Genomic DNA, 101,234 nt, shown 5'->3' with positions numbered 1-101,234 from the left:
AGGCACGCCGCCAGCGTTCGTCCTGAGCCAGGATCAAACTCTCCAATAAAGTTTGTTACTGGTTCAAAGCTGGCAAATCATTTAATGATAGACTCATTAACGCTTTCGCTGTTCAGTTTTCAAGGAGCAATTTGTGTCATTCGCCCGAAGGCGACTTTTCTATCTTATCATGTAGCAGCTGTTTTTTGCAAGAGGTTTTTTTAACCATTTCGCTTGCTTCAGCAGCGACAAGATCTAATATAACAAAATCACCAGATATAAGTCAAGTATTTCTCTCACTTTTTTATTGATGATTTTTTATGTGTATTGATTGTTTCGAGCAGAATTTAAATATAAATGAAATAAGTCGCGGAGTCAATAGGAAAAACGAATAGCGATTCTCTTTTTATTTCACACTATAAACGCTTGGCATTTTAGCTCTGTACCCATGAAGTATCCAACAAATAAACGGCGGTGTTACTATGGATCCAAAACCAACCTATGAAGAATACGAAAACGATCATTACAGTGAATTATCTACCGTAGAGTCACAACGCAATGAAATCCTTCAGGAAGAATTCCCTGAGGGGCCATTTGGAGCTGCCACGAACGAAGCTCGCTTAGGGAAAGCAACAGGCTGGGAGCCGGGACAGCATTCCACCACCACTCGATTCACTTACGAAACAAGGCTAATGCATCAAGACCTTCCTAGACAAGACCCATCCGCGCACCCCATTCATGATGACCCGAACGAAGAAGAATAAAATAAAAAAACCAAGCCCCCACTTCAAACAAGCAGGGGGCTTGGTCGATCTTATCAAAGAATGTACGACTACTCCTCAGCCACTACATGAGTCGTTAAGGTTCCGATCCCTTCAATGGTTACCGAAACTTCATCGCCCGGAACAAGCTCACCTACACCAGATGGCGTCCCGGTTAAAATAACATCGCCGGGACGAAGCGTCATGACCGCTGACACAGCCTCGATCAACTGCGGAATCGAAAAGATCAATTGGTCTGTGCGAGCATCCTGACGAACTTCCCCGTTTACTCGTGTCACGATACGCAAATTATGATAATCAAGTTTGGCTGCAATAGCAGGTCCAAGCGGACAAAACGTATCAAAGCCTTTTGCCCGAGTCCATTGCCCATCGCTCATCTGCAGATCACGAGCGGTCACATCAATCGCACAAGTGAATCCCAAAATATAATCGTCTGCATCCGCAGCCTTGATCTTCTTGGCCTCTTTCTTAATCACCACGGCGAGTTCGCCTTCATAATGAAGGTTCTGCGTCAGCTTTGGATAGACGATAGGCTCGCCAGGTCCAATGACTGTTGTTGACGGCTTCAAAAACATCAGCGGTTCTTTTGGCAGGTCAATCCCCATCTCAGCCGCATGGTCCCGGTAATTCAATCCGATGCATACGACCTTGCTTGGATCACTTGGCGCCTTTAACGTGACCTCATCCAAAGGCAGCTCAAGGCCCGTCATGATCGGTTTTGCCGTATGGATTTTGTATATGTCCCCTTCAATCACGCGTACTTTGCGATCCTCTTCCACCATCCAGCCATGCTTCACCTTACCATTGCGCTCATAACGGATTATCATGGTTCCTTCTCCCCCGTGTCGCGAGTTTCTCTATACTTGTAGTTAGAACAAGTCGGTTGTCGTTTCTTTTGGCTTCGTTGTAATCTCTTCGATTTCAGTTCGCGCTACAGCATCCTCCACTAACGCTTCTACATCCAGCGCTTCCTCAAATTTTGCAGCGAGGCGAGGCTTCGGTCGCGTTACAGGATTTTTCGGTGTAAACACTGTGCAGCAGTCTTCATACGGCAAAATCGATAGCTCGTACGTATCGATTTGGCGAGAAATGTCCACGATGTCTACCTTGTCCATGGCGACGAGCGGTCGCAGGATTGGAATTGAAATCACCTTGTTGATCGTGTCCATGCTTTCCAAAGTTTGCGATGCGACTTGACCGAGGCTTTCTCCTGTTGCGAGCGCCTTGGCATTGGTATTTTCCGCAACACGCTCCGAAATACGCATCATGAAGCGACGCATGATGGTGATCAAATAGTCTTCTGGACATTTTTCACGAATGGCGGTCTGAATCTCGGTAAACGGTACGACGTGGAGACGAACAGTTCCTCCCCATTTCGTCAGCTTATGAGCCAAATCACGTACTTTTTGCAAAGCGCGCTCGCTCGTAAACGGATAGCTGTGGAAGTGGATCGCTTCAAGCGTCACACCACGCTTCAGCATCATCCAACCTGCTACGGGACTGTCGATACCCCCAGATAGAAGCAGCAGTACTTTTCCGCTCACCCCAACTGGCAAGCCACCAGGTCCCTGGATGGTTTCACAGCTAAGGTAAGTACCCTCTGTGCGAATTTCTACATTCACGATGGTGTCCGGCTCATGCAAGTCTACACTGATAGCTGGCAGTGCGCGCAGGATATGCGTTGCTACCATTCGATTGACTTCCATAGAAGGAATCGGATAGCGTTTATCAGCCCGGCGGGAAACCACGCGGAACGTACGCGGCTGTGGATTTAATTGACGGACCATCTCCAGTGCTTTTTCCTTGATTGTTTCAATATCAGGATCTACCTGGATCGTCGGACTAAAGGAAGAAATACCAAAAACGCGCTTCAAACGCTCCATAACCGCATAAGCGTCCTCGCCGTGCAGCTCCACATACATCCGGCCGTAATTGCGTCGAACTTTTACTTTAAAAAATGAGCGCAGTACGTTTTTCACACTTTTTACAAGGGCCTCTTCGAATTGATCGCGGTTTTTTCCTTTAAGCGCCAACTCACCATAACGAATTAAAATAACATCGTAGTTCATGTTTATCTCCTTTTAGTTGTCCACACTATTTTCTATGAGCGGGGGCAGGTTGTTGTTTGATATAAGTACGAAGCACACTGACGCATTCCTCTAGTGCCTTCAAAAACTGCTGAATGTCCTCCGCTGTATTTTCTCGGCCCAGACTAATCCTCAGAGACGACAGCGCGCAATCCCGCTCGATGCCAATCGCAGTCAGAACTCTGCTCGGCTCATTGACTTTGGATGAGCACGCCGACTTGGTGGATATCAGAAAGCCTTTTTCCTCCAAAGCATGCAACAGGACTTCCGCTTTTACTCCTGGTACTGACAAATTCATAATATGGGGAGCCGTATTCGCTTCCGGGGTATTCACAATGCAACCTTCAATCGTTACAATCCCTTCACGAAGCTGTTGATTCAATTTTTGCAGCCTGATCATTTCGACGCTACCCAGTTCTTCTAAAATCCGGATTGCTTTTGCCATACCGGCGATGGCTGGGAGGTTTTCCGTTCCTGAGCGAACACCGCCTTCTTGACCGCCACCCATCATCAATGGGTGAATGATCAAGCCTTCTCGTTTATACAAAATGCCGACTCCTCTAGGACCGTAAAACTTGTGCGCAGAGACACTCAACAGATCAATCCCTGAATCCTTGATGCGCAAAGGAACTTTCCCAATTCCTTGGACAGCATCGACGTGAAACAGAACTTTCGGGAATTGCTTTAACCATTGTCCGATTTCCAAGATCGGTTGAATGGTTCCCAACTCGTTGTTCACATGCATGACCGAAACGAGAATCGTATCCGGACGCATTGCCTTTTGAACAGCTTCTACTGACACGCGTCCTTCACGATCTACCGGCAGATACGTCACAGCAAATCCAAGGCCTTCCAACTGTTTGCAAACATCATAAACAGCCGGATGCTCTACCTGCGTCGTAATAATATGTTTCCCTCTGCTTTGATATTGAAAGGCTACACCCTTGATCGCCGTATTATTGCTCTCCGTACCACCTGAAGTAAAAATAACTTCACTTTCTTTACAGCTCAAGTACTGAGCAGCAACCTTTCGCGCCTGCTTCAGTACATTTTCCGCCTCTACTCCTTTTTGATGCAGAGAAGACGGGTTTCCATAGTAGCTTTCCATCGCGCGTCTAACGGTTTCAATCACTTGAGGATGAGGCCGGGTAGTCGCACTGTTGTCCAAGTAAATCACCAGTACACACCTTCCTAAGGGCAAAAGGCCCGAATACTACGCTTCATCATAACATGACTTTTCGTAAAGAACATACAAAGTATTACACTTCTCGGCCTTATTTTTCCCAGAGTGCCTTGCTCTCAAAAGACCAAATCAGACAATCTGAACAACCGTTCACAGACTATTCACGGATAAAGCGCTTACATCCAGATATAGGCTATTTACATTGTTTTGGCCTTTCGTTAGAATAGTCAATAAATTTAGATAAAAAACAACAACTAAGGAGAGAACCACCATGACAGCACAAGCTATGCAAGAAGAAATCAAGAAGATGGAAGCCGAATTGAAAAGACTGCAAGCAGAACTTACGAAGATGAACAAGAATACCCCTCAATACGACAGCACGGAAGTCGCATACCTAAATGAGGTGTACAACGCGTGACACTTATTCGAATTCGATAGCGTGGTGACGGCATGTAGGATTGGCCGTGACCACGCTATTTTTTGTAAAAAAACCGCTCCTGTCGGTTGCGACGGAACGGTTTTGGATTTGCTGTTATTTTAAAGGGATCTCCCCCAAATACGCACCAGAAAAAACTTCAGTTGCCGGGCCCGTCATATAGACGCGGTTATCCGCTTCCTTCCATTCAATAAAGAGATCGCCTCCTGCCAGGTGGACAGTGACCTTTCTACCTGTCTTCCCGCTCAAGTGGGCAGCTACTGCAGCAGCGCAAGCTCCCGTCCCACAGGCAAGCGTTACACCTGATCCCCTCTCCCATACACGGAAAAGAATTTCCTCGTGATTCAATATTTGGATAAATTCGACGTTGGTTCGCTCTGGAAACCATTCGTGATACTCGATCAATGGTCCGTAGTGACGAACATCTTCTTCCTTCACTTCATCCACGAAAAGGATGGCATGGGGATTGCCCATCGAAACAGCCGTCATCGTAAACGCCGTTCCACCGACCTCGATTACCTCTTCTCGCACTTGCTCCTCAGGAATGCCAGTCATCGGAATTGCTGCTCGCTCAAAATGAGGCTCCCCCATATCGATCGTTACTTGATCGACCTTACCATCTGCTCCTAGCGATACGACAGGAGTGACGGTCCCTCCCAACGTCTCCACGGTAAACGTTGTTTGTTCCGTCAAACCGTGATCGTATACGTACTTGCTTACACAGCGCAAGCCGTTTCCGCAGTTTTTTGCTTCGCTGCCATCATTGTTAAAGACCCGCATGCGAAAATCAGCTCGCTCCGATGGTATAATGAGGATCAGTCCATCGCCCCCAATCCCAAAATTCCGATCACTCACCCTTCTAGCCAATTCGGGTAAATCTACACGCGACAAGTCTTCCTCAAAACAGTTGACGTAAACGTAATCATTCCCCAAGCCATGCAGCTTTGTAAATTTCATCGTCCACTCCTCTTTCTCTTTCGTATGCTGGGTCTGACTCTTATCTATGCCTATTATCTTAACACAACCTAGAGAATCGCGGTCGAATCAAAAGGTGGTATACTACCACTAGCATCGATGATGGAAAGAGGTGGAACAAGCCGTTGGATTACCATATTTTCCGCTATGCACTCGGAACGAAAAATGAAGCTAAGCGTCTCGCTGTGCAAAAAGCAACCGGAACGGAGCCTTTCTGCATATCCGTCCCCTCGGGCGTATCGGCTCAGCCGATGAGTGATGAAGAGACGATTACAGGAGCGATCAATCGAGCAAAAGCTGCACGTAGTCAAACCCCTGAAGCAGACATTGGGCTAGGCTTGGAAGGCGGACTTATGTACGATGAGCGTTTTACAAAGCAGTGGTATTTGATTTCCATCTGCGCAGCCTGGAATGGAAGTGAGCTATTTATTGGTAAGGGGTTGGCTTTTCCTATCCCGAATCAAGCCGTTCACCGAATCCAGCAGGAGCAAATTGAGCTCAGTACCATCATTGATGAATGGGGGAAAACCGTTGGCAGTAATCATCGTGGCGGCGCCTATTCCCTTTTAACGGATAATCGCGTACGTCGTTCCGATGTGTTTTGTGACGCCGTGATCGCAGCCATTACGCCTTTTGTTTCCTCTTTGTACAAATAGCAGTAGCGCAGCATAAAAACCCTCTCCGGCTTTGAACGAACTGGAGAGGGTTTGCGGTTTGATGCTTTTAGCGAGCCGTATAATACGGGTAGATGACTAATGCGCCCAAAATGGCAACAGCACCTATGATCATCGCCCAAACTCCCAGCGTCTTCGAGTTGCGTCGATACGCCAGATAGCCAAGCACCATACCAATTGGAGCCACCAAGTACGGCATGAGAAACAGGGACAGGATCGATAAGCCCAAGCCAGTCATCCCGATACCGCTGGCCCCTTTTTCCCGGTTATCCTCGTCTGTGTCGATCTCACTGGCAGCACGACTGGTCGGAAACGGCTCGGCGATTTCTGCCGCCGCCTCGATGTCGTCATCTCTGACTTTGGCAACCGGTGAACGGTCTTCTTTTGTCAAAACAACGCCATCCAAGCGCTCCGAAAAGTCCTTTCTCTCCTCATCCAGCTCGCCTGTATAGCGCTCTGTCAAAGAGTGGGGGTCGTAGTGAACCCTGCGCCTAGACCGATTTTCCTCTTCGTCAAAGACGGCCTGTGTCCAAGTATTCGCTGCAAACTCCCTGTCGTGCTGATCAACCGTCTCGGAAAAACCGGTGTCTTCCTTCCGCTTCGCATCATTACGTTCATGTCGATCCAACATAGCATGCTCAGCCCCTTTTTTGGTAAAGGATTAATTAAGTGAAGGAAGTAGCCTTATTGTCTGCCTACGTTGTACAATTTAAACGGGAGGCGAGAGAATGAAACCAGACAAAATCCTAACCATTGGCATTGATATTGACGGTACAGTCACATCACCTAGCAGTATTGTTCCGTTGATGAATGAGAGCTTTGGAAGAGATTTACGATATGAAGATTGTGTGGAGTACAATTTAGCCAACGTGTATCAAATCACGGACGCAGAGTTTGAAATGTGGCTGGATCAAAATGGGGAGCGCCTTTATGATGGTGCGCCTGTTCATGGAATTGCCGATCAGGTTTTGCGCGATTGGTTTTCCTCCCACAAGCTGGTATATATAAGTGCTCGTGAGGATCGTCACCGCGATGTGACCTTACAATGGTTTGCTCGCTACAATATCCCTCATCATGAAGTGGATTTGATTGGGAGCCACGACAAGCTGTCAGCTGCACGCAAGTGGGGTGTGGATCTCTTTTTGGAGGATCGTCTGGAGAACGCTTTGCAATTGTCAGAAGCACTGCAAATTCCGGTGTTCTTGTTTGACACTCCGTATAACCAAGCTTCCCTACCTCCGCTCGTCCATCGAGTCACTTCTTGGGAAGAAGTTGCCCAAAAAGTCAACGAGCTTTTTCCGGCTAAGACAAGCGTATAGGTTGAATAGCAAAAAGACGTATCACCATTAAGGGATACGTCCTTTTTGCGCCGAAGCCGCGTTATTTCTTTTCGGATGTCCTCGGCTTAAACGTCAGACAACAGGTCTCAGACGAAGTGGAAGCCTGATCCTTATGCTGCGTATTTTGACCATACTCACCTGCAAACTCTTCTTTCAAGTTAACAGTTGCGTGTGCGTCAATCTCCACCATGATTTCTTCGGCGCTGCAAAGATTGCCCTTCGCCCAGTACTCACAGTTTGCAACAGAACATTTTACTGCTGGCATGTGCATTCACCCCCTAGAGGCTAGCCTTCACATCAACTTAGGGGCTTATACTTTGCCATTTACAATGGAAACAAACTCTACAAGGAAAGAAGAGAATGACATGTCGACTGCCCGTATTGTCGTCATCACCGGAGCTTCTGGTGGCCTTGGTCTAGCTTTGACACGACTTCATTTGGAAAAAGGAGACTGTGTCATTGCCACAAGCCGGAAAACGATTACCCAGGAACTCGTTTCGTTACAAAAAGTTTATCCTGATCGTCTCCATCATTACCCGTTAGACGTCAGCAGCAACGAAGACATTCGGCAGTTCGCTACATGGGTGCACATCCGCTTCGAACGTTGCGATTTTCTTTACAACAATGCCGGGATGGCCGTCTTTGAACCACTGATCGAAATGCGCGTAGAGGAGCTGGAAGAAACACTGCGAACAAATATTTCCGGTGTTCTTTACACGACCCGTGCCTTTTTGCCGATGATGCTCCAACAAAAGCAAGGTCATATTATTACGGTTGCCTCCCTCGCTGGACAAGTCGCAACAGCCAAAGCTGCAGTATATGCAGCAAGCAAAGCAGCCGTCATCCGCTTTAGTGAAGGATTGCGCCACGAGCTGCAAGGCAGTGGTATCGCTGTAACGTGTGCGATGCCAGGGCCGATCGACACACCCTTTTTAGATAAGGCAGACAAAACGGGCAGCTATCGTAGCAAAGTGAATCGGTATTTGCTGACACCGGAACAAACGGCAAAGGCTATTTATCGAGCGGCGGAAGCAAAGCGTCCGGAGGTTGCCATGCCATTTCGTCTTCATGCGCTCTCCCGCATCTACTTCTTAATGCCTCAGTGGCTAAAACACCTCGTCTCACCGCTCCTCAACAGGAAGTGAAGAGGAATCCTCCAAGTTTTTCAATGCCCCGAATGCAAGGAGACCGAAAATGATACATACGGCTGCTCCGGCTCCAATGATCCCTTGAACGCCCAGAAAAGGTATGAGGAAGCCGGAGACAGCCGCTCCCGCCGGCATCCCTGTCCCCGTAATTGTGCGAACGCTGGTTAATACCCTCCCCAAGAGAGCATCGGGCACCTGCTTTTGCAGATAGCTTCTGTACATGATGTTATAGGGAGCAAAGCAAAAGCCCGCCACAGCTATCGAAGCCATTGCGATCTCCAGCCTCGAGAACAAAGCGATTGGCAATGTGGTCAATCCCCACGCCACAATAATTCCTGCCAGCGTCGACCCCAACGGAAGTTTCCATGTAACCGTCGAAAAAAAGAGTGAGCCTAGTAAAGCCCCAACTGCCAAAGAAGACCACAGCATCCCTAACGCAACAGACCCTCCTGCCAAATCCTGATTCGCATACAGGGGTAGTGCAATTTCAATGGGGCCATACGACATGTTAAACAAAAACGTAAAGAAAACAAGAATGATCAATTGCTTGCGTCCAAATATGTAGCGATACCCTGTTCGCATGTCACTCAAGAGAGAACGCAAGAACACTCCCATTTGACCTTTTGCAATCGCTGTCGGATTCGCACTTTTCGTAAGGTCACGCGGCAGCCGGGAGAAGCAGAATGCACATACGAAAAAGCTGGCCGCATCAATCAACAGAACATAAGCTTCCCCAATCAACCCGATTAAAACACCCGCGAGTGCCGGTCCAAACATATAAACAATTTGCCATTGCGTTTCCATCACGCCATTCGCTTTGACCAATTGATTTTTGTCCGAGACGATTCTCGGCAATAAAGTCTGTGCCCCAGCTGTGCTCAACGGAGAAAGGATTCCTGCAATCACAATTAGTATGTATATCACAAATAGTGGAACCTGATCGACCTGCAATAATGCGACCAACGCTATAAAAATAAGCCCTCGCGCCACATTGTCCATCATGATGAGCTTGCGTCGATCAAATCGATCCAGCAAAACTCCCGCTACTAAACCAGCAAAAACAGCAGGGAGCATATACGCAAGAACGACCCCACCCATTGCAGCAGGTGAGCCTGTTTTATTCATGACAAACCACGTCAATCCCATCCAGCCAAACTGATCCCCCAGACTAGATAAGAACATCCCCACCCAATACCAGCGAAATGAACGCTGCCGCCATAATTCCTTCATGCTGCATCTTCCTTTTTCTCTATTTTCCATTCATTGTATATTTAGATTAATACTTTTTCAACAATTATATTTATTAAATTAAAAAGTCTTATTTTGTATATAAAAGAACCTCTGCTCCAAATCAGCAGAGGAACCTCTCCTATGTCATCACTGAACGTCTGCGATCTTTTTGCAACTTACGACGGCTCCAAAGCCACAGAAGTCCTGCTGCTACCCCAAAGAAGCCAAGCCACACGGAGACAGCAGCACTGCCGACCTGCTCCGCACTGAATCCGAGAATCAAGCAGCTCGCAGAAAAGCTCCCCATGGTCGCCATTTCCCGAATGGAAAAAACGCGAGCCAAATAAGCAGGATCAGAGAGTCGTTGTAGCTTTGTCACAGACAATATCGATGAGCTAAACTGAGCCGTTGATGCAAACAGGATGGCGATCGCCAGTCCAAGTAGTGGTTTTGCATGAAACACGGCGATAATTGAGCATCCCATCGCTACGAGTGCCCATCCTTGGACACGCCATGTTGCTTTTTCACTCAGACTATCAGACAGCTTGTTCACAGCAATCCCAGCGATCACACCTCCGAGTCCCAACGGAATATCCAAGAGTCCGAATACATACAAGCCCTCTCCCCGCTCCGTAAGAACATAGTACATCAGCATAATGTAATAGGCGCCACACACCCGTTCCGCCATCTGATAACCGATGACACTGGCAATTTCCCGATGTTTGCCGATATAGCGGAAGCCCTCATTTAGCCTTTCCATAAAAGGTACAACCGCTTTCGAATCAACAGAATTGGCGATATGCGGGAGCGGCAGCAAGACGAACAGCGACAACAAATAACAGGCGGCATCGAGCAAAAAGTTGTAACGATAGGAGAACAAGTAAACCAGAACTGCTGCCATACCCTGACAAACAATAATGAGAAACGAAGTTGTCCCCTGTAAAAGGGAATTGGCAGCCAGTCTGTCCTTTTCCTCCACGGATTGTACGATCGCTACTTGCATGGCTGGTTGGAAAAAAGCACTGCAAATATTAACCAGGATCAATAACAAAAAAGCCACCCATAAGTAGGTCGCAGAAGTGATGAAGAAAAACAAACTGACGAGTATGCCCCGAAGCAGATTGACGACAATCATGACCCTCCGTTTATCCCAATTCTCCACAAGTGTCCCTGCGAAAAAGCTGGCAAATACATAGGGGATCATGCGAAACACAGTACCTGCCGCAAAGGAAAGACCCGATCCACTTAAATCATGTAATAGTCCAACGACCGCAATAAATGTAAATTCATTTCCGATGATGTGTACAATGTGGGCCGTATACAAATGGCGAAAGACGGGATGTTGTAAGATCGCCACAGGAATGCATCCTCTCACCGTTTTTAATATTGTAGCATTTGTCGAAAAATAGGCGCAATTCATTCTTGCGAAACGGATCGTTTTGTTGTTACAATACGTTCAAATAAAACTGAACGTCTAAAAAAATATCCACGTTCAGCGAAAGAGGTTGATCGACTTGAAACGATACGTAGTTGTGGAAACTTTGGATCAATTAAAAGCTGTCAGCGATTCCTTGCGCCTACAGATCATCACGATGCTGGTCAAGGAGGAATACACAGGCAAGCAGCTCGCTACCCTTCTCTCCCTTTCTCCCTCTAAAGTGCATTATCACCTAAAGGAATTAGAAAGCCACGGCTTCGTTGAAGTCGTGCGTACGGAAGAAAAGAACGGGATCGTGCAAAAGTTTTATCGGGCTGTTGCTTACGACTTCAAAGTAAGTGATGATTTGCTGCCCTCCCTGCGCGAAGACAGTATCCTGTTGCAGGAAACGATGCTAAATCACCTGCGCTCCAGTATGAATCGCCTGTATAACGCACCAGATGAGTCATTCATGCTCTTTTCGGATCAAGAGGATCGTCCTCCTGCAATTGCAGTTAACTCCGAAGTAAAAGCACCTCGGAAAGAAATATTTGCTTGGCTCAATAAATATAAGGCTTTACTTGAGGAGCTATCGGAAATGGAAGATCGTTACTTGGAGAGGATTGCTGCTGGAGAAGAGGAGGATACGGTTGAAAACTTTTACATGGTCACGGTCGGGTTCATGACGAATGAACGCTACTACGTCGCAGAAGACGATTCCTTACCTGATAACTATGAGCACCAACCATCTGAATTCAAGCATATCACTGGCAAGATTGTGGTGAAGAAAAAGAAGGAGGAGAATGGAGATGAGCACGCTGGCAACAAATAATTCCCTTTGGAAAAATGGATCGTTTGTCCGATTATGGTGGGGCACTTTCTTTTCGGCAATGGCTGACGGAGCTTTCTTCATCCTGCTCAACTGGTATATTGTGAATGCCCTGGGCTCAGGGGCAATCCTCGGCACGACTTTGATTTGTCTGTCCATCCCCCGTCTTCTCTTTATGCTGGCAGGCGGGGTGGCTGCTGATCGTTTGAATCGAAAATGGATTATGTTTTCCTCCCTTTTGGTTAGGGGAATTATTTTAGCCTGCTTCAGTTTGCTTATGCTTCAAGGAAATGGCGCCTGGTTCCCGGTGAGCCTGTACGTCTTGGCAGCTTTATTCGGAACAGTCGATGCATTTTTTTGGCCAGCACGCAGCTCGATTCTGCCCTCTCTAGTCTCTCGAGAACAACTTGCGCCAGCTAACAGCTTAATGGAACTATGCCATCAGATTAGCTTGGTTGCCGGACCCGTAGTTACTGCCTTATTAATTGGAACCGTTCGTTATCCGATCATGTTTATGATCTTGGCATGCACCTTCTTCGTAGGAACACTCTTTATTCTCTCTCTCCATTCACACTCATACATCAAAGACACGATTTCAGAGTCTACAACAGAACCAAGAGCAAGCTCCTATTTCAAAGATATCGTGGGAGGAATTCGTTATACGTATTCAATCCCGATCCTCGCTCTTATTTTAACAACATCACTTTTCACCAATATGATGTTCTCTGGCCCAGTTAACATGATCATTCCCATTCATGTGAATAACCTCGGATGGGACGGGAGTGCTTTTAGCTCACTTAGTACCTCACTTGGAGTGGGCATGATTGTCGGCGGTATTTTGACTGCATTGTTTAAAGGATTCCGTGAAAAATTCATGTTACTCCCTATCATTCTCGGATGCATGGGAGTCAGCATCAGCTCGTATTTTTTCATTGAGAAGCTTTCCTATGGACTTGTCTCTCATTTTCTCATCGGAATGGCACTCAGTATGACGAATATTCCGTTCATCACCTACATTCAAAGTATCGTCCCTGCCAACATGCTCGGTCGTGTCATGTCATTGCTTTCCCTGATGTCCGTCGGCTTCGGGCCTGTCAGCTATGCACTGTGCTCCTTTCTTCTCGCCAAAAACATCGCAACACCGGGGCTTCTATTGTTCTTTGGCGGTATCATATTTGCAAGTATCAGCCTTGGCCTGTTCTTTTTCCGCTCGTTTCGCCAAATGGAGCAGCATCCGAACTGGAAACGACCTATGGTAGAGGAGCAGCAACTTTCTGCCACCCTTTCATCGTAACGCCTCTCCTATATAAATAGAAAGAACGCGCACCACGCAAGCATGAGCTCTTGCAGGTACGCGTTTTGCTTTATTATACAGTTTGTTCTTTTTCGGCAAAGACCTTTATTAGCTGACGAGCGCCAAAGCCCATCCGCGTAACTACTCCTGCCTCATCTCGGACGAAGCGGATAAACGCATCCGTTTCTCCCCGCTTCATGACGAAGCTGTCTTCTCCCACTGAACGAAGTGGAATATTCGTTCCATTACTCTTGGCTACCAGCTCGTTCTCTTCGATTTCTACCGATACAGTCGCCCCTTCGGACGAATGGTACTCCCCTGTAAATGCAGCGAGTGCATCTACAGAAATTTCATAATCCGGATATTGGAACGGCACTGTATTCGGAGAGTGTCCATTAGTTGCGTTTAAAATGCCATGCATCAAATCGGCCATTGGCCCGCCATCTGTGTTCATCAGTACGGCTCCTGTCAGGCCCCGCTCCGGTAAAACAAAAATTTGTGCCGCAACTCCCTTGATCGCTCCACCATGCTCAATGAGTGTTCCATCATGGCAATTGGCTACAAACAATCCATAGCCGTATGCTTGAAACGGCGAAATCGAGAAATGAGGCGCCGTCATGGCCTGCACACTCTCAGGTGAGAGCAAGCGATTCTCGCCCACCATTCCACCCGTTCTAAAAATTTCCGTATAGCGCAATAGATCGTGAATGGTCGATTTCAGAAAGCCAGCGGCCCGCATCGATGGTGAATCCCACCAGGAAGGGGAACGGTATACCTCACCGCCATCCTTTGGGCTTTTTCGGGTGAATAGCGTAGCCACCTCTGCTTCCTCTGGCAAATCTTCGACGAGAAAAGCACTGTTCTTCATCCCGGCAGGCTCCAAAATATGGTCATGCACAAACTGCTCGTAAGATATTCCGCTTACTCGTTCAATAATCAGTCCGAGCATGGCGTAACTGTCGTTGGAGTAGCTAAATTCCGTTCCAGGCGCACCTAGAAACTCGTAATTCAGCTTGCCGATATAGGTCATGAATTCTTCCTTTGTATTGATCTCTTCCACTTTATCGAGATCAAAAGCAAGACCGGAGCTAGAGGACAGGTCATCCCCTCCCTCTACAATGCTTCTTTTCATTGCACCCGCTAATGTATCCAAAGGAGGAAAACCTGCGGTATGTGTCATCAAATGATGAATCGTGATCTCCCGGGTATAAGCTTCATTGGGTGTACGGAGCTCAGGGAGATACTTGATGACCGGATCATGAACGGATAACTTTCCTGCGTCCTGAAGCTGCATGATGGCTACACATGTAAAGGACTTGGTCACAGAACCGATGCCAAACACCGTATCAGCGGTTAATGCTCTTGCGTCTTCTGTGTTGTCTGCCAGACCGAAGCCATGGAAATACCTCAGCTCTCCTTGCTCTGCCAATCCGACTGCTGTTCCTGTTACTTTTGCCTCTGCAAGCAGCTTTTGCGCGTATTCCTCAAACGACTGTACCCAATCCGCCATGTTCCTTCTCCCCTTTTTCATTAAGCTTTGGTTTAAGGCCGGAAGTTTGCCGTGCGAATCACATAGTTGCCGATCGCCTTTTGGTTCAGGGTATAACCGATACCCGGGCTATCTGGAACTGCCAATTGACCGGGAGCCATCAGCTCTACACCATTCTCGACGATGTCTTCCTCCCAGTAACGGCTGGAGGCGGCTGTATCACCTGGGATCGTAAAATTCGGCAATGAAGTAATCGCAATGTTGTGCGCGCGGCCAACCCCCGACTCAATCATGCCTCCGCACCAAACCGGAATACCGTGTGCCTGGCACAAGTCGTGAATGCGCTTGGACTCTGTCAGTCCACCGACCCTCCCCACCTTGATATTAATAATGCCGCAACTGCCTAGCTCTATCGCTTTTCTGGCATCATCCACATTGTGAATACTTTCATCGAGGCAGATTGGTGTGGACAGCTCCCTTTGCAGCTTGGCATGATCAATAATATCGTCATGAGCGAGTGGCTGTTCGATCATCATCAGCCCATATTGATCCAGCTCCTTCATCACATCCAGATGCTCCATTGTGTAAGCGGAGTTCGCATCTGCCATCAACGGGACACCCTCGCCAAAGCGTTCGCGGATTGCTCGAACCACCTCTACGTCAAAGCCCGGCTTGATCTTTACCTTGATCTTCTTGTAGCCCTCACCGAGATGGCGCTCTACTTTTGCCAAAACTTGCTCGACAGTCGGTTCGATACCGATGCTGATCCCAACGTCGATGACAGATTTCTCGCCTCCTAATGCTTTGGCGAGAGAGATTCCTTTTTGTTTACTGTAGAGATCCCAGATTGCGCCTTCTAAAGCCGCCTTCGCCATGTTATTGCGGCGAATCGGGGCAAACAGCCGATCCACATCCTCAGGGGTCTCGATCTCATTCGTGAACAGCTTCGGTATCATAAACTTTTCCATCATGTGCCATGCTGTCTCTGTCGTTTCTTCACTATAATAAGGGGCCGACATCGCCACACTTTCCGCGTGCCCTACCTCTCCCTCTCCATACACGCTAACCAAAATGAGCTCCTTGATGGTCGTATATCCAAAGCTCGTTTCAAAACGGAAACGAAGTGGCATGTGTAGTTGCTGCAATTCAATTCGTTCGATTTTCAATGTACTTCATCCCTTCTGTTCCATATAAATGACATGCGACATAATGTTGCGGCGAAGCTAATGTAGCGACAGGACGCACTGTGCGGCAAATTTCCGTAGCATATGAGCACCTGGTATGGAACGCACACCCTACGGGAACATTCGCCGGTGAGGGAACATCCCCAGAAAGAACGATTCGCTCCTTCTTCCGAAATGGATTCGCTTTGGGAACCGCTGACATGAGCGCTTCTGTGTACGGATGTAACGGGCGCGTAAACAAATCCTTTTTGCTGGCGATTTCGACGATTCGTCCGAGATACATCACCGCAATTCTGTCACTGATGTGGCGAACGACACCTAGATCGTGTGAAATAAACAAATAGCTCAAACCTAGACGTTGCTGCAAATCCTGCAAAAGATTCACGATCTGCGCCTGAATGGAGACGTCAAGTGCTGAGACCGGCTCATCGGCTACGATTAATGAAGGTTCCACTGCCAGTGCGCGAGCGATCCCGATCCGCTGACGCTGCCCACCGCTAAACTCATGGGGAAAGCGAGTAGCGTATTGAGCATTCAGCCCGACCATTTGAAGCAGTTCCTTTACTTGATCGCGCCTTTCTTTCGCCGACATCTGCGGATTCTTGACGCCTAACGCTTCCTCCAAAGCCCCTTGTACAGTCATTCGTGGATTTAACGACGCATACGGGTCCTGAAACACGATTTGCATTCGTTTGCGGAGTGGACGAAAACGTGCAGCCGACATCTCTGAAATGTTTTGCCCTTCAAATTCAATCGTTCCACTCGTCGGCTCAATGAGTCGCATGATACTGCGACCAGTCGTTGATTTGCCACAGCCGCTCTCTCCTACCAATCCAAGTGTTTCTCCTTTTCGTAACTGGAAAGAAACCCCATCGACTGCCTTGATCACTTCGTCGCTATTGCGAAACAATCCTTTGCTAATGGGAAAATACGTCTTTAAATCGTTTACCGATAACAAGATATCCCTCATACCGCCATCTCCTTGTTCTCGTACAGCCAGCATCGAACGGCCTGTGTGCCTGTGCCCGTTGCCATCAGCGGCGGTTTTTCTTGGTAACATCGCTCCTCGGCCTGCGAGCAGCGGAAGCGGAATGCACACCCTTGTGTCACTTCACCCAGCAGCGGGACACTGCCTTCAATCGGATCAAGGCGAAGCTTCTCCTCCTCATCCAGATCGGGGATGCAGCGTAAAAGCCCAATCGTATACGGATGCTTCGGATGCGAAAACAGACTGGCAACATCAGCTTCTTCTACGATCTCCCCGTAGTACATCACAAGCACACGATCAGCCATTTCAGCCACGACACCCAAGTCATGCGTAATGAGCAGCAGGGAGGTATGATCGTTTTCCTTCAGATCGTTCATCAGTTCCAAAATTTGCGCTTGAATGGTCACATCCAACGCGGTGGTCGGCTCGTCCGCGATCAATAAATCGGGGTTGCAAGCCATCGCCATTGCAATCATGACACGCTGCTTCATCCCACCTGATAGCTGATGGGGATATTCCCGCATGATGTCTTCTGCCCTCGGCACGCCCACTTTTTTGAGCATCTCAATCGCTTTTGCTTGGCGTTCTTTTTTCGATAAATCGGTATGCAGCTGATACACTTCCTCTAGCTGTCGGCCAATCGTATGCACCGGATTGAGCGACGTCATCGGCTCCTGAAATATCATCGCGATATCTTTTCCGCGAATGTTGCGAAGTTCACCGGTACTCAACTGGTTCAATAAGATATCACGAAATCGAATGCTTCCCTCCATCTGTGCATTCGCCCGGGACAAGAGTCCCATAATCGCCAAGGACGTCACGCTTTTACCGCAGCCAGACTCGCCTACCAACGCTACCGTCTCACCTTTTTTCAGTTGAAAGGAAATGCCTTGCAGCGCTGGCAGCTCGCCCTTATCCGTCTTAAACTGCAGGCGCAAATCCTTTACTTCCAAAAGTACCTCTTTCATCAGCTCATGCCCCCCTTCATCCATTACCTCGTTTTCGGGTCGAATGCATCCCGTAATCCGTCACCTAACAGATTGAAGCCAAGGACAACCAGCATGATGGCCAATCCAGGAAAAATGGACATCCACCAGGCCTGACTCAAGAATGCCTTGCCGACAAAAACCATGGCTCCCCACTCAGGCATCGGCGGTTGCGCGCCCAGTCCGAGAAAGCTCAAGGCCGCAGCTGCTAAAATACTCACACCGAATTGAATGGTGGAAAGCACGATGATCGGGGAGAGAATATTGGGTAAAACGTGTTTCAGCAAAATCTGCCAGTCCCTGATCCCCAGAGCGCGAACAGCCTCAATATACTCTTTTTCCCTTATGGATAAGACCGCAGAGCGAACGACCCGCACATAGGATGGAATAACGGCAATGACTACCGCGATCATGGCATTCGTTAAACCTGGACCCAAGACCGCAATGACAGCAATCGCCAGAAGCAGTGCAGGAAGTGACATGAGAATATCCATGCCCTGCATGATAAACAGATCCACACGACGATAATAGCCAGCGATAATCCCGAGCGTAACTCCGATCAAGGTAGAAAGCACAACTGTTATCAAACCCATCAGCAAGGAAATTCGCCCCCCGTGCAACAGACGGGAAAAAATATCTCTGCCGAAATCATCCGTTCCGAGAAGATGAGTCAAATTCGGAGCGCTTAATCGGCTATTAAAGTTCATTTGTTCGACAGGATGAGGGGCAATGACTGGCGCAAGAAGCGATCCCAGTGTAAAGACGATCAAGATAACCACACCCGCCATTGCTGTCTTATTGCGCCTCAGGCGTTTGCCCATCCCTCCCCAATACGACTCCGGACGATTACTGTTCACCATCTATCCGCTCCTTCCTTAGTCGAAATGGATTCGCGGATCAATCCGGCTGTAAATCAGATCCACGATCAAATTGGTTAAGGCAAAAATCAACGCCATGAAAAACACCATGCCCTGTATGGTCGGCATATCCCGTTTACTGATCGCCTCAATCGCCAGACTGCCGATCCCTTGCAGAGAAAACACGGTTTCCACCACCACAGCTCCAGCCATGAGCGCACCGAACTGCAAGCCTAACATCGTGACAACAGGAATAATGGCATTCGGCAGACCATGGCTCAAAATGACTCGGAAAAGCGCGGCCCCTTTAGCCTCGGCTGTCCGCATGTAATCCTGCCTGATGACTTCCAGCATGCTGGAGCGGGTCATTCGGGCGATCATCCCCGCTTCCGCCAAACCTAACGTGATCGCTGGCAGCAACAGGGAGTGAATCCCCTCATAGCCGGAAATCGGAAACAAGGCCAGTTTGTAAGCAAAAATCCAGATGAGAAACAAGGCAATCCAGAAGCCGGGTGCCGAAATACCGAGTAACGAGGCAAGCACCACAAGCCGATCGATGATGGTGTTTTGCTTGACGGCAGCAATCGTGCCCAACAAGATACCGAATATTGCGGCAATGATTACACTAAGAATGGCAAGCTGCATGGTGATCGGGAAACGGTTCATAATCTGATCCCATACCTTTTCACCAGTGAATAACGATGTTCCCAAATCGCCAGCGAACAGGTTTCCGACAAACCGCAAGTACTGCTGCCACAGTGGTTGGTCAAGACCAAGCTTCGCTCTCATTTGACTGATAGCCTCTGGTGTCGCAAACTGTCCGAGTATTTGTGTTGCGGGATCGCCCGGAATGAGATGCACCATCAAGAAGATCAGGACGGATACGCCAAGCAGTGTACCCACCAGGGAAAGTAATCTTTTTATTACATATCGGCGCATGCCTTCACCTCCGTTGTCTATTTTTCGAGCGTGACATCATGCAACGTAATGCCTTGCGTGTACGGATTGACCGTAAAGCCTTTGACGCCGCGTGTGGCTATCACCGTCTCACTTACCCATAAAGGGACCCACGGCAAATCATTTACCAAAATCTCCTGTGCCTCTTCGTAAATCTTGAGACGCGACTGCTCATTCATTTCCAAACGTCCTTTATTCAGTAAAACATCCAACTCAGGGTTGTTGTAATGAGTACGGCTTGTTGAATTGCTCTTTTCAAAAATGAGGTACAAGATATCCGCATCAAACCAGCCGTAGTACATCAAAGCCATGTCATACGACTTTTTCGAAATACGCTCTTTGATGGTTGTCATTTCTTGCACGCTGATTTTCATATCAATACCCGCTTCTTTCAGCTGGCTCTGCAAAATCTGCACCGCTCGCTGAAATGCTGGCTCTTGAGAGACGAGCATTTCTACAGACAACGGTTTCCCGTCCTTATCTACGATGCCATCCCCATTACTGTCCGTCCAGCCTGCTTCCGCTAGCAACTGCCTGGCTTTGCCTAAATCTCTCGTATATAACTGCTTCGCCTTGCTTTCAATCGCTTCACTGTAGCCATAAATCGTGGGTGCCAAAGGACCATAGACCGGCTTGCCGAAGCCGTTCAACGCTACCTGAACAAGTGGATCGCGATCTACGGAGAGGGCTACTGCTTTGCGCAGACGGACATCTGAAAACAACGGGTGCTTATTATTCAATGCGATGTATTTGTTTCCAATGTCCATCACTTTCTCAATCTTGACTCCGGGCAGTGTCTCCAGCTCCGCAACCGAGTTCGGCGGCGCATCATACAACACATGGACCGTACCCTTTTTGAATTCCATCAGGCGTGTATCGTCGTCTTTCATAAACCGGAACATCATGCTGTCGAATTGCAGAGGACCTTTGTTGGCAGCGTACTCCGGTCCCCAGTTATAATCGGGATTTTTCTTGTAGGTGAGCGAAGCACCCCGCTCGCGTTTGTCAAAAATGATCGGTCCCGTTGCAGATGGGTTATCTGCGAAGCCATCCCCTAATTCTTTTGCCTTTTTGGCGTCAAGAGGCGAGACTAATCCACCGACAATGACGTTAACAAACGGAGCAAACGGTTGGCTAAAATGCACCTTGAGCGTATGTTCGTCTGTTGCTTCCACTTTTTCAATTGGACCTGCAAGCCCCTTCACAGGCGAAATGGCGAGCAAACGGTCAAAGGAATCTTTTACGGATGCTGCCGTCATTGGATCGCCAGAGTGATAGCGGACATCTTTGCGGAGGATGAATGTCCAAACCTTGCCGTCCTGCGAGATTTCGTACTTCTCTGCCAAACCCGGATGAAGTTTGCCTGTTGCATCACGGGTCAATAGAGGCTCGTATATTAAACTGTTTTCCATACTCAGCCAGCTCGTTTTGTGCATATCAAGCGAGTCTGGGTCCGTCAAGGAAGCGATGACTAATGTGTTCCCTTTGGCCGCCGTGTCATTCCCCGTTTGATTGGTCGGCTGTGAGGAGCAGCCTGCAATCAACGCCGTTGCCACAAATACACTCATGGCCCCTTGCTTCCACTTGTGAATTTTCATTTCCCGTCCCCCTTATCAATTGCCGTTACACTTCGGTCCCTTCCGCAAACGGGTATATTTGTCGACTTGTCTCTTCGTATTCTTTCAGTCTTTGTTGTACCTGTTCTCCATCAGCCTGAACCACACCACTGATCAAAATATTCAGCATGGAAAAGATCGCCGTCATTCCTTTTAAAGCAGTAGGAGCAGGTGCGCTGACTTTTAAAATTTGATCGGCTACCGGCCCAATAGGAGATAGCTCATCGTCTGTAATCCCGATGATTTTGGCGCCTCTCTCTTTGGCTGCTTTTGCAAACAGAATCGTTTCACTCGTATAGCGGGGGAAGGAGAGTGCGATCACGAGCCACTCCTGATTGATCTGGGTCAACAGATAGTTGACGTCATCAACTGGCCCATTGTACAGATGCGCGTTTCCTCTGACGACATTCAATGTAAAGGCGAGCCAATGGGCTGGAGCATAGGAGCTGCGAAACCCTACAACGAGAATGTGTTTGGCTGCCATAATACTTGAAACCGCTTGCAAAAGATGGTTCTTTTGCAATTCCCCTAACGTTTGCCGAATATACGCAACATCCTGTTCCATGTTATAAGAAATCAGGTCTTGTTTTCCCTTCATCTCAACAGCCGCTGTTCGAAAACTGTGGATGGCATCAGCTTTTGGGACTTTTTCCAATAAGGAGCTGCGAATCTCATTTTGCAATTCGCTGTACCCGGAGTAGGCGAGAGCATAGGATAGTCGGATGATTGTCGTTTCGCTTGTGCCGCTCAATGCCCCAACAACTTTGGCTGGTTGCAGTGCAACGGTCTTCGGCTCGGCGAGAATATATTTGGCTGCTAGTTTTTGTTGGTTGGTCAATTCCGGATAATGCTTGCGGATGCGCTCCTGTACGGATTCCATGATCATCTACTTCCTTGTCAATTGATGTAGGTTCCACTCTGTGGCTGGGTCTAATGGATAAATCGGACGAATGGCTCGCTCGTATTTGAAGAAGCGGAAGTTGAGCGTCGTCAATCCCGGCGAATCGACGGTAATAACGCGTGCGCTAATCGGTTCGAAGGATGCCCGGAAGTGTGTGCTTGATTTCAAGGCCACGATCTTGTATTTGGTCACATCAATTCCGTGCAACAGAAAAATTTGCTCATCCAGCACTTGCGATTTCACGGAGCAAACCAGTACATCAACCCCGTCAATTTGCAAACGAACGGACTTGCCAAAATTCTCATGGCCCCCTTGCCCCATCGGCGTTGTCGCAATGAATTTTCCATCTGTCAAAGCTTTGACGTAGGCTGTTACTTCAAGCGGTTCTCCATGCAAGTAGTCTGTCTTTCCACCCAGTGATAGTTGTATGGTAGCGCCTACTCCTGCCTGATGGGCAATCTGGACTACTTCGGGATCGTAAATAAAACCAAAGCATGCATTCGTCAGCTTGGCTTCCAGCATCGCCCGCAGCAAATGCGTTCCGTCTCCGGGTGTGCCTCCGCCAGGATTATCTGAGGTCTCATTGATTACGATGGGCATGCCTTCCGTTTGCAGTGCCATCGCAATTCCCTCGGCAGGCGTGGGCATGTTCAGCTCGAATTCATCCCGCTTTTCCCAAATCAGACTGGCGACATCCTCGCTCACTTTTTTGGCGAGCTCCTGATCGTTATTCGTAACGCTCAAAACGGAGACGCCCAACTCAGGAATGTCCGTGTACGGAAAACCGTGGAAGAATGCACAGTCGATGACGCCTTCTTCCTTTTCCCACGCCCAGCAGGCTTCGTTTATTTCACGTGCTGGGGAATGATGGGTAGCCGATGTAGGAATCAATAATGGCAGTCGGGTCAAATGCATGGTCGGCTTGATACCTTCTGTAACCATCTTATGCGCAAGGTCGATTGCTTCAATACCACGTTCATAGCAATCCACATGCGGGTAGAGGTGAACACCCAGGAGCGCATCGGCCTCATCCACCATTTTTTGTGTCATGTTTGCATGGAGGTCGAGCGTAACAATTAAGGGAATGTCATAACCGACCAACTGACGCACTGATGCCAGAATGTCGCCCTCCAGATCATCTATTCCTTCTACAACCCCCGCTCCGTGAAGCCCCAGACAAATGGCATCTGCACCTTCTGTCGCAGCAATTGTGTCAAGAAGCTCCTTTTTAATCCGGTCATACGCTTCTCGCACAATCGTCCCCGCTGGATACGTAAAGGTGAGAAAGGTCGGCAAAAGCTCGATGCCCAGCTCTTCGGCGCGATCCACCATCCCTCCAGGAAAGTTGCGAACGCCCCGATTGCGATTCACAATCGTTTCATGATAATCCCACTCATAGCTTTGAAACATCTCGAGCGTCGTGGGCACATTGGAAAACGTATTCGTTTCATGCGCAATCCCACCAATTATCACCTTCATTCTTAGACCCTCCATCCGCTTTTGAAGTATGAACTTTAATTTTTGAATTTTTTGAAGTTTAAACCTTTGTGGACATTATAAAGGTAAGAAAATCATTTATTCAATCGCTAAATTATGAACGTTTTATCGTTTCTGCTATACTCGTTGATTCATAAACAAAAGCCCTCCCCGTTCAGGGAGAGCTTCTGTGTTGCTCGTGCAAATTATGAGGTTTTCCATTTCGCCAATTCAGAAGGGAATTTGTCATTCAACACTTTGATATAGGTACCCTTCATTCCTAACGAACGGGATTCCAGTACACCCGCGCTTGCCAACTTGCGAAGAGCGTTCACGATGACAGATCGTGTCAGACCTGCTTGATCTGCAAGCTGACTAGCTACCAGCAAACCTTCGCGTGCATCCAATTGCTCCATAATTTTTTCAATCGCGATCTGTTCGCTGTAGGACAACGAAGAGAGTGCGATTTTGGCAAATGTTTTGTCACGGACTTCATTTTCAATCTGTTCTGTGCGCTGACGAACGATTTTCATACCGATTACGGTAGCACCGATCTCGCCCAAAATCAGATCTTCTGTTTCAAACTGACCGTAAGCACGCAGCAGGACGAGTGTGCCAAGACGGCTTCCCCCTGCATTGATAGGAACAATCGTCGTCATCATTTGCGGGAAGATCGAATTCAACTCTTTTGGAACCAGGCTGTACGGGCTGGTAACCGGCTCGTTGGCCAAGGTTTGTGACACTTCCAGCAGCTTCTGATGTACACCTTCCTGCAGTTGCGTGGATGAACGACCCTCTTCTTGCAGGGAGATCTCCTGATTCATTCCACTTCCCAGGATCGAACCATCTGCGGTAATGATGTAAACATTTGCAGAAATCACTTCAGATAAAAGCCTTGCGAGATCTTGGAAACCTACTCCGCTGCCACCCATTGTTTTTTGAAGCATCACATTAATTTTTCTCGTTTTTTCTAACAAATTCATAATAATATCCTCCTCTGGATTCTTCATGCTCACAGTATTGTCAGAAAAATCCAGCCCTATACATGCAAATCGAAAAAGTAGAAAGAGAATTGTGTACAGGAATGGAGGTAGAAGCCTCGACTATCGTAGGCGTTGGCGATGGTAAAACCTCCAAAAAGAAAAAAGGCTGGCAGAGTGGTTATTTTCACTCCGTCAGGCCTTTTTTGAATCACACTCTAGCGAAGCTGCTGCTTAATGAGCGCTTCAATCGCTTCGGCAATGACATGCGTATGTTTGTTCACGTCTGCATTCGTTAAGCGGAAACGAATATAGCGTTCATCGAGATTAAACGCTTCTTCAAATGCTCCCATAAAGCCGCGCGCACGTTTGTCCAGTTCCAATAAAACTTCCAATTCGCCATCACGAAGGAAGAAGACTACTTCGAGCTCCTCTAATTGGCTGCGATATGGCCCTGTTGGACGGAATTCAAATTCCTGTACAAACGGATGGTTGCGACCAAGGTGGCGATTGTATTCGCAGTCTACCTTATACAGCTGGAATCCGATCTGTTGAACAGCATCCAACACTTTGGTCATTAACGGATGTGGGCGAACCTCGATGAAATCGGAATCCCCTGGGTCAATCGCATTTTTAATATCGAGACCTGTCCGCAAGTAAACGGGTTGACGCCCCATTGTCAATGGCGTCTCATAAGGCAATTGAAAAGCGAATGGCAGAACGGTTTCTTCTTTCGGTTTCAATTGTACCCGCTCAGACAAACGATATTTGACAAGTGTGCATTCTTCCTTCGTCTTGTTATCGTTGATTTCTCTTTCATAGTGTGTAACGACATACATGTAGATTTCGTCGATTTCCTGGGCCACATCTCCTCCCTTGATATGGACTTCACCTCTGACCATATCGCCGGGAATGAGTGAATCCTGCTCAAGACGTGCATCTACTTGGGCAGAGCCAATACCTACACTAGCCAACAATTTTTTGAACATGGACATGCGTTCGCCTCTCCTTTATACCGACCCAGACCTACATGATCCGGCTATCAGATATTCTATATAGAAATATACGGCGGAAGAAATAGAAAGTTTCGCGCAATCTTTTGCCAAACATCATCGGGTATAACATCCGCTGTCACGAACACATGCAGCGTTCTACTAATCACAACCGTTTTGATTCGTACCTCCACGGTCGTTCGATCTGACAAAATATATTCGCGGCGTCGCAGCATTTCATGCAAGACCTGATGGACCTCTGCAACCTGTTCAACCTTCTTCCCTTTTAACGAAGCGAGATCCTTTTCCACGCGATCGACTACTTGAACCACAATGGTGGCATGAAGCGGCTGCTTCTGATCGGCAGTGAGAACAGAGGCGCGTACGTCTTCGATAACGGTCTCTTGCTTTTTGCGATAAACCCGCTGATTTTGCTTCAGCTCCAGATTTTCCTCGTACAGTTTTTTGTTTTGCAGTTCCAAGCTTTTTTTGATCAGCATCATCTGCTCCATCTCGCGTCCGTATGTAAATAAAATCACGGTTCCGCCCAACACGCACCCCATGAGCAAAAGAGCGAGGTAACGTTTCCAAAGAATTACCTTCATGAGCGCACCTGTACCAGCCAATGCACGCAAATCGTTCCGATATGGGCACCCAAGAATGCAACGACGATCATAACAAGCTGTTTAAAGACCGGAGTCAAATTTCCCATCAGTATTTTTTCGATCTGCAAAAACGAATCAAATGTTCCGCCCAATGCCCCAACCAATCCCCATATTTTGAGCTGGTCAGCCAATTGGGCCATCGATAACAGAGGAGGCTTTTCCGTGAGAAATGCGCCCACCCCACCTGAAAGAGCGCCGCCGACCACAATGCCATAAGCCACAAAAAACGTCAAAATGACTTGTGCCATGATGTGCTTCATCCTTTCTTCGAACAAGCAGCATATGCTTATCCCTACGCTCGTCATCCCGGTTTTATAACAGGACTTGACAGCGTTCCAAATAAAAAGCGGCATGCTATATTGGGCAGCATGCCGGATCAATCAGCGGTGGTTCCTTCTCCATTTCTTCAATTTCTTTTCAATGCTAGGCGAGTTCATGATCATGAGATCCGTAAACAGGTTAACCATTTTCGGATTGCGTAGCATCTGGTTAAAAACCTCTGGATTTTGCTTGAACCATTGCTCATTGGCACGAATCCATTTCTTGAAAGCGTCGTTTGTTTTGTAATAGTGATTTAATTGCCGAACCGGTCGACGATATCCACTCATCTTAATCTATCCCTTCGTCAAAAAATATAACGAGGAGAAAAACGATCACGATGATCCAGATGATTACTTCGAAACCTTCCTCGTTGAAGAAACCAAATCCTCTCACGTCAGATCCCCCCTTCATCCTGCCGCGCTCCTCGCACCATTCCATACGCCCATGGTACCTTTCCCTATAGGTATATGTCGTTCCACGCTTGTTGGATTGGACGCTTGCCTGCCTTCATATTAATTTTGTGTGCTGGCCTACTTTGTTGTGAAAAACGACGCATAGGGACAATCCTTTTCCACTCATACTAGAGAGGACTGAAGCAAAGAGGAGACGAACATGATAGCCTCTATTGGATCTCTGTTACGCAACAAGTCTTACTTGTTGTTACTGCTAGTCGTCTTTTTCATGCACATGGCCTCTTACCTGGTCATTCCCGTCTTCCCAGTCTTTTTGCAAAAGGTACGGGTTCTTTCACTCTCTCAAGTCGGCATCATTTTGGCAGCGGGAAGCATCACATACCAAATCGGAAGCTTGGCAGGCGGCTTGATGTCAGATCGCTGGGGCAAACGCTCTATCCTAGCCTTAGGGGCATTCCTTCAAGGATGTGCCATGGCAGGCTATCACTTCAGCCATTCCTATGGTTTCTTCTTGTTATTTTCCGCTGTCAACGGCTTGGGTCTTGGCCTGCTCGCTCCTACCATTAAAGCCATGATCGCAGATGAAGTGGATGAGAGCCAAAGAACTGCTGCCTTCTCGTGGAGAGGGATACTCGCTCACAGCGGGATTATTGTCGCAGGCTTGATCATTACATGGATGACTGCGGGTGGGAAACAGCCGTTTCTCGTGGCTGCCTTTGTGTACGGAGCACTTGCTGTCTTTTCTCGCTTCATCCTTCCCGATGATCGCTGTGTCGGAACAGATTGCAAGCAAACGCCGATCAAGGAGTATCGTCACATCTTGACCCATCGCAGCTTTCTGCTTTTTTCCGTGATCTCGCTCTTGATCTGGTCGCTTTACGCTCAATTCGCCATGATCCTGCCGCTGCGGGGAGAACATGTCCTGCATTCCGCTACGATGATTGGTCTCATTTGGACGATCAACTCGCTCAGTGTCGTCGTCTTTCAAGGGTTGATCTCACGTTTTGTACTACAGCGCATCAATCCGTACTTGTCCGTCACAATGGGAACGATCTTGTTAGGTGCAGGGCTAACACTCATGGGATGGGCAAACCACTTCCTCACACTGTGCGGGGCTGCGATTCTTTTCATTTTGGGCGAGATGCTGTTTATGCCGATGCTGGACAGTCTCGTCACCCATTTCGCAAAAGAAGAATGGCTGGGGGCGTACTTTGGCTTTTCCAATTTCGTCTCTGGTCTTGGGACAGCTCTTGGGACGGGATTGGGTGGAGCGATGGTTGAAAAGCTAGGGGGGGTCGGCAGCATCAATCCGTGGATTGGCTATGGAGTGATTACACTGTTTTTGGCGGCTATTCTTGGTCTGTTTGCCCTATACGCCATTCCTCGCCACAAAAATGCTGTACTTGACTCCCCCTCAAAAACTCCCAGAAAGGAAGGGGCCACATGAACGTAGAGGAAAACGCACAGCCTCAACTCGAAAAGCAGATGGAAGTGCTTCGGCGAGTGCCGCTCACCTCCCTATTCATCCAACTGGAGGACCATGTATCCTCCCGCATTCGCCAAAAAACAAATTCGCCTTGGCAGCCATGGCTCTAAGAAAGGGGTAGTTACATGACCAAGCAAAACAAGGATTCCTCTGTACAGCAAAATCGACCAGACGAACGCAATCGCCAGCCCAAAAACGTTCAAAACGATGCGCCGGGCTATGGAGACAAAAAACTGGAGGGGCCAAATCGTCCTTCCACCTAACCCTTAGGTAATCAATGAAAAAAGTCATTTTGCGCCTTCATGCAAGGGCAAAATGACTTTTTTCGTTTCCTTTACGCAATCGGTACGAGCTTGTACGGCAAAGAAAATTCTTCTAATCTGTCCAAAAATGCTTGGCGGGACTTTTCATCGGGCGTAATGAGTTGGAGATAGCGTGTGAAGTAAAACACGATTCGATCTTCTTTGCCCTCCTTCAAGCGATAGTGTGACAGCTGTGCGATGTCCGTCAGGTTGTAGAAGTATTCATAGTGCTCCTGTGTAAAAGGCGCATGAAAGATCCGGCTGACAACTACACCATTGCTCTGATTTTCCCGCATGTTCTCTTTTGTTGCCCCAAGAAAACGAAGCAGTTCACCGGCACGCTTCGCCCCGACCTTTTCCACCAGTAGGCTGTCGTTGTATTCCACTTCCAGATCGGTCAATTTGTTGGAAACGGCTGCAAGCATTGCCATCAACACCTTGCGCACTGCCAGATTCTCCGTAGCAAATTGGTTGTCAAACACATTAAATTCAAAGGACGTAGCTTCGCCCTGACGCCGTGTATACAATATGATCGCGTTCAAAAGCATTCCTCCGCTTTCTACTCACTCAACGATATTCTCCGTACCAATTTATCTAGGCAAAATAGATTCCCACGTCGCACGATCCAGCTTGCGAATGACACTGAACAAGAGACGCTTGGCTGCCTCGTAATCCTCACGATCAATGATCGATGCATGGCTGTGAATGTAACGGGACGGAATTCCAATAACGGCAGACGGCACTCCCTTGCCATGGTACTGAACGACACCTGCATCCGTCCCGCCTTTTGCTACATAAATCTGGTATGGAATGTTCTCTTCTTCGCACGTGGAGATAAGAAGCTCACGCAATCCTACCGGCATGACGTACATCGGATCGTAGATGCGCATCAACAGTCCACCGCCGAGCTTGCCGCCATCATCTTTTACCCCTGGTATGTCTGTGGCTGGACTCGCATCCAATGCCAGGAACAAATCCGGATCAATGGACGCAGCGGCAGTTTTCGCACCGCGCTGCCCAGCCAATTCTTCCTGTACAGTAGCCCCGACGTAGACGACATTCGGATGATTTGGGTTTTCATGCAGCTCTTTTGCGAGCTCCACTGCCAAACTGCAACCATAGCGATTATCCCATGCTTTAGCCATGATACGGCGCGGATTGGCCATGACCTGCAACGGGCAAACCGGTACGATTTGCTGGCCAGCCCGTATTCCTGCCAGTTCGGCTTCCTCTCGTGAATCCACGCCGATATCAATGTACATGTTGCGTACATCCATCGGACGATTACGCTGATCGTCGCTCAAGACATGCGGCGGGATCGAGCTGATTACGCCTTCGACTGGCCCATTGTCCGTAATAATATGTACACGTTGCGCGAGCAGGACCTGCCCCCACCAGCCTCCCAGCGTCTGAAATGAAATAAATCCTTTATCTGAAATTCGGGTGACCATGAAGCCGACTTCATCCATGTGACCCGCTACCATAATTTTGGGACCGTTCTCGTCACCACGCATAACGCCAAAAATACTGCCCAGATTGTCGTACATGAGTTCACTCGTATAGCTGCTTATGTATTCTCGCATAATCTCGCGTACCGGACCTTCGAAGCCAGGCGCTCCTGGTGCCTGCGTCAAACGGTTCCACAGTTCAGCTTGAAATTTATTTTCCATCGCCAAAAATCCTCCTCGACCCTAGTTTCATGCCAGTTAACCTTCTCTATTATCCGCGAGAGAGAATTCAGACGCAACTACCTCCAAGCAGGAATGCAAGATCTTGTCCCGAATGAAGAAAAAACACGAATCGTTTTGAGGGGGAAAAAGCAGATGGCAATCACATTGCGAAAGTTGACCGAATTCAGTGAAATTGAGCAATTAGAAGGAATGGAAGGAAAAATATGGGACCCTTCTAGTGCTATTCCTCACCATATGACACTCACGATGCAAAAATTTGGCGGTCTGTTTTTAGGGGCATTCGATGGCGAGGAAATGATCGGCTTCTTGTACAGCTTCCCGGGCTTTACCAACGGAGAACCCCATCTTTGTTCGCACATGCTCGGCTTTTTGCCAGAGTATCGCAAGCAAGGGCTAGGTGTACAAATGAAATGGCTGCAAAAGGAAGAAGCGGCAGCTGCAGGCTATTCCAAAATTACATGGACGTACGACCCGCTTGAAACAGTAAACGGCGTTCTGAACATCGCCAAGCTCGGCGGAATCGTTCGAACCTATTTGCCAAACTGCTACGGAGAGCTCGATGACGACTTTAATCGCGGACTGCCGACAGACCGTTTCCTCGTGGAATGGATGATCGGAAGCGATCGTGTGGAATCCCGTCAGGCAGGAAAGAACCTTATTCCCTCTTTAGAACAGGCGCCAGACCTGTTGCGTCTGGAAATCAAGAATGGTATTCCATATCCTGTCGAAATCGACTTGTCACGCGAAGAGCCTATCGTGCTGCTGCCTGTCCCTGCCTTCTTCCAGGATGTTAAACGAGCTGATATGACCGTCGCTTCCATGTGGCGAGAGATGACCCGCGAATTGTTTACGGTCTATTTTGCCAAAGGTTATGTCGTTACGAATATCATCCGAGATGAATCCATCGTTCGTTACGTCTTAGAAAAGCAGCCGTTGACTGATATTTTAGGTGTCTCATCCTCTCTATCCTAGCTAGAATTGCGCGCCGGGTGCGCAGGTTGTGGTAAAATGGTGGTTGCCCAACCCTACACAACAAAGGACGAGAATGAAATGAATCCATCACAATACAAGTATGACGTTATCATCATCGGCGGCGGCCCCTCTGGGCTGATGTCTGCTATTGCTGCTTCTGGCCAAGGAGCAAGAGTTTGTCTCGTGGAAAAAGGCTCAAAGCTCGGACGCAAGCTCATCATATCTGGCGGCGGTCGTTGCAATGTAACCAATGCGAAGGAACAAGATGAATTGATCAAACAAATGCCGGGTAATGGCCGCTTCATGTACAGTGCTCTCACCCAATTCGGCAACCGAGAGATTATCCAGTTTTTTGAGGAGTTGGGGGTCTCGTTAAAAGAAGAGGATCGCGGTCGCATGTTTCCGGTCACAGATAAAGCCGTTACAGTCGCCCAAGCGTTGATTGATTTGTTGAAGCAAAGAGGTGCCAGTATTCATTTAAATGCCCCTGTAAAAGAAGTTCTCTATTCGGAAGGCAGAGTCGGTGGCATCATGCTCCAGTCTGGTGAAAAAATTACCGCGCCTTGTGTGATTATTGCCGTTGGGGGTTGTTCTGTACCACAGACAGGATCTACAGGCGATGGCTATGCTTGGGCGAAAACAGCCGGGCATACAATCACAGAACTGTATCCTACTGAAGTACCGCTTACAGCCAATGACTCTTTTATTCGCGATAAATCGATCCAGGGTCTGTCGCTGCGTGACATCACGATGACGTTGTACGCGCCCAATGGGAAAAAGATAAATACACAGGAAGGCGACATGATCTTCACTCATTTCGGAATATCAGGCCCCGCCTCTCTGCGCATGGGACATTATGTCTCTGTGTCGCAACGAAAATACGGAGCGGTTCCTCTATCTCTGACGATCGATCTCATGCCTGACAAAACAGCCGAGGAAATCATGTCGGAAAGCTGGCAACTGATCGAGGAACAGCCAAAAAAGGCAGTAAAAAATGCAATCAAAGGCTTCCTGCCTGAACGGATTATCCCACTCTTGCTTGCCATGGCAGGAATTTCGGATGAAACGACCTACAGCCATATGAAGAAACAGGAGTGGAGCAAGTTCACGAGCTTGATCAAAGCTTTTCCACTTACCATTACGGGGACGCTCTCTCTCGAGGAAGCGTTCATTACAGGTGGCGGTGTGAGTGTAAAAGAGATCGATCCACGTACGATGAGATCCAAACTCATGGATGGGTTATATTTTGCTGGAGAGGTCATGGACGTCCACGCCCATACCGGCGGCTACAACATCACCATCGCCTTTTCGTCTGGCCATTCTGCAGGTACGCATAGTGCGCAGGAAGCATTTGAATTTTTTTACGAGAATGACGTTTAGGTTATGAAGGATTGGGGAAACTATGAATCAGGTTCTCTTTTCATGAAAAGAGAAATCAGCACATTACTCCCCCCTAGTTGTAATGTGCTGGTTTAACAGACCTTACTCCCTTTATCTTCCTAGATGGGGCATCGCCTGCGTGAGCGATGCTTCTTTTTTTTGCCCACCAAAAAGCACCGGCTACAAAAGACGGCAAGTCCATCTTTTCATAGCAGGTGCTTTATCATTGATTATCGGTTTATCCAACAAGGCGGAACAAATACGCAAATCCAGCGAGCAAAAAGCCTAGGCCCAACAGAAAGAACGTATTGGCACGCTGCTTGACGCGCCTTTCGTCTCCCTGAAAATAAGCGTTCATCCGCGATTGCCAACGTTTTGTCCGCGGCTGCACCATGACGAGTATGCCAACTGCCAGTAAGAAGAGAGGAAAGACCATCATCTGGCTCATCCCTTTTTCTTACGACGGAGAAGCCAACCGTTGTCATCTTCGGTTGGTGCGCCTTCGATTACCAGACGTGCCTCCTCCGCAAGCTGGTAGGCTTCTGCGAAAGCCAGTTGTCGAAATGATATCTCTGCCTTCGTCAACAAATCATTGACCTGGCGATTTTGGCGACGATAACGGTTTGTATACTGAATGGCACCCTCTGCCATCTGACAAGTTGTGATAATCCGTTCTGCCATCCGCTCTGTTTCGCCGACCAAATCACTCGCGTCCTGGATCAACATGGCCACCTCTTCCAGATCATAGCGGTACTGTTCCATGATCATTTGCACGCGGCCCAACGTTTGCACGACTTCTTCAAACATGTATTTCAATTGATCCGGAATGCCCGGCAAGTAGCTGCGCTTGATTTGCTGACGGAGTCGGACTAATGTGTTAGAAATTCGCTCCAGTTCATCCAGCGCATCGTCTTCCGTTTCGATGACCAAATACGCTTGCTCTTCTTCTTCCAGAATCATCTCTTCCTGTTCAGGCTGACTCTTCGGCATGACCAGTTCATACTCTTCTTCTTCGTACACAGGCTCCTCCGCTTTGGCTGCTGGAGCTGGCTTTTGTGCTTTTTTATTGAAAAGCTGAGGAATTGCTTGCAACAACACGGAACGTTCAGCTTCACTCAGCTCAGAGGATTTTCCTCGAACCGCTTGCTCTTCTTCCACTTTCGTCTGCTGGAAAGGCGTCGGTTTTACAGGATCTTCTTCGCTGTTAGAATGCGCGGCCTCGCTAGCCAGAGTCGGCTCAGGTGTACGAATCTCCGGCTCCACAGGCGCGGATGTCGCAGCTACTTGCTGTAGGGAATCATCCTGTTCCGCCTCTCCTACCTCTGCTCTCTTTTCTTCCTGCACAAATTCTTTTTCATCCTTACCTTGATTCACTTCTGCTTGTGGTTCCGATTCAACTTCTGCATACACCGTCGCTGCGGCTTCATCACGAGCAAGAACACCATCTTCTATCGCTTGATACGTCGCATCAATGAGCACTTCGAACGCTTTGACATGGGTCAACACCATTTCCAGGCTTCCCTCTTCCAAAGCGCTCTTCGCAGACATGACCAATTGCTTTGCCTGCAAAAGAGCATTGTCAAAGGAATCCTGCTTTAATTGAAAGCCGTCACGAACGGCCTGCTCAATTCCTTCCTCCAGATGCTTGAATTCTTCCGGCAATTCCTTTTTCACGCGTTGCACAAGCTTTGGAATGAGCTCCATCGCTTGTCCTACCTGCTCCAAGACTTGCTGAGCTTTTTGTGTGGTTTCGTAGGCGGCAATGTCATCCCCTGCCGCCCGCGCTGTTTTCACGAGTTTTCGCATCGTGTCTACTTCATCCAGCGATGCTTTCAATTCATGGAAAGACAATCCGTACTCCAAGCGCAAATCGGACAAGCGTCGTTCCATCTGTTCCACTTGTTTTCCGATCTCAGGAACAACAACCTTGTTTTCTTGCTTGGTAACGGCCACTTTGGAAGTGTCAGTTTTCAGCTCATCAAGCTCTTCTTCAATTTTTGAAATGGCCTCTCTCGCCTCATTCAGCATGCCAAGTGCCAATGTAAAACGGAAACGATCGCAAGCCTCTTCTGCATCGAGAATCATCATTTCCACATCTGGGATGCGAATGCGCAGCAGGTTTTCTTTTTTGTCAGCCAAGTGGTGGTAACGTACTTCTGTCATGCCGCTGGAACGGCGAAGCGGTTTTTCCACCTCAATGACATTGATCTTCTCAACGAGCTCTTCCTTCCAATCCTCTACATCGTCTACTTGGGCAAAAATAGCACGACGTCTGATCATTGCGTAAATCAAACCGATCGATAGCCCAGCAAATACCGCACCGACCAGATAGATCCACCAGGGAATCCCTCCCAGTGTGCTACTGCTTTCGCTCTCTCCCGCTTTACTAGCGTCGGTCGCATCCGGTTTTGCTGTTGCTTGCTTGCTTTCAATACGGCTAAGCTCCCTGTTTACTTCCGCGATTACAGTTTGTATACCGGTCAAATACTGCTTTTGTGTGCGGAATGCGTCATAAAAAGACGCGATCTTTTCATGCAGCATTGCCATCGTGGCACCTTTTTCCTGCAAAGAAGGACCGGCATAAATCCCCAGCTGCTCGGTGTTCATGTCAAGTACGATCATCAGTGCATCATCGGCCAAATTGTAATTGTCAAACAGCTTTTGCGCGTAAATATCTGGAGATTCAGCTTCCGGTGCAGTGCTTTCCACTACCACGACTTTGTAGCTGCCGGGTATCCCGTTCAAAGAATTTGCAAAGGCCGTTCTGTCTTCTTTTTTCAAATAGTTGTCAGCGTCCTGAACAACTTCGTCTTTTTTATCTGGAAACGGCGTTGCATAAGCCGGATTCGTATATAACAACATGCCTGCCAAACAGAGCATGAATAGTTTTCGTTTCACTTGTCATACATCCCCTTACTAGAATCATTCATTGGGAGAGGCCACGCCTAAGCGGGCAGCAAAGAACCTCGTAGATAACACATAATCGAGGTTTGCAGCCATTGGACGAAATCCTCGGAAGATGGCTCCAGATCATAGACCTGGCGAACCATTTGTGGTTGCAAAAATGGATATATCATCTGGCTCGTCATAGCCAGTACTGTACGATCAATAGAGACGGGCAAAAACTCACCCGAGACGACACCGCCCTCGATCACACGCGAAAGCCCGTGCTTCCATCGGCTCATATACAGTGTCATCACTTCACGTGCAAGCATGGATTCTACGCTCAGCTCACGGTGAATCAAACGTGTGATAGGCGCATGCTCACATTGAAATTGCAAATACAGCTGCACAACTTGTTCCAATCGTTGATAGGCAGGGATGTTTTCCTGCTCGTTTTCCAGTTCTTCCAAAAGGCGAAACAACGTCTCAAAGTAGGAAGCAATCAGCGTCTCCAGGACTCCTTGCTTCCCTTCAAAGTGATAGGAAATCAGCGCGGAATTTACTTGAGCAACAGAGGCAATTTGTCTTACGGAGGTTCCTTTGTAGCCATGAACATCAAAAAGCTTCGCTGCTGCGGATAAAATACGCATTTTCGTCTGATCCATCAGGCATCTTTCCCATTGTACAGATTATTCGACGAAAAAAGATAGTCTTGTTGTAAGTTCGACAATGTTTTCCATGATTCCTTCTCACAATGCTGATTCCACCGAAAAAAACCGCTACCGCATAGATTTTCTTCCACATAAGAAGTACGTAAAAAGTATCGAGTACGTTACCTTATCTTTTTAATTTTCCCTGACAGAAAAAAGACGCTCCTGTCTGTTTTGCAAGAGGAACGTCTCACTTGATTACTCTTACTTCCTATTTGCTTTTTTCCGTTGGAGCTATGATGGGGGCTACCGTTCCATATTGCTGCAAATATGTTTCTACTTGCGTATGCTCTTTTACACGCTGATCGTTCAAATCGTACGAAGATCGGATTGACATCGTCATGTTCGTGGGGAGCATCGTTTTTTTGTTGTAGTGAATCGTGTACTCTGCCTCCACCTCCATCTGGTTCACGAGCTCGTTTACGTCCACCTTCTTCTTGGACTGAATCGTGGGTCCGGAATGATGGGCAGGCGTTCCTCTCCAATTGCCTTCCGAGAGTGACATCGCTATCTTCAGCTTCGGTATGTAGGGTTTTTCTCGCCCTGCTATCGATTGGACTTTTGCTCCCGACTTTGTTTGTTCTTGCATTTGGGTAACAAGCCAGCTCTTTAGTTTGGCAGAATCCAATACCACTCCGATCGCCTCAAAATCGTCTTTTGGATTGTCATCAGGCAACATCCGGACGTTTCGTTTCATATCGTCTATTTGCTGAAACGAAGCAATGGGGTTCCAGTTGTTCATTTCTTGATGCAGGGCCGGACTATCTCCTGCAACATGGTTCCAGCCTTCGTTTTGTCCATCCTTGGTGTACAGCTTGTCCCCTTGGCTGAGCAAGGATAGGTTGTCCACTCTGTTTTCCTCTGGTACGGAGAGCTTCACGTTCATGTAAACAGCCTCTCCGTCTTTTCTTCCCGAAAAGTTAACCATGTTCGCATTGGCACTGTTCGCCGTCAACAGCTTGGTTTGGCCGTAGAACGCATACGCTTTTTGTGCATCGAACTTGTCACGCACCTGCTCAAACGTTGTATTCGCATCCTGCTTCACTCTCATTTGGTTACAGCCACCCACAGCAACTGTACACGCTAGAGCCATCACGCAAATGGGCCAATACTTCTGCATCGATGCTACCCTCCCTCGGTTACCCTTAGGTCAGCCTCATGTGAGGTCCCAGGGTAATAGTCCCTTTTAGCGTTTCCGGGGAGGAATAGGCTTATTCTACTTGCAAGCCTCTCTTGCGCGATTAGGTTTTACAGGTGGTAATACAAGACTCGATCCTGCTCTCTCACTTCAATCTGATGGAGAATCATCAACAAATCGATGTGCCCCAATGTCTCGGATAGCGTTAATGGCAATTCTTTTTGGTACAAGCCCGGAAATAAGAGAGCATTCAGTTCAAAAGCTGTCTTTTCTCCATCTGCAAGAAGCCTGCGGAGCATGTCTGTTCTCTCCCAGTTCTTTTGCAGACGAGTGAGTATGAGCTCTCGATGATTGTAAACCGGTTCACCGTGTCCACTCAGGACTTGTTCGATCTCCATGTCCGCACACATTTGCAGCGCTGTGCGGTATTGGATCAAAGTCAGTGGTCTTGTACTCGTACGATTCCGGGGTGGTTCAATAAACGCATTGGATGAAATGCGCTTAATGATATGGTCTCCACCAATCATGACTTGATCCTTTGCCCGATACAACGACAGATGGCTTTGGCTGTGTCCCGGCGTATACAGTACTTGCCAGTCCTCCAGGTACGGCACCTTTTGCTCATGCTTCAGATGAAAGTCAATCTGGCTTGGCGCAGAAAACGTCTTCATCAGCTTGTGAAATTTCGAGATAATGACCATCATTTTTTCTGGCACACCGCTCTGGATGTACAGCTCTTCGAAAAACTGATCATGAAAAGTCATAAACTGCTCATCCTGCTGTACATAAGGTGTTGCCTGCGGATGGGCAAATGTCTTCGCTCCCGATCGCTCCCGTACTTTTTCTAACTGCCCGCAATGATCCACATGATGATGCGTCAGTATGACTTGATCGATCTCTTGCACGCTTACCCCAACCGATTCTAAGCCTTCTGTTAAGGCCACCCACGCAGCGTCGGTCAATGGGCCCACATCAACTAAGGTCAAGCGCTCCCCTTTTAGCAAGTAAACGTTTACTGCCCCCACATCAAAAGGAGTAGGTATTTCCAGACAATAAATATCAGGTGCTACTTGCATCGCGATCCTTTGCTTGCCATCATTTGTTGTCATTTTTTATCTACCTCTCAAGTTTTTTGCCTTTTTTTCCGAAAAGAGAAAAGAGCCATTGTTTTGGCTCTAGGCGAGAACAACTTGATTTCTACCTGAATTTTTGGCTTCATACAAAGCTATATCTGCTTGATGGAACAGCGCTTCTACACTCAGGTTTACATCCATCTCCCTGCTCCATTTCGCTAGTCCGCAGGAGATCGTGACCTGCGGAGACGTCTCCTGCTCGACGCATTCCCGTATGCGCTCTGCCACGGAATGCGCGGTGTTTTTGTCCACACGCGGCAAATAAACAGCGAGTTCCTCTCCGCCCCATCTTGCCGCGATATCACTGTCTCGAATGCTATGTCGAATCAGATTGGAGACCTGAATCAGTACCTCGTCCCCTACCTGATGACCAAACGTATCATTCACGTTCTTAAAATAATCAATATCGATCAAGATCAACGAGCCATTGTTGTCTTTTTGTAATGATCCTCTTACTCGTTCATTCAAATGTCTTCTCGTGTACAGACCTGTCAAATTATCCGTAATGACCATTCGTTCCATTTCATTATGCAGGACCGCGTTGGTCATTGCCAAGCTCGCGTGCTGGCCAAAGATTTCGAGGAGTTTGTAGTCGTCAAAACTAAAAAAATGATAACGGGAATCTGCGACTAAAAGGACTCCACTAATCTCACCTTCAACAACGAGTGGAACCCCCATGAAGGAACAGCACGAAAAGAGCGAAAAAGGAAGCGGTCCTGCCCCTGGCTGAGCAAGCAACAATGCCTGCTTGTTTTGCAAGATTTGCTGAAATGGCTTTTCATTAGAATTGATAGCCTGGCCATTGAATGCTGGTATGGAGGAAGAGAGCACATCGAAGCAATCTTCTCCTGGCGTTTTTCGCAAAATAGCACAAAACTCCGCATCAAAAGTAGCCCGCATCATTGTCGTAACAAAATCGAGAATTTCCTTTAAATCAAGACTTCTGTTCAACTGGCGTGCCATCTCATTAATCAAACGCAATTCTCGAATTAAATTGCGCGATTGCTGATAGAGCTGTGCGTTTTCAAACGCAGTGCCAGCAGTATCCGCCAAGATCGAGATGTAATCCTTTTCATGCTGATTCAAGGTGATTCGCTGATCGGATGTCACTTGCAAAACTCCGTAGATGCCTTGCTTGCCCAAGAGCGGCGCTGCGATCACCGTCACCTGTTGCTCCCCTTCTCCCACTTCTTCGGCAATGAGACGTCCTTCCAAATAGGCCTTGGTACTGGTTGACGGCTCTACTTCTTGAAAAGATAGCTGTTTGACCGGGGTGGTTGCATTGGGTTCAACCGTCAGGAAAAGCTCTGCTGACAAGTACGGATAAAGGCTGGGAATGCTCGTCACGATTTCATGCAAAACATCATTCACATCAATCGATGCCTGAATCTTAGACATCAACTGATACAACAAGTCTTTTTTGCTCGCTTCACGACGCAGGTCGTCCGACATGATCGAACGCCAAAGCGCAACGCTTGCCTTCGCGCCTACTTCCTGCAAAAAAGCTACATCCCGTTCATCGTACACGCAATCTGTTTCTTCGGGTGGCAGATGCAAAAACAATGCGTAGAGCGGCGTTTGGTTCAAGGAGACAGGCACGACGACAAGCCTGTGGTCATCCAAAATGGATGGCATGATTGGCGCCGTACCGAATCTCGAAACCAGTTGGGCAATGTGGGTTTGTCCACCTTCGGCCACTTGCGTTGTTACGCTCTCCTGTGGAATCAATGTGGCATTGTCAGCGAGCTTAACGGCCGAACAATAGCCTTTTTGGATAATGTCACTAATCTGACCCGTCAAGCTTTGCAGCAGCTCTTTGGCCGTATCATGCAGCGTCAAATCCATGACAATCTGGCTGGTCACGTGTTGAATATAAGCATCATATCCCATGCGAATCAACGGCTCTAGCCCGCGCATGTAGGATGACAAATCGAAGTGGATCTGATCTGTGGGCGCTATTATGCCAATGACAGCTCGAACCCTTCCATCTTCTTCACACAAAGGAAAGGCTCCACACACATTATTTGTTTCACTTCTCGTTTTGACTACGATCTCTTTGGAAGAAAGTGCCTCTACAACAAAATCAAAGACTTTACCAATCGATACATCGTGTTGCAGGGTAAGCCCTTGAGAATTCCGAGATGGACCAACCTGCATTTCCATGAAGTTGATTACGCGGCCCCCGGAATCTGTCAAGAAAAGGATGCCTGGGCGCTTTTCCGGCCAAGATTGTAAGATAAAATGGGCCGTGTAGGAAAAGACCGTCTCTAACTTCCCCAACATTTTACTTGACACGAGAAACTCCCTCTCTCAGCATTTTCTCAAGCTTTCAAATGGTCTGTATCATTAACGGATAGAACTTCCCACCTGCGATCTACATACCGAAATATCGTAATACCGGTATTATCGATACGTGTAATCCCCGTTCCTTGTTCTCCTACCGTCACATAATGCAAGAAGCTATTAATGAGACCGCCATGCGAGACAACGACAATCGCCTCACCTGGATGGCTTCCTGCTATTTCTGTCATGGCAGCTACCGCTCGACGCTGCATGTCTTCGAATGTCTCGATTCCACAGGAGGCCTCATCCTGATTCTCAAATCGCTCACGTATTTCTTCATAGGTGAGCCCCTCCCACTCCCCATAGCAGCGCTCTCTCAAGGTTGGCCGCGTTGAAACAGAGGATTGGAAGTTATCAGCAATCTTGGCAGCCGTATCGCGCGCACGACTAAGATCACTCGAATAAAAAGCGTGAATCGTCTCGCCTTGGAACCTGTCTGCTACTTGCTCGGCCTGGCGTACCCCGAGCTCGTTCAATGCGATGTCACTGTGGCCTTGTATACGGCGAACCTGATTCCACTCCGTCTCTCCATGACGAATGAGATACATGATGGTTTCCAAAACGATTTATCTCCTTACCGTTCTGTATTCTTATGGATAGTATTTCTTATTATATAAGATGCATGTTCACAATTCTAGATTGATAAAAAAACATTTGGTACAAAATTCCTATATTTCATTCCTTTCTGCAAATACCGGGAGCTTTTTTTCATGGATTTGAACTGAAACGAACTTTTGCTTCCCCTCGTCAGAGGTGATAAGAAGAATATGACATCGTTGGAGGGGTTCCTATGAAACCGTGGATCATTCGGTCTAGCTCATTTGTTCTATCTGCCAGTCTGTTGCTGCCTGTCGCACAAGCGCATGCACAATCACCTCATGTGAGTACCAATAATATGGCGACTACTGTGTCACAAGCAGACTCCGTGGCACAAGCCAAAGCAAAGCTCTCCAAGGAAGCTGCCTTGGCACTCGCTACAAAAATAGTGCCTACCGCCGGGATGACAGTGCAAGATGTATCATTTCGTTCAGCGGATAGCTGGCGCCCATTTCCTGAATGGTCGTTTAGTTGGGTGAAGAAAAATCCGGAAAACGGCAAAGTCCTTCTATCATATAGCGTCAGTATCCACGCCAATACAGGCGAGCTGACTTCCTATTCGCGTCATGAGCAGGGAGCATCCTCGCTTCCCTATGCAAAGCGAATTTCCTATACAGAGGCGCAAGAGCAGGCGAAGCGTTTTTTGGAGAAAAACAATGCAGGAAAAGCAGCGGAAACAAGACTATATACTCGCGACATGCCAGAGCCAAAAACTCCGCTGAACGCAGAAGTCTTCTATAATTTCCGTTTTGTTCGTGACGTGGATGGCATTCTCTTTCCCGACAACGGCGCAGAAATCACCGTAGATGCTTCCGGTACAGTGACCAACTATTCTCTGTCCTGGAACGACGTGACTTTCGAGGATACGGATACGAAAATCTCAGAGAACGAAGCCGAGAAACTGTTTAAAGAACAAGCGAATCCAAAACCAGTTTACCTGCTGCCGTGGGAGCGAATGGAGACGCAAAACAACAAGCCATCCCTAGGTTATATGAATCCCTTCACCTTTTATATTGATGCGGAGACTGGCAAAGCAATGACACAATCGTTGACCTCGTATCAAGCACCGAAAGATCCTGAGCCTGTAAGCAGCAAAGTCCTTCCTGCACGCCGCAGCGGACAACCGCTCTCCCAAGAGGAAGCTGTACAATGGGTATTGAAAACATTGAATTTGTCCAACTACGAGCTTCGTTCTGCCAATTACAATGAAAAAGACTTCCGTGGCAATCGCCCTGTCTGGGATCTCGAATTCGGCGAAAAAGGCAATAGCGAAGACGGATTTGCGTATGTCTCCGTGGATGCTGTAACCGGCGACATCTACCGATTGAACAAGGACTTCCGCGGCCATAAAGAAAAAACAACCGCTACTAAAAAACCAGATATGGAAAAATTCAAAGCAAAAGCGATGGAAGCGATTCGCGAACTGGCTCCAACCATGGCCCACCAGCTTTACTGGACAGAACGTATTGAGGAAGAAAATCAACCCGTTGTTGATTCCGAGCGGACGCAGATCCGATTTGAGCGTTTTATCAATGGAATTGCTGCAGCTAGCGGCTCTGCCCATTTCACGTTTGACATAGAAACAGGCGATCTGCTGAATTACAGCGCTGATTTGGGCAACGAAACATACCCGACACAAGTTCCCAAGCACCTGCCTGCTGCCGAAGCGAGCGAGAAGTGGTGGACCGAGACAAAAGCAGAGGAAGTATACGCCCTCGTCCCTCTTACTCCTGAGGATGCCAAACGCGCAAAAGAGCAGCCTTCCTACACACCGAAGCGAACCGCCAAGATCGTTTATCGGGCGACCATTACGCCATTTGAGCAGCCGTATTACCTTGACGCTGTAACAGGCGAGTGGAGCTCCACCTCTACTGGCAAAACGATTGCACTGCATCGTCCGGCTCCTGCCGATTTGGAAGGACATCCAGCAGAGAAGGAACTTTTGCTGATGTATGAATACGACGCACTTACACTTGAAGACGGTAATATTATGCCGCAAAAACCGATCACACGTGGCGAAATGATTGAGATGCTCATGATCAGTCTCAATCAAGGCAGAAACTATCCACAGTACTCTCTGGAACGCAAGGCCACCTATAGCGATGTGGCAAATGGCTCCCGCTTCTTCTCAGCCGTGGAAGGTGCTGTTGATCGCGGACTTCTCGATAAAAATGCTTCCAAGCTGAATCCAAATGAGACGATTACACGTGAAGAGCTCGCGGATATGATTGTTCGTGCACTCGGTTACAAAAAACTGACGGACTTCCCTGGCATGTTTCAGTCCGGGCTCTCAGACATTGCCAATTCGAAGTACCGCGGTTCGATCATTATCGCGACTACACTCGGTATTGTGCCGACCGATAAGCAGAAGTTCCAGCCGCAGAGCCTCGTCCCTCGTGCCGATGCAGCCATTACCTTTACCCGTTTCCTCGAAAAACGGGATAATCCAGACGGTCCGGTTACTTTGTTGCGAAAATAAAACCCAAAAAGCGCCATCCATCCCACTTCTTGCGGCGGATGGCGCGCTTCTTTTCCCTTGACTTTACTATGACGCGCCTAGTATTATTGAATGTATGTGTACAGGGTAGCATTGATTGTAGGTAAAAACGGAAGGATGTACCCTCTTAGTTCCCTCCCTTTACAGACTGCGGCTGATCATCTGTGAGGAGCACGATGCGGAAACGCTACCGTCCGAAGTTCGTGTAGATAAAGTAGGAACTAACCTGCCGGAAGTAAACACCTGCGAATCCATATTAAAGGAGAATGAAAACATGTCACGTTACACAGGACCTCGTCACAAACTAGCTCGTCGTCTGGGTATTTCCCTCGATGGTACAGGAAAAGACATCAAACGCAACTTCCCTCCAGGTCAACACGGTCACAACAACCGTCGTAAACTGAGCGAGTACGGAATCCAGTTGCAAGAAAAGCAAAAACTGCGCCACATGTTTGGCCTTAACGAAAAACAATTCCGCCGCACTTTCGACAATGCTAGCAAAATGGCTGGCGTAGTGGGCGAAAACTTCATGAAATTGCTGGAATCCCGCCTGGACAACCTGGTATATCGCATGGGCTTTGCTCCAACTCGCCCAGCTGCTCGTCAGTTGGTAAACCATGGTCACTTCCTGGTAAACGGCAAAAAAGTAAACATCCCATCCTACCGCGTACAACCCGGTGATGTAATCTCCATTCGTGAAAAGTCCCGTGGTCTGCAACTGATCAAGGACGCTCTGGAAAGCCGCACTTTCCTGCCGAACTACGTTACATTCAACGATGCTGCTGCTGAAGGTACCTTCACTCGTCTGCCAGACCGTGAAGAAATGCCAGCTGAAATCAACGAAGTTCTGATCGTTGAGTTCTACAGCCGTTAATCGTCTGAGGATAAAAAGAAAAAGAGTAGTGCCGCTTGTCGGCCTGCTCTTTTTTTATGTATTTGCTTTACGCCACGCTTTCTCCAGCTCCAACACCTCTCGGATGAATTCATCTTTCTGATTGCTGTGTTCAATTGTCTCCTCCTATGAAATTTATTTTCTCATCCCACTCTATAAGCTTAATAATGTCTGTAAAACGCAATCAATCACATGCCGTTGACAACTTCCAACGTTTTTTGACACATTTTGCTATCTCCTGCGCATTTTCTATCCTCTAGGTTCCTCGTATGGTATAATCAGGGGGTATGCTAGGGGGTCGTAGATTATGTCGAATAACCACACATCTTCCTCTGAACCGACGAAGAAAAAGCGACGCAGAAGCCGCGGTAGAACGTTCTGGATCATCTTCCAAATCGTCTTCGTGCTAGGGCTTATGGGAGCTGCAGTCGCGGGAGGAATCGTGACAGGTTATGTTGCCGCACTCGTGAAGGACGAGCCTGTGCGCAGCAAGGAGGAACTGGAGAATAAAATCTTCACCAACTATCTGACTGGATTCGCCTACTACAACGACGGCTCTCTGATTGGCCAATTGCGGGCCGAAGAAGGCGATCGACGTTTAGTGAAGAAAGCAGACGTTTCTCCCTATTTGATTAATGCCATCATCGCAACTGAAGACAAAACCTACTACCACCACTCTGGAGTTTCGCTTCAATCTACCATGCGCGGAGCGATTCAGGAAATTACCAACCAGCCTGTCGTCACAGGTGGTAGTACGATTACACAGCAGCTTGTAAAAAATACAATCCTTTCTGCTGAAGTTAGCCACACCCGTAAGGCCCGTGAAATCTTTACCGCGATTCGAATCGAGCGCATGTTTTCCAAAGATCAGATTCTGGAAGCCTACATGAACGAAATTTACTTCGGAAAAAACGCCAACGGATCAAACGTATACGGCGTTCAGGCTGCCGCAAAAGGGATTTTTGGCAAAGATGTAAAAGAGCTGGGGCTCGCTGAGGGCTCATATCTTGCGGGCATGATTCAAAACCCAGGTGCCTACTCTCCGTTCCGTGCAGAAAGCTATCAGCGCGGGAAGGAACGCCAAGAAATGGTGTTGGATCGCATGCTGGAAAATGGCTACATCACACAAACCCAATACGATGGAGCTCTCGCCAGTGATTTGAAGGCACAGCTAGCAAAACCGACGCAGCAAGCTTATCGGGAAGTACCATTCTTGATGATGGAAATTGAAGATCGTGCCGCACGTCAACTTGTGGATGCAGACCTCTTGGAAAAAGGACGAGACAAATCAACCATCGGCCGCAACGAATACCGACAGCTCGTTGAAGAGAAACGTCGCGACATACTGCGAAAAGGGTACAAAATACATACCACAATCGACAAGAGCGTATATGACATCATGCAGGCTGTTGCAGCCGATCCGAAAAACTTCGGTAAGAATCGCACCTATACGATTCGCCGCTCTAACGGCAAAACAGAGAAAATCGAAAATGCTCTGGAAGAAGTCGGCGCAATGCTGATTCACAACAAAACAGGAGCCATCCTCGGCATGATCGGGGGACGTGACTTCAAGGTGGAACAGACAAACCACGCCACTGTACCTCGTCAGCCTGGTTCGGCCATGAAGCCACTTGCCGCTTATGCTCCTGCTTTTGAACTGGGATTGCTCCAGCCAGCATCCCCAATCGATGATGCTCCCGTGCTACTCGCTGACGGCCAGAACGGTTCTCATTTACCTAAGAACTGGAACAACAAATGGCAAGGGATGATGAGTGCCCGCGAAGCGCTGCGGATGTCCTGGAACATTCCGGCGATCAAGACGTATTTGAAAGTTGGCATTCCAACGGCTCTCGAATACGTAAAGAAAATGGGAATCACTACATTGGTAGAGGCTGACAACTATGCAGCAACTGGTGTAATTGGCGGTCTTACCTACGGAACAACTGTTGAGGAAATTACAAACGCCTATGGGACATTCGCAAATCACGGTTCTTTCGTGGATGCCTATCTGATTGACCGAATTGAAGATAGCACCGGAAAAGTCATTTACCGACATGAGACTAAACCAGTGCAAGTGTACAGCGAGCAAACAGCATACTTGATCACGGATATGATGCGTTCCGTTGTCAATAACGGTACAGGCACACACATCCGCAAATACGTGCCGCGCAAAGTTGATGTGGCAGGTAAAACCGGAACAACGAACAACAGCAACGACCTCTATTTCGTCGGTTACACGCCAGAGCTGTCCATGGGGGTATGGGTTGGCTTTGACGAGCCATATCCAATGCCAGACGCGGACAAATATGTTCCGATGGTCGTATGGGGTAAGGTCATGAAGGATGTCATTGCGAAGCATCCGAACCTTTCACCTCCTGATTCCACCTTTAAAAAGCCGGCAGGAATTGTCAGCGCGACTGTTGACTCGAAATCAGGTCTTTTGCCAAGTGAGCTTTCGAAAGAAGCTGGCCATTTGATCACTGATTTGTTCAACAGCAAATTCGTTCCGAGGAAGGTGGACGATACCCACCAAAAAGCACGCGTCATTACTTATAATGGCGAACGGTATTTGGCGAAGGAAGGGACACCTGAAGATTTTGTTACTGAAGGCGTCTTCTACCGCTCACCTGATCCGCTTCCTACCAAGGAGCAAATTCAAGCGAAAAACAGCAGAGTCGCCACCCAACCACCAGATTGGGAGCAGCGTCTGCCTGACAGGGAAGATCCTCGCACAGAGACAGGTGGCGCACCATCTTCGCCAAGCGGTGTAACAGCTACAGGCTCAGGCAAGCAAGTTACGCTTACGTGGCAGTCAGCCAAAGAAGCTGACTTGGTCGGTTATCGCATCTACCGTGCTGATGTTCAGAACGGCTTTGTCAAAGTAGCGACTGTGAAAGATCCATCGGAATTGACTTTTGCCGATACGACTGCAATCCATCGAGATTTAGGCTATTATGTCACTTCTGTGGATATCGCCGGCCATGAATCGCAGCCTTCCGCAATCGCTTCTGTCGGTTCATCACAGACATGGCAGTTGCCTGATCCAAATCAAGGTTCGGAAACAGGCATCCCGAATCCGATAAACAATAACGGGAATGGTCAAACAGATTCAGGCGGAACGGAGACGAACCCAGCAGATGGATCAGGAGGCACGAATACAAACACAGATTCCACTTCACTACCTGCTGCTCCAAAATCCTTGTCTATCAAAAATACACCTAACGGTTGGCAGCTAAAGTGGAAAGGAAGCAGCTCGTCTGAGCAGATGTACAACGTATATTTCAGCCCTGACTCAGCAAGCGGCTATTTGCTACTCGGCACTGTCTCTAGCACAAGCTTTACACACGCGGCAGAAGTACCGAATGGCAGCAACTATTACATTACCGCAGTCAACAGTTACGGAGAATCGCCACATTCTAACATCGTAACTGCCAACACCACAGAATAAACTGGAATGACAACTGACAGAGATGGTTAGACGCCATCTCTGTTTTTCTACAAACGTAAGGGGGGGAACTGATGGAGCACGTCAAACGCTATCATTCATTGAGCCTAATGGTGAACAACAAGGAGCTGCTCGTCGAAGGACCGATTACAGGAAGTTATCTAGCCTCATTACGCTTTGATGAGGGACTGAAAGCTTTTCGTATCCCTGAACAGCAACACGAAGCTCTCATCGAAATCGCTGATTTGCCTGAAGGGCGCATTATTATTGCACGCGAAGGAGACCTCGTCCTCGGCTACGTGACCTTTCTGCACCCCGATCCACTGGAGCGATGGTCACAAGCCCAACTGCCCGATTTACTGGAGTTGGGTGCGATTGAAATCAGTCATAAAGTGAGAGCAGGTGGCGTAGGCAAAAAGCTGCTGGAAGTCGCCTTCTTGGACGACGCCATGGAAGACTACGTCATTATTACAACGGAGTATTATTGGCATTGGGACCTGAAAGGAACAGGACTCGATGTATGGCAATACAGAAAGGTCATGGAAAAGGTCATGGGCAGCGCAGGCCTGAGCTGGATGGCGACAGACGACCCGGAAATATGCTCACATCCCGCCAACTGTCTAATGGCCAAAATCGGCAAGCGTGTACCGCCAGAAACAATCGTTGCCTTTGATGCTATGCGGTTTCAAAATCGTTTTCTTTACTAGTTTGGATGCCTTTTGATTCCAGGAGGTCACTCTTATGCGTATTGAAGAGATTATGCGGAAAAAAATTGTCACGATCCAGCCTTCCACTACAATCGGAGAAGCACTTCTTCTCCTCCGTGCAAACAGAATCAGGCATTTGCCTGTCATTGAAAACGACTCACTCGTAGGCATTGTCTCGGACCGCGACCTGCGAGACGCTCTCCCCTCTCGCCTGCTCACACATGACGATGATGACACCGTCCTGCACAAGCCTGTAGCCGATATCATGAATCAACAAGTCATCACAGCCCATCCACTGGATTTCATCGAAGACGCAGCCCTCCAACTATACGAGCACAAAATCGGCTCTCTACCCATCGTCGAAGGGAATCGGCTCGTAGGATTGATCACGGAATCGGATCTTTTCTCTAGCCTGATCGAACTTTTCGGCGTTAACAAACCTAGCTCCCATATCGAAGTAGAAGTAGACGACCGCGTCGGCATGCTGGCAGAAGTCAGTCAAGTGTTTCGCGATGCACAGGTAAATGTCACGAGCGTCGTGGTCTTTCCTGGGAAAAAGCCGGCGAAAAAGAACCTTGTTTTTCGGGTACAGACCATTGATCCGCGTATCGTGACGCAATTGCTCCTTGAAAAAGGCTTTTCCGTAATCGGCCCTACGGAAGGAGGGATACCCCAGTGAGCCGAAATGCTCGTCTGATCTACTCTCCAGACTACACGCAATATTATTTTCATGATGATCATCCGTTCAACCAGCGTCGTCTGCTCCTCACACACGATCTGATGAGCAGTTACGGAATACTCCAAGACTCAGACATCCTGACTCCCCGACCGGCGACAGATGAAGAACTCGCCCTGGTGCATGACCCACGCTATATCCAATTTGTTCGTGATCAGGGCCATAGTGAACACGAGCTTCCGCAGGCAGCCAGTTATGGCTTGGGAACAGAGGATGTTCCCTGTTTTTCAAACATGCATGAAGCGTCCTCGCTGATCGTCGGAGGTACGTTAAACGCAGTGGACGCGGTTATGAGTGGACAGGCAGAACACGCCTTCAATCCCGCCGGTGGACTGCACCATGCCTTTCGTGGGCGCGCCTCCGGATTTTGTATCTACAATGATTGCTCCGTCGCGATCGCTTATTTGCGAAAAAACTGGAATGCGCGCGTGTTGTATATCGACACTGATGCCCATCATGGGGATGGGGTACAGTGGGCGTTTTACGATGACCCTCATGTATTGACTGTATCCATTCACGAAACAGGAAAGTATCTCTTCCCGGGAACAGGCAATTTGTCTGAACGTGGTGATGGAAGCGGTTACGGTTATTCTGTCAACGTTCCACTGGATGCCTTCACAGAAGACGATTCTTTTCTGGAAGTATATGAAGAGCTGGTGTCAAAGCTAGCGGCTGGCTTCAAGCCGGATGTCATCCTGACCCAAAATGGTTGTGACGCTCATGCATACGACCCCCTCACCCATTTGTCTTGCTCGATGAAAATTTATCAAGCGATTCCTCGCCTTGCTCACCGTCTCGCTCACGAATATTGTGACGGTCGTTGGATAGCAGTAGGAGGTGGGGGTTACGATATTTGGCGGGTGGTGCCACGGGCGTGGACACTGGTATGGAGTGAGATGAGTGATCAGCCTCTTGCGGACGGTGATCTTCCCGAAGCCTGGCTCAAGCGCTGGCAGCCTGAGACGGATTTGCCCTTGCCACCTCGGCTTTTTGACGAACCATTCCCAACAATCCCACGACGAGCAGAGATCACGGAAAAAAATCGGCTTACGTTAGAACGTGCGATGCTGTACGCACCTACTGGATCAGAGAAGTAAGAAAAAAAGCGTCCTGTCCTCGTACCTTTGGGTACTGGTCAGCACGCTTTTTCTATTCCAAACTCTATTTCACCAGCTCTTCCAGCTCAGACGGTGCAAAGCCTTTTACAGCTTTATCACCTACGACTGTAACAGGCACACCCATGAAGCCAAAGCGCTCCACTTCTTCTTGATAGGCACGACTCGTCATGACATCGCGCACTTCAAAGGTAACACCTTTTGCTGTCAGCCAATTCTTAACCATGTCGCAATCCACACAGTTTTTCGTCGAGTAGACAATCACTCCGGCAGTTGTCGATGCTTGTGTTGCTGTCAGCATATTACGGACAATCGCGTAGGAGCGCTGGGAAGCCAGCTTGGTAAATTCCACGAAGTTTACATGCGCGGAGCCGTCTGCTTTATCCGACATCGAACGAACCACGACAAACGGCACGCCATTCATCGCACATACTTGTCCAACAGATGCCCCTTCCATTTCGGTGCAGTGTGCTGCAAATTGCTCATACAGCCATTGAACCTTTTCCCGACTGGCAACAAACTGGTCACCGGACAAGATACGCCCGCTCACTACTTGAACTCCCGCTTCCAGCTCCTTGCCCGCATCGATCGCTTGCTGCATCAGCCCAGCATCCGCTTGCCAAGTCCATTGCTCTGTAAACGGAATCTGTCCTGGCTCAAAGCCAAGTGGTGTCACATCGATATCATGTTGGATGCAATCCGTCGAAACTACAATATCACCAATATTTAATTCAGGGTGAACGGCTCCTGCTACACCTGTGAAAATGACACGTTCCACTTGGAATGAATCGATGAGGATTTGTGTCGTCACGGCAGCATTCACCTTGCCGACACCTGATTTGCACAGCACGACATCCTTGCCTTCCATTTTACCTGTGTAATAGGTAATGCCTGCTTTGGTGGCTGTAGTTGTCTCTTGCATCGCTTCCAAGTAAAGCGCGATTTCTTCATCCATCGCGCCGATAATTCCGTAACGCATTTCCCATCCCCCTCTTGCTGTCAATTACCTATGTCCCTTTACCGATCAGGCTTGATCGGGTTTTGTGCTCTCCCGATACTCAATTCGATGCGGCAGCAGCACGACATGCTCTTCGACATTTTCGTTATTCATGTACTTGGTCAACAGGCGCATCGCCACCGCACCAATATCGTACATGGGCTGTACGACAGAAGTCAGTCGTGGACGTACCATTTCAACCAGACGAATATTATCGTGACCAATGACTTCGATGTCACCTGGCACGTTCAAGCCAGAATCTTGAATGGCATGGATCGCGCCAATGGCCATCTCATCATTTGCTGCAAAAATCGCCGTCGGCGGATTTTTAAGAGCAAGAAAAGCTTTTGTAGTGGACAAGCCGGATTCATAAAAATAGTTGCCTGTCGCAATCAGCTCTTCATCCAGCTCGATACCCGCATCTTTCAACGCCTTTTTATAGCCTTCATAGCGCATCAACCCTGCCAATGGATCGTTTGCAGGACCTGCGATCATCGCAATGCGCTTGTGCCCGCGTGCAACCAATGCTTCCGTCGCATCATATGCGGCTTGGAAGTGGTCAATGCTAACCGACGGAAGTACGTTATCCGCATCGCGAGTCGCGGCGAGTACAGTCGGTACGGAGGTGCTTGTTAATGCCTGCAAATGATCTTCTTTGATTTCTGCGCCCAGGAACAGAAGCCCGTCCACCTGCTTTTCGAGCAAAGTATTAATGAGCTGTAATTCCTTTTCCATCCGTTGGTCAGAGTTACACAGAATGATGTTGTATTTGTACATGGTAGCGATATCTTCGATCCCTCGCGCCAATTCGGAGAAAAACAAACTGGAGATATCCGGGATGATGACACCAACTGTAGTCGTTTTTTTGCTAGCGAGTCCACGAGCAACCGCATTTGGTCGATATCCCAAGCGCTCAATCGCAGCCAATACCTTTTTTCGGGTCAAAGGCTTTACGTTGGGATTCCCGTTGACTACGCGGGAAACTGTCGCCATCGACACCCCCGCTTCTCTTGCTACGTCGTATATAGTAACCGGCATCATGCACCCTCACTTTCCCTATTTTTTGGTTTTCATAAGCGTTTTCATAAATATATGCACCTATGATACGACAAGCCGTATGCCGTTGCAATCGTTTTTGACGGCTTGCGCACCCGTTACTTCATGAGTTTGTTCATCGTTTTCAAAAGCTCATCAATCACTTCATGATCGCCTTGCTGAATGCGATCCATCACACAGCTTTTCATATGTCCTTCGAGGAGCATTTTCCCAACCGCATTCAGGGCGGACTGCACAGCCGCAATTTGATTGAGAATGTCGTCGCAGTAGACATCCTTTTCTACCATTCCGCGAATTCCACGAACCTGTCCCTCTACCCGATTCAGACGGGAGATGAGATTCGACTTGATTTTATCAGGTCTTTCAGTGGACCGATCAGTCGAGCAGCATTGATGGTTGTCTTCCATATGGCCTATCCTCCTTCACCAATATCAGCACGTAATTCTAGCTTACTTGGTCGCCAATGGTTCGTCAAATGAGAAAGGTCCTCCCGCGCGCAGGAAGGACCCTTAAAAGATACCCGAAAGGTATTCTTATGCTCTCGTTGCCACAATCTCGCCTTTGTACAGGCCAGAAGCGAGCAGTTCATCAACGAACTCATTGAACTGTGGAATGTTCAACTGTTGCTTCGCATCAGACAGTGCCACATCTGGATCTGGGTGAACCTCTACCATGATTCCGTCAGAGCCGACTGCGAAACCTGCTTTCGCGCAAGGCAAGAGCAGATCACGGCGGCCTGTAGAGTGCGTCACGTCTACAAACACCGGCAAGTGCGTCTCCTGCTTGAGGAGTGGTACAGCAGAAATATCGAGCGTATTGCGTGTCGCTTTTTCATACGTGCGGATTCCACGCTCGCACAGCATGACTTGTGTGTTCCCTTCGGACAGGATGTACTCTGCCGCGTAGATGAACTCTTCAATCGTAGCAGAGAGGCCACGCTTCAAGAGGATCGGCTTGTTCACACGACCTGCCGCCTTCAGCAGCTCGAAGTTTTGCATATTGCGAGCACCGATTTGGATGACATCGATGTATTTCGTCGCCATCTCAAGATCTGCTGGCGTCACGATTTCACTGATCGTTACGAGGTTGAATTCATCCCCGATGCGCTTGAGAATTTGCAAGCCCTCTTCACCGAGACCCTGGAAGTCGTATGGCGAAGTACGAGGCTTGTACGCGCCGCCGCGCAGTGTGCGCAGGCCGCGTTTTGCGTGGTTTTCTGCTACTGCTCTTACTTGCTCGTAGCTTTCCACGGAGCAAGGACCTGCGATGAGGATCGGATTTTTCCCTCCGAACTCTACGCCTTTTACCGTGATAACCGTATCCTCTGCCTGTTTCTTACGGCTGACGAGGAGTACTTTTTTCTTATCATCGTCTTGCAGATCTAAAGAAACTTGGAAAATTTGCTTGAACAAATGACGAATAGCATTGTCATTGAAAGGACCTTTATTGTTTTCAACGAGCAGATTGAGCATTTGGCGCTCACGCTCTGGGTCAAAACGGTTGCTGCCCTGTTTTTCTTTTTCTTTGCCGAGCTCTTGAACCAAGGTAGCTCGTTTGTTGATCAATTCAAGAATTTGCAGGTTGATCTCGTCTATCCGCTTACGCATAGTTTCGATTTGATCGTGTGCCATCTCTCTCCACTCTCCTCTTTTTATATAGGGATTTATCGATAAATTAGGGTAATTATAATCGATTCAAACACCCTTGTCAGCAGTTTAGCGCCAAAAAGCGCGAAAGTAAATTTTTTCTGTTTTTTTATCTTTTCCAATTATTCGTCAAAACGAAGAAGATTCCTTGATTCGACAGGATTCTTTCCTTTCAAATCGAATAGTTTTGGATATATGTTCTAGCTAAAAGTGATTGTTCCTTTCCGATACAGACCAAAATCACCGATAAGTATTGTAAAGACTTCATGAACAACCTCTTACAAGGAGTGACCTACATTTGTCTGACATCACAGCCCCTGAGCTTATTTTTTCATTAGATATTGGAACGCGCAGCGTCGTCGGCCTGATCGTGGAAACGACCGGCGAGCAGTACCGTGTATTGGACTGCGCAATTCGAGAGCACGATGAACGCTCCATGCTCGATGGGCAAATTCACGATATCGTCGCCGTAGCTAAGGTGATTCAACAAATAAAAGAAGAGCTGGAGGGGAAATATGGCAAGCTGCATCAAGTAGCGGTCGCTGCTGCCGGTCGGTCATTGCGCACCCGCCGTGTGCGTGTGGACATGCCGTTAGCCAGACATGCCTTCATTTCGCGTGAAGATGTTGTCGCTTTGGAGTTTTCCGCTGTACAGGAGGCTCAAGCCGCATTAGCCCAGGAGCTAAAGGATCAAGACGTCACCCGCTATTATTGCGTGGGTTACAGCGTCGTCCATTACCATCTGGACGGAGAGTTGATCGGGAGTCTGATCGACCAGCGGGGTGACATAGCAAGCACAGATGTGATCGCAACCTTCCTTCCACGTGTGGTTGTCGACTCGCTGATCGCAGCACTGAAACGATGCGATCTGGAAATGCAGGCATTGACGCTTGAGCCTATTGCGGCGATCAATGTCCTGATTCCTGTGACGATGCGCCGACTGAATATCGCCTTAGTGGACATTGGGGCAGGTACTTCTGACGTAGCGTTGACTGAGGAAGGGGCAATTACCGCCTACGGCATGGTGCCCGTTGCAGGCGATGAAATCACGGATGCGCTCATGAATGCCTTTCTCATGGATTTTCCGATGGCAGAAGAGGTGAAGCGTCTCTTATCCACCGAGGAGTCCGTCACCTTCACGGACATTCTCGGAATGGAGCATACGCTGAGCGCTTCTGAGGTAACGAGTGCGATTGAGGCAGACATCCAGCAACTCGCCGATAAAATTGCCTTCAAAATATTGGAGCTCAACGGAAAAGCTCCCCAAGCTGTCATGCTGATCGGCGGCGGCAGCCTCACCCCTGGGCTTACCGGAAAAGTTGCTCAGGTCTTAAATATTCCTGCCGCCCGTGTTGCCGTTAGAGGCGGCGATGCGATCAAACAGTACGTCGGAGACAATCCTGCGCTCAGTGGACCTGAGTTCGTAACGCCGGTCGGTATTGCTGTTGCTGCGCGCCGTCACCCGTTGCGCTATGTAACCGTTACGGTCAATGATGCTCCTGTGCGCATATTCGATCTGCGAAAAATGACGTTGGGTGATGCCCTCATTGCATCCGGACTGGATATCCGCCGTCTGTATGGTCGCCCCGGATTGGCGATGACTGTCACGGTAAACGGACGGATGAAAATGATTCCGGGTGGTCACGGTACGGCGCCGGTGATTGAGCGCAACGGGGAGGGCGTCAGTCTCGACACGCCAATCAATGACGGAGACCAAATCACTGTAGTGGCAGGTACAAATGGCGATGATGCACGTGTGTTTGCCAAAGATTTATTCGATGAGCTGGACACGCTTGAAGTGATCTGCAATGACCGTCCCTATTCGCTCGGTCCAGTCGTACATGTTAATGGAGCGGTTGCTACTCTCGATACCTTGATCACTGATCGTGCCGAGGTGGACATCCGTCTTCCGCGCACTGTCTATGAAGTACTGGAGCTCGCTGGACTGAAAACGTCGGCGGAATCGGGCTTGCGTTTTTCCGTGAATGGACAAGATTATTCGATTCCGTCCCGTATCGAGGTGATCGAGCTGAACGGAAGACTAGCGGCTTTGACAGATCTCGTCCGGCAAGGAGATGTCCTCGTCTATCGGCTGGATGAAGTCCCCGCCCCTTCCATACAAGATGTCATTCCCTTGGAAGAATGGGTACAGGAGACAATGATCGTACACTTCAATGGTGAACGAGTCGAATTGCCTGTCGCACAAGTAACGATAACGGTAGACGGAAAAGCGGCGAATGCCTCTGATCCTGTGAGCGAAGGTGCCGACATCACGGTAAAATCCTCACCTGCGACTACACCTGTGTTTAGCGATGTCTTCCGTTTTGTCGATGTTTCCTTGGAAAAGCCCGACCGTGAGAGTATCTCCGGATTCGTCATGCTCGTCAACGGCGAACAAGCCAACTTCCAGACAGAATTGAAAAGTGGAGACAAGTTGGAGCTATTCTGGGAATAGTCTCTCCCGCGCTCTTTTTCTCCATGCAAAAAGCCGGATTCACCTCCTTATAGGGTGTTCCGGCTTTTTGATTACGCGTTGAGCGCCTGTCCGATCGCGTCCTTCGTAATTTTCCAGTGAGATGTGTGCCATTTTACTTCCCCGTCCTCCAGCAAAAAGATTTGCGGAGATTCGTGTTTGATGGAAAAACGATCCGCTACGGCATTGGATACAGGGCGATCCTCCCTTACCAGAATGACCGCAGATTCCACTTGATTGTCCTGCAAATACGCTTGAAACTCTTCATAAGCGGACGTACTGATTGGGCAGATTGTGCTATGCTTAAACAAAAGCTTTTTCCCATTTTTCGCTACGAACTCATCCAGTTCTTCTATGGAGTGAAGCTGTTTTTGTGACATGATTCATCTCTCCTTATCTTATGTGCCTATCAGTATACCTAAGTCCAAGCAGCAAAGTCTACATTTGCGGTGCAGTGGAGAAATGAAAAAGAGATACCTTTTTCCTAGGCATCTCTTTATCCTTACACCATGATTTTCGTTAGACGTTCGCGTAGCTCCAGCATCCATTTTTCATCGCCAAGGGACTGCGCCAACAAAAACAGATCCAATAGCTCGTTGACTTTTTCACCAAGTAATTCTCTTACGGTCGAATTCACCTTCTCATTAGCAATCAATACCAATAAGTTGGATAACTCTGACATTTCTTCGAATTCGATTGCCTGGCGCTGCGGATGTTGGCCCAGTTCCTCCATGAGTGACTTCAAATCATCCTTAATCACATCTACCACTTGGGAATGGTCACAGTCTTCGTCCACGCAGACGTGTACAGGTACATTCATGATTTTAACCCGTTTCCGGTACACGACATTGCGTAGCTCGATCTCCATTTCGTTCCCGCAGCGGTTGCATCTCTTTTGCAAAATGTTCACCCCTACCTATCTATGTATGTCTCTCATAACTATTCGAGGAGCGTCCTTTCAATCCTGCTAGAGAGCAGGTGGTACTTGGTGGATATAGAGTCAGATATAGACTAGAGTCAACATAGTGGAGGAGAAGAAAAAGCACAGTTCTCTTCGACTCTGACACGCTCACAAGGGGGATTGACTGTCCGTCTCCACTTCAAAAAGGGGACCGTCGATCCAAAGCCACCCTATGGGCGGATGTTTCTCAGGGAAGAAGTGTTCGACAACCGGGTCCCCTTTTTGAAGTTCCGACTGGGTAGGCGTTGTCAAGGTCTACGAGCCCTATGCTTTTTCTTCTCACCAGCTAAGTGCGTTTATCGGTAACGCAAAAAAGACGATGCTTGTAAGAAACATCGTCTTTCCTTTGTGATCAAAACTTCAATCTCACGCGTAGATTGCGTTTACTTTTTCACAATGCGGACAAACAGCGACTTTCCCCGCTTTTCCGTCTTCGTCTTCTACACGGTAGCCAGTAATTTGCTCGGAGAAACAAAAGAGACATTCTGTATTGAAGTCCATATCGTACTGCGCTTTCCACACAATGGATTTAAAGTCTTCTCCAACATTAATCGTAATTTGGACCAAATCATGCTGCATGCTCGATAATGATCTTTGCATCACATAAACATCCTTTCATACTTGCAAAGTCTTTTGGTATCCTCTAGCTTTTCCTGCTTTTCAGAATAATAAACATCGAGAATTGCAAGAGTATGAAAAACGAGAGATTATCAAAACAATTTTCTCAAAAATGGGCGGATGCCCGGTTCGGTCCTATGTGATCACCCATATGTTGTAGATGTAAGCACAAGAGGCTTAACACACACATGAGGAGGATGTTTATTCGATGAGCGGCATCTTTAATGGAGAATTCGACGGCTTCACTCTGGTTTTGATTCTTTTCATCCTGCTGGTTATTATCGGGTGCAGCTGCGATTAATCTTTCTTCCCCGAAGATATAGCCATATTCAGCAGGCCGTTGCATATACATGAAGTACCGAATCCTTCAAGCGCGTTTCCTCCGCAAGCTACCCTCGCCAGTGGGTAGCTTTTTTCTGTTTGAGTTGTGTACAATGGATAAGAATGATATGGAAAGCGAGGGATCCCCTTCCTATGAAAGATCCACGAATTGAAAAACTGGCTGACGTACTCGTCAATTATTCGGTGACTGTCAAGCCTGGTGAAAACGTTTTAATTTACTCCATTGGCAACGTTACCGATCTGACAAAAGCCGTAATTGCCAAGGTATACGAAGCTGGGGGAAATCCGTTTGTCCAACTGATCGACCAATCCGTTCAGCGCGAACTCTTGATGGGTGCCAACGAAACACAATTGGGTATCATGCGTGAAGCAGATGTGGCTTTCATGAAACAAATGGATTGCTACATAGGCATCCGCGGCGGCGACAACATTAGTGAGCTCTCTGATGTACCTGGAGACAAAATGCAGCTGCATTCCAAGCTGCTAGCGCGTCCTGTACTGGATATTCGCGTACCGCATACCAAATGGGTCGTGCTACGCTATCCAAATGCATCCATGGCTCAGTTGGCTAATATGAGCACCGCCGCTTTCGAAGATTTTTATTTCAAAGTGTGCACGCTTGATTACGGCAAAATGGATAAAGCCATGGACAGCCTGGTCGAGCTGATGGAGAAAACCGACAAGGTACGTATCGTAGGACCAGGCACTGATCTGACCTTCTCTATCAAAGATATTCCGGCAATCAAATGTGCTGGTGAAGCCAACATCCCTGACGGAGAAGTATTTACTGCCCCTGTCCGTGATTCCGTCAACGGTACGATCGCGTACAACACGCCATCTCCTTATCAAGGCTTTACATACGACAACATCAAGCTCACCTTCAAGGATGGCAAAATCATCGAAGCAACTGCGAACGACACCGAGAAGATCAATGAAATCTTTGATACGGATGAAGGTGCGAGGTTCGTTGGGGAATTTGCGATTGGCGTGAATCCATACATCCAAAACCCGATGAAAGACATCCTCTTCGACGAAAAAATTGACGGAAGCTTCCACTTCACACCGGGACAGGCCTACGATGAAGCATTTAACGGAAACAAATCCTCCATTCACTGGGACTTGGTTATGATTCAACGTCCTGAGTGGGGCGGTGGAGAAATTTGGTTTGACGATCGCCTGATCCGCAAAGACGGACGTTTCGTTGTACCAGAGCTCGAATGCCTCAATCCAGAAAACCTGAAATAAATGAAAATAAGCGAAGGGCTCATTGTTCACAAGACATGAGCCCTTCGCTTTATTGGCTAAACGGAATAAGCTGGTTGTTTCAACAAGGAAGTCATTTTTTGTTCCATAAAGGAAATCGTTGACTCCAGATGATGAATGGTATACTCCCAGCAAAAACGTTGATATTCGTCAAAATTTACTTCCAGCTTTTTATAAGAAGCCTTACTTTGTTGGAGCAATTGACGCTGCGTATCCAAACAGCCCTCTAGCAAATCCTTTTGTTCGTCGATCGTGCGGCTCTTGCCGAAGAAAATTTTAACCAGCATGTCTGAACGCAATACTGGCGGCAAGATAGGCGTCTGGATTTCTTGACGGAAAGATTGTTTTCCGGCTTCTGTAATACGGTACAAAATCTTGTTCGGCTTGCCAGACTGAATGATTTCTTGCTTCGTCACGAAGCCTTCTTCCTCCAGTTTGCGCAATGCTGGATAAATAGCACCAAAGCTAGCGTCATAAAAGAATCCAATACTGTTTGTAAACGCTTGCTTAATATCGTAGCCACTCATTTCCCCATAGCTCAAGAAACCCAGTATGATCGTTTTAACATCCATCTCTTCGCATCCTCCGTTACCGTTCTTTTTCTCTCTCTAGCGGCTAGGACTTAGCCTTTATGTTCAAAATATTCTTTAACTACATGTTATTATAAATGCATTTAAATAATTATACCAATGCTATTTCTTTATTATATCAATCAAAATTAATGATATAACCATACACTCGACTAGAAATTGGGCGTCCCTTCCCTCTCCACTCCCCATAAGATGATACATACCTATCTGCTGTAGGGGGAGAGATCGGTGAAAAGTAAAAAATGGTCCCAGTATACGCGGGTAAAGTACCCTGTGAGCAGCAGCAGTCTGCACCCATTCAATTTCTTCGTTCCCATTGTCGAGCGAGTTCAAGAGGGAGTAGTCTCCATCGTGACCGAAGATGCTCCCCATTCCAAAGACGTGGATTCGTTAATTCGCAGCCTCATTGATCATGAAGATAATTCTCCACCCATGGAACGAAGCTTTGGCTCCGGATTTCTTTTTCATCCGAAAGGGTATATCTTGACGAGCGAGCATGTCATCGGCAAATCCAAAAACATTTTCGTGAAGCTATATAACGGTAGAGTGTTTGAAGCCAAACGCATTATAGCCGATCGAGTCCGGGATTACGCCGTCATCAAAATTGATGCAGACTGCAAGCTATATCCGCTGCCACTAGGCAACTCCTCTCATACAAAAGTAGGAGAATGGGTCATCAGCGTCGGTTCTCCATCTGTATTCAAAGAGACAAAAAACGAGCCTGGTTCCGGGCCAAATACAGCGCAAATTGAACGGGACGGGCTATCGCCTTCTTGTATAATGCCATGTCACCCATCTGGCGAAAAACCTCTCTTCCCGGCTTGGGATTCACTTCGATTAACCACGCACGTCCGTCCACATCCACCCCAATGTCCAGCCCGAATTCCATCATGCGACCAAAATAGTCCTCGAGCGTGTTTGCTACATCAAAAGCAAGCCGATAACATTCCTGTTTGATCAGCTCTCCACGCTCCCCGCCAAATCGCCTGAACATAAACCATTCAAAGGGAATCGCTTTGCCTCCTCCATGCAAATTGGAAGTAGCACTGCCATTCTCCCCCATACGTACTGCGCACCCTGTCACCGCCCACTCCCCACGCTCGTCCTTTTGAATCAATAACCGTACATCAACGACATGCTTGCGTAGCAGGCCCAGGTCCAACCCTTGCTGCACCAGAAAATTGCCATCGCGAATGCGCTGTTCCTGTACCCACGTTTTGACCCATTTTTCCACGCCTTCCACCGTATCAATTCGAGCTACATGATACTTATGCTTCTTGTCACGTCCAGAGAGGTTATACTCCTTGCCACTGCTCTTCACTCTGAGAATGCTTCTTCCTCCTGTGCCATTCCCTGGCTTGACATAGACGAGCCCATGGCGTGCGAGCATGTTTCGGATCTTGCCTTTTTCGTAAACATGCGTTTCCGGAATCCAGCGTTTGACGCGTTCATCAGAAGCGAGCAGATTCGTCACTCTCCATTTTTTACTGAACGGACTATTGGCAAAGAAAAACAGATCACTATTTCGCAGCCGGATATACTCCTTTACCCTGCGTCGGTACCGATCGATTACGACTTCTGGCCAAGGGAATGTTTTACTCATCCAGCCCCCGTTTGGTTTGGGAATGAAGCCTTTGATCTTTCTGGCGGAAACATTGACGTCCTGATGCGAAAACAGGTAGATTTCTGCGCCTAGCTTTTGCCCTGTTTGAACCAGCCTTCGCAAATAAGCTGGTTCCTCAAAGCGTAACCCCTCCCGCCAGGTTAAAATGCCGATTACCCGTTTTGGAAGCATCGCAACACCCTCTTCGCTTCTTTTCTTTCGCGATTAGTGTATGTGTAGACACCTTATAGGGAAACATTTGTCCATGAAAACGGGCTTGACTTCTCAGCATTGTCAAAGTGTCATTCCAACTTTTCGTTACTTACTTTTTTCAAGCTAATCTGTTAGAATAAAGGGCAACAATAATGATGCTAGATAGAGGTGACGCCGATATGAGTCATGATTTTTCTGGCGAACACATGTGTCCAAAATATGAATGTGCAATGAACGTCCTTGGAAAACGTTGGACCGGCCTGATTATTCATGTGTTGCTACGCGGGACTGTACGATTCAAAGATATCCGGGAAATGGTTCCACATATGAGCGATAAAATGCTCTCGGAAAGACTGAAGGAGTTGGAAGAGCTCGAGATTTTGGAGCGCAAAGTGTACCCAGAGATCCCGGTTCGCATTGAATACGAATTGACCGAAAAAGGAAAAGATTTACGTCCTGTCATTGATTCCATTCACGAATGGGGCCAAAAATGGATGTAGCATACCCCCACTTGTCCAAAACGGATAAGCGGGGTTTTTTATTTGCGGTCAGGCATAAGCTCCTCCCTTTTGCTGTACACTCTAGCAACCCAAGATGAAGGGAGGACGGGCGATGCGAACGGCCATCTACATTCGCGTCAGTACGGAGGATCAGGCACGCGAAGGGTTTTCGATCCCCGCTCAAAGGGAAAAGCTGCTCTCGTACGTTCACTCCCAAGGATGGGAAGTCCATGCAGTTTACGCAGATGAAGGCGTGAGTGCCAAAGATACGAATCGCCCCGCACTTGGTCAACTCTTGCAGGATATCCAAACGGGTCAAATCGATGTCGTCCTCGTCTATCGACTCGATCGGCTCACTCGCTCTGTCCTTGATCTGTATCAGCTCCTGCAGGAGTTTGATCGACATTCGGTGCATTTTAAAAGCTGCACGGAGGTATACGATACGACTACGGCAATCGGGCGATTGTTTATAACCTTAGTGGCTGCCCTCGCACAATGGGAACGGGAAAACTTGGCAGAACGGGTCAAGCTGGGGATGAGCCAGATGGCAAGAGAACGAAAACGACCAGGAGGACCTGCACCGTATGGATACAATCTGGTGCGAGGAACGCTGGTCGTGAATCAAAGGGAAGCAGCAGGCGTACGAAGCATGTTCGAGCGCTATGATCGAGGCGAATCTCCGCGTCAAATCGCTGAATGGGCAAATCATTCCGGATTGCGCGGCAAAAATGGCGCTTCATGGAGTGCAAGTGCCGTGCTTCGCCTGTTAAAAAATCCGGTCTATCACGGTGCGCTGCGTTGGAATTACACCGACGCCGATCAACAACGCAATGACCCTGAGGAATGGATTATCGAAGAGGCGACTCACCCGGCCATCATCGATCAATCCTGTTTCTCCCGGGTGCAGGAGCGGATGAGTTCTCGGGCAACAAGACACCCCCGCGTTCTCAGCTCCCGCTACCTTTTTTCCGGATTGCTGTACTGCTCGCGTTGTGGCTCCGCGATGCGCGGGAAAACAACTACGATCACAGGAAAAAGGGAAAAAAGCTACACGCACCGCTACTATTTATGTAAAAACAAGTTGGCCGGTACGTGTGATGCTCCTGCCATACGTGAGGATCGCTTGGAAATAGCCATTGTGCAAGAGCTGATGCAGTATTCGCCAGAGTCAATCGCTGTGATGAAGGAAGTGTATCAGACTGTGTTGCAGACGAATTCCCGCGCTCCCGCAAAAGAAACCGAGCAGCAGCTGCTAATTCGAAGGCAACGTTGGGAACAAGCTTATGAAGAGGGATTCCTTACACTCCCTGCCTTGCGAGAGAAAATCAGTGCGTTGGATCTGGCTGCAAAAGAACAGGAACGGGCTTACTCTGCTTTTTCACACGTACACCATCTTGATTTAGATGCCCTTTCCAATTGGAATCTCATTTGGACGTATGCAAATGAAAAAGAACGGCGATTGCTCGTGTGCACGCTCATCCAACGTATTGACGCAGAAGCAACAGACTCTGCCTCTGGTCAAAAAAATAGAGAGGTCTGTTTGCGTCTGTTGTCCTTTCATTAAAAATTGCTACTGATTTTGTTTGTATGGATACAGGTGGTTCTCCATCTGTATTCAAAGAGACAAAAAACGAGCCTGGTTCCGGGCCAAATACAGCGCAAATTGAACGGGACGGGCTATCGCCTTCTTGTATAATGCCATGTCACCCATCTGGCGAAAAACCTCTCTTCCCGGCTTGGGATTCACTTCGATTAACCACGCACGTCCGTCCACATCCACCCCAATGTCCAGCCCGAATTCCATCATGCGACCAAAATAGTCCTCGAGCGTGTTTGCTACATCAAAAGCAAGCCGATAACATTCCTGTTTGATCAGCTCTCCACGCTCCCCGCCAAATCGCCTGAACATAAACCATTCAAAGGGAATCGCTTTGCCTCCTCCATGCAAATTGGAAGTAGCACTGCCATTCTCCCCCATACGTACTGCGCACCCTGTCACCGCCCACTCCCCACGCTCGTCCTTTTGAATCAATAACCGTACATCAACGACATGCTTGCGTAGCAGGCCCAGGTCCAACCCTTGCTGCACCAGAAAATTGCCATCGCGAATGCGCTGTTCCTGTACCCACGTTTTGACCCATTTTTCCACGCCTTCCACCGTATCAATTCGAGCTACATGATACTTATGCTTCTTGTCACGTCCAGAGAGGTTATACTCCTTGCCACTGCTCTTCACTCTGAGAATGCTTCTTCCTCCTGTGCCATTCCCTGGCTTGACATAGACGAGCCCATGGCGTGCGAGCATGTTTCGGATCTTGCCTTTTTCGTAAACATGCGTTTCCGGAATCCAGCGTTTGACGCGTTCATCAGAAGCGAGCAGATTCGTCACTCTCCATTTTTTACTGAACGGACTATTGGCAAAGAAAAACAGATCACTATTTCGCAGCCGGATATACTCCTTTACCCTGCGTCGGTACCGATCGATTACGACTTCTGGCCAAGGGAATGTTTTACTCATCCAGCCCCCGTTTGGTTTGGGAATGAAGCCTTTGATCTTTCTGGCGGAAACATTGACGTCCTGATGCGAAAACAGGTAGATTTCTGCGCCTAGCTTTTGCCCTGTTTGAACCAGCCTTCGCAAATAAGCTGGTTCCTCAAAGCGTAACCCCTCCCGCCAGGTTAAAATGCCGATTACCCGTTTTGGAAGCATCGCAACACCCTCTTCGCTTCTTTTCTTTCGCGATTAGTGTATGTGTAGACACCTTATAGGGAAACATTTGTCCATGAAAACGGGCTTGACTTCTCAGCATTGTCAAAGTGTCATTCCAACTTTTCGTTACTTACTTTTTTCAAGCTAATCTGTTAGAATAAAGGGCAACAATAATGATGCTAGATAGAGGTGACGCCGATATGAGTCATGATTTTTCTGGCGAACACATGTGTCCAAAATATGAATGTGCAATGAACGTCCTTGGAAAACGTTGGACCGGCCTGATTATTCATGTGTTGCTACGCGGGACTGTACGATTCAAAGATATCCGGGAAATGGTTCCACATATGAGCGATAAAATGCTCTCGGAAAGACTGAAGGAGTTGGAAGAGCTCGAGATTTTGGAGCGCAAAGTGTACCCAGAGATCCCGGTTCGCATTGAATACGAATTGACCGAAAAAGGAAAAGATTTACGTCCTGTCATTGATTCCATTCACGAATGGGGCCAAAAATGGATGTAGCATACCCCCACTTGTCCAAAACGGATAAGCGGGGTTTTTTATTTGCGGTCAGGCATAAGCTCCTCCCTTTTGCTGTACACTCTAGCAACCCAAGATGAAGGGAGGACGGGCGATGCGAACGGCCATCTACATTCGCGTCAGTACGGAGGATCAGGCACGCGAAGGGTTTTCGATCCCCGCTCAAAGGGAAAAGCTGCTCTCGTACGTTCACTCCCAAGGATGGGAAGTCCATGCAGTTTACGCAGATGAAGGCGTGAGTGCCAAAGATACGAATCGCCCCGCACTTGGTCAACTCTTGCAGGATATCCAAACGGGTCAAATCGATGTCGTCCTCGTCTATCGACTCGATCGGCTCACTCGCTCTGTCCTTGATCTGTATCAGCTCCTGCAGGAGTTTGATCGACATTCGGTGCATTTTAAAAGCTGCACGGAGGTATACGATACGACTACGGCAATCGGGCGATTGTTTATAACCTTAGTGGCTGCCCTCGCACAATGGGAACGGGAAAACTTGGCAGAACGGGTCAAGCTGGGGATGAGCCAGATGGCAAGAGAACGAAAACGACCAGGAGGACCTGCACCGTATGGATACAATCTGGTGCGAGGAACGCTGGTCGTGAATCAAAGGGAAGCAGCAGGCGTACGAAGCATGTTCGAGCGCTATGATCGAGGCGAATCTCCGCGTCAAATCGCTGAATGGGCAAATCATTCCGGATTGCGCGGCAAAAATGGCGCTTCATGGAGTGCAAGTGCCGTGCTTCGCCTGTTAAAAAATCCGGTCTATCACGGTGCGCTGCGTTGGAATTACACCGACGCCGATCAACAACGCAATGACCCTGAGGAATGGATTATCGAAGAGGCGACTCACCCGGCCATCATCGATCAATCCTGTTTCTCCCGGGTGCAGGAGCGGATGAGTTCTCGGGCAACAAGACACCCCCGCGTTCTCAGCTCCCGCTACCTTTTTTCCGGATTGCTGTACTGCTCGCGTTGTGGCTCCGCGATGCGCGGGAAAACAACTACGATCACAGGAAAAAGGGAAAAAAGCTACACGCACCGCTACTATTTATGTAAAAACAAGTTGGCCGGTACGTGTGATGCTCCTGCCATACGTGAGGATCGCTTGGAAATAGCCATTGTGCAAGAGCTGATGCAGTATTCGCCAGAGTCAATCGCTGTGATGAAGGAAGTGTATCAGACTGTGTTGCAGACGAATTCCCGCGCTCCCGCAAAAGAAACCGAGCAGCAGCTGCTAATTCGAAGGCAACGTTGGGAACAAGCTTATGAAGAGGGATTCCTTACACTCCCTGCCTTGCGAGAGAAAATCAGTGCGTTGGATCTGGCTGCAAAAGAACAGGAACGGGCTTACTCTGCTTTTTCACACGTACACCATCTTGATTTAGATGCCCTTTCCAATTGGAATCTCATTTGGACGTATGCAAATGAAAAAGAACGGCGATTGCTCGTGTGCACGCTCATCCAACGTATTGACGCAGAAGCAACAGACTCTGCCTCTGGTCAAAAAAATAGAGAGGTCTGTTTGCGTCTGTTGTCCTTTCATTAAAAATTGCTACTGATTTTGTTTGTATGGATACAGGTGGTTCCCCACTCGGGTTGGAAAATTCTGTGACAGCGGGAATCATCAGTGCTAAAAACCGCCGCCTTCAGGTTGCGAAGCGAATGTACGAAGAAATTTTTCAGACGGATGCTGCTATTAACCCAGGAAATAGCGGAGGCCCACTCATTAATTTGAATGGAGAAGTCGTTGGTCTCAATGCATTCATCATTCAATCCAGCCAATGCTTGGGCTTCGCCATCGGAATTGACGCCCTCAAAATGCAACTCGAGCAATACGTGTTCAAGTGAGAAGCATCGCTTCAATAAAAAAACCCCGTCTAGGAGGACGGGGATTGCTTCTCTAGTGCAATAAGATATACATTTGGACCTTCTGTGTTGATTTCTTCTTCTGCCTGTTTTAGTTGTTGCAGCTGAGCGGCCGTAAGCTGTGCGATAGGCAGTTCACCCAGACGATTCTGTTCCATGCGCATTCCTCCGTTGGTGTCAGACTCACGATCGTAGTCTGCCCAATCCGGTGAGTATGTATTTACGCAGTGAGGTCAAAAGCTTTGGCAATCGCAGAACACGAACGCTTGCAGAAAACGATGGGCAGTTCGCGATCTTTGGCTTGGTTTTTCACAGTTTTGGCCAAGTTGTGATTGACGAAATCAGTCAACACCAAAATCATGTGGATGCCAGCTGGAATTTTCACCCCGGTTTGCGAGCTTTTCCGTCCAGTTACGTGGTGAATATCCTTGAAGCCTTGACCCTGCAGAAATTCGATAATATTGCCCAGACGATCTCCGCCTATTACTAAAATGGATGACATAACTTGTTACCTCCTTAAATTTAGGTGATGTAGGATTTATGTTTTCTTCTCTGAATGCTAATTGATAATGAATATCACTCTTATTGATAAATATTATCATTCCCATTTGGCTTTGACAATACTCTCCATGATAACTTTTTTGTCAAAAAACAAAACTAGATACGATGCCGATAAGAAAAGCCATGGCGCTCTAGTGTTCCCGCCCTCTTTTCCAAATTACACCGCACCATATTCTTCATAATCATAGGAAAATGTACATAGGTGTTGCCCGGGTGTTTTTTCCAAAGGTATAATGAAAAAATAGATTGTGAATGAGGAGGTGGCGTAGGGTGCAAGAAATTACACAGCTGCACGCCATTTTTGATCGCACCAGAGGTTACATCAACAGTTTCATGGGCGTTATCCAGCCGATTATCGACGCGGCAACGGACGAGCATACTCGTCTTTACTACCATCATATTTTGGAAGAAGAAGAACAGCGGATGGGACGCTTGCAGGAATTAGTTCCCTACCTGGAGAAGCTGTCAGCAGGAAAAAGCCTGGATCAGCTAAGTGATCGCGACCTCTCACAAATGCTGTCCGATGTGAATCTGGAACGTTTTGGACTGCACAATTTCCGCGAACATCTGGAGCTCTCTCTGTATGAATTCAAGGATGACGAAACACGTCAGCTCCTGGATGGCATGCGTGAAAAGACGCATACAGACTATTTGACAGTCAAAGAGATCATGGCGAACATAAGCCAACGCTTCTCTGATGCGGCTCATCCTGATCTCACTGATCACGATGAGGGGCACGACATTCACCAGGTTGATCATTTGAAAGCCTCGGCTTCCGCTCCTCACGGTGTTGCTTCCGTGATCAAGCATTCCGCCCCAGCAGTTGCTGGCAAAAAAGGACTGACTGTTGGCAGCTTGAAAGGAATGTAAAGAATCGGAAATCCTGAAATAACATGGAGGTTACACTATGGACAAGCTTCGTAAATACCCAGACTCTCCCTTGACGACCGAAGAATGGAACCAGTTGGACGCAACTGTCGTTGACATGGCTCGCCGCCAGCTGGTAGGACGTCGTTTTATCGATATTTATGGACCATTGGGTGAAGGCATCCAAACCATTACCAACGATGTATATGAGGAATCCCGTTTTGGCGGTCTCTCCCTGCGAGGAGAATCACTGGAAATGACACAGCCTAGCCGCCGTGTCAGCATGACGATTCCGATTCTGTACAAAGATTTCATGCTCTACTGGCGCGATGTTGCCCAAGCACGCACACTGGGTATGCCTTTGGACATGAGCGCGGCTGCGAACGCGGCTGCGGGTGGTGCACTGATGGAAGACGATCTGATCTTCAACGGTGCTGCGGAATTCGACCTTCCTGGTCTGATGAACGTAAAAGGCCGCCTCACTCATCTGAAGAGCGATTGGATGGAATCTGGCAATGCATTTGCCGATATCGTGGAAGCACGCAATAAGCTGCTGAAAATGGGCCACAGCGGTCCGTATGCACTGGTTGTTTCTCCTGAGCTCTACTCTCTCTTGCATCGCGTGCACAAAGGCACCAACGTGCTTGAGATCGAGCACGTTCGCAATCTGGTTACAGATGGTGTCTTTCAATCCCCTACCATTAAAGGCCGTTCCGGCGTATTGGTAGCGACTGGCCGTCACAATCTCGACCTGGCGATTGCAGAAGACTTCGACTCTGCGTTCCTCGGCGACGAGCAAATGAACAGTCTGTTCCGTGTGTATGAGTGCGTTGTATTGCGGATCAAGCGTCCAAGCGCCATTTGCACCTTGGAAGAAACAGAAGAATAGAAGCCCTTTGGCACACCCATTGACGATTCTCGTTGTGGGTGTGTTTTTTCATCCTTGAAATATGCAGCAGATTGCTTATAATAAGAACATGCGTTCCGAACTTTCCAAACAATCTGACACAAATTCGTTGGGGGGCTTTTTATGAGATGCAAGGTCAATGGCGTCAACCTTTATTATGAGGAGATCGGAAGTGGTTTCCCTGTCGTAATGATTCACGGCTTTTCACTTGATCACCGCTGCATGACAGGCTGTCTGGAACCCATTTTTGAGAAACGTCCGGGATACCGACGACTTTACATAGATCTACCGGGAATGGGACAAACGGAAAACTACGAACATATCCACACCACGGACGATATTCTGGAGGTTGTGCTCGCGTTCATCGATCAGCTCATTCCAGGTGAGCCCTTTTTCATTGCAGGTGAATCATACGGCGGATATCTTACACGAGCAGTTATCGAGAAGCGCCGGAAGCAAGTAAAGGGTGCCCTTTTCATCTGTCCAAATGTCATTCCAGACAAAGATAAACGCACACTGCCAGATAAACCTCTTCTCGTACAGGAGCCTTCCCTCTGGGAGGAGTTGAGTGAGACGGAACGGGCGGAGTTTGAGTCGATGGCGGTAGTCGCTACTGATTATACGTGGAATCGCTATCGAAAAGAGATTATCGATGGCTACATGCTGTCTGACCCTTCTTTCCTCACGAAAATCAGACAAGCGTATGGCGTGTCCTTCCCATTAGATACGGCCCCCTTCCCCCATCCGAGCCTTTTTCTTGTCGGCAAACAAGATCATTCTGTCGGTTATCGCGATATTTGGGATATCATCGAAGGCTACCCGCGCTCTACCTTTGCCGCTCTCGATTGTGCCGGCCACAATTTGCAGATCGAGCAGCCGCTTCTGTTTACAGAGCTTGTGAATGAATGGCTGGATCGTGCAGAAAGAGAGATCTCCCTGTAAACATGCATAAAAAAGACAACCAGCTCAAGGAGAATGGTTGTCTTTTTGCTTCCATTAAACATTTGTCACCAGTGATTCGCTGTAGGCGTGAAATGCTTTGCCCAGTCGTGAAATCGCAAGCTCCGTGTCTTCCCGGTTCAAAAGCGTATAGTTCAAGCGCATCGTATTGAGATGCGGCTCAGCTGCATAAAACGGCTTCCCTGGCACGAATGCCACGCCTTCCTGTACGGATTGGGCCAGCAGCTTCTCTGCATCGAAGTGCTCAGGCAGATTCACCCAGAGGAACATCCCGCCTCTTGGTTTTTCCCACTGTACGCCCTCCCAGTTTTGCGCAATCAAAAGCTCATGCATCCATTCCATGCGCGCCTTGTAGGACTCGCGGATTTTCTCAATGTGGCGCTCCAGATCAAAGCGGGACAACAGCTCATACAGCGCGTACTGGTCGATTGTGCTCGACTGCAAATCCACTGCTTGCTTCGCCTTCACCATCATTTGAATCACGCGGGTATCTCCAATGGCCCATCCGGTACGCAAGCCTGGCGCGACAATTTTGGAGAAGGTACTAGTGTACACCACACAGGAATCGGTCGGATGCTCATCCAGTGAGAAAATCGAACGGTACGGAGCTTCCCCATCGAATTGGATCTCTCCATATGGATCGTCTTCCAGGATGAGAATGTTTTGCGCCTTGCATTGACGAAGCAAGCCTAGACGACGTTCAAGGCTCCATACCTTTCCTGTTGGGTTGGCAAAGGTAGGAATGACATACACCATTTTCGGGCGATACTGGGCAATTTTTTTCGCCAGATCGTCCAAATCCATCCCATTGGCATCACCGTCTACGGGAATCGCTTTGATTCCCCGGAATTGGAACAGCTGAACGGCTGCCAAATAGGTAGGGTTTTCGACGAGAACGACATCGCCTTCGTCTAAATATACACGGCACAACAAGTCAACTGCTTGCTGAGAGCCAGTAGTGATGATCATATTATCTGCACCGACGTTCATATGCTTTTGCTTCATACGGGATGCAATCCACTCACGAAGCGGCAAGTATCCATCGGTCAATCCGTACTGAAGAGCTTTTGCCCCTTGTTCGAATGCGCGATTAAACGCTTCGCGCATCTCTGCGATTGGAAAAGAATCCTCTGCTGGCAGTCCACCTGCGAGCGAGAGCACTTGATTGCCTTGAGTCAGCTTCAAGATTTCCCGGACAGCCGAGGAGGATAGTGCTTCAACAGATTTTGAAAACGAGTACTCCATCTTCCGTTCCCCCTTGATTTTGCTTATCCTTGTTTTATCACTGTCAACAGCGTAAGTCCAATCCTTGCTAGCTATGAGCAGATAGGTTTTGACTATGTCGAGCGGTTGTTCAACCATTAGTCTTGACACACTCCATGCAAAAAACCCCTCCTCGTATCAAACGAAAAGGGGTCCATATGTATCGCTATATCTAGGCGATGCGGAACACACGTGGTTTTTCTGTATGTGGGAGGAAAGAGAGGTCGACATGATTGGACGCTTCTTCCATACCGATATCGCTTGCCAACAGCAATGCCTCTTCCTGGAAGGTCGGCGTACAGCTACCTTCATTCAGCTCACAGAGTCGCTTCAATCGCTTCAGTCTCTCTGCTGATTTTTCTATTCTCATGCATTCGTTCGTCAGCTCACATACGTTGACGTGACGAGCATCAGCGATCATGCTAATATCATTCACATGGACAATCAGTCTTTTGCCTTCTTCTGTAACAAATCCGATCGAGCAAAAATGCGCACCTGACATTTCCAAACGAGTGAGAACAGCATTGGCGTAAACTTCTCCCGTCCGCAAGCGAATCTGGCCTGCTTCAATGGCTCCGCCGATTTTTCTCTCGTTGGCGATCACCGTATACATATCCGTGTAACCGTTAATCTGATAGCGCATGGTACCCTCCCGCTCTCGCTGAGACTAATTATCATTAACAACAATGACATCGTATAATGAAAATCATTATCTGTCAATAATGAGAATGATTTTTATTCTAAAAGGAAAAAGCCACACTCCATTTATACGGTAGTGTGGCCAAATTGCCTCGCTTTTATTTTGTTTTCGTAAATAACCCCAGCCGCTCAATCCGCTGGACCGCTTCCGCAAGACGCTCTTCGTTGGATAACAAAGCCGCTCGCACATAGCCCTCACCTGTGGGGCCAAAGCCATTTCCCGGCGCTACGACGACATGCGCTTTTTCCAAAAGCAGGTCAGAGAACTCCACGGATGTGAAGCCGCTTGGAACAGGAAGCCAAGCAAAAAACGAACCTTGAGATGGTGGCGCCTGCCAGCCAATCCGATGCAGATTGGAATACAAGGCATTACGGCGGCTTTCGTAGACAGCGACGAGATCGCGGACGCACTGCTGCGAATCCGTCATCGCTTTGGCTGCTGCCATCTGTACCGCTCCGAACAGGCTGACGAAGTAATGGTCCTGAATGAGGTTAATCAGACGAACCAGCTCGCGATTTCCTACCATGGCACCCACACGCCAACCTGCCATATTGTACGTTTTGGACAAGGTATAAAATTCTACGCCTACTTCTTTTGCACCCGGAACCTGCATGAAGCTGACCGGCTTTTTCCCGTCATAGCTAATCGCCCCGTAAGCGAAGTCGTGGCAGACGACGATTTCATGTTTTCGGGCAAAACGAATAGTTTCTTCATAAAACTCAAGTGGTGCGTTGACTGCTGTCGGATTGTTCGGATAGTTGAGAAACATCAGTTTCGCTCGATCCAAATCAGCTTGGGAGAGCTGGCTGTAGTCGGGCAAGAAATCATTTTCCGCCTTCAACGGCATCATGGCCATCCGTCCGCCTACGACCGCAACCCCCGACCAATAATCCGGATAGCCTGGGTCTGGAACTAGTGCAACATCGCCTGCGTTCATGAGGACTTGGCAAATCTCTACGAGTCCGGTTTTGCTACCGAACAAAATCGCTACTTCTTCCTCTGGATCGAGGTCCACATCAAATTCTTGCTTATACCAATGAGCCACTGCCTGCTTCAGTTCCACGCGTCCCTGAAAAGGCGGATATTTGTGATGGAGTGGTTGTGCCGCTTGCATCTGTAATTCTTCAATAATGTGCGGCGGTGTCGGCAAATCGGGATTGCCCTGCCCCAGGTTAATGACGTCATGGCCTTGCGCAATGACCTTGTTTACTTTTGCCACCAGGGTCGCAAAAAACTGGGTAGGGAGTCGATCAATCATATCGGAGGGTTGAATGCGCATCTTTGTTCCATTCCTTTCTTGGGCCCAATACAGTAAAACCCCCTTTTTCCATACAGAAAAAGGGGGAGATCAGCTTGGTCACGTCCTTATCTGTCAGGAAAAAATCCTGCTGGAATTGGCACAGCATCTGTCCATCACATGGAACAGATCCGCTGCCGGGCTTCATAGGGCCAGTCCCTCCACCTCTCTGAATAAGTCAAACACACGGAATATACTGTTTTTTCGTCTATATCATACTACTTGAGCACGTAAACCGTGTCAAGATGCTTGGTTCTGTACCGGCATTTGATGCCTTCTTTTCTGAAAAGAGCTGTGGAAGGCAAAGAAGGCGACAGACAACAAACACAAGCCTGCCATCACGAACAATAGTCCCTGCGCGTGAATGGATTGGAAAATGAATGCGCCAAGCAGTGGACCGAGCATCCGCCCAGCCGATCCAGTCCCTGCAATCAGCCCTTGGATAAAGCCTTCTCGTCCCTCAGGCGTAAATTGTGCAGCTACTGCCGGCACCGCTGGCCACACGAGCATTTCGCCCAGCGTCATGATGAACATGCCTGCCACAAAGCCTGCATAAACCGTTGACTGAGACAAAATCAACATCGACAAGGCAAAAATATAAGCGCCCAAGAGCATTTGTGCTTTTAGCGTACGAGCAAAGCGTCGAATGACCCACGCAATCAATGGCTGACCAAACAGGATCAAACCGCCGTTCAGCGTCCACAACAGACTGTATTGACGGAGGGAAATGCCCAGGGTTTGCATATAGGTCGACAGCACCGTCGTCCATTGGACATAGACAATCCAGCTAATTAACAGCCCCCCGCATAATAGCAGCAATGCGCCCCATACCACTTTTGTCTCTTGTTGTGGTTGTCGCAGCACATCACCAGCTACTTGCTCAGGCATGCTTTGTCCAGTCGTCGCGTTTTCGCGTTGTTGTTCCACCATTTTTAGCTGACGCGGCAAAATGAGCATGAACATCGCGAGGACGATCACTTGAGAGATGGCATTACCGAAAAACGTCCAGGCAAACGATACACTTGCCAAGAAGCCGCCCAATGCAGACCCGGCAGCTACCCCCACATTGAGGGAGACATAAATCAGATTGATTCCTTTACGTCCTCCGTCCGGCCATAAAACGACGGCCAATGCATTCATCACAGGAGAAAGTGTCCCGTAAAACAGTCCATTCAACAGAAGCAAGACAACATAAATCGTAAAATCTTGCGTTACACCTAATCCGATCGAAATCAGGATAACACCGATGGAACCTACAATAATAGTGCGCATTTTGCCCCAGCGGTCAAACATCATCCCGCCAACAATACTTCCGATCAAAAATGCGCCTTGATTTAAAAGCAACAAGAAGCCGGCTACAGTCAGCGGCTTTCCGAGATGATTGTGAATATAGATCGTGACTAGCGGCCAAATACACGCCATTCCGGTAGAAAAAATGACGGCAGCAATCGCCAATAAACGAATGCTGCTCGGATAGGATTCCCATTTTTGCCTCATGGCTTACTTCTCTCCCCGATGGAAATCGCCGCTTTTTCCGCCTGTTTTGGATTGCAAACTGGTCGGACCGATTATCATTGCTTTATCCATGGCTTTGCACATGTCATACACCGTCAAAGCCGCTACGCTGACAGCGGTCAACGCCTCCATCTCGACGCCAGTTTTCCCTGTCGTCTTCACGGTTCCTGTAATCGCAAGCGTCGTTTCATCTACAAATGCAAATTGTATGTCGATGCCAGTCAATGGCAGCGGATGACACATCGGGATAATTTCCCACGTCTTTTTGGCAGCCATGACACCTGCTACCTGCGCAACTGCGAGTACATCGCCCTTTTCGATTCGACCTTCGCGGATTCGGGCGAGTGTTTCGGGTTTCATGCTGATTTGGCTCTCGGCTACAGCCACCCGTTTTGTGACGTCCTTCTCGGATACGTCTACCATCCGCGCTCGATTTTGTTCATTAAAATGTGTTAATTGATCTGTCATACTAGAATCGTTCCTCCTCTATCTCCTCCTACCTTACTCCCGCCGCTGGATAAAAGCAATGGGAATGTAGAAGACATTGTTTCGTTATCTTGCTCATCCACTCCTAAAAACGTACGAAGAACAGGTGCTGGAGGTATACTGTGCGTACACAGTTCAAAGGAGGCGTATGGAAATGGAAATGAGGAAGAATCAGACGGTACATTGGTCCATACTTGTGCATGGTGATTGGACCATTTATCTAGCTGCAACGGCTGCCGGGCTTTGTTATGTCGGCTCGGTCAACCAGCCTTTTGCTGAATTGGAAGCTTGGGTTAAAAAACATCACCCACAAAGTTCGCTGGTGCAAGACGATCTATGGCTAAAGCCTTTTGCAACAGAACTGATGGAGTATTTGCAGGGAACGCGCGAGCATTTTTCCATGGATTTCGACCTGTCTGGAACGCCTTTTCAGCTCGCTGTCTGGGAGGCACTGCGCCAAATCCCATACGGTCAAACGGTATCGTACACCGACATTGCAACCATTATTGAAAAGCCTGCTGCTGTTCGTGCTGTCGGTGCAGCAATCGGTGCCAATCCGGTTCTCATTACAGTACCCTGCCACCGCGTCGTCGGTAAAAACGGTTCACTGACTGGCTATCGTGGAGGACTGCCCATGAAGACAACTCTGCTTGATCTGGAGAAAAAGACAAATCGGGGTGTGAAGCATGGCTAAATCAGTGGCAGAGACGATCGCTGCACTTGACTGGCATTCCTTGCAACAGGAGCTAGACAAACAAGGGTATGCAACTTTTCCTTCCTTAATAAGCGCCGATGCGTGCGAAGAATTAATCGCTACGTATGGACAGGATGACCTTTTTCGCAATACGATCCAAATGGCGCGGTACCGTTTCGGTGAAGGGGAGTATCGCTATTATCAAGCTCCCCTTCCCTCGCTTTTGCAGGAGCTTCGCGAAGGCTTTTATCCAATGCTTGCGCAGACTGCGAATCGGTGGCTGGAACTGCTGGGACGCGAAGCTATTTATCCTGCTACCCTCCCTGAATTTTTGGCGCAATGTCACGAGCAGGGTCAGTTGCGCTCTACTCCACTGATTTTGAAATACGAAACAGGTGGCTATAATTGCTTGCATCAGGATATGTACGGCGAGGTGTTCTTCCCGTTTCAAGTGGTTTTTGCCTTGAATCAGAAGGAGAAGGACTACAGGGGCGGAGAATTTCTACTGATGGAGCAACGACTGCGCGCACAGAGCAGGGGACATGTGATAACCTTGGACCAAGGCGCTGGCCTGATTTTCCCGACATCCTACCGTCCAGTGCAGGGAACGCGAGGCTACTATAAAAACACGCTGCGCCACGGTGTCAGTACGATTACCTCAGGAAAGCGCTACAGCCTCGGAATTATTTTTCACGATGCAAAGTGAGGAACGCCCCATATGAAAAGCATCCTTTCCTATAAAATGCCGAAAACCCTCCTTAATAAAGGAAGCGGATTTCTTGCGGATTACACTCACTCGCTCAATCCCTATACGGGCTGTTCTTTCGCCTGCTCTTATTGCTATGTTCGGCAAATGCCTGTCTCTTTGTTTCGCAACGAGCAATGGGGCACGTGGGTTGACATTAAGCAGCAAGCTGCCGATTTATTGCGCAAGGAGCTTTTGCGGGCAAAGAAAAAAGGAAAGGTAACCATCTTCATGTCTTCGAGTACAGACCCGTACCAGCCCATCGAACAAACGGAAAAAGTAACGAGGTCTTTACTCGAAGTCATGGTAGAGAATCCACCCGATTTTTTGCTGGTGCAGACGAGAAGTCCCTTGGTTTGGCGGGATGCAGATTTGTTGCTCCTGCTGGGTGATCGCGTCCGCGTCAGCATGACCGTCGAGACCGATTTGGAGGAGATTCGCCGGTACTTTAGCCCGCAAGCTCCCCCCATTCAAGCGCGGCTCAAAACACTCCAGCGCTTGGCGGAAGCAGGCATCCCTACACAAGCAACGATTGCCCCTGTTTTGCCGAGCAGTGAGTCATTCCCGGAGATTTTGCGCCGCTTGGTCACCCGTGTCTGTGTCGATGACTTTTATATGGGAGATGGCAGCGGCGGCAAACGAACGAAAAGAAACGGCATTCCCGCTCTCTATGAACAGCTGGGACTGGAACAATGGTATGATCCTACCGCCTATCGGATCGTCTATGATCGGCTATTACGTGTTTTTCCGCCGGATCAGATTTATTTGAGTCAGGAAGGCTTCGCCCCTTAGAATCTACTGTTGATTGTAACACCCCATTCATTGGCAACTTTGATCGGTTTATGATATCGTCTAGCCTAGAGAGTAGTATCATCCAGGGAAATGAGGAATTGTCTTGACCATTACAATCTTGTTATTTGCCGGACTCGCCGAACGTGCGAATGCCCGGGAAGTACAGTTGACCTTATCTGAAGGCGCGACCGTTAGCGACCTTCTGCAAGCAGTGGAAAAAGAATATCCTGCGCTCTCTGCGCTTTTGGGCAGTTGCTTTGTTTCTATCAACCACGAATATGCAACGAAAAATCAGATCATTTCAGCCGATGACGAGATTGCCCTCTTACCTCCAGTAAGCGGCGGAGAAGAAGACCCGCGCTTTGCCATTACCGAGGAGCCTATTTCTGCGGACAAGCTCGTTCGATTGGTGAGCAACCCGCATGCGGGCGCAATTCTTACTTTTGTCGGAACTGTTCGGGAATTTACCCATGGGCAGCGCACCGTGTATTTGTCCTATGAAGCGTATGCCCCTATGGCTGTTGAAAAAATGAAGCAGGTGGCAGCTGAGATCGAGGAACGCTGGCCGGGAGCCCAAGTCGCGATGCACCATCGTATCGGTCATTTGACTGTGGAAGAGATTGCGGTTGTTTGTGCCGTGGCAACAGCGCATCGTAATGAATCATTTGAAGCAGGCCGTTATGCCATCGAGCGACTCAAGCAGATCGTTCCTATTTGGAAAAAAGAAATGTGGGAAGATGGAAGCGAGTGGAAGGGCCATCAGCAAGGACCATGGAATCCTCTTGCGATGCCAGAAGGAAAGGTGGAGTAACGCCTTGGATACTCGCTATTCCCGTCAAATATTGTTTCATCCAATCGGGCGCAGTGGACAGGAGAAGCTCGGGCGAAGTCGTATTGCGATCGTCGGCATGGGAGCGCTCGGAACGGTTCTCTCCAATCATATGGTCCGTGCTGGAGTAGGTTTTGTTCGCATCATTGACCGCGACTTCGTCGAGCCGAGCAACCTGCAGCGTCAAATGCTCTACGACGAATCCGATGCAGCCGAGCATTTGCCAAAAGCAATTGCAGCCCACGCCAAGCTGACAAAGATCAATTCAGCTGTTACGATCGAACCGATTGTCGCAGACCTCACCGCTTACAATGCGGAGGAATTGCTGGCAGACGTCGATCTCGTTCTGGATGCGACAGATAACTTTCAGGTGAGATATCTCGTGAACGATGTTTGCGTTAAGCATAGTATCCCGTGGGTGTACGGTGGCGCCGTGAGTGCGACCGGAACCTTTACCGCGATTCGTCCAGGAATCACGCCTTGCTTGCGCTGTCTTTTCCCTGAAGCGCCAAACCCGGGCGAGATGCCTACCTGTGACACGGCTGGCGTCATCGGACCGATCATTCACATCGTCGCCTCCTATCAGGCAACAGAAGCATTCAAGCTGTTAGTGGGCGCAATCGATGAACTCAATCCGAATTTGGAGCACTTTGAGATTTGGCATAACCGCCATCAGCAAATCAAGGTGGTCAATGCCCGCCGAGACGATTGTCCGACATGCGGGCAGAAGCAATTTTCGTTTTTACAGCCGGATACCCAAGATGGACAAGCCGTTTCGCTTTGTGGTCGAGACACCGTACAAATCTCGCCCGCCGCTGCAATGACACTTGATCTGAACGCATTGGCAGCAAGACTTTCCCCTTTGGGACAAATTGAGCAGAACAAGTTTTTGCTGCGTTTCCGTGTCGATACGTACACGCTCGTCATTTTCCCAGATGGTCGCGTCCTCGTGCAAGGCACAGATGACGTCAGCCTGGCACGTTCGCTCCATGCCAAGTATATCGGCGCGTAACTGGTTTACCCGTAATGAAAATAAGCTGTCCCAGACCGTCACTCGGACGAAGGGGCAGCTTTTTTACGCCGTTTGAACAAATGTAATCGTAAACGTGGTACCTTTCCCTACTTCACTATCCACGACGATCGTGGCATGATGCAAATCCATTATTTTTTTCACAATCGCCAGCCCCAGACCACTGCCCGAATTGGCTCGATTCCGCGATGGGTCCGCCTTGAAAAATCTTTCGAAAATGCGCTCCTGATTTTCCTTGGATATCCCGATTCCCGTGTCGGTTATTTTCACGAGTACTTCTCCGTTTACCTTCTCCAGCTTTACGCTGATTTTCCCGCCTGCCCCTGTAAATTTGATGCTGTTCCCAAGCAAGTTGGTCCAGACTTGACTCAGCATATCCTCGTCGGCCACGATTTCGACTTTTTCCAAGTCTATGTCCATTTCAATCTCTTTCGCCACCCATTGGGGCTCGCATGCAAGGATAAGTGCGCGTAGTTGCGTGTCCAACCGATATGACTTCCGCTCCAAATCATGCTGGATGCCCTCTAGTGCAGTGAGCTTAAGCAGGTTGTCGCTGATCTTGGACAGTCGCTTGCTTTCCGACTCGATAATCTCCAAGTAGCGTTTACGCTCTTCTTGGCTAAGTCTTTCATTATGCAGGGCGCGAGCAAACCCGCTGATGGACGTCAAAGGCGATTGGATTTCGTGGGAAACATTGGAGATGAACTCCTGCCGCAGCTTCTCCATTTCATTTAATTGTTCCGCCACATGGTTGATGCCGTCCACCAACTCCCCCCATTCATGCGCCAGCTTGATATCCAGATTGACCCGAAAATCCCCCATGGCAATCCGTCTAAGCGCATCAATCAATGGTTGAAACCTGCCCCGATGCCTTGACATGGTGAAGAAAGAAATAATTATTCCTACCCCAATAAACAGGATGCAGTTCAAAACGGATTGGACCAACGTTTTTACAAGATTATTGGGATGATAGCCCGTATAGCTATAAAAGAGAGTCGTAATCCCGTATGCACCTAGGCCGCACAAGGCAAAAACAACACATAAGCCCACCACACTGACGATTTTTTTCAGCAAAACATAGGAATGTTCTGGACTTCTCTTTTTCATACGACGATCTCCAAACGATAACCAAGTCCTCGGACCGTCCGGATCAAAAAGCCGTACATCGCTTCCGGAAAACGTTCCCGCAACCGGTTGATGTGCACGTCTACCGTACGCTCATTCCCCTCAAAATCATAGCCCCATATTTGTTCGATCAGCTGCTCGCGGGAAATGGTCTGCCCGGGATAGCTGGCCAGTTTGAACAACAGCTCGAACTCCTTTAGTGGGATCGTCCAGGTTTTCGTGCCACTCGTGACTGCAAATGTTTTACGATCAAGTAACAGTTGACCTGCTTGAACCTGATGCGAAGCGGCAATCCGGTAGCGCTTGAGCAGCGCTTTTACCCGGACGACCAGCTCCTGCGGATCAAACGGCTTCACCAAATAATCATCTGTCCCCAGCTCAAAGCCTTTGATTTTTTGTGATGTCTCTCCCTTGGCAGTCAGCATGAGCAAGGGAAAATCATAATACTCACGAAGCTTTCGACACAGCTCCCAGCCGTCCATGTTCGGCATCATGATGTCAAGAATCACCAGTTGTGCGGCAACTGATTCCAATTTGTCCAATGCCTCCTGTCCGTCAACGGCTTCCACTATCGTAAAGCCTTCATTGCGCAAGAAGACGCTGACGAGCTCGCGAATATGCGGATCGTCGTCAACTACCATAATCGTGGTCACGTTCTACACCCTCTCTTTTACGAGCAATTGCTGACTAGCCAATTCCCGGTACATCTCATGAGTTTGAAAAAGCTCTTCATGTGTACCCATACCTGTGATTTTTCCCTTTTCCAAAAAGATGATTTGGTCTGCTTCTACCACGGTCGACAAGCGATGGGCAATCACGAGGGTGGTGCGTCCCTTCATCAAATTTTGCAACGCCTTCTGGACGATCATCTCGGAATTACTGTCCAAGCTAGAGGTCGCTTCATCCAGCATCAAGATTTGTGGGTCCCGAAGCAGTGCACGGGCAATGCCGATTCGTTGGCGTTGTCCACCCGATAGCTTCATGCCTCGCTCCCCTACTTCTGTCTCATAGCCATTCGGCAATTCCTCAATAAATTGATCCGCATAGGCCATCTTTGCCGCTTCCTTCAACTCCTCGTCGGTAATCGTCCGTGAAATCCCGTAGCAAATATTCTCTCGGATGGTTCCGGCGATCAATGGACTTTCCTGGGAAACGTAGCCGATTTGACTTCTCCATGACTTCAAGGAAAAATCCGTGATGGGATCATTGCCTAGCCTGATTTCTCCAGTCAGTGGCTGGTAATATCTTTCAACCAGGGAAAACAACGTCGTCTTGCCGCTGCCGCTCGGTCCGACAATCGCATTTACTTTTCCGGCCCCAATTGTAAAGCTGACATCATCGAGAATCGTTTCCCCGTTCTCATACGCGAAGCTCACATGGCTCAAATGGATGGGCAGTCCTGCGTTTTCAAGCGTCCGTCCTGTCAGAAGATCCTCCTCTTCAGCGTTCAGTGTCGAGATGATTCTTTCGGTTGCCCCCATGGCTTTTTGTAACGAGGTGAAAAACTGTGTGAATTGCCCCAGCGGGATGACAATTTGCACCAGATACAAAATAAATGCGACCAGCTCACCAGCTGTCAATGCTCCCATGGACACACGCATGCCACCATAGCCGATCACAACCACGAGCAGCACCATCAGGATAAAGGACATTAGTGGTCCAATGACGGCTTGGACTTTTCCTTCTCTCAGCCCGAATCGGAACAAATTCCCGATTGCCTTTGTTCCCATTCCCAACTCGTGGGTTTCGGCATTGGAAGATTTGACGAGCCGCATTTCTTGGAGCACTTGATTCATAATGGTTGTAAAGCTGGCGGTTTCATCTTGCAATCCTTTTGAAATTTTGTACATCTGACTGCCAAGCGGCATGAGAATCCCGATGCACAGCGGCACAGCAACGAGCATGGTTAACGTCATTTGCCAATCGAGGTAGAGCAAGGTCACCACAGAACCAACAATCGTGATCAATCCTGTGAAAAAGCTGGACAGGTGCTCCGTAATCAGGCTTTTCACAACGCCGGTATCGTTGGTCATTCGACTGATCGTATCACCTGTCCGGTTGTTATCATAATAAGAGATCGGCAGGACGAGTAGTTTTTTCCATAGTCGTTCACGGAGTGAGGCCACCACACTCTCGCCGACATGATTTAATAAGTAGATGGACAGTCCTCCTGCAATGGCTTGTGCGACAAAGGCAACGATCAATAGAATGATTTGTGGTGTTGTAATCGTAGACAGGGAAAAGCTGTCCACCAAATCCTTCGTAAACAAGGGTATCACTAAGCTAACTAGTGTAGTTGCGATGCTCATGAACAACGCGACACCGATTTTCAGCTTGGATGGCTTTGTGTCCCTAATTAATCGAAAGAAAGGTCGCCAGTTTCCCCATTTCGCTACGCTGTTGGTTTGTTCCATTCGTTCATTTCTCCCCTTTTTCCTTCACTCATTTTCACTTGCAAGTGATAAGATACTGCATGAATGTAAACGAAATATAAACGGGATAATAATTCAAGTGCGTGCAATTTTCTTCTTTCTAATAAGAAGACGTTTCTGATCCAATTTTCTTTACCTATGATTTTTGTATATAAATGATGAATTTGGGGTAGAAGCCGGGAAACAAATCGTATATAATAGGTTCGTAATGAAGAAACGAAACAACGTTTCACCAGATGAAACTCCAAGTTATTATAGGGAGGTTGTATACATTGGCTAACAAAGATGCTTACAAAGTAAAGTCTTCCCTGCAAGTAGGCGACAAGTCTTTTGCTTACTATCGCCTGCAAGGGTTGGAAGAACAAGGATTGGGCGATGTTTCCAAACTGCCGTTCTCCATTAAAGTTCTGCTCGAGGCTGCTGTTCGTCAGTTCGACGGCCGCGCGATCACCAAAGAACACGTACAACAATTGGCGACCTGGACAAAAGGCCGCGACGAAAACCAAGAAGTACCTCTCATGCCAGCTCGTATCGTTCTGCAAGACTTCACCGGTGTACCGGCTGTAGTTGACTTGGCAGCGATGCGCATCGCGATGAAGCGCGCTGGTGGAGATCCAAAACGAATCAACCCGTTGGTTCCAGTTGACCTCGTTATCGACCACTCCGTCATGGTTGACGATTTCGGTAACGCGTCCGCTCTTGACAACAACATGAAATTGGAATTCGAACGCAACCAAGAGCGCTACCGCTTCCTGCGTTGGGCACAAACTGCGTTTGACAACTTCCGTGCGGTTCCTCCAGCTACTGGTATCGTTCACCAAGTAAACTTGGAGTACCTCGCAACTGTAATCGCTACTCGCGAAGTAGATGGCGAATTGGTTGCTTTCCCTGACTCTCTCGTAGGTACTGACTCCCACACCACTATGATCAACGGTCTTGGTGTTCTTGGATGGGGTGTTGGTGGTATCGAGGCAGAAGCAGGAATGCTCGGACAACCTCTGTATTTCGTAACGCCAGAAGTAGTTGGTTTCAAACTGACTGGTACCCTGAGTGCTGGTGCGACTGCAACCGACCTCGCTCTGACTGTTACGCAAATGCTGCGTAAAAAAGGCGTTGTAGGTAAATTCGTGGAGTTCTACGGACCAGGCCTGTCCAACATCTCGCTGGCTGACCGCGCTACCGTAGCAAACATGGCACCTGAGTACGGCGCTACTATGGGCTTCTTCCCAGTAGATGCTGAGACACTCAACTACATGCGTCAAACCGGTCGTGAAGAAGACCTCATCTCCTTGGTTGAAGCTTACACCAAAGCACAAGGCCTCTTCCGTACTGACGAGACTGTTGACCCAGTATTCTCCGAAACATTGGAACTGGATCTGTCCACTGTCGTACCTAGCTTGGCTGGTCCAAAACGTCCTCAAGACCGCGTAGAACTGACTGCTATGAAGGAATCCTTCAATAACAGCCTCGTGACGCCGATCGACAAGGGCGGATTTGGTCTCTCCGAAGAGAAAATCGCAGCTAGCGCACCTGTTGCTTATCCAAACGGTGAAACAGCTACGCTGAAAACTGGTTCGGTTGTTATCGCAGCGATCACTTCCTGTACCAATACATCAAATCCTAGCGTAATGCTGGGTGCAGGTATCCTGGCGAAAAAAGCTGTGGAAAAAGGCCTGAAAAAGCCTCCTTTCGTAAAAAGCTCCCTGGCTCCAGGTTCTCGCGTAGTTACCCAATACCTGAAAGACGCTGGTCTGATCGATTCTCTGGATGCTATCGGATTCAACGTCGTAGGTTATGGTTGCACCACTTGCATCGGTAACTCCGGTCCATTGCCAGAGGAAACCAGCAAAGCTATCGCTGACGAAGATCTGACAGTTGCAGCGGTACTCTCCGGTAACCGTAACTTCGAAGGCCGTATCCATGCACAGGTAAAAGCGAACTACCTCGCTTCTCCTCCATTGGTTATCGCCTATGCACTCGCAGGTACTGTAAATATCGACCTGACTACAGAGCCAATCGGCACTGGCAAAGACGGTCAACCTGTATTCTTGAAAGACATCTGGCCAACTCCACAAGAGATCGCAGCTGCTATGGACAAAGCTATGAATCCGGCTCTGTTCCGCGCTGAGTACGGCCAAGTGTTCACACAAAACGAAGCTTGGAACAAAATCGACGTTCCAACTGGCGACCTGTATGAGTGGGATGAAAAATCCACGTACATCCAAGAACCGCCATTCTTCCAAAACCTGGCTGGAGAAATCGCTAAAATTGCAGACATCAAAGCAGCGAACACCATCGCACTCTTCGGTGATTCTGTGACAACTGACCATATCTCCCCAGCTGGTAACATCTCGCCAACTAGCCCAGCAGGTCTGTATCTGCAAGCAAACGGCGTAGAGCGCAAAGACTTCAACTCCTACGGTGCTCGTCGTGGTAGCCACGATGTCATGATGCGCGGTACATTTGCGAACATCCGTATCCGCAACCAAGTAGCTCCTGGAACTGAGGGCGGCGTAACGAAATACTTGCCAACTGACGAAGTAATGTCCATCTACGATGCTTCCATGAAGTATCAAGCAGACGGTACTCCACTCGTTGTACTGGCTGGTAAAGAGTACGGTACTGGTTCTTCCCGTGACTGGGCAGCAAAAGGTACATTCCTCTTGGGTATCAAAGCGGTTATCGCTGAGAGCTTCGAGCGTATCCACCGTGCTAACCTGGTTGGTATGGGCGTTCTGCCTCTGCAATTCGCTGATGGCCAAAGCTGGAAGTCCCTCGGCATCGACGGTACTGAGTCCTTCAGCATTGTGGGTCTCTCCGATGATGTTCAACCTGGCCAACGCGTAAAAGTAGAAGCAACGAAGAAAGACGGCAGCACTTTCGAATTCGAAGTAATCGTGCGCCTCGATTCCATGGTAGACGTAGACTACTACCGCAATGGTGGTATCCTGCAAACGGTTCTGCGTCAGTTGCTGGATGAAGGCAAACCAGTAAACGCGTAAGCAAACGAATAAAAAATAAGTTCGTATCAGCACCCACCCAATGAAAAGGGCAGGCTCCGAGTATCTCGGCAGTCTGCCCTTTTTACGTTCCCAGTCAGAACATGGTTGTCGTTAAACAGGCCTCTCTACACTTGGTCTGTTTTTTGTTTTCACTTCCTGATAGTGATAGGCCACGCCTAAGAAGAAGAAACGGTGAATACGCATGGAAGAGGGAATTGTTTCCCACAAAAAGGGAGGGATTTTCGTGATGAAACAGTTGTTTCGCGAAACCTGGATCGAGGTCAATCTCGATGCCATTAAGAAAAACATTCGGGCCATACGCCGGCATATTCCTGAACAGACGAAAATCATGGCAGTTGTAAAAGCGAATGCCTATGGCCATGGTTCTGTTGGAGTAGCCCGCCATGCCCTCGAGTACGGGGCTACTTCTCTCGCTGTCGCCATCCTGGAAGAAGGCATCGTCTTGCGAAAGGCGGGCATTGTAGCACCTATTCTCGTGCTGGGATTCACTCCTCTTTCACGTGTCAAAGAGGCGGTCGCCTGGAATATTGAGCTGTCTGCGTTTCAGGCCGATTGGATCAAAAAAGCCGATAAAATTGTCAAAGCAACCACTTTCTCCAATCGTTTGAACATCCATATCAATGTAGACACTGGCATGGGACGTCTCGGCGTACGGACAAAATCTGCGTTGCTTTCAGTCGTGAAGGCGTTAACTTCAAGCTCTTCCCTTGCATGGACCGGAATCTTCACTCATTTTTCCACTGCGGATGAACCTGACCACACATTAACCAAAGCGCAACACGAGTTATTTGTTGATTATCTTCGTTACCTGAAGGAAAAAGGCTTCGAGCTTCCGACCGTACACATGTGCAACACCGCCGCCACTATTGCTTTTCCCGAATATAGCGCCGATATGATCCGCCTCGGAATCGGCATGTACGGGCTGTATCCATCCGCTTATATCCGCCAACTCCATCGTGTGAAGCTCGTTCCGGCACTCAGCTTGAAATCGCGCTTCTCCTATGTGAAGACAATGCTGACGCCACCTTATACCATCAGTTATGGGGCTACATACATAGCAAAGCACGGAGAGGTCATCGGGACGGTTCCAATCGGTTATGCCGACGGATATTCGCGCGCACTCTCTAACCGGGGATTTGTTCTGTATCGAGGCAGAAGGTTGCCAATCGCAGGGCGAGTGACGATGGATCAGATGATGGTCAGCTTGGGAGAAGGCAGTGGAAAGCAAGGCGATGAAGTCGTGATTTATGGCAAGCAAGGAAACCTCGAGATTACTGTCGATGAGATTGCTGAAATGCTCGGAACGATCAATTATGAAGTCGTTGCCACCCTCAGTAATCGCATCCCTCGTTTGTTTTTGGAAAAAGGGGTGATTGTAGAGATCTCTCATCTGTTGCCGGAAGGGTAAATGAGGCAGACTTGGAGAATAATTTTTCCCCGAAAACGAAAAATAGGGAAAACCAAATTCGCATAAAAGGAATGGAAACATGAAGCCGCGATTCACATACGCCACCCTTCTCCTGTTGGTGCTGAGTCTGACTGTGATCAGCTGCAAGCCAGACTCAGCTTCCCAAATCCGTCAGCATAGCCTTAAGGCTCAACCCACGGCTGAGAAAAACGAATCACAAAAGCCTGTCCTGCTCATTCTCATTGATTCGTTAATGGACAAACCACTGCAAGAAGCAATCCGGCAAGGCCGCGCTCCAGCTTTGGGCTATTTGCTTGCAAACGGGCGCTATTACCCGCAAGTTGTGAGCTCATTCCCCACCATGTCGGTGGCGATCGACAGCACCCTTCTTACAGGGACGTATGCCAATCAGCATCATGTACCGGGATTATCCTGGTTCAGCAACAAGGAAAAGCGGATGATTTATTACGGGTATGGTCCCAAAGAAGGGCTAAAGATCGATCAGCCACAAGTGCTGTTAGATATCCTTCATCAATTAAACCTGGTCCAGCTCAATCCGCATACGAAAACCATCCATGAAGAATTGGCGGAAAAAGGCAAGGATACCGCTTCCATCAATGCGATTCTATGGCGAGGCAAAACGCCCCACACCTTACAAATCCCCCGTCTCATTGATTTCGGCACACGTTTGCCAAGTGAACTGAATGTGACCGGACCAAAATTGATGTCGTATGCAGCATTTGCCCAGCTTGATCCGAATCAAAAGCGTGAAAAGCGCATTTGGCGAAAATACGGGATGAACGATGAGTTTTCCGCGCAGGAGGCTGCCTATCTCATCGCCAACAAAAAGCTTCCCCCTCTTACCATCACCTACTTGCCGGAAAATGATATGGAAGTACATAAGAAGGGACCCGCTACGATCGAAGGGATTGAAAAAGCGGATAAAGCGCTTCAGACCGTACTCGATGCATTTGGCTCGTGGGACAAAGCAATCAAAGAAGCGCGGTGGATCGTCATGGGAGACAGTGGACAGACCCCTGTTCTGAATGATCGCAAGACCGCTACCATTGACTTGCGCAGCTTATTGACCGACTATCGTATAGCCAAAATCAGTCAGCCTGTCACCCCTACTGATCAAGTCGTGATTTCGACCAACGAACGGATGGCTTATATTTACGCCTTGGACTCACGTATTCCGTTATCGGATATCGTAAAACGCTTGCAGCGTGAAGCTAAGCTGGACATCATTGCGCGTAAGGAAGATCAAAAGATTGTCGTAACAGCAGGCCAGATCAATCAACAGTTTTCTTACCAGCCAAACGGTCCCTATATTGATCCATATGGTCAAACATGGACCTTCGATGGCGATCCGCGTCTGCTGGATATGACCATCAAGAACAACCGGATGACATACGGGAAATACCCGGACGTTCTAGCGAGGCTCTATGGCGCAATGAATTCGCATGAAGGCAGATATGTGGTCGTTACTGTTCAGCCTGGGCATGAGCTCATTACCGAAAGCTCTCCCACCCATATCGGCGGAGCGGCACACGGTTCCTTGCACGAGATCGACTCACTCGTTCCCCTGCTGGTAACCGGGACAACCACGAAACCCAAAACTTTGCGTATCGTCGACTTGAAAGATTGGCTGCTGCGCCTGACAACCGAGTGAGTAAGGCAGTTTTTTAGAGAAAGGGCGGGTTTCGGAAAATCTGCCCTCTACTCTTTTTATTCCGTCGTTTTATTACTTCCCCTTATCCTGATCCTGCATCGGAATCATCCTTTTCTCTTACATCCGGCAAGAAACAGATCTGCGGCTATGTGGAAGAAAAGGCTGGACGCATGCTGCCGCTCATGCTGCAGACGCTCGCGATGACCTGGCTCAATGCAGTGAACTGGATCAGACTGACCTGTCTGGAATCGTGATGAACTCTCCTTGGATGATTTGGATGGATGGGTTCGGAGTTTTGCGAATCGTTTGGATAGTAGCTATTCAATCGAATCGTATAAGTGGATTGCAGCGACCTTGCTTCCTCTAAGTTCACAGCGAGCATAGTCATCGAAAATCAAAACGAATACATGTTCTCCCCCATTTTAGGCACCCTACTGATGAGGAGGAATGATGCATGGATCAACGAAACTTTGAACAAATTTATGAAACGTACAAAAATGCCGGAGAACAACAGGCGATCCAGGAAAATGAAGACAACAGCCCACTGACTAATACGGGAAAAGAGCAAATCGTCGCCGTCAGGAAAAATGACGATGGAGACTTGATCGCCTTTAAAACAGACACAGGCCGCGAGCTCGACTATATCACCGCACTCAACGACGCAAAGGCTGGCAAGCTGGCTCATGTAGACGTATTTCACAAGTATGGGAGAGACATTCTGCGGAGTGAGCCAGACGGAATCAAGGAAAACAATTTGGATAATCTGCCTGACTTTTGACGGCAAAAAGGTCGCCCACAGCAGAATCGGGGCGACCTTTTTTTGTATCGATGCGCATTGGGTTAGTGGATAAACTTACCGCTACTCGATTCTTTTGTGGCTGCCGGTCTCTTCTGTTATTGTGCAGGAGTAGGAACTGCTGGCTCGTTCTCACCGCCCAAACGCCGGCGTGCCGTCTCCCTTTTTCCCACTGCCGGTAGATGCTCTCCTGCCTTGGCCAATCCCCAGACAGGCATATTTCCGTAAAGACATTCGTATTTTCCAGCATCGACCAAATACGTCTCGTGAAAAATCCCAACCGTTCCATCCATTCCTACCGCTTGGTTGAACTTCTTCCACGCGCTCAGATGATTGTGGCTTTTTCTCGCGTAATTTTCCAGGTGCTCATAGGATCGCCAGTACTGGATTTGGGTGATTTCACGGAGATTAAAATGCGAAGTATGCCCCAAAAGTCCGAGCTCAGGATGCTGATACAACTCTCGCATCATGCCACCCATGGCGTTAGCTACTGGCATCCACTTATGAACCGCAAGCATACGGTTGATTCTCATCCCGATGATAAATACGACGAAAGATCCTTCCATTTGTGCTGTAAAACGCCCCGGAACTACTTTTGCCATCCGACTCCCCTACCTTATCAATGATTTGAGGTGCAGCTCATAACACGCCATATAATCAGACACATGAAACAAATGTGCCGTCAGATAGGCTCCGTAAAATATCGAGAATAACAGAATAACGGCTTCCCTCTCCGGCAGGTGAAGGGCGAGTTGACCATCCTCGGCTGCTTCTTGCACGCACTTTTGCAACATTTGATGCAGATCAGTTGCTCTAATGGCTTCTCTCTCCTCTTCCTCGGGGAAGCGCAAGTACAATTCTGCATCAGATAAAAGCGGGACACACGGGTGCATTTTTTGCTCGGCTAAAAAGCTGATAAGGCTAAGCATGACCCCAGGCTGCTTCTCGCTATCACGCGTAACCTTGGCAAAAATATGCCGAACAGCTTCCCAACCTCTCTTGTCAGTACTCCGCAACTCAACAAAGCACTCTGCCTGCCATATGCTCATGTAATAAATCAAGAGCTCTTCTTTTTGCGGGAAAAATTTAAAGAATGTAACCTTCGACACCTCTGCTCGTTCGCAAATGTCATCCACAAGTACATTGCGGAAGCTCCCGTCTCCTATCAGCTCCAAGGCAGCGTCCAGAAGGGCGAATTTGGTTTTTGCTTTCTTTTTCTCACGTAGTGATAATGCTTCTGCCATCTTGTACTCCTTTTTCCATATTTCCATTTTCGTTTATCATAGTATATAAATTAACTTAAGTAAAGTTTTTTATTCGAGTAACAAAAAACCAGCACCTCCATAGCGGTGTGCTGGCTTCTTCGTTATTTCATCATTTTCCCCATCCGATAGGCTGCTTCCATGATGTAAGGAGCATATTGGCTCATTTTTTCAGGAGTCAGGCGGTTGGAAGGACCCGACGCCGCTATTGACGCTACCAATTGTCCATTGCGGTTGAATATCGGGACGGCTACGGCTGCTGTCCCCAGCTCCCGTTCCTCTACGCTAGTCGCGAAGCCTTGCTTCCTGATTTGATCCAATTGCTCAATGAAAGACTCCTTGTTCACATAGTCAGGCCAATTCGGATCGCTGATGACTTCCTGCAAAATGAAAGGCTCTGCGTAAGCAACGAGTACCTTGCTGGATGCCCCCACCGCAAGTGGCATACGCGCTCCGATTGGCGCCACCCTGCGAATCGGCTGCTTGCTTTGGACTGCCTGTACGCGTATCCGCTCGTTTCCATCCCGCACGTACAAACTAATCGTTTCCTCCACCAAATCCCGCAATCGCTCCATCTCCGGCAGCAGCAAAGTCGCTGGATCATCGTTTTGCGACAAATTGGCGGATAACTCCCAAACGCGAAACCCAAGTCGATACTTCTCCGTCTGGACATCTCGTATCAGAAACCCTTTGTTCTCCAGCGTTGCCAGCAAACGATGCACGGTACTTTTATGCAAGGAGAGTCGACTCGCTATCTCGCTCAGGCCCAGATCCGTTGCGTCCGTAAAACAGAGCAGGATATCCAAAGCCCGATCGACTGCTCGAACGTTTGCTTTTTGTTCTTCTTCCATAAGTGTTTGACACCTGCTTCCTACTTTGTTCCGATCGTTTCATCTGATGAAACGAATATGCTACTTTTCAGTATACGAAAAAATAAAGCATAGTAAAGAGCGAATCCAAAGGCTCCCCTACCTATTTTCTATTTATGAGGTCATTCCCACAGACGCGGAAACCAGATAGGACATACACTGACAGCAAAATAGCTACGTTTCCATTCTCGATTGGGGGAATGACCTTCTTGGGCAAAAAGAGCAAATCAAAACTGACCAAGCATAACCTGCTCCGAGCAAGTTCTGCGCTTGGCTCGGCCTTACCCCGGACAGCTCGTTTTTCTAAACAGTCTTTGCATGCATTTCTGGATCAATACAAAAAGGTGATCGTCAAGCCAGCAACAGGAAGTGGTGGTGCTGGCGTCATGCTCATCACACGGAAAGCCAAGGGCCGTTACCGCGTCCAACGTGGACCTGCACACTACACGTTGCGTGGCAAGTTGGAGACTTACAGGTATTTGCGCAGAAAAATAACGACCTCTTATCTGATTCAGCGCGGTATCTCACTGGCACGCGTCAATGGTGCCTTGTTCGATGTAAGAGTGATGGTCCAAAAAAGATCAGGCTCTCCCTGGGCCGTTACCGGAATCCTTGCAAAAGTAGCAGGCAGAGGCTATATCATCACCAATGTCAAAAGAAGCAAGGGGCGGGTGCTGCCGATCCGTTCAGCCATTCAACGCTCATCGATTCGCGGTGCTTCCACCTCCACGATCATTGCTCGCCTGCGAAGAATCGCCATACTCGCTGCGAAACGATTGGCACGCTATTACACGAGCCAGAAAGTCTTTGGTCTGGATATGGGGATTGACGCAAGTGGCCGGGTATGGATTATTGAAGCCAATCTCCACCCCGACATTACCCTGTTTCTGAAGCTTGCCGACAAATCAATGTACAACAGAATATGTGCTTATCGAAGGCATGTATAAGAAAAAGGGGAGCCGTTCTGACGCGGCCCCCTTTTTATGTGTGTGATTGTCCTTTTAAAAATCAAAATGATCCGGGTCTGGCCCAAAACGCTTATTTTCATTTAGGGCAGTGATTTTTTCTACATCCTCTGCACTGAGGGAGAAGTCAAAAACATCTGCGTTCTGGCGAATCCGCTCAGGTGTGATCGACTTCGGAATCGTTACCACTTGGTTTTCCAAATCCCAGCGAAGCACAATTTGTGCAGGAGACTTGCCATATTTTTGTCCCAATTCCACCAAGAGAGGATGGTCGAGATTTCCTTGCATCAACGGGCTCCATGCCTCTAGTTGAATGTGATGCTCTTTGCAATACGCATGCAATTCTTTTTGGGTAAGCAATGGATGATACTCGACTTGGTTGACAACCGGAATGATCTCGCTATGTTGACGCAAATCCTCGAGGTGGTGGCTATGAAAATTACTGACGCCAATCGCACGTACATATCCATCGCGGTACAGCTTTTCTAAGGCCCTCCATGTATCGACATACTTGTCTTTTACGGGCCAGTGAATCAGGTACAAATCCAGCGTATCGGTACCCAATTTTTTCATACTTTCATCAAAAGCCTTCAGCGTTGACTCGTAGCCTTGATCCGCATTCCATACCTTGGTCGTGATGAACAATTGATCGCGATCAATCCCGGCTTGACGGATTCCTTCGCCTACGCCTGCTTCGTTGCCGTAGATAGCTGCCGTGTCTATACTGCGATACCCCGCCTCAATCGCGGATCGGACGGCCAACGTTTCGTTTCCGTCTTTTGCCTTCCAGACACCCAGACCCAGCCAGGGCATCTTCACCCCGTTGTTCAAAACGGAATGATCTGTGATATGTGTTGCCATTGGATCTCCTCCCGTCTTACGCTGATATGTACTTACATTAAGAAAGTGTAGCATAAATACAGAATGAAGCAAACCTTGCTACTCTTGCGAATCTTGATACACCTCATCCTCTGTCCCAGCTGCCAGCGGTTTGATCGCCCACCATCTGATCCTTGCCCGATCTGTCTGAACAGGTCCCTTCACCTGGACGCCGATCCGAAACGTTCCTTTCTGCGGATAGACGATGACCCCCACGGCAAAATGCGCTGCATCTGTCGCATACTCCGAATCATCAAAAACACTGCTATGCCCGTACATCACTTGCTCATGTTGGGAAAGCAACTCATCGATCACATCTGCATGAAAATCCTCGATTCCTGCACTGACATACACGTTACCTTTTCCGAGAGAATGCTTGAGCTCCTCAGAAAAATAACGATTGCCAATCTTGACTCCAAACGGCCAGTTGGAGGAGTATGGCTCAATCGGTATTTCTACCACGCCCGTTGCTACTTGTTCATTTGTCTTTCCTGGTCGGGGCAGTCCAAGCTCAAACTGGTAGACAGACGCCAGATGATCGTAGCTCACATCGAACTGCGGCTTATCGCCTGCCGCGATTTCTTTCACACGCGTGGTCACCCGGAAGGAATCCCCAGGGGACCCTTGCTCGACTGGCTTTCCCTTCTGTACACGCAACGCAAGCTTTTGCAAAAGCGCTGGCGTATACACGTACTCCCCAAACGGAACAGGAACGACCTTCTCAATGACATAGGTCGCATTCATTTGCAGCAAGCATACTTTTGCCAAATAAAGAAAAGGCTGTTCGTTTGCCTGTGTCACCTGATCCAGCTTGCGATTGTAGTAATCGGACACAAGCCGCTCTACCAGATCGTCTGGCGTGATTTCAATTTTCCCTACAGAGACGAGATCGGTATGCACCAAGCGATCGCCGAGTCGAACCTCTGCCTTGCCACCCAGCACTGTCAGCTCCACCGTACCGCGATCCCAGCCAGCCTTGATCGGAATGGAGATGACGTAATCCGTCTCTTTCGCGTCAACAGGCTCTAAGAAGGATACGCTACCGTCGCTGCTTTCCAAGACTGTCAGCCCTAGCGCATTCAGCTTGTAGTGGAATTGCACGCGTGAGGTTTGTACCGTCTTCTCGATGTGCAACTGCAAGGTAAATACTTCACCCGGATTGACGTATCGCGGAGTTGCCTGCCAAATGCGCACCTGTTGATCTGCATAGAGGAGCATTCTTTGCTCTACCAGTTGCACCCCTTCGATGGAAGCGGGATGTGGTGCTTCCTCTTTAATAAAAAGCCGGTATCCTTCTGCCACCCGGTTGTATTCAGCCATTTCCTGCTCGACGGTTTCGGAGACGGAGAAGACCTGTTCTTTGCCTTTTTCATCATAGGCCAAGCAGACGTACACATTTTTCGCGTAATCGTTGTTGCTAAAGCCTTCCATCATGGACAGCTTCAGCTTCACAGGCTCAGGGAGCACGATTTCCCTCCCGAGATAATCGAGAGCGACTCCAGCTTCGACCGAAATCTGCTTTTCGTCCACAGCGATCACCTGCAAACCGCATACCACTCCACCCCCGTGAAGCAACCGATTGGTGAGTCGACGCTTGTCATTGAAATAGCGCTGTTCTGTTTCGAAATCTCTGACGGTCAACAGCTTCCCTTTGAAATACACATTCCGTTCATGTGGAAAATAACGCAGATTCTTCATCTCGAACACCCCACTTTGCGTAAAAATCTCGGCTTCTTACTCCAGCTCTGCATCCAGGCCAATCCTCGTGTCATAATCGATTCGTCTGCTGCGGTCCTTTCCGCTTAGCACCGTGTTGTACGGCATGGATAAATTTTGATCAAGCGTAAGGAACGACGGCTCCGTCAAATAAGAATTAATTCCTACGTAGCTATGGAGGTCGGCGTAGATGCCCGGTCGCAGGACGATGAGCTTCGCCTCTGTAAAAGCAGGCTTTTGATCTTCCAAAATCTTTTGCAGAACCGACTGCTCTCGCTCTGTTTTCGCGCATTCCTGCGAAACGATCAGGCAAAATTGATACGGATGATCCATGTACAAGGAAGAGATTAGCTCGTGCAGCTCCGGAATCGCCTTCATGTCCCTGATTTGAAAATACTCAACGATCATCGGGCGCTCCCCGGTATACAGCTGTACCATCTTTTCCAATCCCGCACGAGTACCCTGCTCTGCGTACAGCTCCGGTGCGCGACGAATCAGCTCTCGGCGCTGTGCCTCTGTCCAATGCTCTTCCCTGCCCATCCCTAACCAGGAAGCGAGCCAAGGGACGAACTCTCCAGGTGTCGTATCAGGATCGAACAAACGTGAGATGGTATCAATCTGTTCCTCCAGCTCCAAGTAAAACGTCCCGAAAAGGGAGAGGAAGCGCTCCAAGAAATCAGCACTGGCAGGTTCACTTTGATAAGTCGCTGGCAGATAACGCAAAAATGTGTCGCGCGGCGAGTAAATCCGCATTTGCCTGAGGAGCGGCGAGTGGCGGTCAGTACCGAGCCATTCGATTTTGAGCCATAAATAGCGGCCTTGTGCGGAATGAAACAGTGCATCTGAAGCATTGATTACCGGCTCTGACCATAGAGTAGCCGTCCGTTGCAGCTTGGTTTTCCAGTCCATGCCGGGTTCCAGCAAAAAATCATCCAGATTGCGTACGGCTCCATCAATCACCTGCTCTTTTCGATCAGAAGAAAACGTCGAGATGAGTAACTGCGTTTCTTCCGGTATGTCTGCTTCCAGCGTGAATTTATGCCACACCGTTTCAAATTCCGTGCTATCCAATGCACGAGAGAAGTAGATGCCCATCGGTATTCCCGTCGCATCCAGGTTGGACGTCCGCGAGACGAGCCTCATCATAGTCAGAACATTTTTCTGCGCATCCCAAACGTACAATCGTTGCTGGTGATCAAAAACAAGCTTGTCTGCTCGACCGTGGTAATTGGTCAATGGCGCAAGTGCTTCTCCCGTAGGTTGAAAACGCAAAATGAATCGGGTATGATCATGGGCCGAATCGATGGAACGACTATCACCCACATAGAGGATGGGACCTGGACCCACTGCAAATCCCGCGGGCTTGGTGCCTGACGGAATCGCCAGAGTGCACACATCGGCGCCTTCCGAAGAGAACCGAAACACTTGATTCGTCTGTGCCAAAAATAGATAGGCCATGCCCGTTTCGGCAACGGACAGACGAAACAACCTTCTTCGCCTGATCTCACGGAGTGCAGATGTCTCTGTTACTTTCAATTCCTCATGCACGTATGTAGCGTCCACTTTGCCTGCCCGATTCAGCCGAAGGACGATGACTTGTGTTCCCGCTGCGATTTCCTTCCGTACATTGTCTCCATCTACCACCACAGGTGTCGCGATGTAAAGACGTCCTTCTCCATCCAGCCCTGCATCCAAAGGAAAAAGCCGCGGTTCCTCCCCCTCTTCCCAGCTCCAAACGCACTGGCCATTGGCTATGGAATACGCTCCGACTTTTCGCCTCGCCTCGGGGTCGATGATGTACACGTATTCATCGTCAGCGACGAGAAACGAATCTCTGGAAAACAACCCGCGTCCAGCCCGAAACACCGTCTCCTTGAAGTTGTTGCTGTCATCGTAATGCGTGATCTGCCCGCTTTCATCCAGCCAAAGCAACGAACCAACGCGTGCCATGGCAAAATCCAAGAGTCGAGAGTGATGTGTCGTCCCAGCCTGATGCACATGATCGATCACATATTCGGGCGATTTATTTAGCGCGATCCCCTCGTTGGAGACGTGAAGGTTATACCAGGCCCCCCGCTGCCAATCGGACGGATTGTTCAGGGAAAAGAAACGATTCATTGTATCCACGCCCACTCCTCCGTTTGTTCACGTCTATCTTTCTCTATCCAAAACGAGCTCCAGAACATGCTCTCCTGAGTACACCAGCGCATGGCGCGGAATCTGAATATCGCCCCCTTCGTCCCTGACGATGCCTGTGCCCTCTGCGGAAACCCACAAATCCGTCACGTACAGCACACCCTCGATCTGGTTTAACACCTCGTAGAGATCACTTTTATAAACAGGTCGGCCAAACTCCCATCCTTTTCCTTGGTGAGTCGAAGGATTGTGCAGATCCAATGGTGTCAAATATCGCTGCAATGCTTGTAGCACCACTTGCTTTTTGTCTGCAAATGCAGGCTCCACCATGATTGTCGCAAAAACGGTCACCTTGATATAGGCAGGAGCTGCTACATGGACTTCTGTCGTCAGGAGCCTTCGCTGTTCCAAGTGATGGCGAACAGTACACAGGAAGCCTTCACTTGGCAGTGGTGTCGGCTGATCGCTGAATGGGACGATGACGACGGTCATTTGAGCGGCTGCATTTTGCTCGGAAGCTCCCATTTCCCCTACTTTGTACAGGGGGATTGCCTTCGCCCGGGCCACTCGCAATCCGGGAGTCGATAGCGCGATGGCCTCATAATCTTCTGCTGTAACGGCCCGCTGCGGTTTTTTCCATTCCGTCCTCATCCTGCGCTTGGCTTCATCAATCGTTTCCCGTTCGCTTCCCCCACAGGCTGGACGGGGATTCGTCACCTGCGCAATGGTTCGCTGCCGGGCGAGCGGCAGGAATCGGGTAATTTGACCTCCTTGCACATTCCCCCTCGCACCTTGACCTGTCTGACACGATATGATCCGAATACCCGCCATGCCTTCCAGTCTTTCGGGAATGGCTCCGTGCTCATTGTTGCCAAACGCAATTTCTGCCCCGTCTGCATCAATCAGCATAAAATGGCGGTCCTGTGGTCCTGATCGGTCAAAATCAGTGACCAGCGACCAGTCTTCCCAGACGGGCAACGGACTGCCTTCATCCTGACGCGCTACCTGAATGACAAACGTTTCCGGCAAGATCGATTGGACATTCAGCCGAAACACTTGATGTGGCAATCCATTGCTTTCTCCAATGAACCGCTGCCCTGCAAAGTCACTCCGATAGGCGATGACCCGAATATTTTTGCGACCTTCTGGCGTTGCACTTCCAAATCGAATCATCGTTGTGCCCTGTTCTGGGTCACGCGAAACACGAAACGAAAATACGCCTGTATCGGCTTGGTCTGGTTCATCTTGATCCCATCCACTTTGCCAATATTGCCCCTTTTTGTATTGAACCTCCACAGTGCCGTCGTACGATAGCGAACTGGAAAGGACGATCGTCTGATCCGCTTGCCCCGTTCCATCGAACTCCCATACTTGACTGAAGGTTTCTCGTTGGATGACACTCACGGTGTTCAGCTCGATTTTTTCCATGCGAGGAGCCAATTCGAATCGACCTGCTCGCAATGTCGCACAGAGCCAAAAACGCGGCCGATCATTGGCAGGGTAAAGCATGAGCGGCTTCATTGTTCCTTCCAGCTCGATCAGGACTCGTCCGGAGAAGGAGAGATTCATCGTTTCATCCGAGATTGGTGGCAACGGACTCCACCCCATTTCCTGCGTTCGTTCGTTCTGTCCGTAGTACTCCCACTCGAGGCTGGCCGATGGAACGAAAAGCGATGTGGGCGTAAGCGGGGCAATTGGGACA

General features: G+C 48.6%; 99 protein-coding genes, 1 pseudogene and 1 riboswitch (1 of these 101 only partly in view). Of the genes and pseudogenes, 42 read left to right on the top strand and 58 right to left on the bottom strand.

Annotated elements, in window-relative coordinates:
• Both KB186_RS14565 and KB186_RS14560 read left to right on the top strand, forming a co-directional pair.
• On the top strand, positions 1-204 hold a 204-nt coding region (locus KB186_RS14565; RefSeq protein WP_232773863.1), incomplete at its 5' end, for a hypothetical protein.
• A gap of 257 nt (positions 205-461) precedes the next feature.
• Positions 462-743, top strand: coding sequence for a hypothetical protein (locus KB186_RS14560; RefSeq protein WP_015892359.1), 282 nt, complete (start codon positions 462-464; stop codon positions 741-743).
• Positions 744-811: 68 nt separating this feature from the next.
• Here KB186_RS14560 and KB186_RS14555 read toward each other — a convergent pair whose 3' ends face one another.
• Genes KB186_RS14555 through KB186_RS14545 form a run of 3 tightly spaced genes read right to left on the bottom strand, consistent with a single transcriptional unit; the run spans position 812 to position 4,025 of the window.
• Positions 812-1,588, bottom strand: coding sequence for a fumarylacetoacetate hydrolase family protein (locus KB186_RS14555; RefSeq protein ID WP_232773862.1), 777 nt, complete (start codon positions 1,586-1,588; stop codon positions 812-814).
• Positions 1,589-1,630: 42 nt separating this feature from the next.
• Positions 1,631-2,830 carry a tRNA uracil 4-sulfurtransferase ThiI gene (gene thiI / locus KB186_RS14550; RefSeq protein ID WP_221868176.1) on the bottom strand — a complete coding sequence of 400 codons (1,200 nt, stop codon included), beginning with the start codon at positions 2,828-2,830 and terminating at the stop codon, positions 1,631-1,633.
• Between the two features lie 25 nt (positions 2,831-2,855).
• Positions 2,856-4,025, bottom strand: coding sequence for a cysteine desulfurase family protein (locus KB186_RS14545; protein WP_232773861.1), 1,170 nt, complete (start codon positions 4,023-4,025; stop codon positions 2,856-2,858).
• Positions 4,026-4,302: 277 nt separating this feature from the next.
• On the opposite strand from KB186_RS14545, the gene KB186_RS14540 reads away from it, so the two are divergent.
• Positions 4,303-4,449 (top strand): hypothetical protein, encoded by a 147-nt coding sequence (locus KB186_RS14540; RefSeq protein ID WP_232773860.1) that lies wholly within the window; start codon positions 4,303-4,305, stop codon positions 4,447-4,449.
• Between the two features lie 114 nt (positions 4,450-4,563).
• Here KB186_RS14540 and dapF read toward each other — a convergent pair whose 3' ends face one another.
• Positions 4,564-5,424, bottom strand: coding sequence for a diaminopimelate epimerase (gene dapF / locus KB186_RS14535; protein ID WP_232773859.1), 861 nt, complete (start codon positions 5,422-5,424; stop codon positions 4,564-4,566).
• 143 nt (positions 5,425-5,567) lie between these two features.
• Here dapF and KB186_RS14530 point away from each other — a divergent pair, with 143 nt between their 5' ends.
• A complete protein-coding gene (locus KB186_RS14530; RefSeq protein ID WP_232773858.1) occupies positions 5,568-6,098 on the top strand; it encodes a DUF84 family protein in 531 nt (176 codons plus the stop codon).
• Between the two features lie 67 nt (positions 6,099-6,165).
• On the opposite strand, the gene KB186_RS14525 is transcribed toward KB186_RS14530, so the two are convergent.
• Positions 6,166-6,747 (bottom strand): DUF1700 domain-containing protein, encoded by a 582-nt coding sequence (locus KB186_RS14525; protein ID WP_173612351.1) that lies wholly within the window; start codon positions 6,745-6,747, stop codon positions 6,166-6,168.
• A gap of 97 nt (positions 6,748-6,844) precedes the next feature.
• Here KB186_RS14525 and KB186_RS14520 point away from each other — a divergent pair, with 97 nt between their 5' ends.
• Positions 6,845-7,435 carry a 5' nucleotidase, NT5C type gene (locus tag KB186_RS14520; protein WP_173612352.1) on the top strand — a complete coding sequence of 197 codons (591 nt, stop codon included), beginning with the start codon at positions 6,845-6,847 and terminating at the stop codon, positions 7,433-7,435.
• A gap of 61 nt (positions 7,436-7,496) precedes the next feature.
• Here the strand turns inward: KB186_RS14520 and KB186_RS14515 are convergent, their stop codons facing one another.
• Positions 7,497-7,721 carry a DUF1540 domain-containing protein gene (locus KB186_RS14515; protein WP_173612353.1) on the bottom strand — a complete coding sequence of 75 codons (225 nt, stop codon included), beginning with the start codon at positions 7,719-7,721 and terminating at the stop codon, positions 7,497-7,499.
• A gap of 100 nt (positions 7,722-7,821) precedes the next feature.
• Here KB186_RS14515 and KB186_RS14510 point away from each other — a divergent pair, with 100 nt between their 5' ends.
• Positions 7,822-8,601 (top strand): SDR family NAD(P)-dependent oxidoreductase, encoded by a 780-nt coding sequence (locus KB186_RS14510; RefSeq protein WP_232773857.1) that lies wholly within the window; start codon positions 7,822-7,824, stop codon positions 8,599-8,601.
• Here KB186_RS14510 and KB186_RS14505 read toward each other — a convergent pair.
• Both KB186_RS14505 and KB186_RS14500 read right to left on the bottom strand, forming a co-directional pair.
• Positions 8,578-9,834 carry an MFS transporter gene (locus KB186_RS14505; protein WP_232773856.1) on the bottom strand — a complete coding sequence of 419 codons (1,257 nt, stop codon included), beginning with the start codon at positions 9,832-9,834 and terminating at the stop codon, positions 8,578-8,580. The two genes, KB186_RS14510 and KB186_RS14505, sit on opposite strands and share 24 nt — an antisense overlap.
• A gap of 139 nt (positions 9,835-9,973) precedes the next feature.
• Positions 9,974-11,191: an MFS transporter gene (locus KB186_RS14500; protein WP_232773855.1), complete on the bottom strand. Its 1,218-nt coding sequence runs from the start codon at positions 11,189-11,191 to the stop codon at positions 9,974-9,976.
• Positions 11,192-11,348: 157 nt separating this feature from the next.
• Between KB186_RS14500 and KB186_RS14495 the strand changes: the two genes are divergently transcribed.
• Positions 11,349-12,083 carry a transcriptional regulator gene (locus tag KB186_RS14495; protein ID WP_173612357.1) on the top strand — a complete coding sequence of 245 codons (735 nt, stop codon included), beginning with the start codon at positions 11,349-11,351 and terminating at the stop codon, positions 12,081-12,083.
• Positions 12,055-13,374 carry an MFS transporter gene (locus KB186_RS14490; RefSeq protein WP_330873223.1) on the top strand — a complete coding sequence of 440 codons (1,320 nt, stop codon included), beginning with the start codon at positions 12,055-12,057 and terminating at the stop codon, positions 13,372-13,374. The genes KB186_RS14495 and KB186_RS14490 overlap by 29 nt, the downstream gene beginning before the upstream one ends.
• A 73-nt stretch (positions 13,375-13,447) precedes the next feature.
• Here the strand turns inward: KB186_RS14490 and KB186_RS14485 are convergent, their stop codons facing one another.
• The 14 genes from KB186_RS14485 to KB186_RS14420 form a co-directional block, all read right to left on the bottom strand.
• Positions 13,448-14,884, bottom strand: coding sequence for a serine hydrolase domain-containing protein (locus KB186_RS14485; protein ID WP_232773853.1), 1,437 nt, complete (start codon positions 14,882-14,884; stop codon positions 13,448-13,450).
• A 32-nt stretch (positions 14,885-14,916) separates the two neighbouring features.
• Positions 14,917-16,029 (bottom strand): o-succinylbenzoate synthase, encoded by a 1,113-nt coding sequence (gene menC, locus KB186_RS14480; protein WP_173612360.1) that lies wholly within the window; start codon positions 16,027-16,029, stop codon positions 14,917-14,919.
• On the bottom strand, positions 16,010-17,017 hold the full coding sequence (locus KB186_RS14475; protein ID WP_221868172.1) for an ABC transporter ATP-binding protein: 1,008 nt from the start codon (positions 17,015-17,017) through the stop codon (positions 16,010-16,012). The genes menC and KB186_RS14475 overlap by 20 nt, the downstream gene beginning before the upstream one ends.
• Positions 17,014-18,003: an ABC transporter ATP-binding protein gene (locus KB186_RS14470; RefSeq protein ID WP_088908700.1), complete on the bottom strand. Its 990-nt coding sequence runs from the start codon at positions 18,001-18,003 to the stop codon at positions 17,014-17,016. Before KB186_RS14470 ends, KB186_RS14475 begins: the two co-directional genes overlap by 4 nt.
• A 23-nt stretch (positions 18,004-18,026) precedes the next feature.
• The gene (locus tag KB186_RS14465) at positions 18,027-18,881 is read right to left on the bottom strand and encodes an ABC transporter permease (protein ID WP_173612362.1); all 855 of its coding nucleotides are present in this window, start codon (positions 18,879-18,881) and stop codon (positions 18,027-18,029) included.
• 15 nt (positions 18,882-18,896) lie between these two features.
• The gene (locus KB186_RS14460; protein ID WP_173612363.1) at positions 18,897-19,817 is read right to left on the bottom strand and encodes an ABC transporter permease; all 921 of its coding nucleotides are present in this window, start codon (positions 19,815-19,817) and stop codon (positions 18,897-18,899) included.
• A 17-nt stretch (positions 19,818-19,834) separates the two neighbouring features.
• Positions 19,835-21,433, bottom strand: coding sequence for an ABC transporter substrate-binding protein (locus KB186_RS14455; protein WP_173612364.1), 1,599 nt, complete (start codon positions 21,431-21,433; stop codon positions 19,835-19,837).
• Between the two features lie 25 nt (positions 21,434-21,458).
• Positions 21,459-22,337 carry a MurR/RpiR family transcriptional regulator gene (locus tag KB186_RS14450; protein WP_173612365.1) on the bottom strand — a complete coding sequence of 293 codons (879 nt, stop codon included), beginning with the start codon at positions 22,335-22,337 and terminating at the stop codon, positions 21,459-21,461.
• The gene (locus tag KB186_RS14445) at positions 22,338-23,831 is read right to left on the bottom strand and encodes a M81 family metallopeptidase (RefSeq protein WP_232773852.1); all 1,494 of its coding nucleotides are present in this window, start codon (positions 23,829-23,831) and stop codon (positions 22,338-22,340) included.
• Positions 23,832-24,034: 203 nt separating this feature from the next.
• Complete coding sequence (gene codY / locus KB186_RS14440; RefSeq protein WP_016742124.1) at positions 24,035-24,811, bottom strand: GTP-sensing pleiotropic transcriptional regulator CodY; 777 nt, start codon at positions 24,809-24,811, stop codon at positions 24,035-24,037.
• Positions 24,812-25,026: 215 nt separating this feature from the next.
• Positions 25,027-25,803, bottom strand: a complete 777-nt coding sequence (locus KB186_RS14435; RefSeq protein ID WP_173612367.1) for a sporulation protein — start codon at positions 25,801-25,803, stop codon at positions 25,027-25,029.
• 56 nt (positions 25,804-25,859) lie between these two features.
• On the bottom strand, positions 25,860-26,405 hold the full coding sequence (locus KB186_RS14430) for a sporulation membrane protein YtrI (RefSeq protein ID WP_007720889.1): 546 nt from the start codon (positions 26,403-26,405) through the stop codon (positions 25,860-25,862).
• Complete coding sequence (locus KB186_RS14425; protein ID WP_007720892.1) at positions 26,402-26,713, bottom strand: YtrH family sporulation protein; 312 nt, start codon at positions 26,711-26,713, stop codon at positions 26,402-26,404. The genes KB186_RS14430 and KB186_RS14425 overlap by 4 nt, the downstream gene beginning before the upstream one ends.
• 132 nt (positions 26,714-26,845) lie before the next feature.
• Entirely contained in the window at positions 26,846-27,073 is a 228-nt protein-coding gene (locus tag KB186_RS14420; RefSeq protein WP_232773851.1) for a hypothetical protein, read from the bottom strand.
• Positions 27,074-27,398: 325 nt separating this feature from the next.
• Here KB186_RS14420 and KB186_RS14415 point away from each other — a divergent pair, with 325 nt between their 5' ends.
• The 3 genes from KB186_RS14415 to KB186_RS14405 are packed head-to-tail and all read left to right on the top strand — an operon-like array spanning position 27,399 to position 28,948.
• Positions 27,399-28,646: an MFS transporter gene (locus tag KB186_RS14415; RefSeq protein WP_232773850.1), complete on the top strand. Its 1,248-nt coding sequence runs from the start codon at positions 27,399-27,401 to the stop codon at positions 28,644-28,646.
• Positions 28,643-28,795, top strand: coding sequence for a hypothetical protein (locus KB186_RS14410; RefSeq protein WP_221868168.1), 153 nt, complete (start codon positions 28,643-28,645; stop codon positions 28,793-28,795). The genes KB186_RS14415 and KB186_RS14410 overlap by 4 nt, the downstream gene beginning before the upstream one ends.
• Positions 28,796-28,810: 15 nt before the next feature.
• Complete coding sequence (locus KB186_RS14405) at positions 28,811-28,948, top strand: hypothetical protein (protein WP_167402441.1); 138 nt, start codon at positions 28,811-28,813, stop codon at positions 28,946-28,948.
• Positions 28,949-29,019: 71 nt separating this feature from the next.
• Here KB186_RS14405 and KB186_RS14400 read toward each other — a convergent pair whose 3' ends face one another.
• Complete coding sequence (locus KB186_RS14400) at positions 29,020-29,535, bottom strand: hypothetical protein (RefSeq protein WP_173612371.1); 516 nt, start codon at positions 29,533-29,535, stop codon at positions 29,020-29,022.
• Positions 29,536-29,577: 42 nt separating this feature from the next.
• Positions 29,578-30,657, bottom strand: a complete 1,080-nt coding sequence (locus KB186_RS14395; protein WP_221868167.1) for a M42 family metallopeptidase — start codon at positions 30,655-30,657, stop codon at positions 29,578-29,580.
• 153 nt (positions 30,658-30,810) lie between these two features.
• Here KB186_RS14395 and KB186_RS14390 point away from each other — a divergent pair, with 153 nt between their 5' ends.
• Both KB186_RS14390 and KB186_RS14385 read left to right on the top strand, forming a co-directional pair.
• Positions 30,811-31,650, top strand: coding sequence for a GNAT family N-acetyltransferase (locus KB186_RS14390; protein ID WP_232773849.1), 840 nt, complete (start codon positions 30,811-30,813; stop codon positions 31,648-31,650).
• A 78-nt stretch (positions 31,651-31,728) separates the two neighbouring features.
• Complete coding sequence (locus KB186_RS14385) at positions 31,729-33,030, top strand: BaiN/RdsA family NAD(P)/FAD-dependent oxidoreductase (RefSeq protein WP_221868165.1); 1,302 nt, start codon at positions 31,729-31,731, stop codon at positions 33,028-33,030.
• A gap of 238 nt (positions 33,031-33,268) precedes the next feature.
• Here the strand turns inward: KB186_RS14385 and KB186_RS14380 are convergent, their stop codons facing one another.
• From KB186_RS14380 to KB186_RS14350, 7 genes are all read right to left on the bottom strand, one after another.
• Positions 33,269-33,478, bottom strand: coding sequence for a hypothetical protein (locus KB186_RS14380; RefSeq protein ID WP_173612375.1), 210 nt, complete (start codon positions 33,476-33,478; stop codon positions 33,269-33,271).
• A complete protein-coding gene (locus KB186_RS14375) occupies positions 33,475-35,928 on the bottom strand; it encodes a septation ring formation regulator EzrA (RefSeq protein WP_232773848.1) in 2,454 nt (817 codons plus the stop codon). The genes KB186_RS14380 and KB186_RS14375 overlap by 4 nt, the downstream gene beginning before the upstream one ends.
• 47 nt (positions 35,929-35,975) lie before the next feature.
• Positions 35,976-36,578 (bottom strand): forespore capture DNA-binding protein RefZ, encoded by a 603-nt coding sequence (gene refZ, locus KB186_RS14370; protein ID WP_173612377.1) that lies wholly within the window; start codon positions 36,576-36,578, stop codon positions 35,976-35,978.
• A gap of 256 nt (positions 36,579-36,834) precedes the next feature.
• Positions 36,835-37,743 (bottom strand): hypothetical protein, encoded by a 909-nt coding sequence (locus KB186_RS14365; RefSeq protein WP_232773847.1) that lies wholly within the window; start codon positions 37,741-37,743, stop codon positions 36,835-36,837.
• A 128-nt stretch (positions 37,744-37,871) separates the two neighbouring features.
• The gene (locus KB186_RS14360; protein ID WP_173612379.1) at positions 37,872-38,870 is read right to left on the bottom strand and encodes an MBL fold metallo-hydrolase; all 999 of its coding nucleotides are present in this window, start codon (positions 38,868-38,870) and stop codon (positions 37,872-37,874) included.
• Between the two features lie 66 nt (positions 38,871-38,936).
• On the bottom strand, positions 38,937-41,177 hold the full coding sequence (locus KB186_RS14355; protein WP_173612393.1) for a sensor domain-containing diguanylate cyclase: 2,241 nt from the start codon (positions 41,175-41,177) through the stop codon (positions 38,937-38,939).
• A gap of 38 nt (positions 41,178-41,215) precedes the next feature.
• On the bottom strand, positions 41,216-41,797 hold the full coding sequence (locus KB186_RS14350; RefSeq protein WP_173612380.1) for a histidine phosphatase family protein: 582 nt from the start codon (positions 41,795-41,797) through the stop codon (positions 41,216-41,218).
• Between the two features lie 230 nt (positions 41,798-42,027).
• On the opposite strand from KB186_RS14350, the gene KB186_RS14345 reads away from it, so the two are divergent.
• The 6 genes from KB186_RS14345 (at position 42,028) to KB186_RS14320 (ending at position 51,208) form a co-directional block, all read left to right on the top strand.
• Entirely contained in the window at positions 42,028-44,313 is a 2,286-nt protein-coding gene (locus KB186_RS14345) for a YcdB/YcdC domain-containing protein (protein ID WP_232773846.1), read from the top strand.
• Positions 44,314-44,605: 292 nt separating this feature from the next.
• Positions 44,606-45,205 (top strand): 30S ribosomal protein S4, encoded by a 600-nt coding sequence (gene rpsD, locus KB186_RS14340; RefSeq protein ID WP_016742106.1) that lies wholly within the window; start codon positions 44,606-44,608, stop codon positions 45,203-45,205.
• Positions 45,206-45,530: 325 nt separating this feature from the next.
• Positions 45,531-48,671, top strand: a complete 3,141-nt coding sequence (locus tag KB186_RS14335) for a penicillin-binding protein 1A (protein WP_221868161.1) — start codon at positions 45,531-45,533, stop codon at positions 48,669-48,671.
• Between the two features lie 71 nt (positions 48,672-48,742).
• Positions 48,743-49,375 (top strand): N-acetyltransferase, encoded by a 633-nt coding sequence (locus KB186_RS14330; protein WP_173612383.1) that lies wholly within the window; start codon positions 48,743-48,745, stop codon positions 49,373-49,375.
• A 34-nt stretch (positions 49,376-49,409) separates the two neighbouring features.
• Positions 49,410-50,054, top strand: a complete 645-nt coding sequence (locus tag KB186_RS14325) for a CBS and ACT domain-containing protein (RefSeq protein WP_173612384.1) — start codon at positions 49,410-49,412, stop codon at positions 50,052-50,054.
• Positions 50,051-51,208 carry an acetoin utilization protein AcuC gene (locus KB186_RS14320; RefSeq protein ID WP_173612385.1) on the top strand — a complete coding sequence of 386 codons (1,158 nt, stop codon included), beginning with the start codon at positions 50,051-50,053 and terminating at the stop codon, positions 51,206-51,208. The genes KB186_RS14325 and KB186_RS14320 overlap by 4 nt, the downstream gene beginning before the upstream one ends.
• A 64-nt stretch (positions 51,209-51,272) precedes the next feature.
• Here KB186_RS14320 and KB186_RS14315 read toward each other — a convergent pair whose 3' ends face one another.
• From KB186_RS14315 to KB186_RS14300, 4 genes are all read right to left on the bottom strand, one after another.
• Positions 51,273-52,205 carry a 5'-methylthioadenosine/adenosylhomocysteine nucleosidase gene (locus KB186_RS14315; protein ID WP_173612386.1) on the bottom strand — a complete coding sequence of 311 codons (933 nt, stop codon included), beginning with the start codon at positions 52,203-52,205 and terminating at the stop codon, positions 51,273-51,275.
• Positions 52,206-52,250: 45 nt separating this feature from the next.
• A complete protein-coding gene (gene ccpA / locus KB186_RS14310; RefSeq protein ID WP_173612394.1) occupies positions 52,251-53,261 on the bottom strand; it encodes a catabolite control protein A in 1,011 nt (336 codons plus the stop codon).
• Between the two features lie 116 nt (positions 53,262-53,377).
• A complete protein-coding gene (locus KB186_RS14305; protein WP_007720961.1) occupies positions 53,378-53,686 on the bottom strand; it encodes a metal-sensitive transcriptional regulator in 309 nt (102 codons plus the stop codon).
• Between the two features lie 126 nt (positions 53,687-53,812).
• Positions 53,813-54,910 (bottom strand): bifunctional 3-deoxy-7-phosphoheptulonate synthase/chorismate mutase, encoded by a 1,098-nt coding sequence (locus KB186_RS14300; protein WP_232773845.1) that lies wholly within the window; start codon positions 54,908-54,910, stop codon positions 53,813-53,815.
• A gap of 313 nt (positions 54,911-55,223) precedes the next feature.
• Here KB186_RS14300 and KB186_RS14295 point away from each other — a divergent pair, with 313 nt between their 5' ends.
• On the top strand, positions 55,224-57,380 hold the full coding sequence (locus tag KB186_RS14295; protein ID WP_221868160.1) for a cell division protein FtsA: 2,157 nt from the start codon (positions 55,224-55,226) through the stop codon (positions 57,378-57,380).
• Between the two features lie 71 nt (positions 57,381-57,451).
• Here the strand turns inward: KB186_RS14295 and ytxJ are convergent, their stop codons facing one another.
• The 3 genes from ytxJ to KB186_RS14280 all read right to left on the bottom strand — a co-directional run bounded on the left by ytxJ (position 57,452) and on the right by KB186_RS14280 (position 58,959).
• A complete protein-coding gene (gene ytxJ / locus KB186_RS14290) occupies positions 57,452-57,778 on the bottom strand; it encodes a bacillithiol system redox-active protein YtxJ (protein ID WP_047071916.1) in 327 nt (108 codons plus the stop codon).
• A gap of 122 nt (positions 57,779-57,900) precedes the next feature.
• Positions 57,901-58,299: a hypothetical protein gene (locus tag KB186_RS14285; RefSeq protein ID WP_173612389.1), complete on the bottom strand. Its 399-nt coding sequence runs from the start codon at positions 58,297-58,299 to the stop codon at positions 57,901-57,903.
• A 426-nt stretch (positions 58,300-58,725) separates the two neighbouring features.
• Positions 58,726-58,959 carry a hypothetical protein gene (locus KB186_RS14280; RefSeq protein ID WP_047071914.1) on the bottom strand — a complete coding sequence of 78 codons (234 nt, stop codon included), beginning with the start codon at positions 58,957-58,959 and terminating at the stop codon, positions 58,726-58,728.
• Positions 58,960-59,185: 226 nt separating this feature from the next.
• Between KB186_RS14280 and KB186_RS14275 the strand changes: the two genes are divergently transcribed.
• Positions 59,186-59,278, top strand: coding sequence for a YjcZ family sporulation protein (locus KB186_RS14275; protein WP_017250455.1), 93 nt, complete (start codon positions 59,186-59,188; stop codon positions 59,276-59,278).
• 173 nt (positions 59,279-59,451) lie between these two features.
• The gene (locus KB186_RS14270) at positions 59,452-60,564 is read left to right on the top strand and encodes an aminopeptidase (RefSeq protein ID WP_232773843.1); all 1,113 of its coding nucleotides are present in this window, start codon (positions 59,452-59,454) and stop codon (positions 60,562-60,564) included.
• 56 nt (positions 60,565-60,620) lie between these two features.
• On the opposite strand, the gene KB186_RS14265 is transcribed toward KB186_RS14270, so the two are convergent.
• Positions 60,621-61,154, bottom strand: coding sequence for a PadR family transcriptional regulator (locus KB186_RS14265; RefSeq protein WP_047071910.1), 534 nt, complete (start codon positions 61,152-61,154; stop codon positions 60,621-60,623).
• 450 nt (positions 61,155-61,604) lie between these two features.
• Here KB186_RS14265 and KB186_RS14260 point away from each other — a divergent pair.
• Positions 61,605-61,859: pseudogene (locus tag KB186_RS14260) on the top strand (S1C family serine protease); the annotation flags it as partial.
• Between the two features lie 13 nt (positions 61,860-61,872).
• Here KB186_RS14260 and KB186_RS14255 read toward each other — a convergent pair.
• A complete protein-coding gene (locus tag KB186_RS14255) occupies positions 61,873-62,967 on the bottom strand; it encodes a YheC/YheD family endospore coat-associated protein (RefSeq protein WP_232773842.1) in 1,095 nt (364 codons plus the stop codon).
• A 200-nt stretch (positions 62,968-63,167) separates the two neighbouring features.
• Between KB186_RS14255 and KB186_RS14250 the strand changes: the two genes are divergently transcribed.
• Together KB186_RS14250 and KB186_RS14245 are read left to right on the top strand one after the other, a co-directional pair.
• Positions 63,168-63,488, top strand: a complete 321-nt coding sequence (locus KB186_RS14250) for a winged helix-turn-helix transcriptional regulator (RefSeq protein ID WP_088908731.1) — start codon at positions 63,168-63,170, stop codon at positions 63,486-63,488.
• Positions 63,489-63,600: 112 nt separating this feature from the next.
• Entirely contained in the window at positions 63,601-65,052 is a 1,452-nt protein-coding gene (locus KB186_RS14245) for a recombinase family protein (protein WP_232773841.1), read from the top strand.
• A 51-nt stretch (positions 65,053-65,103) separates the two neighbouring features.
• On the opposite strand, the gene KB186_RS14240 is transcribed toward KB186_RS14245, so the two are convergent.
• Complete coding sequence (locus KB186_RS14240) at positions 65,104-66,198, bottom strand: YheC/YheD family endospore coat-associated protein (RefSeq protein WP_232773842.1); 1,095 nt, start codon at positions 66,196-66,198, stop codon at positions 65,104-65,106.
• Between the two features lie 200 nt (positions 66,199-66,398).
• Between KB186_RS14240 and KB186_RS14235 the strand changes: the two genes are divergently transcribed.
• The 3 genes from KB186_RS14235 (at position 66,399) to KB186_RS14225 (ending at position 68,585) form a co-directional block, all read left to right on the top strand.
• A complete protein-coding gene (locus KB186_RS14235) occupies positions 66,399-66,719 on the top strand; it encodes a winged helix-turn-helix transcriptional regulator (RefSeq protein ID WP_088908731.1) in 321 nt (106 codons plus the stop codon).
• Between the two features lie 112 nt (positions 66,720-66,831).
• On the top strand, positions 66,832-68,283 hold the full coding sequence (locus KB186_RS14230; RefSeq protein ID WP_232773841.1) for a recombinase family protein: 1,452 nt from the start codon (positions 66,832-66,834) through the stop codon (positions 68,281-68,283).
• Positions 68,284-68,306: 23 nt separating this feature from the next.
• Complete coding sequence (locus KB186_RS14225) at positions 68,307-68,585, top strand: S1C family serine protease (RefSeq protein WP_221868157.1); 279 nt, start codon at positions 68,307-68,309, stop codon at positions 68,583-68,585.
• A 29-nt stretch (positions 68,586-68,614) separates the two neighbouring features.
• Here KB186_RS14225 and KB186_RS14220 read toward each other — a convergent pair whose 3' ends face one another.
• Both KB186_RS14220 and KB186_RS14215 read right to left on the bottom strand, forming a co-directional pair.
• A complete protein-coding gene (locus KB186_RS14220) occupies positions 68,615-68,761 on the bottom strand; it encodes a hypothetical protein (protein ID WP_232773840.1) in 147 nt (48 codons plus the stop codon).
• A gap of 62 nt (positions 68,762-68,823) precedes the next feature.
• On the bottom strand, positions 68,824-69,105 hold the full coding sequence (locus KB186_RS14215; RefSeq protein ID WP_007721245.1) for a DUF2325 domain-containing protein: 282 nt from the start codon (positions 69,103-69,105) through the stop codon (positions 68,824-68,826).
• A 329-nt stretch (positions 69,106-69,434) separates the two neighbouring features.
• Here KB186_RS14215 and KB186_RS14210 point away from each other — a divergent pair, with 329 nt between their 5' ends.
• The 3 genes from KB186_RS14210 to KB186_RS14200 all read left to right on the top strand — a co-directional run bounded on the left by KB186_RS14210 (position 69,435) and on the right by KB186_RS14200 (position 71,880).
• Positions 69,435-70,034, top strand: coding sequence for an IMEF encapsulin system ferritin-like cargo protein (locus tag KB186_RS14210; RefSeq protein WP_232773839.1), 600 nt, complete (start codon positions 69,435-69,437; stop codon positions 70,032-70,034).
• 37 nt (positions 70,035-70,071) lie between these two features.
• Positions 70,072-70,920: a family 1 encapsulin nanocompartment shell protein gene (locus KB186_RS14205; protein ID WP_007721249.1), complete on the top strand. Its 849-nt coding sequence runs from the start codon at positions 70,072-70,074 to the stop codon at positions 70,918-70,920.
• 141 nt (positions 70,921-71,061) lie between these two features.
• Entirely contained in the window at positions 71,062-71,880 is an 819-nt protein-coding gene (locus tag KB186_RS14200) for an alpha/beta fold hydrolase (protein WP_221868156.1), read from the top strand.
• A gap of 54 nt (positions 71,881-71,934) precedes the next feature.
• On the opposite strand, the gene KB186_RS14195 is transcribed toward KB186_RS14200, so the two are convergent.
• The 5 genes from KB186_RS14195 to moaC all read right to left on the bottom strand — a co-directional run bounded on the left by KB186_RS14195 (position 71,935) and on the right by moaC (position 77,141).
• Positions 71,935-73,143, bottom strand: coding sequence for an aminotransferase-like domain-containing protein (locus KB186_RS14195; protein ID WP_173610994.1), 1,209 nt, complete (start codon positions 73,141-73,143; stop codon positions 71,935-71,937).
• 190 nt (positions 73,144-73,333) lie between these two features.
• The gene (locus KB186_RS14190) at positions 73,334-73,804 is read right to left on the bottom strand and encodes a hypothetical protein (protein ID WP_173610993.1); all 471 of its coding nucleotides are present in this window, start codon (positions 73,802-73,804) and stop codon (positions 73,334-73,336) included.
• Between the two features lie 154 nt (positions 73,805-73,958).
• Entirely contained in the window at positions 73,959-75,140 is a 1,182-nt protein-coding gene (locus KB186_RS14185) for a pyridoxal phosphate-dependent aminotransferase (RefSeq protein WP_232773838.1), read from the bottom strand.
• 83 nt (positions 75,141-75,223) lie between these two features.
• Positions 75,224-75,338: riboswitch (SAM riboswitch) on the bottom strand.
• A gap of 60 nt (positions 75,339-75,398) precedes the next feature.
• Complete coding sequence (locus KB186_RS14180) at positions 75,399-76,655, bottom strand: MFS transporter (protein ID WP_173610991.1); 1,257 nt, start codon at positions 76,653-76,655, stop codon at positions 75,399-75,401.
• Between the two features lie 3 nt (positions 76,656-76,658).
• A complete protein-coding gene (gene moaC / locus KB186_RS14175) occupies positions 76,659-77,141 on the bottom strand; it encodes a cyclic pyranopterin monophosphate synthase MoaC (RefSeq protein ID WP_173610990.1) in 483 nt (160 codons plus the stop codon).
• Positions 77,142-77,313: 172 nt separating this feature from the next.
• Between moaC and KB186_RS14170 the strand changes: the two genes are divergently transcribed.
• The 5 genes from KB186_RS14170 (at position 77,314) to KB186_RS14150 (ending at position 81,231) form a co-directional block, all read left to right on the top strand.
• The gene (locus tag KB186_RS14170; RefSeq protein WP_232773837.1) at positions 77,314-77,853 is read left to right on the top strand and encodes a methylated-DNA--[protein]-cysteine S-methyltransferase; all 540 of its coding nucleotides are present in this window, start codon (positions 77,314-77,316) and stop codon (positions 77,851-77,853) included.
• Positions 77,846-78,559 (top strand): 2OG-Fe(II) oxygenase, encoded by a 714-nt coding sequence (locus KB186_RS14165; RefSeq protein WP_221868154.1) that lies wholly within the window; start codon positions 77,846-77,848, stop codon positions 78,557-78,559. Before KB186_RS14170 ends, KB186_RS14165 begins: the two co-directional genes overlap by 8 nt.
• Positions 78,560-78,571: 12 nt before the next feature.
• Positions 78,572-79,390 carry an SPL family radical SAM protein gene (locus KB186_RS14160; RefSeq protein ID WP_232773836.1) on the top strand — a complete coding sequence of 273 codons (819 nt, stop codon included), beginning with the start codon at positions 78,572-78,574 and terminating at the stop codon, positions 79,388-79,390.
• Between the two features lie 103 nt (positions 79,391-79,493).
• Positions 79,494-80,201: a molybdopterin converting factor subunit 1 gene (moaD, locus tag KB186_RS14155; RefSeq protein ID WP_173610986.1), complete on the top strand. Its 708-nt coding sequence runs from the start codon at positions 79,494-79,496 to the stop codon at positions 80,199-80,201.
• 4 nt (positions 80,202-80,205) lie between these two features.
• Positions 80,206-81,231, top strand: coding sequence for a ThiF family adenylyltransferase (locus KB186_RS14150; protein WP_232773835.1), 1,026 nt, complete (start codon positions 80,206-80,208; stop codon positions 81,229-81,231).
• A gap of 63 nt (positions 81,232-81,294) precedes the next feature.
• Here KB186_RS14150 and KB186_RS14145 read toward each other — a convergent pair whose 3' ends face one another.
• Genes KB186_RS14145 through KB186_RS14135 form a run of 3 tightly spaced genes read right to left on the bottom strand, consistent with a single transcriptional unit; the run spans position 81,295 to position 84,788 of the window.
• Positions 81,295-82,356, bottom strand: coding sequence for a sensor histidine kinase (locus KB186_RS14145; protein ID WP_173610984.1), 1,062 nt, complete (start codon positions 82,354-82,356; stop codon positions 81,295-81,297).
• On the bottom strand, positions 82,353-83,015 hold the full coding sequence (locus KB186_RS14140) for a response regulator transcription factor (RefSeq protein ID WP_217367230.1): 663 nt from the start codon (positions 83,013-83,015) through the stop codon (positions 82,353-82,355). Before KB186_RS14140 ends, KB186_RS14145 begins: the two co-directional genes overlap by 4 nt.
• Before the next feature lie 15 nt (positions 83,016-83,030).
• Positions 83,031-84,788: an ABC transporter ATP-binding protein gene (locus tag KB186_RS14135; RefSeq protein WP_232773834.1), complete on the bottom strand. Its 1,758-nt coding sequence runs from the start codon at positions 84,786-84,788 to the stop codon at positions 83,031-83,033.
• A gap of 290 nt (positions 84,789-85,078) precedes the next feature.
• On the opposite strand from KB186_RS14135, the gene acnA reads away from it, so the two are divergent.
• The 5 genes from acnA (at position 85,079) to KB186_RS14110 (ending at position 91,687) form a co-directional block, all read left to right on the top strand.
• Positions 85,079-87,808, top strand: a complete 2,730-nt coding sequence (gene acnA, locus KB186_RS14130; RefSeq protein WP_221868151.1) for an aconitate hydratase AcnA — start codon at positions 85,079-85,081, stop codon at positions 87,806-87,808.
• Positions 87,809-88,055: 247 nt separating this feature from the next.
• Positions 88,056-89,237 carry an alanine racemase gene (alr, locus tag KB186_RS14125; protein WP_232773869.1) on the top strand — a complete coding sequence of 394 codons (1,182 nt, stop codon included), beginning with the start codon at positions 88,056-88,058 and terminating at the stop codon, positions 89,235-89,237.
• Positions 89,238-89,316: 79 nt separating this feature from the next.
• Complete coding sequence (locus KB186_RS14120; RefSeq protein WP_232773833.1) at positions 89,317-90,909, top strand: alkaline phosphatase family protein; 1,593 nt, start codon at positions 89,317-89,319, stop codon at positions 90,907-90,909.
• Between the two features lie 97 nt (positions 90,910-91,006).
• A complete protein-coding gene (locus KB186_RS14115; RefSeq protein ID WP_370646683.1) occupies positions 91,007-91,276 on the top strand; it encodes a DUF2785 domain-containing protein in 270 nt (89 codons plus the stop codon).
• 87 nt (positions 91,277-91,363) lie between these two features.
• Entirely contained in the window at positions 91,364-91,687 is a 324-nt protein-coding gene (locus KB186_RS14110; protein WP_173610979.1) for a DUF3892 domain-containing protein, read from the top strand.
• A 116-nt stretch (positions 91,688-91,803) separates the two neighbouring features.
• Here the strand turns inward: KB186_RS14110 and KB186_RS14105 are convergent, their stop codons facing one another.
• The 3 genes from KB186_RS14105 to KB186_RS14095 form a co-directional block, all read right to left on the bottom strand.
• Positions 91,804-92,307: a DUF4188 domain-containing protein gene (locus tag KB186_RS14105; protein WP_221868149.1), complete on the bottom strand. Its 504-nt coding sequence runs from the start codon at positions 92,305-92,307 to the stop codon at positions 91,804-91,806.
• 9 nt (positions 92,308-92,316) lie between these two features.
• Positions 92,317-92,949 carry a TetR/AcrR family transcriptional regulator gene (locus KB186_RS14100; protein ID WP_173610977.1) on the bottom strand — a complete coding sequence of 211 codons (633 nt, stop codon included), beginning with the start codon at positions 92,947-92,949 and terminating at the stop codon, positions 92,317-92,319.
• Positions 92,950-93,071: 122 nt separating this feature from the next.
• Positions 93,072-93,818 (bottom strand): IclR family transcriptional regulator, encoded by a 747-nt coding sequence (locus KB186_RS14095; RefSeq protein WP_047071855.1) that lies wholly within the window; start codon positions 93,816-93,818, stop codon positions 93,072-93,074.
• 227 nt (positions 93,819-94,045) lie between these two features.
• On the opposite strand from KB186_RS14095, the gene KB186_RS14090 reads away from it, so the two are divergent.
• Entirely contained in the window at positions 94,046-94,783 is a 738-nt protein-coding gene (locus KB186_RS14090; protein ID WP_232773832.1) for a YheC/YheD family protein, read from the top strand.
• A gap of 54 nt (positions 94,784-94,837) precedes the next feature.
• On the opposite strand, the gene KB186_RS14085 is transcribed toward KB186_RS14090, so the two are convergent.
• The 4 genes from KB186_RS14085 to KB186_RS14070 all read right to left on the bottom strand — a co-directional run.
• Complete coding sequence (locus tag KB186_RS14085) at positions 94,838-95,662, bottom strand: aldo/keto reductase (protein ID WP_232773831.1); 825 nt, start codon at positions 95,660-95,662, stop codon at positions 94,838-94,840.
• Between the two features lie 78 nt (positions 95,663-95,740).
• Positions 95,741-97,378: a hypothetical protein gene (locus KB186_RS14080; protein WP_232773830.1), complete on the bottom strand. Its 1,638-nt coding sequence runs from the start codon at positions 97,376-97,378 to the stop codon at positions 95,741-95,743.
• Between the two features lie 36 nt (positions 97,379-97,414).
• On the bottom strand, positions 97,415-99,514 hold the full coding sequence (locus tag KB186_RS14075; protein ID WP_217367229.1) for a phage tail protein: 2,100 nt from the start codon (positions 99,512-99,514) through the stop codon (positions 97,415-97,417).
• 33 nt (positions 99,515-99,547) lie between these two features.
• Positions 99,548-101,234, bottom strand: partial view of a putative baseplate assembly protein gene (locus KB186_RS14070; protein WP_221868146.1) — the 3' portion only. 557 nt of this gene lie beyond the right edge of the window; 1,687 of the gene's 2,244 nt are visible here — the last part of the coding sequence; its start codon lies beyond the right edge, outside the window; its stop codon occupies positions 99,548-99,550.

Origin of the sequence: Brevibacillus sp. AF8 (assembly GCF_021270385.1) — a bacterium.
Taxonomy (GTDB): Bacteria; Bacillota; Bacilli; order Brevibacillales; family Brevibacillaceae; genus Brevibacillus.
The sequence above is the reverse complement of the archived record's forward strand: the minus strand, read 5'-3'. Positions and strand labels throughout refer to the sequence as shown.

Coding starts and splice junctions, on each gene's coding strand:
- KB186_RS14095 (WP_047071855.1), bottom strand. CDS start 93,818: ATGGAAGAAGAACAAAAAGCAAACGTTCGAGCAGTCGATCGGGCTTTG.
- KB186_RS14405 (WP_167402441.1), top strand. CDS start 28,811: ATGACCAAGCAAAACAAGGATTCCTCTGTACAGCAAAATCGACCAGAC.
- KB186_RS14240 (WP_232773842.1), bottom strand. CDS start 66,198: ATGCTTCCAAAACGGGTAATCGGCATTTTAACCTGGCGGGAGGGGTTA.
- KB186_RS14425 (WP_007720892.1), bottom strand. CDS start 26,713: ATGGCACAAGTCATTTTGACGTTTTTTGTGGCTTATGGCATTGTGGTC.
- KB186_RS14180 (WP_173610991.1), bottom strand. CDS start 76,655: ATGAGGCAAAAATGGGAATCCTATCCGAGCAGCATTCGTTTATTGGCG.
- KB186_RS14345 (WP_232773846.1), top strand. CDS start 42,028: ATGAAACCGTGGATCATTCGGTCTAGCTCATTTGTTCTATCTGCCAGT.
- KB186_RS14205 (WP_007721249.1), top strand. CDS start 70,072: ATGGACAAGCTTCGTAAATACCCAGACTCTCCCTTGACGACCGAAGAA.
- dapF (WP_232773859.1), bottom strand. CDS start 5,424: ATGAAATTTACAAAGCTGCATGGCTTGGGGAATGATTACGTTTACGTC.
- KB186_RS14555 (WP_232773862.1), bottom strand. CDS start 1,588: ATGATAATCCGTTATGAGCGCAATGGTAAGGTGAAGCATGGCTGGATG.
- KB186_RS14190 (WP_173610993.1), bottom strand. CDS start 73,804: ATGCGCTATCAGATTAACGGTTACACGGATATGTATACGGTGATCGCC.
- KB186_RS14330 (WP_173612383.1), top strand. CDS start 48,743: ATGGAGCACGTCAAACGCTATCATTCATTGAGCCTAATGGTGAACAAC.
- KB186_RS14200 (WP_221868156.1), top strand. CDS start 71,062: ATGAGATGCAAGGTCAATGGCGTCAACCTTTATTATGAGGAGATCGGA.
- KB186_RS14525 (WP_173612351.1), bottom strand. CDS start 6,747: ATGTTGGATCGACATGAACGTAATGATGCGAAGCGGAAGGAAGACACC.
- KB186_RS14195 (WP_173610994.1), bottom strand. CDS start 73,143: ATGGAGTACTCGTTTTCAAAATCTGTTGAAGCACTATCCTCCTCGGCT.
- KB186_RS14335 (WP_221868161.1), top strand. CDS start 45,531: ATGTCGAATAACCACACATCTTCCTCTGAACCGACGAAGAAAAAGCGA.
- KB186_RS14145 (WP_173610984.1), bottom strand. CDS start 82,356: ATGAAAAAGAGAAGTCCAGAACATTCCTATGTTTTGCTGAAAAAAATC.
- refZ (WP_173612377.1), bottom strand. CDS start 36,578: ATGGATCAGACGAAAATGCGTATTTTATCCGCAGCAGCGAAGCTTTTT.
- ytxJ (WP_047071916.1), bottom strand. CDS start 57,778: ATGTCACAAAAACAGCTTCACTCCATAGAAGAACTGGATGAGTTCGTA.
- KB186_RS14520 (WP_173612352.1), top strand. CDS start 6,845: ATGAAACCAGACAAAATCCTAACCATTGGCATTGATATTGACGGTACA.
- KB186_RS14270 (WP_232773843.1), top strand. CDS start 59,452: ATGAAAGATCCACGAATTGAAAAACTGGCTGACGTACTCGTCAATTAT.
- KB186_RS14560 (WP_015892359.1), top strand. CDS start 462: ATGGATCCAAAACCAACCTATGAAGAATACGAAAACGATCATTACAGT.
- KB186_RS14275 (WP_017250455.1), top strand. CDS start 59,186: ATGAGCGGCATCTTTAATGGAGAATTCGACGGCTTCACTCTGGTTTTG.
- KB186_RS14400 (WP_173612371.1), bottom strand. CDS start 29,535: ATGCTTTTGAACGCGATCATATTGTATACACGGCGTCAGGGCGAAGCT.
- KB186_RS14165 (WP_221868154.1), top strand. CDS start 77,846: ATGGCTAAATCAGTGGCAGAGACGATCGCTGCACTTGACTGGCATTCC.
- KB186_RS14460 (WP_173612363.1), bottom strand. CDS start 19,817: ATGCGCCGATATGTAATAAAAAGATTACTTTCCCTGGTGGGTACACTG.
- KB186_RS14300 (WP_232773845.1), bottom strand. CDS start 54,910: ATGGCACACGATCAAATCGAAACTATGCGTAAGCGGATAGACGAGATC.
- KB186_RS14280 (WP_047071914.1), bottom strand. CDS start 58,959: ATGCAAAGATCATTATCGAGCATGCAGCATGATTTGGTCCAAATTACG.
- KB186_RS14235 (WP_088908731.1), top strand. CDS start 66,399: ATGAGTCATGATTTTTCTGGCGAACACATGTGTCCAAAATATGAATGT.
- KB186_RS14515 (WP_173612353.1), bottom strand. CDS start 7,721: ATGCCAGCAGTAAAATGTTCTGTTGCAAACTGTGAGTACTGGGCGAAG.
- KB186_RS14120 (WP_232773833.1), top strand. CDS start 89,317: ATGAAGCCGCGATTCACATACGCCACCCTTCTCCTGTTGGTGCTGAGT.
- KB186_RS14110 (WP_173610979.1), top strand. CDS start 91,364: ATGGATCAACGAAACTTTGAACAAATTTATGAAACGTACAAAAATGCC.
- KB186_RS14415 (WP_232773850.1), top strand. CDS start 27,399: ATGATAGCCTCTATTGGATCTCTGTTACGCAACAAGTCTTACTTGTTG.
- ccpA (WP_173612394.1), bottom strand. CDS start 53,261: ATGCCGGTTACTATATACGACGTAGCAAGAGAAGCGGGGGTGTCGATG.
- KB186_RS14365 (WP_232773847.1), bottom strand. CDS start 37,743: ATGCAGAAGTATTGGCCCATTTGCGTGATGGCTCTAGCGTGTACAGTT.
- KB186_RS14465 (WP_173612362.1), bottom strand. CDS start 18,881: ATGGTGAACAGTAATCGTCCGGAGTCGTATTGGGGAGGGATGGGCAAA.
- KB186_RS14510 (WP_232773857.1), top strand. CDS start 7,822: ATGTCGACTGCCCGTATTGTCGTCATCACCGGAGCTTCTGGTGGCCTT.
- KB186_RS14390 (WP_232773849.1), top strand. CDS start 30,811: ATGGCAATCACATTGCGAAAGTTGACCGAATTCAGTGAAATTGAGCAA.
- KB186_RS14475 (WP_221868172.1), bottom strand. CDS start 17,017: ATGAGGGATATCTTGTTATCGGTAAACGATTTAAAGACGTATTTTCCC.
- KB186_RS14430 (WP_007720889.1), bottom strand. CDS start 26,405: ATGAAGGTAATTCTTTGGAAACGTTACCTCGCTCTTTTGCTCATGGGG.
- KB186_RS14395 (WP_221868167.1), bottom strand. CDS start 30,657: ATGGAAAATAAATTTCAAGCTGAACTGTGGAACCGTTTGACGCAGGCA.
- KB186_RS14245 (WP_232773841.1), top strand. CDS start 63,601: ATGCGAACGGCCATCTACATTCGCGTCAGTACGGAGGATCAGGCACGC.
- KB186_RS14450 (WP_173612365.1), bottom strand. CDS start 22,337: ATGATCATGGAATCCGTACAGGAGCGCATCCGCAAGCATTATCCGGAA.
- KB186_RS14420 (WP_232773851.1), bottom strand. CDS start 27,073: ATGAGTGGATATCGTCGACCGGTTCGGCAATTAAATCACTATTACAAA.
- KB186_RS14085 (WP_232773831.1), bottom strand. CDS start 95,662: ATGGCAACACATATCACAGATCATTCCGTTTTGAACAACGGGGTGAAG.
- KB186_RS14380 (WP_173612375.1), bottom strand. CDS start 33,478: ATGAGCCAGATGATGGTCTTTCCTCTCTTCTTACTGGCAGTTGGCATA.
- KB186_RS14305 (WP_007720961.1), bottom strand. CDS start 53,686: ATGGAAGACAACCATCAATGCTGCTCGACTGATCGGTCCACTGAAAGA.
- KB186_RS14470 (WP_088908700.1), bottom strand. CDS start 18,003: ATGAAAGAGGTACTTTTGGAAGTAAAGGATTTGCGCCTGCAGTTTAAG.
- KB186_RS14485 (WP_232773853.1), bottom strand. CDS start 14,884: ATGGCGGATTGGGTACAGTCGTTTGAGGAATACGCGCAAAAGCTGCTT.
- moaC (WP_173610990.1), bottom strand. CDS start 77,141: ATGACAGATCAATTAACACATTTTAATGAACAAAATCGAGCGCGGATG.
- KB186_RS14505 (WP_232773856.1), bottom strand. CDS start 9,834: ATGAAGGAATTATGGCGGCAGCGTTCATTTCGCTGGTATTGGGTGGGG.
- KB186_RS14230 (WP_232773841.1), top strand. CDS start 66,832: ATGCGAACGGCCATCTACATTCGCGTCAGTACGGAGGATCAGGCACGC.
- KB186_RS14170 (WP_232773837.1), top strand. CDS start 77,314: ATGGAAATGAGGAAGAATCAGACGGTACATTGGTCCATACTTGTGCAT.
- KB186_RS14410 (WP_221868168.1), top strand. CDS start 28,643: ATGAACGTAGAGGAAAACGCACAGCCTCAACTCGAAAAGCAGATGGAA.
- KB186_RS14215 (WP_007721245.1), bottom strand. CDS start 69,105: ATGTCATCCATTTTAGTAATAGGCGGAGATCGTCTGGGCAATATTATC.
- KB186_RS14385 (WP_221868165.1), top strand. CDS start 31,729: ATGAATCCATCACAATACAAGTATGACGTTATCATCATCGGCGGCGGC.
- KB186_RS14080 (WP_232773830.1), bottom strand. CDS start 97,378: ATGAAGAATCTGCGTTATTTTCCACATGAACGGAATGTGTATTTCAAA.
- KB186_RS14135 (WP_232773834.1), bottom strand. CDS start 84,788: ATGGAACAAACCAACAGCGTAGCGAAATGGGGAAACTGGCGACCTTTC.
- KB186_RS14185 (WP_232773838.1), bottom strand. CDS start 75,140: ATGCGCATTCAACCCTCCGATATGATTGATCGACTCCCTACCCAGTTT.
- rpsD (WP_016742106.1), top strand. CDS start 44,606: ATGTCACGTTACACAGGACCTCGTCACAAACTAGCTCGTCGTCTGGGT.
- KB186_RS14265 (WP_047071910.1), bottom strand. CDS start 61,154: ATGGATGTTAAAACGATCATACTGGGTTTCTTGAGCTATGGGGAAATG.
- KB186_RS14540 (WP_232773860.1), top strand. CDS start 4,303: ATGACAGCACAAGCTATGCAAGAAGAAATCAAGAAGATGGAAGCCGAA.
- KB186_RS14360 (WP_173612379.1), bottom strand. CDS start 38,870: ATGACAACAAATGATGGCAAGCAAAGGATCGCGATGCAAGTAGCACCT.
- KB186_RS14255 (WP_232773842.1), bottom strand. CDS start 62,967: ATGCTTCCAAAACGGGTAATCGGCATTTTAACCTGGCGGGAGGGGTTA.
- KB186_RS14315 (WP_173612386.1), bottom strand. CDS start 52,205: ATGCGTTACGGAATTATCGGCGCGATGGATGAAGAAATCGCGCTTTAC.
- KB186_RS14220 (WP_232773840.1), bottom strand. CDS start 68,761: ATGGAACAGAATCGTCTGGGTGAACTGCCTATCGCACAGCTTACGGCC.
- KB186_RS14100 (WP_173610977.1), bottom strand. CDS start 92,949: ATGGCAGAAGCATTATCACTACGTGAGAAAAAGAAAGCAAAAACCAAA.
- alr (WP_232773869.1), top strand. CDS start 88,056: ATGAAACAGTTGTTTCGCGAAACCTGGATCGAGGTCAATCTCGATGCC.
- KB186_RS14105 (WP_221868149.1), bottom strand. CDS start 92,307: ATGGCAAAAGTAGTTCCGGGGCGTTTTACAGCACAAATGGAAGGATCT.
- KB186_RS14355 (WP_173612393.1), bottom strand. CDS start 41,177: ATGTTGGGGAAGTTAGAGACGGTCTTTTCCTACACGGCCCATTTTATC.
- KB186_RS14490 (WP_330873223.1), top strand. CDS start 12,055: ATGGAGATGAGCACGCTGGCAACAAATAATTCCCTTTGGAAAAATGGA.
- codY (WP_016742124.1), bottom strand. CDS start 24,811: ATGAATTTGTTAGAAAAAACGAGAAAAATTAATGTGATGCTTCAAAAA.
- KB186_RS14445 (WP_232773852.1), bottom strand. CDS start 23,831: ATGAAGGTGATAATTGGTGGGATTGCGCATGAAACGAATACGTTTTCC.
- thiI (WP_221868176.1), bottom strand. CDS start 2,830: ATGAACTACGATGTTATTTTAATTCGTTATGGTGAGTTGGCGCTTAAA.
- KB186_RS14225 (WP_221868157.1), top strand. CDS start 68,307: ATGGATACAGGTGGTTCCCCACTCGGGTTGGAAAATTCTGTGACAGCG.
- KB186_RS14250 (WP_088908731.1), top strand. CDS start 63,168: ATGAGTCATGATTTTTCTGGCGAACACATGTGTCCAAAATATGAATGT.
- KB186_RS14140 (WP_217367230.1), bottom strand. CDS start 83,015: ATGGTAGTTGACGACGATCCGCATATTCGCGAGCTCGTCAGCGTCTTC.
- KB186_RS14075 (WP_217367229.1), bottom strand. CDS start 99,514: ATGAATCGTTTCTTTTCCCTGAACAATCCGTCCGATTGGCAGCGGGGG.
- KB186_RS14160 (WP_232773836.1), top strand. CDS start 78,572: ATGAAAAGCATCCTTTCCTATAAAATGCCGAAAACCCTCCTTAATAAA.
- KB186_RS14435 (WP_173612367.1), bottom strand. CDS start 25,803: ATGTCCATGTTCAAAAAATTGTTGGCTAGTGTAGGTATTGGCTCTGCC.
- KB186_RS14455 (WP_173612364.1), bottom strand. CDS start 21,433: ATGAAAATTCACAAGTGGAAGCAAGGGGCCATGAGTGTATTTGTGGCA.
- KB186_RS14325 (WP_173612384.1), top strand. CDS start 49,410: ATGCGTATTGAAGAGATTATGCGGAAAAAAATTGTCACGATCCAGCCT.